Origin of the sequence: Bacillus cereus, from assembly GCF_002564555.1 — a bacterium.
GTDB lineage: Bacteria > Bacillota > Bacilli > Bacillales > Bacillaceae_G > Bacillus_A > Bacillus_A cereus_K.
The window spans coordinates 115,690-228,570 of sequence record NZ_NUVD01000017.1; the positions used below are offsets into that span (position 1 = coordinate 115,690).

Sequence of the window (112,881 nt, forward strand, 5' to 3'; positions counted from 1 at the left end):
AATAGGGATTTTTGTTTACATCCAGCTCCAGCGGCTAGATCAGTTATTTGTTATACAGCCTGCTGTTTCTCTTCTACATCCTGTTCATCCCAGCACTCTGTATTCTTTAAGCCAGGGATAGAATTTGCAACGAAAACAGGATCTTTTCCTTGTTTCTTTTGCTTTATATAGTCTACTAATGCCGCGTAGGCGAACTTGCTAAGGAATGAGATGGCAATTAAGTTTGTAAATACCATTAGTCCCATGAATAAATCAGCTAAACTCCAAACTGTTTGAAGGGCAGCGATTGATCCGAAGAATACCATTCCGACAACTGCAACGCGATAAATCATTAACCATGTTTTGCTTTCTTTAATGAATGCGATATTTGTTTCACCATAATAGTAGTTTCCTAGTAAAGAACTGAAAGCGAATAGGAAGATAATAATCGCTAAGAAAGTGCTTGCCCACGATCCGATTTGTGAACTTAATGCTTGTTGTGTTAATTCAATACCTTGTAAATTCGTTCCTTTGTAAAGTCCAGAACATAATACGATAAATGCTGTTGATGTACATACTAAGAATGTATCTACGAAAACACCTAATGCTTGAACAAGTCCTTGTTTTGCAGGGTGAGATACATCTGATGTTGCAGCTGCGTTAGGAGAGCTACCCATACCTGCTTCTGTTGCGAATAAACCGCGCTGAATTCCGAACTTGATTGCTGCACCAATACCACCAGCGATGGCTTGGTCTAGACCGAATGCACTGTTGAATATTTCCATAAAAATGCTTGGTAACATATCGAAGTTTTTAATAACGACAAAAACAGCCACACCAATATAAACGATTGCCATTGGAGGAACAATCATTTCTGTAATACGTGAAATGCTTTTAATACCGCCAAAAATAATAAACGCAACTAATATGGCTAATAGAGCTCCTACGATCGTTCGCTCTGCTCCGAATGCGTTTTCAAATGCTATTGTTACTGTATTTGCTTGTACTGAATTGAAAATTAATCCGTACGTAACTGTAATAAGAAGTGAAAACCAGACACCCATCCAGCGTTTGTTTAACCCTTTTTCCATGTAATATGCTGGTCCACCACGGAACCTGCTTCCATCTTTCACTTTATAAATTTGCGCAAGTGTGCATTCTACAAAACTAGTAGCTGCCCCGATAATTGCGATAAACCACATCCAAAATATTGCGCCTGGTCCACCCATTGAAATTGCTAGTGCTACACCAGCTAAGTTACCGATACCAATACGAGCTGCTGCACTTAAGCAAAATGCTTGGAACGGAGAGATACTATCTTTCTTCTTTTCTTTTCGATTGAACCCTTTACTAATTAAACTGACCATCTCACCGAAATGAGTAATTTGGACAAATTTCAATTTAAAAGAGAAATAAAGACCGAAGCCGATTAGCATTGCAATAAGAATATATGACCATAAAATATTATTCGTTACCTCAAGGAATCTGCTAAAGATATCAACCATATAATACACTTCCTTTTTTTCGTAATAAGAAAATTATATGCAAAAAATATGCCGGAATCAATTTTTCTAAAAAATTATGTTACTTAAACTCGTTATGTGTTATGATTAAGTTACATCGTAATTATTTTTAGAATTATTCACATTTTGAAAAACAAAATTTCAAGTGAGAAAGAAGGGATGATTTGAAAGAAGCGTCTTTATTGAAAGTAATTCTTCAGAGTTTGAAAATGAGAAGTAATGTATTTTTTATCATTACATTTTCAAGTATCTTTTTAGGAGCCACTTATTATTACAATAAAAGATTTCCAAATCACAGGTATCCTGAATGGTTAGAATTTCTAAAATTGATTGGATGAACAAAAGACAGAAAAACAGAAAATTAAAACAAAAAACAAAAACAATTTATTGTTGAGGAGGAACTAGTATGAATATAAGAGAAAGCGAACTTCCAGGTATTGGTTATAAGTTTCAAATCGTTACAAGAGGTAACGAAAAAATGGTGATAGTTATTCATGATGATGGGCGTAGAGAAATGTATCATTTTGATTCAGACCATGAAGAAAGCATCTCAAGCATTTCACTACGTGACTCAGAGGCAAGACAAATTGCAGCAATATTAGGTGGAATGGTATATAAGCCTAGGGCATTAGAAAATGTTGAGATGGTCTTTGAAGGTTTAGCGATTGAATGGTTCAAAGTAGAGAATGCAGCTCCAGCAATCGGGAAAACAATTGGCGATCTTGAAATAAGAAAAACATATAGCGTAACGATAATTGCAGTTATGAAGAAGAATATGAAAAAGCTATTTAATCCAGGACCAGAAACGGTAATTGAAGAAGGCGATATGCTTGTAGTTTCAGGTGAGAGAGAAGAAATTAAAAAAATTATTAATGAACTACTTTCGAATAGGGGGACTGACTAGATGGATACTTTAATTTTTGAAGTTGGTACGGCTTTAGTTTTAGTAGCGATTGCGGCAGTAATCGCTGGGAGGTTTAAATTCTCGGTAATTCCTTTTCTAATCGTTCTTGGCATGCTAGTAGGACCACATGCTCCGGTACTAGGTGTAATCGATCTCAGGTTTATAGAAAGTGAAAGTGTAATTTCCTTCCTCGGAAGAATCGGCGTTCTGTTCCTTCTTTTCTATCTAGGATTAGAATTTTCGATGAAAAAATTAATTAAATCTGGACGTTCTATTGCGATTGGCGGAACGATTTATATTTTAATTAACTTTTCACTTGGATTATTATATGGATTTATAATGGGATTCCCTTTGCTAGAAATCTTAATTATCGCGGGTATTATTACGATTTCTTCTAGTGCTATCGTTGCAAAAGTATTAGTTGATCTAAGAAGAACTGGTAATAATGAAACCGAACTAATTTTAGGAATTATTATGTTCGAAGATATATTCCTTGCTGTATATTTATCAGTCGTTTCTGGCTTAGTTCTTGGAGATCATGCTTCCTTCTTAGGTGCTCTTACTTCAATTGGAATCGCTTTAGGATACATGCTTCTATTCTTTGTAGTAGCTAGAAAGGCTACTCCGTTATTAAATAAATTACTCAATATTAGTTCAGATGAAATTTTTATTATTGTAGTATTTGCTTCTTTATTCTTTATTGCAGGTTTCTCAGAAACAATTCACGTTGCAGAAGCAATCGGAGCACTTCTTTTAGGGTTAGTTTTTTCTGAGACAGAGCATAGTGACCGAATTGAACATCTTGTTGTTCCATTTAGAGATTTCTTTGGAGCTATTTTCTTCTTCAGTTTCGGATTAAGTATCGATCCGTTCTCATTAGGCGGAGCGATTTGGTTAACGTTAGGTGCTGTCCTTCTTACTATAATCGGTAACTTCGTAGCAGGGATGATTGCAGGAAGACAGGCTGGATTATCGCATAAGGCGTCAACGAATATTGGATTAACAATCGTTTCAAGAGGAGAATTCTCCATTATTATGGCTAATATCGGTATCGCTGGTGGTTTAATGTCAGTGTTGAAACCATTCTCAGCATTATATGTGCTTATCCTATCTATTTTAGGACCTCTTCTGACGAAAGAATCAAAAAATGTGTATAAATTTTTAAATAAAATCTTTAAGTGGGATACAAAAACGAGCTAAATTTAGAAAAATAAAAGTACAAGAACTTACTACTTGTACTTTTATTTTTTGTAACGAAAACAGCAAAGAGAGGTAAATGATGTTAGGAGAGTTGATTCATTCAGTTTTAGTTTTTTTAGAAGGACTTGGTTATTGGGGAATTATGCTTGGATTGATGTTAGAGGTTATTCCGAGTGAAATCGTATTGTCTTATGCGGGCTATTTAGTATCAACAGGAAGCATTACATTTTGGGGCGCTGTCGCGTTCGGTACAATTGGTGGTGTAATCGCACAACTATTTATTTATTGGATCGGTCGATATGGAGGAAGACCTGTTCTTGAGCGATATGGAAAATATATTTTGATTCAGAAGAAACATATTGATTATGCTGAAGCGTGGTTTAATCGTTACGGAACTGGTGTGATTTTTACAGCGCGTTTTATTCCTGTTGTGCGTCATGCTATTTCGATACCAGCGGGTATTGCGAAAATGTCACATGCTAAGTTTATTACTCTAACTACATTAGCTGTTATTCCATGGTCAATCGTGTTTGTATATTTGGGCTTTAAATTAGGGACAGAGTGGGAAAGTATTAATAAAGTAGCTGGACCATATGTGAAATATTTTGCACTTGCTGCGATTGTTTGCGCAATTGGTTATTTTGTACTAAAAAAAATGATGAAAAAGAAGTGATTATGGAAAAGAGCCTATATTGATATAGGTTTTTTTTATTGTCATTTTTCAAAGGATAAAAGAGTATGTTTAATATTTACCATATTGTGGCATATATATAGAAAAAGAAGGCTTGGAAAGGGGAATAAAAAGAAATGGAACTCCAGTTTCAAAATGTATATCAACAGGTGGAGAATTGGTATGTGTTGGATTCGGAGCTTCCTTGGGATGTCAAAAAGTTGAGAGAAGATTTGTTTTCTCTTATTGAAACATGTAAAACGCCAGTTATTTTTTGTGATACATGTGATGCAAACAATGTACTTCTATCATTAGGGGAAGAAGAAGAAGAATTTCTATTTCAGGTAGGTGGCTTTTACCATAAAGAAAAACAATTAATTTTCGTTTGTATGTGGGAAGAGTATGAACAAGTGCTGAAAACGCTACTGCATGAATTTCGGCATGCGATGCAGGATAAGAGGGATGAATTGTATGTGGGAAGTGAATCGTACGAAGAGAGATGGATTGAGAAAGATGCGAGGAAGTTCGCGGAGAGGAAATTAGATGAATATAAAAATAGAAAATTGATGTAAAGCATAGTGGAGAAATAGCGCTGTGCTTTCTTTGATGCTTACTAAAAGTAAGTGATTGACTTTTATAAAGTTTAGTTCTAAACTAATGGTATGAAACGAGCGAGGTGATAGGGTGAAAACAGAAGATAGACTCGGATTACTATTATGGTTTCGTTTATCACGTTTTTATAACAAAAGTATTCGTGAGACGAATCAGCATTTGAAAGAATGGAATGTATCTGCCGCTCAGTTTGATGTGCTAGCTCAAGTTGGAGGACATGACCGTTTAACGCAGCAAGAGCTTGGAAATAAGCTATTTGTTACGAAAGGAAATGTTACGCAGCTTTTAAATAAAATGGAGCAGCTGGAGTGGATTCATCGTGAACAAGAAGGTACTACGAAATATATTTCGTTAACAGAAAAGGGCAGAGCATTATATGCGGAAATCATCCCGCCTCAAGAGACATTCCAAGCGGAGCAGTTTCAAAATTTAAATGTAGAAGAACAACAGCAATTATTACAATTACTAAAAAAATTACAGTGAGAAAAAGTTTTGAAATAAATCTTGAATTCGAGATAATATGAGGTGAAGGATATGTTTAGAAAAGTTGATCATAAAAATATGGGAAGAGCAAATCACGGTTGGTTAAATACACATTTTCATTTTTCCTTTGCGAATTACTATAATCCAAATAACATGAACTTTGGAGCATTACGTGTTATTAATGATGATTTAGTAGCGGTACAAACTGGTTTTGATATGCATCCGCACCGCGATATGGAGATTATTTCTTACGTTGTAGATGGTGCTTTAACACATGAAGATAGCATGGGAAACCGCGGAACAATTGAGCGTGGACATGTTCAATATATGAGTGCTGGTACTGGTGTATTTCATAGTGAGCATAACTTAGGAAATGAAACACTACGTTTATTACAAATTTGGATTTTGCCGGATCGCGATGGTCATAAACCGAACTATGGTGAGTTTAAATTTGATTGGAGTAAGCGTGAAAACGCATGGTTCCATATGGTATCTCCAATAGAAGGGGATGCACCAATTCAGATTCACCAAGATGCGAATTTATATTCTTTATCATTAGAGGCTGGAAAAGAAATTCATTTTCCTGTGAAAGAAGGCCGTCAATTGTACCTCCTGCAAATTGAGGGAAGTAGTGTAATAAATGGTGAAACACTTGTTATGCGTGATGCGGCAGAAGCGGTAGAAGAAGATATTCATATTCAAGCGAAAGAGCAATCACACTATTTAGCAATTGAATTACAAAAACAATAAAACGTTTATGAACAAGAGGACATTGAATAAGATGTCCTCTTTTTTTTTGTGGAATTGTCAGAAAAAACTTTCTCAATGTTTCAGGAGAGGTATTGGCTTAAAAAATAAGAATTGTATACAAGTGTCAAAAATCTTTATGGGAATGGGGAATGTTATAGTGAAAAAGAAAGTCATTTCATCAGCATTAGCGTTAACTGTTATCGCCGGGGGATTTGGAACATTTGGAGCAACGACTACGAAAGCGGAAGAACAAAAAATTCAATATCATCAAGAGTTTAAAACGCCTGCATACATAGGTGAAGAGTGGAAGGCACCAGAAGGACTAGATAAAAAAGAAACGGTCTTTCAATATTTAGAAAGTAAAAAAGATATGTTTAAACTAGCAGGAAATATTGACAAACACTTTAATGTTGTAGGGGAAGAAAAAGATGCTGAGTCTGGCACGACACATGTGAAGTTAGTTGAGAAACATAATAACATTCCTGTGTATGGTTCAGACCAAACTGTTACGTTAGATAAAGAGAATAATGTAAAGGCATTCTTCGGACAAGTTATTCCGAATTTAGAGGATAAAAATATTCCTGCCTTTGCAAGTATTAGTGCAGAACAAGCAGAAACGATTGCAAAGGCTGATATAGAGAAAGAAATTGGTAAAGTAAAGAATTATGATGGTGTGAAAAAAGATTTATTTGTGTATGAAAAAGATGGAAATTACTATCTGGCATATCTCGTTAAAGCATCGATTTCAAAACCAGCTCCAGGTTACTGGCATTATTTTGTTGATGCAACAAATGGAAATGTGATTGAGAAATATAATGCGGTAGATAACGTTACTGGATTTGGCTATGGAGTATTAGGTGGTAGACAATCATTTGAAATTGCTAAGGATACGAAAACAGGCGAGTTTAATTTATTTGATGGTAAACGAGGACAAGGTATCCATACATTTGATGCAGAGAATATGAACGAGGATTGGTTTAATTTATTCTCACAATGGCTTGGATATACAGGAGAAGAAGTGAAAAGTAAATCTCCGTTCTTCGAAGATAAAGCTGCAGTTGATGCGCATGTAAATGCAGGAAAAGTATATGATTACTACAAAAAGACATTTAATCGTAACTCTTTCGATGATAAAGGCGCGAAGCTTATTTCAACTGTTCACGTAGGAGAGAGCTGGAATAACGCAGCTTGGAACGGTATTCAGATGATGTACGGTGATGGAGACGGAAAGACATTTATTCCGTTATCTGCTGGACTTGATGTTATCGGTCACGAATTAACGCATGCTGTAACTGAGAATACAGCAAATCTAGTTTATAAAGATGAGCCAGGTGCGTTAAATGAATCGCTATCTGATATTATGGGTGTTATGGTTGAGAAGAAGAGCTGGGATTTAGGTGCTGATATTTATACACCGGGTAAACCAGGTGATGCGCTTCGTTCATTAAAAGATCCAGCATCTATTCCAAACCCATTAAAACCAGGTGAAGGTTATCCAGATCACTATAACAAACGCTACATTGGAACGAAAGATAATGGCGGCGTTCATATTAACAGTAGTATTAACAATAAAGCGGCGTATTTAGTATCAGAGGGCGGCACACATTACAATGTGAAAGTAACTGGAGTGGGCCGTGAAGCGACAGAAAAAATTTACTACCGCGCTCTTACTAAATATTTAACTGCGAACTCTGACTTTAAAATGATGCGTCAAGCAGCACTTCAGTCAGCAGAAGATTTATATGGTAAAAACTCTAAAGCTGTACAAGCTGTAACGAAAGCTTATGATGCAGTAGGCGTAAAATAATAAGAGAAAAAGACCTGACTAGGCTGTCAGGTCTTTTCTTTATCCCGTTATTTGCCGGTTAGCCCGATTGGTGAGAGCTAATAATCAGTGGGGATGAACGCCCCACTGATTAAAGTTTCACCTTATTTAGTCACGAATACCTAATGCGATTTTTGCCATACGTGACATGCGTTCTTTCGACCATGGGGGATTCCAAACGACATTTACTTCTATTTCGTTTACTTCAGGTACGTTTGTTGATAATACTTTTTTTACGTCTGATACGATTTGACCAGCCATCGGACAACCGATAGAAGTCATCGTCATCGTAATGACAGCATTATTATTTTCATCCGCTGTAACATCATACACTAACCCAAGATTGACAATATCAACGCCTAGTTCAGGATCAATAACAGCTTCTAAATTTGTAAATAATTTATTTTCAAATGCTTCTTGTGACATAAGTAGCACCTCCCACACATTAATGATATCAATTCTCATTATAACGAAAATATGTATAATGTGCAGGAAATGAGCTCGAAAAAAATATCCCTTTGGAAGAGGAATATTTTTTTGAGCTATTCAGTTTTAAAATGAGATACGAGTTGATCTAAGCCTTCAACTGTTTGTTTCATTTGTTTTGCGGTTTCTGTCATTTCATTCATAATAATAACTTTCTTCTCAGCAAATTGTGCTGTTGTGGCTGTTTCACTAGATACTTCATTCGAAATAGAAGCGATGTTATTAAGTGAAGCGTTCATTTCTTCAGCGCTTGCAGCCATCTCTTCAGCAGTTGCTGATATGTCTTGCATTTGAGTAGACACTTTATTTACTTGTTCAACAATTGTTGTGAAAGAATTACCTGCCTCACGAATGACAGTAATACCTTCAAATGCTTCGGAACGACCTTGAGCCATCAGTGAGCTAGCCGTTTCTGTATCATTTTGAATTTGATGTAGTAAATGGTTAATATCTGTTGCAGCAGTTTTAGATTGTTCAGCAAGCTTTCGAACTTCATCAGCTACGACTGCAAATCCTTTTCCTTGTTCACCGGCACGGGCCGCTTCAATAGAAGCGTTTAAAGCAAGTAAGTTTGTTTGCTCAGCGATATTAGAAATAGATTGTACAGCTGTATCAATATATTTCGTATGAGTGATTAGACGTTCGACTACTTCTGATGTAGCATTTACAGCCTCGTGTATCGTTGTCATTTGTGAAACAGATTTTTGGATAACAGTACTTCCGTCATTCGCATGTTCAGACGTAGCGACAGCAAGCTCGGCCACAGATGAAGCAGACGCTGCAATACGTTGAACACTTACTGACATATCATCCATTGCAGTTGAGCTTTCTTCCATACTAGAAGTTTGAGATTGAATGCTTACATTTAAGTGGGACATCGATCCTTGAACTTGAATTGTTGCCTCGCGTGATGTAGTAGTCTTTTCTAACATATTTTCAGAAGCGGTTTGTACTTCTACGGACGTTTTTTGAACACGATTGATGATATGTTGCAAGTTCTCTAACATCTCATTAAATGATGCTGCAATCGCACCGATTTCATCATTGCTCGTTACTTGTAGACGGGCTGTTAGGTCGCCTTCTTGAGAGGCTAATTCTTTTAGCTTAATATCAATTTGCTGAATTGGTTTTACAAGCTTACCAGAGAACCACCATGCAAGAATAATTGCAGTTACAATACAAATAACAAGTGATAAGAAGACAACATATTCAATTCGTAGCGAAGATTTATCGATTTTTTCAATAGATTGTTCACGTAATTTAGCTTGTTCATTACTGTAATTTGTAAAATCACCAATGACTTTATAGACAGTACCATTTTCTGTAGAAGCTACTTGTAAAGCTTCTTCCCACTTCTGCTCTTTTGCAAGAGTAAATACTTTTTCTTCAATAAATTTTCTCCAAGTGGATCCTAAATTCATTGAATCTTTCACGGATTGAGAAAGATTTGGATTAGAAAGAAGTTTAGCTTTTGAATCTTCAAGATTTTTACTCATCTCATTAAACTTGTCCAATTCGACTTGATCATGTTGTAGTAAATAACCTCTTAAAGCAGAGAGTTGTACTTGATAAGCGTCTCCACGCTCTTTTAATTCTGTTGCAAGAGGAGAAATTTCTTGCTGTAATACTTCAGCTTTATATGACTGATCAATAGCGAAGTATAAAATAAAAGCTAAGGCGATGCCAAATAAAGCACAAATCGTTCCCATCATGAACATAAGTTTTTTTCTGATACTTACAAAATTCATATAATAAAAAGCCTCCTTTGTGAAATCTTAGTATTAGAATTAATTAATGTAAAAAGTTAAAAGAAAGCTTTACTCCAGCTGGAATAAAGCTTCCTTCTTTCCATTAGGAATTATAGCAGACAGAATGTGAGAGAGAAAGGTATATTTTAAAGTAAAAAGAGAGAGTGTGATATTAGTAAATATTCTTAAAATGTATACATTTGTATATCCGAAAATTAATAAATAAATATTAAAAATGCTATTGTAATTTGAAATAACATCCTGTATACTTCTAATTAGTTGATAACGATTATCAGTATCAACTGAAACATTACTCTTCGTTATGTTGGTCATACCCCTTTTTGACGACGTAAGTCAGAGACAAAATGTTGAAATATCTTGTGTCCTATTCTACAGAATTATGGTAATCTCCAACCTCAACTTATATGCGTGAGCATGCAAAAAGGATCCTATCCGTGAAGGGATCCTTTTTTGTATGTTGTCGCAATTAATGTATATAGACCTGGTATACGTTCTTCAATTCTTTCAGGTGCAGTAGCGGGGAAGACCCACCTTTGATGAGACCCATGTTCTTCCACAAGTTTTTCAATTTTAAAACTTGCGGATGCGAGTGTTGAAATGATTTCTCCTAACGTCCAGCGACGGATGGTTGTTTTCGGTAAAGATTCTTTCTGTGATTCTGTAAGAAGAATGCTGTAAGCAACATCATCTTCAATTAGTTCTTCATCGAAATAATTTCCACCTGCTCGGAATGATGGATGGTCCACTCCTAACAGCTTTGTGTACATTGGATGGTAATCGCGAAGGATAAGTGTTCCGTCTGGTTTTAGTAATTGAGAGATTTTTATAAAGAGCGGTTTTAAATCTAAAAAATAATGGAGTACACCGAGTTCTAGTAATACGACATCAAATAATTCTGGGAGATTTACATCTAGTACATCAGAGACAATATACTGAATAGAAACTCCGGCAGCTTTTGCGAGCTCATTTGCGTATTTCGCATTACTTGCTGAAATATCAACAACCGTTACGTCAGCTCCTAAAAGAGCGAGAGAAACGGCTTTGTTTCCTTTTGAACCGAGTAAATTGATAATACGTTTTCCTTTGGGAGATTGTATGTAAGGTAAATAATGGGCTACCTCGCGTATGGGATCTTCCATGATCTTTTTCGCATAATCTTCTGGCGCACCGTGGCGATTCGTCCATGCTTCATAAGCAGCTGCGTTCCAGCTTTTTTCATTCATCGTGCTTAGTTGCTTTTGATTCAACAGTATCACTCCTTTTGTGAACGTATAGGTATTCGGCGGGAGGAGGGGATTTCCTGTTTTTTAGATTTAATTTCGATTTTATAGGGTACGGTGAATTCGGAAGGAAAAGACCTTTCAAGTAAATGAAAGGTCTTTTGTTATGCGCTATGCACGCTATTATGTTTCCTTCCCTTCCTAGCAGTAAGTAGCTGAGGTGTGAAAATCCCAAGCAATATAAAAATAATTCCAATCCACTGCATTGGTGATACAACTTCATGTACTAGTGTAATAGAAGCGATAATAGCCGTTGGTAATTCAGCTGCACCGAGTATGGTACTAAGTCCTGTGCCAACTTTCGGTACGCCAATTGAAAAACAAATGACAGGTACAACAACGCCAAAAAGTCCGAGGAAGAAAGCGTATTTCCATAGACCGGCTTGTAAAGTACCATCCGTTAAAAAGGTTGGCGGGAAGAATAGACATACGATAAGAGTGGCACTTGTTGTCATAAGAAAGCTTTTTGTATAAGGCGGAGCATCTGTAGCAACGCGCCCGCTTGCAAAAACATAGAATGAAAAAGAGACAGCAGCTAATAGTCCAAAGACAATCCCTTTCGTAGAAAAACTTTGGCCGAGACCTTCAAAGACACCGCCTGCAAATAAAGTACCAGTAAATAAAATAATAATAGATATGATCTTATCACGGCTTGGAAATGTTCGATTTGCAATAGCTTCAATGACTACACCAATCCATGTGAACTGGAAGAGTAGGACGACAGCGATAGATGATGGTAGTTCTTCTACAGAAATAGCATAGAAAATACCTGTCATACTCATCGTCGTGCCGACTGTTAGTAAGGAAAGGAACTGCTTTTTTGTTACTTTATGGCGTGAAAAGAAAAGAACGAGCAGAAGTAGTCCGATCCATCCGAAGACATATTGTCCTCCTAATAGTTGATGCGCTGAAAATCCGTCAATGAATCCGAGTTTGAAAATAGTTGAAAGCACGCCGTAGCTACAAGCTCCGAATAAAACGAGTAATGAATACTTAAACTTTTCCATAAAGATCCTCCTTATAAAGTGAAACTTTAATCAGTGAGGGGTGTTCATCACTCACTGATTATTAGCCCACACTAATTGGGATAAGTAATAAAAAACGCCCGCTATCCAAATAAGGACAACGGGCGAACGAAACAGAGTAAGAAACTCTACAAAATTCCGCCACTCATACGAAGTATGAGTTTGGGTTATGAAATTAAAGTAGGTTTTACATTGCTTTTGGGAATACAATAGAGCATTTTACACCTTGAGATGTGTTTTGTATCCCATAAGGAAACTGATGTTTATCTAGTATTTGTTTTACAATATATAACCCAAGCCCACTACCTTGTACTAAGCCATGCTTGCAAGGGTTAGCGCGATAGAATGGTTCAAATAAATGAGCAAGTTTATCCTCATCTATTTGTGAACCTGTATTTAATACTTCTAATGCGTAACCGTTTGGCTTTTCATAAAGCTTTATATATACATGCTGGTGGTCAATTGTATAATGAATTGCATTTGAAATAATGTTAAAAATAGCAGTTTGGATAAATTTAGGATCAGCTAAAATTTGTACATCTTGTTTAATGTTAGATTGAACAGTTAATTGTTTTACAGATACAAAGTAATCTACTTTCTTCATAACATCCTCAATAATATTAGTTAATGAAATAACTTCTAAATTAGGTTTAAATTGAGGGTTTTGTATTTTGGATAATTCTGACACCTTTTCCGTTAATAGGTTAACATCTTGCATCATCTCATAGGAACGTTTTAAATATTTATCTCTATCTTTATAAGCACCAATTCCGTGAATCATGCCATCGAGTTGTCCCATAACGGCTGCGATTGGTGTTTTTAATTCATGGGATACCATAGACATAAATTCTTTACGAGATTGTTCTAACTGTTGTTCCTTCTGGAGTTCATTTCTTAAATCTTGATTTGTTTCATGTAAATTCTTCATAATATGTGGGACTTGTGAAGCAGCTATTTGTAAATTGAAATCTGTTGGATCTGTATTTTTGTTTAGTACTTTTTTATCTGAGAAATCAAGATTCATAATATCTTTTAAAGCATCGCTCATATATTGAAAAGGTTTGGCAATTAGTTTTGCATAAATTAAAGATCCGAGCAGAGATAATGCAAGCATTGACGCACCAATATATGGAGCTAACTGTTGCAATGCATCTGCTAAACTTGGATTATCATGTGTATCATTTGTTTTACTTGCTGCATTTTGTGTATGTAAGGCATCTTTGTTAGTAACTTGTTTTTCGGTTTCTGTAAGTGGAGTTGTTGTGTTACTTTCCTCCGAAATATTTTGTGTATGTTCTTTTGCTTTTGCAGTTTGGCTAGGCTGCAAAAGGTGATTGATGGCTGTAGAGAGTGCTTTCAAGTCTATTTGAGAAGATTGAAAGTTAGAGATGCTACCCTCTGAAACAGCTTTATTTTGATTCGTTTTACTTTGTTCGTTTTTTTTGTCTGGATCTGCATGTTCAGCAGTTTGCGTTCCATTTGCTTTCGCAAAATGTTCTTTATCGTAGTTTGAGGCTAGAAAATAAACAATTTGATAAAGACAAAGTGATAAAAGAATACAAAATAATAAGGTTTTGATGAAAATATTTTTGGTGATGTTGTCTTTACTACGCTTCGATTTTGTAGCCAATGCCTTTCACCGTTTTAATATAAGGAATTCCTAATTTTTTTCGTAAGTTCTTAATATGTGTATCTATAACTCTTACATCACCATAATGTTCATAGCCCCATACCTTATTCAACAAATCACTTCTTGATAATACTTTTCCCCGATTCTGCAGTAAAGTATATATAATTTCAAATTCTTTTGTTGTCAATTCAATTTGATTACCATGAACATAAGCTGCATATGCTGTAGAATTTAACATCAATTCATGGAATTGTAGTATAGTTGCAGTTTCTGCTTCCTTTGTTGCTGTTCTTCTTAATACAGCTTCTACACGCTTAATAAATACTGTGTAATGGAACGGTTTTGTAATATAGTCATCAATACCTAGTTCAAATCCTTTAATTTCACTTTCTTCATTATGTAAGCCTGTTAACATAATGATGGGTACATCAGATTGTCCTCGCATAATTTTACAAATACTATAGCCATCTATATCTGGTAACATCACATCAAGGAGGACAAGATCGTATGAATTTTTTTGGAAAAGAAGAATGCCTTCTGTTCCAGCACCAACTACATCGACGGTAAAGTTTTGTGCCATTAGAAATTCACGAATAAGTTCTTGTATATCTGGGTTGTCTTCAATTACTAGTATATGCGTCATAGTAACACCTCCTACATAACGCTTTTTACTGCAATATTCGAATTCATCATTTTTTGGGTAACTCAGATTGTTTATACGTATAATAAGCCCCCGCCATAAAATAGTAACGAAAGTAGCAAGGGGGATTGTTTAGTGTAACTGAATAGTTCAGAATTGCAATAGTTCTATTATAGTATGTATTGTAAAATTTATAAAACATTATAACTGTATAATTTTAATATCCATGTTTATCAATGTTTTAATGTTGTTTAACACAATACATTTTCATTATATATGTAAATACAGTTGTTTTGCTACTGTAAATGATTAAATAAAATAAGCCAAGACATAAAATTCTTGGCTACACATAAATCTTGTTCTTAGGTTAATTTACAGTGACAGTAGCTTGTTCGTGAATACGCTCAAATAACCAATGTATATCATTGTTATACATACGAATACAACCAAGTGTTGTCGCTTTTCCAATGGCCTGATTGTTGTTAGTTCCATGAATCGCGTAAGTTGTTCCGTAAGTTCCTGCCATATTTAGTCCGAGCCAACGGTCACCAAGTGGATTACGTGGATCGCCACCTTTAATCTTTCCAGTATAATAAGGACGATTTTTAATTTTATTTACTACTTGAAAAGTACCTTTAGGTGTAGGCGTGGCTGCTTTTCCAGTAGCGACAGTGAAACTCTTTATGAATTTTCCATCTTGATAATAATCCATTTTATTTAACTGCGTGTTTACGATAAGTTGTTCTTTCGTTGTAGCTGCCTCCGCATTTGCGAATGGAATAGTTAAAAATCCTAATGATAATAGAGCACTTAATAATAGTTTTTTCATTATATTCTCCTTTTACTCATTGTAATAGTCTTACATACAATGAATTTATAATCTTCGTAATGCTTGATTTATATTTTCATCTAATGTTTCAAAGAAGGTAGTAATCTTTGTATTACATTTGTTGTTTTTATCAATAAGTAATCTTTCGTTTAATAAAAGTTCGCCATGTAGTCCAAAACTTTGAACTTGAATATTTAGTTCATCTTCAGTTTCAGAAATAATCGGTAAGAAATAGTGAAAAGCTTTCGTTGGAATAATGTAGCTTTTTCCAATCATGCTTTCATGATTAGAATTGATCCATTTTTTTATGATAATTTTAATATTCTTTTGAGAAACGATAAAAGATAGTGTTGTAGATTTTGTTAAACTTACGTCAAATTCATTTGTTTCACAGATACGTAAATTAAAAGCGGTTTCATTTTGATGAGATTCAACCTTTGTATTAATAAAATCGTGCATTTTATAAGCTTCCATTCTTACTCACCCTTTTTTCAATTTCGAAAATCGACTTATATTTATTCAATTTATTGTGTAGTAATATATTGGTTAAATTTTTCAACAAATTCCGATATAATCTTACAATACGTATATGAAGCTAATATGAAGTTAGTATGAGTTTGTGATGGTTTTTTATAAAGAACAAAATAGAGTTTTTTTTGGTGTTAAAAATTGGATGAAAATTGCATGTTATTAGTTCTGTCGTTTGTTCTTTCAGCCTACAAAAAGAATTTATTTCATTCAATGAAGAATGGGAGAATTCAGTTTGATCCTTACAAAAATGTAATAAAAATGTAAGCTATTGTGATAGTTATTTCGACATTTTTTTTATACAATAATAGTAAGAAGCTGTACGTGATTGAAAGGAGAGATGACATGGAATGGGTTCATGAATTATTTCAGCAGTATGGGTACTATGTTGTACTTGTCGGTTTGCTGTTAGAATATATTGCACTTCCGTTTCCGGGAGAGCCAACATTAGCATATGCGGGATTTTTAGCACAGAAGGGTGATTTAAGCTTATCGATTTTAATTATCCTATCTTTTATTGGGACAAGTGTAGGAATGACGATTCAATACTTTTTAGGTAATAAATTAGGTATGCCTTTCGTTCAAAAGTACGGGAAATATGTATTTTTGACACAAAAGAAAATCGACTTAACAAGAATGTGGTTTGATAAGTATGGGTACTTCCTGATCTTTATTGGTTTCTTTATTCCTGGTGTACGCCATTTTACAGGATATTTTGCAGGAATTATTAACTTACCATTCCGTCGTTTTGCGATTACAATTTATTCAGGTGCTCTATTTTGGGTATCATTCTTCTTAATCGGTGGTTACTGGTTAGGTGGAAACTTACATGATATTTTTGGAGTGCTAGAAGATCATACCGGTAAAATCATCTTTGGAGTTATTGTCATTGTAGTAATTACGTTAAGTATTCGTTTCCGTAAACAAATAAAACGAGTCTTCTTACAAAACGCAAGTTAATATGGAATCCATTCTATGTCAGAATTTAGGAAGGCAGTGCAAAAGCACTGCCTTTTTTATTTTATGTTCCAATCTATTTTCAACTTTCCTTTTAATTGATTTCCATTAACTGTAATGTAATAAGTTCCCGTCTTAATCGCTGCGAATTGGTATGTATTAGGACCGTTTGAAGCTAAAAAAATTTCTTCCTCTTGAAACTCACTAGCCATTTTTACGTCTCCCATGTAGCCATCTAGATTTTCAGTTCGTGATTCAATGGTAAATTCTAATATGTCACCTCGTTTATTTAATATTTCACATTCATTATATAGGTTATTTCCATCAGAATGAATCCTTATTTTTGTCAATTATTATAGTCGTAATGACAATTATAATTGACGAAAATAAGGATATTATTTACAATTTTAACTAAATGAACGAAAAAGAGGTAAGACATGAAGCTTCAAAATCGAGTGAGGGAATTGCGAGCAAAGCATCGTTTGTCACAGGGGGATTTAGGGAAAGCGATTGGATCATCACGGCAAACCATTAGTTTAATTGAGCGTGGGGATTATGCACCGTCTATTGTATTGTCGTTAAAGATCGCACATATTTTCAATGTACCGGTGGAGGAAATATTTATGTTAGTGGAGGGAGAAGAGTAAAGTGAAGGGCAAAGGTAAATCGTGCATGAAGCGGGATATAACGCTTGTTTGTGCATGGTTTGTAGCGATTTTGTATGCACTATTAGATGGAACGGACTTCTTTATGATTATTATGATTTCATTTGTTTGAGTTTTACATATTGGAACATATATGTATGAAATGCATAGAAAAATGATTTATTAAGGAGAGAGAAAGGTGGATATTTTAAAAAGGCCAGCTGGCTCAATGACGGCGGCGCTAGTTCTGTCCATTTTATATGGAGTAATCCGAACCGGGAAATTAGAAATAATATTGGATATATGGGCAGTAGTTGGAATTTCATTGTTAGTGTTAGCCATTCATGAGCTAGGACATGTAGTATTTGGTTTAATAGGCGGTTTGAAATTTAAATTTATGACAGTGGGGCCTATCACTGTTCAAAAAGAGAAGGGGAAAGTGCGCATTCGAGAAAATAAATTATGGGCGTACTTTGGAGGCGTAGCGATGTTAGTACCGCCTTCTATAGAGACACCGAATCTGTCAAAAAAATGGGCGTGGGTGACTTTGGGTGGACCGATTACGAGTTTACTATTCGGTATTACTTCAGGTTACATATACATGGTGAGTTATTATCAATATCTTTTATATTTTTCTGTTTTACACTTTGTGATTTTTGCAGTTACAATGGTGCCGATAAAAGGAACGTTTCTGAGCGATGGTATGCAATTTTTTATTTTAATTAAAGATGATGAAAAGGCTAGAGAGCATTTATATACGATTCAAGTATCGAGTGAGTTATTTAGTTACAAAAGGCCGAAAGATTGGGATGAGAGATTAGTAGAACTTAGCGAAGACAAACTAAAAGAAAATAAAAGTATAAGAGAGGCCATGAGCGGACTTATGCTTGTCTTCCTTGCGCGAGCAGATCAAGAGGGAATGGAAAGGGCGATACCGTATATAGAACAAATTGTTCAATTACCTGTAACGAAGGAAAATAAATATTTCGTTGGTAGTTTTCATAGTTGGTACCTTTTATATAAAGTTCTTTATCAGAAGGAAAGTCTTTCATTGCAGGAAGCGAAGGGACATGCGAAGGCAATTACAAAATTAGATTTACATGGTTATTACCGCACACAAGGAATTGTGACATATTTAGAGGGTGATTTAGAAGCTTCACGTACTTATATGAAGAAAGCTGATAAAGAATTGAAGAGCGCTGAGAAGAATGAGCTGGGATATTTACAATTAGAGAGAGAATGGTTTGAATTGCTAAAGGAGGGGATATCTTACGATGGGTAAGATATCCTCTTTTTTCTATGTCTTCTTATGCCGTTCCATAAAAAGTCTGAGGCGAGTAAAATGAGATAAGAAGAGCAAAGCTTGGAGGAATTAAATATGGAAATTTTAACGATTATTTTGATAGCCTTGCTCATTTATGCTGTTTTTAAATTAGCATACGTAGCATTAAAAATACTCGCGATCCTATTAATTATCTTTTTAATCGTAGAGTTCGGCAGTAAGTTGCTTGGGGGATAAGGTATGTTGTGCTTTTTGAGTATCGAAGGTTATCGGTAAAGCGATATCCTGTGTCGAAACGCCGATATAATTGGAGAAACGATCGATATATTTGAAAAATCGTTGATATATTTTAGTGAATACTAAGTGGGGTATGTGGGAAAGAAGTTGCTGTGGGGTAACTTCTTTTTATTGTAGTGACGGGGTATGCACAGGAGAAAAGCAAACAAAAAAGCTGGAAGAATCCCTTCCAGCTTACGAGTTACTTTCAATTTGACGACCGTTTTCTTCTTCAGTGTCTTGTAATAGGTTGAATACGTCTGCTAGGCAGAATGCGATGAACCAAGTCCATAGACCGTGGAAGAAAGCTGAGCTTAATTGAAGTGGTAATGTATAGTTTGTCATTGAATAGGAAATACATCCACCAACGATTCCGATCATTGTTAATAACATTGTTTTTTGAGCATTTTCTTCTGGATTGAAGAGGAAGAAAATGTATCCGCCTAAAATTGAAGCGCTTACAAGTGTTTCGATTCCATTAAAAATGATACTCTCTCCAAGCTGAGTGTTTGTCCAGAAGCAAATCGCACCGCCGATAATGGCAAACATGACAGCTATTGTATATCTTATATATTGATTCATATGTTCATCTCCCTATGTAATAAGATGATTTGGAAGTTAACAAGGTAGGTATAGTCAATTGAAGTGAATTGTTAAAAGGTTATTGAAGAGTGACTAAGTTGATTTGTGTATACCTGACTTCTCGTTTCTAAAGAGAAACTCCCAAAGTCTATACGTTCTTTTTTGTATTATAACATAAATGAACGCATAATAATAGAATTATCTGATTTTGTAATAAGTGTAAAAAATAAAAAGCGCAAGGAATGGTAGTCCCTTGCGCTTTTTTTATATGCGTTTGAAACGGCCGACAATTTCAACTGTTTCAGTAATGTTCATAAATGCTTTATTATCCACTTGACGGATAATACGTTTCATTTCGCCCAACTCATAACGAGTTACGACAGTGTAAATCATTTTTTTCTTATGGTTTGTATAGCCGCCGACCGCATCTACCGTTGTCACCCCACGTATGCCGTGATGTAGTAGTGCGCTTTTTATTTCCTCGCCTTTTTCTGTAACTGTCATTATCGTTAATTTAATATGTTTTGTATGCACGGCATCAATTACTTTGCTAACTACAAACCGACTAATTAACGTATAAAGCGTAATATCCCAACCGAAAATAAATCCTGCTACAACAAGTAAGATTAAGTTGAACCCAAAGATGATTGCTCCAATTGAAATATCTCGATGTTTCGCTACAATTAGTCCAACGACATCAAAACCACCTGTTGAAGAAGCAAATCGGAATATGATTCCTGATGCTGCGCCGCAGATTACACCACCGAATACAGAAGAAAGTAAAATATCATCTGAAACTTGGTGTACCGGGATAATATTCATCGCTAAAGATGATACAGCGACGAAGTATGCTGTTAAAAAGGTTGTCTTCTTACCTAAATAAAAGTGACTTAAAATAAGAAGAGGAATGTTAAGTAAAAAGATAAGTGCTCCGATATTGTAGTGCATTAAATAACCGATAATCATCCCTACACCAGCGAATCCACCGCTAATCATATTGTGCGGGATAAAAAACATATTCATAGAAATTGCATACAAAATAGAAGCTATAAAAATAACAATTAGCTGTATGATAAATTCTAGATGAAATGTTTTAGCTGCTGGGAAGGATAAAAAGGCGGTGTCGGGAACGTAATCGGCGTCTCCTAGTTGACCCATAGTATGTTTCATCTCCATATCCATTTTTGATTACAAGAAGAGAATAAAGCTTTTTTCAAAAACTGGCAATAGTTTTATTATAATGCAAAAATTTTTAAAATTTCTAATAAATCAAACCTATTCATTGATGTGTGTGAATATACTAGAGAAAGCGAATACATTAATTTTCTAGCATAGTTTTTTTGAGAAAATATGCAAAATACTTTTTTGACGATAAAAGGAAATAGAGAATGTTTGTTGAATGTGCTAAAATGACTTTATTAAGGATGTGAAGCAATGGAATTTTTATTGCAGGATGCAATTCTATATATATCGTTTGTAACGACAGCGCTTTGTTTATTAGAAGTCTTCTTTCTCACAAATGTTTCTCGCTTTGTGCGTCAGCAAGCATCGAGCGGTAGACAAAGAGCATTTGCGTTAGTTGATACATGTGAAGATAGCGCAGGAAATGTAACGCTATTTTCTATTTTTTATAAATATGGAATGGTTCGTTCTGTCCGTAGACAAGAATCGAGCGGAGAGAGTGACGAGGTAGGTCCGTATACACCAATGTTTCGCTAAATAATTACGAAACATTGGAGGAATAAACATGTTAAAATCATACCGAGCTAAGCTCATTAGTTTATCATTAGTACTTGTTTTCGTTTTATCTGGTTGTAGTACTGCAGGCACAATAGATTCACATAGTACGGGAATTTGGAACCATTATTTCGTATATCCAATCTCGTATATGATTCAATTTGTTGCTCATCATATACCTGGAGCTAGCTTTGGGATTGCTATCATTATCATGACGCTCGTTATTCGTTCAGCAATGATTCCATTAGCTGTTTCACAATATCGTAGCCAAGCGAAAATGAAAAAAATGCAACCTGAATTGCAGAAGTTAAAGAAAAAATACGGTGATGTAAGCAAAGATCTTGAAAAACAAAAGCAGTATCAAAAAGAAATGTCAGAACTAATGAAATCAGGCGGTTGGAATCCACTTGCTGGTTGCTGGCCAATCTTTATACAAATGCCGATTTTTTCTGCTTTGTATTATGCGATTAGCCGAACGGAAGAGATTCGCACATCTTCATTTTTATGGGTGAACTTAGGACATGCAGATCCATATCATATATTACCGATTATTGCAGCGTTAACGACATTTATTCAAATGAAGGTATTTCAATCGAATATGGCGTCTGGTGAGCAAGGGCAAATGATGAAAGTACAGCAAATTATGATGCCGGCCATGATTCTATTTATGGGATTTGCGGCACCATCAGGTCTTGTACTGTACTGGATAACAGGTAACTTATTTACAATGACGCAAACAATTGTATTAAGAAAAATAATGGAACGTGAAGAATTACAATTACAAAAAGCTTAGAAAAACACCGCTCGTGATGAGCGGTGTTTTTTTGTTAAGTCGTTAAGGGAATTTTAAGAAACCAACATTACTATAGGCATTGTATACGAAAGTGTACATGCTTTAGAAATATGAAGGAGGAAATTTCCTATGAAGAAGAAAACAGTTGGGTATTTAGCGATTGCAGGTGCTTTATCATTTGGAATTATAGGAGGAGCCTGCATACCAGCATTTGCGGCAACGAATACGCAAGCAGCTGAGCAAACTACAAAAACGGCGAAGAAGGATTTAGATGACGCTACAAAACAAAAAGTAAAAACGATTATGGATGATACAAAGAAACAGTTAGAAGAATTAGGCGTGAAATTGCCGGAAAAGGGTAAGCGCGGTGACAAGTTTGCAGGATNNAAACTAACACGTGAGCAAGCGCAAGAAGAATTAACAAAGTTAGGCGTGAAATGGCCAGAGAAGGGTAAGCATAAAGACATTCTTGCAGGATTAGATGATCAGGCGAAAGAAAAAGCGAAGTCAATTTTAGAGCAAGAGAAATCCGGGAAGTTAACACGTGAGCAAGTAAAAGAAGAATTAACAAAACTAGGTGTAAAACTTCCAGAAAAAGAGAAGCATGAAGATATCTTGGCGGGATTAGATGAGGCAACAAAAACAAAAGCGAAAGCGATTTTAGACAATGAAAAGAAAAAATTAGAGGAATTAAATGTGGATTTTCCTCATCATAAATTTTTCATGAAAAAAGAAGATAAATAATTGAGTTACGTATCTTTCGTAAGGGCAACCGAAAGGTACATATGTGAGGGGGCTTTCTTTGGAAAGCCTCCTCTTACTTATTGTCATTTTTTGTTGGTAAATCACTGATATAATTTTTTACCACTACACTGCTTCAAATATACGAGGTAATTAGAGAAATCAAGTATATTCTGTTATAATATAAGAAGAGGAAAATTTCTTATGTTATATAAAAAAATATATTGATTTTTTCTAACAATTCAATATAATGAACAATAACTACAAAATTCGACATCAAGAAGTGATGATGAGGACATGATCAATTTTTTACGATTCTCAGAGAGGGAAGCCTTTGGCTGTGAGCTTCCTAATACGGAAAAATGGATTACCACCTCTGAACTGCAGCAGTGAACGAACATCTAGTAATTGCTTGCCGGCAAAAACCGTTATTTAGACTTGAGAAATTGGTGAAGTGTGTCACTTTGCGAATTGAAACAAGGGTGGAACCACGAATACAACACTCGTCCCTTTTTTAGGGAGGAGTGTTTTTTTATTTCATTTTTGCATCACACTAGAATTGGAAGGAGGATACGCAGCATGCATCATGATGAGAAGAACAAAATTGGTTTAACAGTTGCACTTTCTATCGTAGTAGGAACTATTATTGGATCTGGTGTATTTATGAAACCAGGGAGCGTATTAGATTACTCGGGGAGTTCTAATATGGCTATTCTTGCTTGGGTAATTGGTGGTCTGTTGACGCTAGCAAGTGGTTTAACAGTAGCTGAAATTGGAGCGCAAATCCCGAAAAATGGTGGGTTGTATACGTATTTAGAGGAGATTTACGGAAGTTTTTGGGGATATTTATCAGGCTGGATGCAAACGATTGTTTATGGACCAGCTATTATAGGAACATTAGGTTTGTATTTTAGTTCTTTAATGATCAATTTTTTCTATTTAGATAAAGTATGGAATTTACCAATCGCAATTGGGACAGTTGTGTTCCTTGGCGTTGTAAATAGTATGGGAACAAAATATGGAGGTATCGTCCAAACGGTTACAACAATCGGGAAGATGATTCCGATTGTATTAATTGTTGTGTTAGGTTTTTGGAAAGGGAATAGTGATATCTTTAACGTAGTTGTGCCGATATCAGAAAATCAAAGTATCGGGATGGCAATTTTAGCAACGTTATTTGCGTATGATGGATGGATTTTACTTGCTTCTATTGGCGGAGAGATGAAAAATCCGACAAAGTTATTACCAAAAGCAATGACTGTTGGGATTTTAATTGTAACAGCTGCTTACGTGTTAATTAACTTAGCGTTATTAAATGTATTACCAGCAGCGAAAATTGTAGACCTTGGAGAAAATGCAACAGCGACAGCTGCGGGCATGCTACTTGGGGAATATGGCGGGAAAATTATTAGTATCGGTATTATTGTTTCTATTTTCGGTTGTTTAAATGGAAAGATTTTAACGTTCCCACGTATTCCAATGTCGATGGCAGAACGCGGACAACTTCCATTTTCTAAGTTTATTGCAAAAGAGAATTCGAGATTTAAAACACCAGCAAATGCGATTACTGTTGAAATCATCTTAGGAATTATTTTAATGCTTATTAGTGATCCGAATAAGCTATCTGAGATTTCCGTATTCATTATTTATATTTTCTATGTGATGACATTTATCGGTGTCTTCATTTTAAGAAAACGTAACAAGGATAAAGAGCGTGCATATAGTGTACCGTTATTTCCAATCGTACCTATTGTTGCAATTTTAGGTTCGTTCTTTGTAATTGGTAGTGCAATTATTAATGATCCTGTAAGTTGTTTCTTATCAATTGGAATTGTATTTACTGGGCTTCCGGTATATTGGTATTTAAATAAGAAGAAAGAAACTGAATGATGGAAAGGTAGGCGTATAATACGCCTACCTTTTTTGCTGTAAAAAAAATGTACTTGCTTCCACTTTCTATTTTGGTTACTNNAGTAACCAAAATAGAAAGTGTGGGGAAAGACTTGAATTTTCGTGTGTACATTTTAGCTATTGCGGCTTTCGTAGTCGGAACGGTTGAGCTAATTATAGGAGGAACGCTTGATTTAGTTGCCAATGATTTAGCTGTATCAATTAGTGCAGCTGGTCAGCTTATAACAATATTTTCGGTAGTATTTGCTTTGTCAGGTCCAGTTTTATTAGCATTAACAGGGAAAGTGGAAAGAAAAACATTATATATTGGGGCATTATCAATTTTCTTAATCGGAAATATCATTTCAGCATTTAGTTTGAATTACGGAATGTTAATGTTCTCAAGGGTTATTTGTGCGGCGAGTGGATCGCTTATTATTGCACTATCTGTAACACTTGCATCTAGTGTAGTAGAACCGCATTTTCGTGCGCGTGCAATCGGAATCATTTTTATGGGGATTAGTGGATCGCTCGTACTTGGAGTGCCACTTGGCCTTGTACTCGGAAATGCATACGGATGGCGTGCACCATTTGTATTAATTTCGGTATTAACAGTTATGGCAATTGCTTGTATTTCATTATTCTTAACGAAAGTACCAGCAACATCGGTATTATCAATAAGAGAACAAATCGCTACGTTAAAAGATAAGAAAATTGTAAGTGCACAGTTAACATCATTCTTATTTTTAACAGGTCATTTAACACTATATGCATATTTAACACCGTTTTTAAAAGATGTCATGCATGTTGAAGCGAATTGGATTAGTGTGTTTTACTTTATTTTCGGAATCGCAGCAGTAATTGGAGGCGGCTTCGGAGGCTGGCTTGCTGATAAATGGGGATCGAAGAAAAGTATTATCTCCATCATTATCGTATTTGCTTGTGCAATCTTTATTTTGCCAATGATGACATTCTCATTCCCGCTCTTCATTATTATGATGGGACTTTGGAGTATGCTGAGCTGGGCTATTTCACCAGCACAGCAAAACTATTTAATTGAAATTGCACCGGAATCAGCTGGTATTCAGCAAAGTTTAAATAACTCTGCGCTTCACTTAGGAATTGCGCTCGGTTCAACAGTAGGCGGAGTTGTTATTGAGAAATCATCTGTTATATATAACGCTTGGGTAGGCGGCGGTTTTATTATATTAGCACTACTTTGTGCGATTTTCTCAATTACGAGAGGACGCTCGAATCAGTTTGGGAAAGAAGAATCTATCGTTTGATAGGTTCTTTTTTATTGTGTGAAAAATTGCAGGTTTTAATGGATGAACGGAGAAGGGTGTATATAGCGAGGTGATAGTACATGTATTCAAGTTTTTCGATTATTGGTTTTCTATTTACGATCATACCGTTCTTTCTTGTAATTTTTCTCTTTAGATGGGTTCGTTTCATCTATCAAAATTCAGAGAAACAAGTAGAGCAAAATGAGAAGATTATTGAGCTATTGAGGGAGATAAAGGAACAAAAGGAAAAGGAGCCTAAGTGAATAACTAGACTCCTTTCTTTTGTAGTCAATTAGTACCTCAACTTCATCAACAAACTCTTAATTTCCTCATCTTCCATAAAGAGATCATGGTGTTTCTGGGTAATCTTTGCAAGTGCAACGTCGTGATAGAAGAATTCTGTAAAGAACTTCACGAAAGGCTGTGACATTGTTTTCATCGCTTGCCATGATTCTTGCTCTACACCAGCAAATAAAATTTCGCGGTCGTCAACGATAAGTAGTAAATAACGCTCTAATGCGTTAGGTTCTTCAGTTGGGATTAGAAAATGCATGTTTTCTAACTCTGTTTCTACTTTTCCAACTATGAGGGACTCGGTTAGGACATCTTGTTTTGCTTTTTGTTCTAGTAAAGGAAGATATTCTAAAAGAGTGTCATTCCAAGCTGAAATTCGGATGGATTTTGTAGCACTTTCTATAAGTTCTTTACTTTGTACTTTAATAGAAGATTGCATTTTTAAACTCCACACACGATCATCAGTAAATGATTTTTTCGATATATTTGTTTCCAGTTCTTTAATATTGGATTGGAATTCTGTCGTTAATTTTTCAATTGCTAGCTTGAGTGGTAATGCTGTATACAACTTTTTCTTTTCTGAAACAGAATCCATTACCATTCCTTTATCGATTAGGCGTGCTAGCACTTCATATATTTTTGCTTTTGGAACACCAGAGTGCTTTACAATTGTCGTAGCATCTAACGGTTCATTGCTTGATACGACAACTTCATAAGCTTGGCTTTCATATTGTGAGAAACCGAATTTTTGTAACATAGTTCCCTCCGAACGAATGAGATTATATAGTTTAAGGATAATGAACTATTTGTTTTTACACAAGTGGTAGTGGGTTTTCTGGTCAGATGGAGATGCGAATTACTTTCAATTTTTTAATTTTATTTATTGTACTTAATATAATGATTAATATATTTATAATGCAACGAGAAGGGGATGCTTGGGGGAAGATGTTGAGAAGTTTACGTTTGAAAATTGCAGTAGTATTTTCGGTACTTATTTCTATGCTGTTCGTCATATTAAGTACTGCCATGTATCAATTACAGAAAGAGAAGGAAATACGTTCTTTAGACCAGTATTCTCAAAATACGGTGGAAAGTTTAGTCGAGCAGTTTAAAGTAGAGGAATAACATATTATTAAAATGATAAAGATTTTGGTAAAATAGATAATGGATATATATAAGAAGCAATTATAGGAGGAAGACTACTATGGCAATTGTTGATGTATCGATTATTCCAGTGGGAACAGGTAATCCAAGTGTTAGTGAATATGTAGCAGAAGTACAAAAGGTGTTAGAGAAAAATGCAGATCGCGTGAAGTATCAATTAACACCGATGAATACAGTTATTGAAGGAGATCTTCCTGTCATTTTAGAAGTCATTCAACAAATGCATGAAGTTCCATATACGAAAGGTGCACAGCGCGTTGCGACAACAATTCGTATCGATGATCGTCGTGATAAAGTAAGCACAATGGAGAAGAAATTAAACTCCGTTCGATCAAAATTATAAGAAAAAGCAGCGATCTTCGCTGCTTTTTTCATATAGGAGGAAATGAGATGAGTGAAAAATTTAATGAGCAATTTGACGGGTTGCTAGAGAAATATACGGAGTTACTGCTGGGAGAAAGCAATGAAGAGAGAAAAGAGCAGGTGCAAAAATGGGCACTGTATTCTTACATAGCGAAGACGATGCCAGCTTTAGTGAAGCATTGGAATGAGACGTATCCCGATGCAAAAGAAGAGATGGTACAGTTAATTACGGATATTAAAAAGCTGAATGAAGAGAAGCGAAATGAAAAGTAAGGAAGCTTGAGGTGAATGTTACCTCAAGTTTTCTTCATTAATATTCTTATATAATTTACATGGAATATAAAGGGTTTTATAAGCATGTCGAATATTTTCGACATGCTTATTTTTTACCTAGTAAACTCGATTTTTCTAAATGTCGAAAAATATTTTCTTCATATTTGCAAGCGGAAATATAGGGTTTTAAATGTTTTTATAGTATTTTATAAATTATCTAAATAATTATTAGTATCCAACAATTTTAAACAGTGATATAATTTTGAAGAGGGGTAAAAAACAGATAAAGTACAGTCATAGGGGTGAATTACATGGAACAATTAATGCGAAATTCGTTTCTTTTCTTATCAAAAAATAAAGCGCTAACAAAGCTGGCTAAAAAATACGGTTTACGCTTTGGTGCAGGTCGCTTTGTCGCAGGGGAGACGATTGAATTAGCGACAGCTGCCATTCAACAATTAAACAAGCAAGGTCTTTGTGTAACGATCGATTATTTAGGTGAATTCGTTGATAATGAAGCAGAAGCAAATGAAATGGCTTCCCAATCGATTGAAGCGATCCGCGCAATTGGAAGAGAAGGTCTTGATTCACAGCTTTCTTTAAAAATGACTTCTATGGGATTAGATATCTCTGATGAAATCGTAATGAACAATATGCGTCGTATTTTAGAAGCTGCAAAAGAAAATGGTGTATTTGTTACAATTGATATGGAAGACTATACACGTTGCGGGAAAACAATTGATATCTTTAAACAATTAAAATCTGAATACGATAATATTGGTACTGTTATTCAAGCTTACCTATACCGTACAGAAAAAGATATTGAGGACTTAAACGCTTATAATCCTAATTTACGTCTTGTAAAAGGGGCTTATAAAGAACCTGAAGAAGTGGCTTTCCCGGAAAAGAAAGATGTAGATGACAATTATAAAAAAATTATTAAAATGCACTTATTAAATGGAAATTATACTGCAATTGCTTCACATGACGAAGCGATTATTGAATATACAAAAAAACTTGCCGAAGAACACAACATTCCAAGGGATCAATTTGAATTCCAAATGTTATTTGGTATTCGTACAGAGCGTCAACTTGAGCTAGTAAAAGAAGGATATAAAATGCGTGTTTACGTACCGTACGGAAACGACTGGTATGGATACTTCATGCGTCGTCTAGCAGAGCGTCCAGCAAACGTTGCGTTCGTATTAAAAGGTATGATTAAAAAATAACCAAGGAGACTATACTCCTTGGTTATTTTAATTGTTGAAACGCATAATGTGCCATTTTCTTCGTATCAGGATATAACTGCGTACGAGTAGAAGATAATACGACGTTAATGACGCGTTTACCGTCTTTTTCATCGACTGTTACGACCGTATATTTTCCGAGTGTTGATAGACCGCTTTTACTTCCAATCGCATATGGATCGTCATATAGTTCTTCTCGTCCATAGTTTGCGATTTTTGGAGAGCGTTCTGAAGTATGTAGAGTTGTACGCGTTGAATTCATATATTCTAAAACAATCGGGTACTTTAATGCTTCTTTCGTAATAATAGCAATGTCATATGGTGATACTTTATTTCCGAGTGCATCAGCACCGCTTGCATTTTTGAAAGTTGCATGCTTTGTACCAAGTTCCTTCGCTCTCGCATTCATCATTTTCACAAACTCATTTTTTGATCCTGCGATATGTTCTGCAATTGACTCGGCAACTGGGTCTGCACTAATGATAAGCATAAGTTTTAATGCCTCATCACGCTTTAATTTTTCACCAGCACGAAGCTTAATTTTCGCACTTTGACTTTCTGTTTTAATCGCGTTTTCTGTAATTGTAATTTCTTCATCTTCTTTGACATTCTCTAGTAAGAGAAGAGTTGTCATCATTTTGGCTATACTAGCCGGATAAGAGCGTTCGTCTTCACGTTTCCCATACAAAATTTCACCTGTGTCTGCATCGATTGTAATCCCGTATTGCCCAGTAATACTAGGTTGATCCGCTCTTGCAGCTTGTTGCCTGTGTGCATAAGAGAAGAAAATCATTCCTGTAAATAGTGTAGCAATCATTACAATCATAACTATTGTTCGCTTCATTATAATTCCCTCTTTTGTTACAAATAAATTGGGCAGAAAAAGCAGCCATTACCCATTATGCCACGTTCTCTGCCCAAAAATATAGCGTTATTTTTCGCCCATATTATGCTTCTTATATTGTTGGTTATTACCTTGGCGCCCTTTTTCAACACCGTGATTATGCGGACCTGCATTTCCAGTCACACTTGCTGCACTAATTCCAGCCTTTGAAGGGTTCTTCTTAAGTTTTGCCATATTTATTCCTCCAGTTTCGTCAGATTATAAAAAGGAAAAGTGTATTTGAGTGAAGAAAATACATATATAGCATGAGCAAATAAAAGAAATATATTTATTTCAGAAAATTTTATCAATAAATATATTGCGAAAATTCAAACGTTATCATATATTTATTAGTAGAGGCTCACTCATTGATTGCGACTTATGTCGAAAAATTGAATGAGCATTCATTCAAGAATAGGGGGAGAATTGGATGTTCCAAATTAAAAAGGCTGCTGTTCTAGGTTCAGGCGTAATGGGTTCAGGAATTGCGGCACACTTAGCTAATATTGGTATTCCGACATTATTGCTTGATATTGTACCACCTGCGCTGACAAAAGAAGAGGAAGCGAAGGGACTTACATTAGAACATAAAAGTGTGAGAAATCGTTTTAGTAATACGGCACTGCAAAAACTATTAAAGCAAAAACCAGCTCCTCTGACAGTGAAAGGAAATCTAACACTGATTGAAGCAGGTAACTTAGAAGATGATCTTGAGCGTCTTGCTGATGTAGATTGGATTATTGAAGTAGTAGTTGAAAACTTAGATATTAAAAAGAAACTATTTGAAAAAGTAGATGCTGTTCGTAAACCGGGTTCTATTGTAAGCTCGAATACGTCAGGCATTTCCGTTGAAAAAATGGCAGAAGGTCGTTCAGACGACTTCCAGAAACACTTCTTAGGCACACACTTTTTTAACCCACCACGATATTTAAAACTTCTAGAGGTAATACCGACGAAAGAAACAGATCCACAAGTATTAAGCTTCATGAAACTATTTGGCGAAGACGTTCTTGGGAAAGGCGTTGTTATCGCAAAAGACACACCAAACTTTATTGGAAACCGCATCGGTACGTACGGTTTACTTGTAACTCTTCAAGAGATGATAAAACGCGGCTATAGCATTGGGGAAGTTGATTCTGTAACAGGTCCTCTTATCGGTCGTCCGAAGAGCGCAACGTTCCGTACATTAGATGTTGTCGGTTTAGATACATTCGTACACGTTGCAAATAACGTATATGAAAACGTACAAGAAGAAGAGCGTGATGTATTTAAAGTACCAGCTTTCATGCATGACATGCTTGAGAAAAAATGGCTTGGAAGTAAAACAGGTCAAGGTTTCTTCTTAAAACAAGGAAAAGAAATTTTAGAATTAAATCCTGAAACGATGGAATACGAAGCGCGCAAAAAATTAAAAGCTGCATCCGTAGAGTTAAGTAAGCAAGAAAAAGGATTAGCGAATAAATTGAAAGCGCTTGTATACGCAAAGGATCGCGCAGGAGAGTTGTTATGGAACATCATCACACCAACTCTTTTATACTCTGCAAAGCTTCATAAAGAAATTGCTGATGATATCGTTGCAATTGACCAAGCGATGAAATGGGGCTTCGGATGGGAGCAAGGACCATTTGAAATTTGGGATGCAATCGGCGTTGAAAAGTCCGTTCAAAAGATGGAAGAAAACGGCGTAGTCGTTCCTACTTGGGTGAAAGAAATGGTAGAGAAAGGTTTTGCTACTTTCTATAAGCATGATAATGGCGATAGCTACTATTACGATAATGGTGAATATAAGCTAATTGAGCGTAACAAAAAAGTAATTTCTCTTAAGCAATTAAAAGAGAAAAACGGTGTATTAAAGAAAAATAGCGGAGCGAGCTTAATTGATTTAGGCGATGGCATCCTTTGCTTAGAATTCCATTCGAAGAGCAATGCAATCGGTATGGATATTACGCAAATGATTAACTACGCTGTTGATGAAGTAGAAAAGAATTATAAAGGTCTTGTTATCGGAAACCAATCGAAGAACTTCTGCGTTGGTGCAAACCTTGCAATGATCTTAATGGAAGCACAAGACGACAACTACTTTGAAATTGAGTGGGTTGTGAAAAACTTCCAAGATGCAATGACGAAAATTAAGTACTCTTCTAAACCGGTTGTAGCAGCGCCATATGGTATGACGCTTGGCGGAGGTACAGAAGTATGTTTACCAGCAGCTAGCATTCAAGCCTCTAGTGAAACGTATATGGGCTTAGTAGAAGTTGGTGTTGGCTTAATCCCTGGCGGAGGCGGTAATAAAGAGTTATACATTAAACATTTGAATAAAATGGCAAATGGCGTAGAGTTTGATCTACAAAAAGTTGCAAATAAAGTGTTTGAAACAGTAGCGATGGCGAAAGTTTCAACTTCAGGACAAGAAGCAGTTTCTCATAACTTCTTAGGTGATAAAGACGGTATTAGTGTAAATGGTGATCACTTACTATACGATGCGAAACAAAAAGCACTTGCTTTATATGAAGCTGGCTATAAAGCGCCGATCCGTAAAAAGATACCGGTTGTTGGTGAAACAGGATATGCAACTCTTGCACTTGGTGCAGAAGCAATGCATTTATCTGGTTACATTTCAGAATATGATCTTCACATTGCGAAGAAACTTGCATATGTCATTGCGGGCGGAAAAGTGCCGTACGGAACAGAAGTGGATGAGCAATATTTATTAGATGTAGAACGTGAAGCATTTATTAGCTTAGTAAGTGAGATGAAATCACAAGCAAGAATGCAGCACATGCTTGTAAAAGGAAAGCCATTACGTAACTAATAACGAGGGGAGATATCGTTCATGAGAGAAGCTGTCATTGTTGCGGGAGCAAGAACACCAATTGGAAAAGCAAAGAGGGGTTCATTAAAAACAGTTCGTCCTGACGATCTAGGGGCGTTAGTAGTAAAGGAAACGTTAAAGCGTGCGAATTATGAAGGACCAATCGATGATTTAATTTTCGGTTGTGCGATGCCAGAAGCAGAACAAGGTTTAAATATGGCTCGTAATATCGGCGGATTAGCAGGACTTTCTTACGATGTTCCAGCTATTACAATTAACCGTTACTGTTCTTCAGGTTTACAAAGTATCGCTTACGGAGCAGAGCGCATTATGCTTGGTCACTCGGAAGCGGTATTATCAGGCGGAGCGGAATCAATGAGTTTAGTTCCAATGATGGGACACGTTGTTCGTCCGAATAGTCGCTTAGTAGAAGCGGCTCCAGAATATTATATGGGTATGGGACACACAGCAGAGCAAGTTGCTGTGAAATATGGAATTTCTCGTGAAGAACAAGATGCATTTGCAGTGAGAAGTCATCAACGCGCTGCGAAAGCATTAGCTGCAGGGAACTTTGCTGATGAAACAGTATCTGTAGATGTAACGTTACGTACTGTTGGAGCAAACAACAAACTGCAAGAAGAAACAATCATTTTCGCACAAGACGAAGGTGTAAGAGCAGAGACGACGTTAGACATTTTAGGTAAATTACGTCCAGCATTTAACGTTCGCGGTTCTGTAACGGCTGGTAACTCTTCACAAATGAGTGACGGTGCAGCATCTGTACTATTAATGGATCGTGAAAAAGCAGTGAGCGATGGCATGAAGCCACTTGCGAAATTCCGTTCATTTGCAGTAGCTGGCGTACCACCAGAAGTAATGGGAATCGGTCCAATCGCTGCAATTCCAAAAGCGTTAAAACTAGCTGGTTTAGAGCTATCTGATATTGGTTTATTCGAGCTAAATGAGGCATTCGCATCTCAATCGATCCAAGTTATTCGTGAACTTGGTTTAGACGAAGAAAAAGTAAACGTAAACGGCGGTGCAATCGCACTTGGACATCCACTTGGCTGTACAGGAGCAAAACTAACACTATCTCTTATTCACGAAATGAAACGCCGCAACCAACAATTCGGTATCGTAACAATGTGTATCGGCGGCGGAATGGGAGCAGCGGGAGTGTTTGAATTACTATAAAAAAAAGTGCAGGTGGCTTGCTCAGAACGAGTAGCCGCTAAAGCAAAGAATGGAAGCAACAAAGGTTTATAAAAAATAAAATTGAGAGCCAGCTTCTTTCAAAAGAGAGAAGCGGCTTATGAAAATATGAAGGAGGAAATTTTCATGGAAAAAACAGTAGGAAGTGCGGTTAAAGGCGGTAGCTTTTTAGTTGATGAGATTACGATTGATCAAGTGTTTACGCCAGAAGATTTTTCATCTGAGCATAAAATGATTGCAAAAACGACAGAGGAATTTATCGTAAATGAAGTTCTTCCAGAGCTTGAATATTTAGAGCAACATGAGTTTGATCGTTCGGTTCGTCTTTTAAAAGAAGCTGGAGAGCTTGGTTTATTAGGTGCTGACGTACCAGAAGAGTACGGCGGAATTGGCCTTGATAAAGTAAGTTCAGCGTTAATCGCAGAGAAATTCTCTCGCGCTGGTGGCTTTGCAATTACTCACGGTGCTCACGTTGGTATCGGATCTTTACCAATCGTATTATTCGGTAACGAAGAGCAAAAGAAAAAGTATTTACCATTACTTGCGACTGGGGAGAAATTAGCTGCATACGCACTAACTGAGCCAGGTTCAGGTTCTGATGCATTAGGTGCAAAAACAACTGCACGTTTAAATGCAGAAGGTACACATTACGTATTAAACGGCGAAAAACAATGGATTACAAACTCTGCATTTGCTGACGTATTTGTCGTATATGCAAAAATAGATGGTGAGCATTTCTCAGCGTTTATCGTAGAGAAAGAGTATGCTGGCGTATCTACAGGCCCTGAAGAGAAAAAAATGGGTATTAAATGTTCTTCAACTCGTACGTTAATTTTAGAAGATGCATTAGTACCGAAAGAAAACTTACTTGGTGAAATCGGTAAAGGTCATGTTATCGCGTTCAACATTTTAAATATCGGTCGTTATAAATTAGGTGTTGGTACAGTTGGATCTGCGAAACGTGCAGTAGAAATTTCAGCACAATATGCAAACCAACGTCAACAGTTCAAACAACCAATCGCTCGTTTCCCATTAATTCAAGAGAAACTTGCGAATATGGCAGCAAAAACATATGCAGCTGAAAGCTCTGTATATCGTACAGTAGGTTTATTCGAAAGCCGCATGAGCACATTATCTGAAGAAGAAGTAAAAGACGGTAAAGCAGTAGCAGCTTCTATCGCTGAATATGCAATTGAGTGCTCTTTAAATAAAGTATTCGGTTCTGAAGTGCTAGACTATACAGTGGATGAAGGTGTTCAAATTCACGGTGGTTACGGATTTATGGCAGAGTACGAGATTGAAAGAATGTACCGCGATTCTCGTATTAACCGTATTTTCGAAGGTACGAACGAAATTAACCGCCTAATCGTACCAGGTACGTTCTTACGTAAAGCGATGAAAGGTGAATTACCACTTCTTCAAAAAGCACAAAAATTACAAGAAGAGTTAATGATGATGATGCCAGAAGAAGTAGGCGATGAGCCATTAGCACTTCAAAAATATTTAGTAACTAACGCGAAGAAAATCGGCTTAATGGTAGCTGGACTAGCAGCTCAAAAATACGGTAAAGCGTTAGATAAAGAGCAAGAAATTCTTGTGAATATCGCTGACATCGTAAGCAACCTATACGCAATGGAGTCAGCTGTTCTTCGTACAGAAAAAGCAATTAAAACAACTGGTCTTGAAAAAAATAAACAAAAAGTGTTATACACTGAAGTATTCTGCCAAGAAGCCTTCAACGAAATCGAAGCAGATGCGAAAGAAACACTTATCGCAGTTGAAAACGGCGACATGCTGCGCATGATGTTATCATCATTACGTAAATTAACTCGCCACACACCACTTAACGTAATTCCGAAGAAACGTGAAATCGCTGCGAAAATTTTAGAAGATGAGCGTTATACAGTTTAATACCTTCAAAAAACAGTAGTTGTATAAACGACTACTGTTTTTTTTTTTTTTTTTGTACAAAAATGGAATTTTTAGTGGCAAAAACTAATACCATTAGTATAATAAAACTAATAGTATTAGTTTTGTGAAAAGGGAGCTGGGAATATGAAAATGATGCATGAAAAAACGGTATATCAATTGTCATTTTTACCAAGAGCGTTTCCTGTGAATTGTTACTTTGTGGAGGAAGAAGATGGTTTAACTTTAATTGATGCGGCTTTGCCCTATAGTGCAAAAGGGATCTTACAGGCGGCTGAGAAAATAGGGAAACCAATTACTAAGATTGTATTAACGCATGCGCATGATGATCACATCGGTGCGCTAGACGCATTAAAAGAGGTACTTTCTGATGTTCCAGTCTATATTTCTAAGCGGGACGCAAAGCTGTTAGAAGGAGATACGACGTTACAAAGGGATGAACCAAATACGCCGATAAAAGGCGGTGTACCTAAAAAAGTGAAAACGAGACCGGATGTTTTATTGGAAGATGGCGACCGAGTTGGATCGCTTCTTGCGATTATGACACCGGGACATACGCCAGGATCCATGTCGTTTCTTGATGTGCGAAATAAAGCTCTTATTGTCGGGGATGCATTTCAAACAAGAGGAGGTATGGCTGTTTCCGGACAAATGAAATTTTGGTTTCCGTTTCCTGCGATGGCAACGTGGAGTAAAGAAGTAGCATTACGAAGTGCAGAGAAGCTAAGAGAATATGAGCCTTCCTTGCTTGCAGCAGGACATGGAAAAATGATAAAAGATCCAAACGCTGCCATAGATCTTGCTATTAAGGAAGCTAAGCGAAATATAGAAAGTATGAAAGAGGGTTAATTCATGTCACCAAGAATCGGACTTACATTACAGAAAATTGTAGAAACAGCGGCAGAAATTGCAGATACAAATGGGATACAAGAAGTAACATTAGCTTCATTAGCACAAAGGTTGGGGATACGCTCGCCCTCGCTATATAATCATGTGAAAGGGCTACAGGATGTCCGGAAAAATCTTGGTATTTACGGAATAAAGCAGCTGCATGACGCGCTGAAAGAGGCGGCCTCGGATAAACGCATGGATGAAGCAATTCATGCATTAGGAGAAGCGTACGTAGCGTTTGTCCGAAAACATCCTGGATTGTATGAGGCAACCTTTTTACGAGATGAAGAAGTAAGAAAAGCAGGAGACGGAATTGTAGATCTTTGTCTTCGGATTTTACAACAATATGGCTTAGAAGGAGAGAATGCACTTCATGCGACACGCGGATTCAGAAGCATTTGTCATGGATTTGCGTCGATTGAACAGCAGAGGGGATTTGGTTTGCCGCTGGATTTAGACACAAGTTTACATTTATTACTGGAAACGTTTATTAAAGGATTACATGTAATGAAAGAATGAATAAGAGGAAACCTTAGAAACGATTCTAAGGTTTTTAGTGCATATAACCCAAAAAGAAATAAATACTCAATCGTGAATGAGCAAAGAAAGATAGAAGTATTCTATGCAAAATTTAACAGTGCTTGAAAATGAGAAAGAGCCTCTAATGATTTAGAGGCTCTTTCTTGCTAAATAATATTATTTAGCAGGCTTTAGAAATATATATATTGCTAAGAAAAAATTGAAAAACGTAAATACGAAAGGATCGTGGCTTGACTCAGAATCATAAGCTTCTTGGCTTTTTGTAAGAAAGTCGTGGATTTTCATGAGTATTGCTCCTTTGTTATGTAGAGTTTATAAAAGGGAGTTTTTTTAAAAACTACCGGTTACTAATAGAGTTGCATTAATAAATAATAAGAAAAATGTAGGGTTACGATTTTTATAGTTGTTAAGTGCAATGAACAAAAGATAAATGAGAAATAACATATGCAAAGGTATAGAAGTGAATAGTGGTTTTCAAGTTAATACATCGATTAAAATTTTTACATATAAGATTGCATAAACGATAAAGAAGATAACTTTAAATTTACTTTGCATAAGTACATCTTCTTAATATGATTTGTGTGTTAATTATGTAGTTATCATAAGGGGATATTTTTTAAAAATGTATTTTTATGTAATTATAACACTTTTCTGTTTTTATAAATAGATGTGTTTGGTTTTAGTATGAAGGAAATGTAAGAAAGTTTTTAATGAATATGATTTGAAAAGAATCAAATAATAAATGGTGAATGAAAGAAGAAAGGTAGGAGTATTCTATGCAAAATTTAACAGAGCTTGAAGTAGAAAACTTACGTCATTTAATCGGTGGACACGCAACAATTATTAACAAGTTAGAACAGTATGCACAGGCTTGTACGGATCCACAGTTAAAGCAAATGTTACAGAAGGACGCGCAAGATGCAAGAAATACGAAACAACAATTAATGACTTTTTTAGGATAGGAGGAAGAGAGAAATGAATGAAAAAGATATGGTAAATGATTATTTAGCAGGATTAAATGCCAGCTTAACAAGTTATGCAAATTATATTTCACAGTCTGATAATGAACAGTTACATCAAACGTTAATTCAAATTCGTAATCAGGATGAAGAGCGCCAACGTAATATGTATGAATACGCAAAGCAAAAAAGTTATTATAAGCCAGCAGCACCTGCTAATCCGATGATTGTGCAGCAACTAAAAAGCCAATTAAGTGCGGAATAATAGGATGAAAAAACGAGCGAACGAAGTCGCTCGTTTTTTTTATTTTGTATATGTCAATAAATATATAATAAATATTTTTCCAGTTGTAACAAATATGACGAAAATGGAATATGACAATTCACAGAAAGGACAAAAGTTTGTTTGATATTTCACAAAGTATCCATGGTTTCTATCGTGGGAATCTCTATAATTAAGAGTGTAAAGAAGAAAAGAAATAGATTACATAATCAATTACATAATCAATTGGGAGAGATTGCTATGAATAGAAACACAAGAAAAATTGCAATTATCGGTACTGGATTAGTGGGATCAAGCTGCGCGTATTCTATTGTAAACCAAGGCATTTGCGAAGAGCTATTATTAATTGATATAAATCATGAACGTGCAGTTGGGGAAGCGATGGATTTATCACACTGCATTAACTTTACAAATACAAGAACAAAAGTATATGCAGGAAACTATGAAGACTGCAAAGATATGGACATCGTTATTATTACAGCAGGTCCGGCACCAAAGCCTGGACAAAGTCGCTTAGATACTTTAGGAGCAAGTGCAAAGATTATGGAAAGCGTTGTTGGCGGCGTAATGGAAAGTGGATTTGATGGTATTTTCTTAATCGCATCGAACCCAGTTGATATTATTACATATCATGTTTGGAAATTATCTGGATTACCTAGAAATCGAGTAATCGGTACAGGTACATCATTAGATTCTTCTCGCTTAAGAACAATTTTATCTGAAATGTTACATGTAGACCCTCGTAGTATTCATGGATATTCACTAGGAGAGCATGGGGATTCTCAAATGGTTGCTTGGTCACATGTAACTGTTGGAGGAAAGCCGATTCTACAAATTTTGGAGGAGCAAAAAGAACGTTTTGATGGAATAGATTTAGATGAAATTGTTGAGAAGACTGCTAAAGCAGGATGGGAAATTTATAAACGAAAAGGTACTACTTATTATGGAATCGGAAATTCTCTAGCATATATTGCTAGCTCAATCTTTAATGATGATCACCGTGTAATTGCTGTATCAGCTATTTTAGATGGTGAGTACGGTGAATACGGTATTTGTACAGGAGTACCAGCTATTATTACTAGAGACGGTATGAAAGAAGTTGTAGAACTAAATTTAACTGAGGATGAAGAATCTCGATTCGCAAAATCAAACGATGTTTTACGCGATTATTATGAAACAATTGGTTACTAACTTATAGGAGAAGGTGAAACAAATGAAGGAATATATAATGTCTCGTGTATTTAAAGCATCCGCTGGAATCGCACAGGGTATTTTCGTATCCCTTGGAATTGGTTTACTGATCGAAAATATAGGAAGAATTGTTGATATCCCATTACTTATTACAATCGGAGTTGTTGCAAAATCACTTATGGCACCAGCCATCGGAGCCGGGATTGCTTTTATGCTTGGAGCAAATGGGCTTGTAATCTTTTCGGCAATGGTAGCTGGAGCGATTGGTGCTGGATCCATTTCAATTACTGAAGCGGGTCTCATCATTCAAACAGGTGAACCAATCGGTGCATTATTAACAGCGACTTTAGCTGTATATATTGGTAAACGTTTAAGTGGAAAAACAGCTTTAGATATGATGCTCGTTCCATTCGCAGCAATATTAGGTTCTGGTTTAGTAGGTATTTGGTTAGCGCAAAATATTAGTCCGGTTTTAAATACAGTTGGAGCATTCATTAAAGATAGTTCAGCTGGTAGCCCGTTCATCGCTTCTGTCGTCATTGCTGTAGTTTGGGGGCTGTTACTTATCTCCCCAGCTTCATCAGCTGCGTTAGCGATAGCGCTTAGCTTAGATGGCCTTGCAGGAGGTGCAGCACTTGCAGGATGTGTTGCTCAGTTTATCGGATTCTCTGTAATCTCAGCGAAAGAAAATAATTTAGGCGGCATATTAGCTCAGGCCCTTTGTACTCCAAAAGTACAGTTGCCGAACATTACTAAAAATCCAATGATCCTTGTCCCAACTGTCGTCGCCAGTGCAATAGTGGGCCCAGTATCAGCATTGATTTTCCATCTAGAAGCAGGAAAAGAAATTGCAGGTCTTGGATTAAGTTCTCTTATCGCACCAATTAATTTAATTTCCAGTCAAGGATGGGAAGTTCTCCCAGCTATGATAATTACTTATGTCATCATTCCAGTAGCTGTTTCTTATATACTTTATATCGCTCTTAAAAAAGCAGGTCGTATTCATTCTGGTGATATGACTGTACCACAATCTTAAATTGAAAATCTCCTTATTAATAGATAAAAGCAGACTGGAAGCCACAGTCTGCTTTTTTGTTACGTTAAATTTCATGATTTTGTTTTACTGGAACTCTTATTGGTTCTTTTGCTAATAATAGCTGAACGCCGAAGTATAGTATGCTTGCAAGCGTCATTCCAGAAACGGCATCTACAAATGCGTGTTGCTTCGTAAATAGCGTTGATAAAATGATAAGTGTACCGAAGAAAGTAAGAATGTAATATTCAAAAGCATGTTGTTCTCTACGTTTAAAGGCAGCTAACATAATCACAAATGTAGTAAGAACGTGAATGCTAGGGAAACAGTTTACCGGTTGATCGATACTATAAATATAGCGGACTAGTTCGGAAAATACGTCTGTTCCAACGACGGTTGGACGCGGTACTGTTGTTTGCCAAAAATAATAAACAGAAAAACAAGCAAGCTTACCAAGAATTACACTACTTAAAGTAACGTAATATTGCTTTCGATCAGCAAAGCAGTAATAAATAAGTGCGCCGTATAAGTATGGAAACCAAAGTAAATAAGGAATAATAAATGCTTTTATAAATGGAATCCAACTATCTACTACAGTTGTAACGTTTACTGCGTGAACAGCTGATTTATTTAATACGTCGTAAAGGGGACTTACGAGTACGAGTAGAAGTATATAACTTAACGGAAGAAAAGATGAAAGTTTAAATTTCTTCATGACAATCTCCTATGTTTTTTAGTAATGTAAGTAAATTCAATTGATTATAATATAGAAACGCGAATGGGGCTATCGATTTTACTTACATTTTCTTGAATTCACCTTACGTTTTTGTCACTTGACTTAAAAGAAGGAGAGGGTGCTAAATGAAGCGTTTATCGTATTTCTTAATTTTTATATTGTTATGCCTAGTTGGTGCTGGGTGTGCAAAGGATAAAGAAGGAGAGAAATTAGAATATAACGGGAGAGCACTCGTAATTGGAGTTGTTGGTGAAAAGCCGAAAGATACGTTTAGAAATATAAAGTTTGAAAACGTCAAGTTAGAAGAGATGCAGGAGAAATCCGCAAAAGTTGACGGCTTTCTCGTCATGAAAGAGTATTTTCAAGAAGCATCAAAGGAACAGTATACGGACTTATTTTTATCGTTAAAGAAGCCGGTGTTTTTTATTGGATTACAAGATAGACCATATTTAATTTTTATTAAAAAGGATTTAGATTATGACAATGTCCCGAAGGATGAAGCAATGATGTATACACAAGGGTTTGTAAATATGGGAAAACCTGAAGGTCAGTATTGGGGTATGGGATTATATAATGATGCTGTATCCGATCAAAACATTCACAATATGTATATAGTAGTGTTTCAAACAATTTCGGATTATTTAAGTAGACAGTGAGGGGCTCTTGATTTAAGGGCTTCTTTTTTTGTTTAATTATAGAAAAGTATTTGTTACTCCTTGAAAAATCTAATAATTTATATATTATACATACGAGAATGTTTGTATTTATGCTAATCAAACGTTTGTTTAAGATGTATGTTCGGTAGTAGAGAAGCGATGTAGTTTAAAGGCTAACAAAGAAGAATAGAAAATTAATCAAACGTTTGTTTAAGATGTATGTTCGGTAGTAGAGAAGCGATGTAGTTTAAGGGCTAACAAAGAAGAATAGAAAATTAATCAAACGTTTGTTTAAGATGTATGTTCGGTACAATGGGCAAAAAAAATCTAAAAAAATTTATATACTTATTTTTTCTTGAAAAATGGCGGAAAAATAAGAAAAATTCGCAGGATTATTAAAATTTATCACGAAATAAGTAAAAGTTTAGCGAATAATCGTTTGAAATAATAAAACGTTTTCTATATGATAAAGGTAAAGGTTAGTAAAAAAGTAGGTGAATTTATGACAGTAACATTTTATTCATATCCAAAGTGTGGCACATGTCAAAAAGCAAAGAAATGGTTTGAGACAAACGATGTAGCATATGAGATGATTCATATTGTTGAAAATCCACCGTCAAAAGAAGATTTACGTAATTTACATGAAAAAAGTGAATTACCATTAAAAAAATTCTTTAATACAAGTGGAATGCGTTACCGCGAACTTGGTTTGAAAGATAAGTTAAAAGATGCAAGTGAAGACGAAATGTACGAACTTTTAGCATCTGATGGCATGTTGATTAAACGTCCAATCGTAACAGATGGAACGAGTGTAACACTTGGTTTTAACGAAGAGCAGTTTGAAAGTGTGTGGAAAAAGTACCAATAAGGTATTTTTACATAATTAATACATTCACTGGAGGTACAGTCATGAGCATTCCAAATAATTTACGTTACTCTGAAGAACACGAATGGGTAAAAACAGAAGGTAATGAAGTTGTTATCGGTATTACTCACTTTGCACAAGGTGAGCTAGGCGATATCGTATTCGTTGAACTTCCTGAAGTAGGTGCAACAATTGAAGCTGACGAGCCATTCGGAAGCGTAGAATCTGTTAAAACAGTTTCTGAATTATACGCACCTGTAAGTGGTAAAGTTGTAGCAGTAAACGAAGAATTAAGTGACCAACCAGAACTTGTTAACGAATCTCCATACGAGGGTGCATGGATGGTTAAAGTTGAACTTTCTGATGCAAGCCAAGTTGAGAAGTTATTAACTGCAGAAAAATATGCAGAAATGACAAACCAAGACTAATTATAGTCGACTGAAGGACAGCCTTTGTGCTGTCCTTTTTTATGTTGTGTTATAAAATTGATTTCAAAACACATATAAATGAATTAGTTATTATATAGGGGAATGCTTTTCGGTAATGTTTCAGGCTTGTTCGCAATTGAAAAGAGTCGGTTCCGCTTTTCATTGTCTAGCTCCACCTCCTAGCCCTTCATGTCTAAGAACCTTCCGCACGAGAAGACAAAAAGCGTCTTCTGTGCGAAAGAACCTTAGCCAACAGGGCTAAACAGTCGGTTCCGCTTTTCTTTATTGTCTAGCTCCAGTGGCTAGATTGTTCGGTGGCTTCGCTTCTTCCTGCGAGGCAAAAAGCGCCTCTACGTCAGAAGCTCCATCCCCCTCACAATCTGAACGAGCCACTTCCGCTTTTCTTTTGCAAAAATAAACAGGAAACAACATGAAAATAACGAATATACTATATACTAAGTTAAAGGTTGTATAGTATATGGTGATCGGGTGATGACATATGATTTATGTAGAAAAAGTCATTATTGTAGAAGGTACATCAGACAGAAGAAAGATTGAATCTATTATTCGTGAACCGGTGGAAATTGTTTGTACAAATGGTACAATTGGTTTGTCGAAAATGGATGAGCTCGTTGATCAGTTTTTTGATAAGGAAGTGTATGTGCTAGTGGATGCTGATGATGCTGGAGAAAAGTTAAGGAAACAATTTCGAAAAGAATTTCCGCAAGCAGAGCATATTTATATTGATCGCTCGTACCGAGAAGTGGCAACTGCGCCATCTTCACACTTAGCAAATGTATTATGGGGAGCTGACATTGACGTTTATACAGAATATTTACGGTAAGGAATGATAGAAGTGATTGATTGGACAGGAGCCGAAGCTACAGACCTAATAGAAAATGAAGAAAGAACAGTGTTATATGTGTATACGCCAATGTGTGGAACATGCCAATTAGCAAAAAAGATGTTAACGGTCGTTGAGATGACAATTGAAGATTTGAAAATTGGGATGTTAGATTTGAATTACGCTCCATATTTAGCGAAAGAGTATGGGATCGAAAGTGTACCGTGCTTACTCGTTTTTGAAAATGGGACACTAATGAAGAAGATATATGCATTTCATTCGGTTGAATATTTATATACGGAATTAAAGTAGGCGGCAAAGTTTTTGCCGCCTCGACATATTTCTTGGGAAATATGTCGAGATGCAGGGCGACTACAGTATTTGTCGAGCGAAAGTAACAGGATTGCTCTTTAGTAAAGGGGAATGGTATGTAATAGAAAGTGATATGGAGGATGTGATTTAGGGTGAAATTATATTCTTTGCTTCAATCATTTGTAAATTACGCTAATGGTCAATATCATTTAGAACCGCTTTTAAGACAAGGAGAAAAAACTGTTAATTTTCGCTTTGGAGATGAGAGTTGTTCATTACAAATTTCAAGAGATTATATAGAGCTGTTGAAAGAGGAAAGAGGAACGGAACAAATCGTTTGCTTAGATGAAGAGGATGTAGAACGCTTGGTAGGTGGAAATGTAAGATTGCAGACGTTAATGAGCGATGGACGTGTACAATATTCGGGAACGTATCGAACGATGCTATTAGTAGAATCGATGTTTCATATATGTAAACCGATGTCAGTAGGCGCTTAAAATTCTGAAGTTTCACTTTTTACGAAAATTTCTGTTGACATAGAAAGTGTATGTTGATACAATTCAAGTCATAAAATATAGACAATTTCATAAATTTCAAATCAGACGAAAATTTAATCTGATTTCTCTTATCAAGAGAGGTGGAGGGACTGTGCCCTGTGAAGCCCGGCAACCGTCAACTTATGTTGAAATGGTGCCAATTCCTGCAAAGCAAATGCTTTGAGAGATGAGAGAGAGGGATAATGTTGTGATATACGCATATAAACCTTTCTGCTTCTCTAAAGCGGAAAGGTTTTTTGTTGTTTGAATGTGGAGGACATTCAAATAATAAAAGTAGTGATAACGGTGGACTACACGCATCAAAAATAAAAGATTGCGGAGTCGATCTAAAATCTAGCTTCAGCGGCTAGAACAGTCGGTCGTTTCATCCCTTCTTATGAGGCAAAAAACGCCTCTACGTCTGGGATTCGGGCGTCCTCTTGTTCTAAGCGAGCCGCTTACGCTTTTTATTAAAAAAAGGGGTGAACATCATGATCTTATTAGAAAATGTAAAGAAAATATATAAATCAAAAAGCGGTGATGTCACTGCTGTAGATAACGCCAATTTAAAAATAGAGAAAGGCGAAATATTTGGTGTTATCGGATATAGTGGCGCTGGGAAAAGTTCTTTAATTAGGTTGTTTAATCAGTTAGAGAAACCAACTTCTGGCCAAATTACAATTGCAAATCGCGTGATTTCAGCAATTACAGGAAGTGAACTTCGTAAGGCAAGGCAAGAAATCGGAATGATTTTTCAGCACTTCAACTTACTTTGGTCACGAACTGTACGTGAAAATATTGCATTTCCACTTGAGATTGCAGGCGTTGATAAGGAGAAGAGAAGAAAACGTGTTGATGAGTTAATTCATCTTGTTGGATTAGAAGGAAGAGGAGACGCATACCCATCTCAGTTAAGTGGTGGACAAAAGCAACGCGTCGGGATTGCGAGAGCATTGGCTAACAATCCACAAGTACTTTTATGTGATGAAGCAACGTCAGCTCTTGATCCAGAAACGACGGATCAAATTTTAGATTTACTTCTAGATATTAATAAGCGTCTCGGTTTAACAATTGTACTAATTACACATGAGATGCATGTAATTCGAAAGATTTGTAATCGCGTTGCGGTAATGGAGAGAGGAAAGATTGTAGAAACGGGTCCAGTGCTTGACGTATTCCGTAATCCACAGCAGGACATTACGAAACGCTTTGTACAACAGTTAACGGATTCTGAAGATACAAATGAGACGATTGAAAGTTTAATTGAAAAATATCCAGATGGAAAAGTAATTCGCTTGCAGTTTATCGGTGAGGCTGTAGAAAGACCAGTACTTCAAAGATTAATGCAACGCACCGATATAGAAGTTAGCATTTTGCAAGGAAATATCGCACAAACGAATAACGGTTCTTACGGTAGTTTAGTCGTTCATTTAAATGGTGAGGAAACTGCGATCCAGCAAGCAATAGAAGGAATTCATCAAGAACAAGTAGAGCTGGAGGTGATTGCACATGGATAAGTTACTCGCAAATGTTGATTGGAATCAAATGCTAGAAGCAACTGGTGAAACGTTATATATGACGGCGATCGCAGCTCTTGCCACATTTGTTTTAGGACTTATTTTAGGATTGTTACTATTTATGACAGCGAAAGATAATTTATGGGAAAACAAATCGGTTAATACGGCGATTGGAGCGTTCGTAAATATTTTCCGTTCGATACCGTTCATCATTTTAATTATTTTATTAATTCCATTCACAAAGATCCTTCTTGGAACAATTCTTGGAGCGAGTGCAGCATTGCCAGCTTTAATTATCGGAGCGGCACCATTTTATGCAAGAATGGTTGAAATCGCACTTCGTGAAATTGATAAAGGTGTAATTGAAGCTTCAAAAGCAATGGGGGCAAAAACAAGCACAATCATTTTAAAAGTATTGATTCCAGAATCATTACCAGCGTTAGTATCTGGTATTACGGTAACGACAATTGCTTTAGTAGGCTATACAGCAATGGCGGGAGTTGTTGGTGCTGGTGGCCTTGGAACACTTGCTTACTTAGAAGGATTCCAGAGAGGAAATAACGATGTAACAATCGTTGCGACAATTTGTGTATTACTAGTTGTATTTTTCATTCAATGGATTGGTGATAGTGTAACGACTCGAATAGATAAAAGATAATAAAAAACGGGAGGGCATTTCAAATGAAAAAATTACTACTTACAGCACTTATTTCAACTTCAATTTTTGGGTTAGCTGCTTGTGGCGGAAAAGATAAAGAGGAAAATAAACTTGTTGTTGGTGCTTCTAACGTACCGCACGCTGAAATTTTAGAAAAGGCAAAGCCGTTACTTGAGAAAAAAGGAATCGAGCTGGAAGTGAAAAAATTCCAAGATTACGTGTTGCCAAATAAAGCGTTAGCGGATAAGGAATTAGATGCAAACTACTTCCAGCACATTCCGTATTTAGAAAAAGAAATGAAAGATAAAAAATATGATTTTGAAGTAGCAGGGAAAATTCATTTAGAACCAATTGGTGTGTATTCTCAAAAATATAAGAGCTTAAAAGAGCTTCCAGACGGGGCGACAATTATTATGAGTAATTCTGTTGCTGACCATGGACGTGGTTTAGCAATTTTACAAAAAGAAGGTATTTTAAAAATTAAAGATGGAGTAGATCCAGTTAAAGCAACTCCAAAAGATATTGTAGATAATCCGAAAAACTTGAAATTCAAAACAGATATTGAGCCTGGCTTATTGCCACAAGTGTATAACAATAAAGAAGGCGATGCGGTTCTAATTAATTCTAACTATGCAATTGATGCGAAGTTAAACCCAGAAAAAGATGCGATCGCGATTGAAGGAAATGATTCTCCGTACGCAAACGTAGTAGCTGTTCGTAAAGGTGATAAAGATAAAAAAGAGATTAAAGCTCTTGTAGAAGTGCTGCATTCTAAAGAAATTGAAGATTTCATTAATAAAGAATATAAAGGGGCAGTTGTTCCTGTAAAAGAATAATCGTTTGAAGAAGGGCTGGTGTATGCCGGCTCTTTTTTCTAACTACATAAATATAGGGGAGAAGGGGACATCATATGAAAAAGATTATACTGTCAGTTGTTACAGCACTATCTGTATTTACATTAGCTGCCTGTGGTGGGAAAGATGAGAATAAGCTTGTTGTTGGAGCTTCTAACGTGCCGCACGCTGTTATTTTAGAGAAGGCAAAGCCGATATTAGAGAAAAAAGGTATTAAGTTAGAGATTAAAAAGTTCCAAGATTATGTGTTACCGAATAAAGCGTTAGCGGATAAAGAAATTGATGCGAACTATTTCCAGCACATTCCGTATTTAGATAAAGAAATTCAAGAAAAAGGATATAAAATTGTAAACGCAGGAAAAATCCATTTAGAGCCAATGGGCATTTATTCTAAGAAGTATAAAAGCTTAAAAGACCTTCCAGATGGCGGAACAGTTATTATGAGTAATAACGTAGCAGAGCGTGGCCGTATGCTAGCTCTATTACAAAAAGGCGGCGTTATTAAATTAAAAGATGGTGTAGATGTTGTTAAGGCAACGGTAAAAGATGTTGTGGAAAATCCGAAAAACTTAAAGTTTAAAACAGATGTAGAACCTGGACTTTCACCGAAGCTGTATGAAAATAATGAGGGAGATGCTTTATTTATTAATTCAAACTACGCAATTGACGCGAAATTAAATCCAACAAAAGATGCAATTGCGATTGAAGGATCAGACTCTCCGTATGCAAATATTATTGCCGTTCGTAAAGGTGACGAGAAGAAAAAAGAAATTAAAGAACTAGTAGAAGTACTACATTCAAAAGAAATTCAGGACTTTATTAATAAAGAATATAAAGGTGCTGTACTCCCTGTAAGTGAATAAATATAAGGAAAGGACTGGTAATTTCCCAGTCCTTTTTTCTTTATATAAATAAGAAGAAAGGTGTATCATATAAAGGTGAGAAGGAAATACTTATATACATTTGTGAAAAAATTGTTACTTTTTTTCGTCGTTTGCGATATCATTTTATTTGATATAAAATTAGAATGAGAATAAAATGAGAATATGAACGTTTTAGGAATTTTTAAAATGTATATATAGGATTAATGGAGGTATTGAGATGGCTGGTTCTACATTAACGGTTAAAGACTTACACGTATCAATTGACGGCAAAGAAATTTTAAAAGGTGTAAACCTTGAAGTAAAAGGTGGAGAAATCCACGCAATTATGGGACCTAACGGAACAGGTAAATCAACTTTATCTTCTGCGATTATGGGTCACCCAAAGTATGAAGTAACAGAAGGTAGCATCATCATTGACGGTGAAGATGTATTAGAAATGGAAGTAGACGAGCGCGCGCAAGCAGGTCTATTCCTAGCAATGCAATATCCAAGTGAAATTAGCGGAGTTACAAACGCTGACTTCTTACGTTCTGCAATTAACGCACGTCGTGAAGAAGGCGATGAAATTTCTCTTATGAAATTTATCCGTACATTAGATAAAAACATGGAATTCCTAGAAATGGATCCAGAAATGGCACAACGTTACTTAAACGAAGGTTTCTCTGGCGGTGAGAAAAAACGTAACGAGATTCTTCAATTAATGATGATTGAGCCAAAAATTGCAATCTTAGACGAAATCGACTCAGGTCTTGATATCGATGCATTAAAAGTTGTATCTAAAGGTATTAACGAAATGCGCGGCGAAGAGTTCGGTTGCCTAATGATTACGCATTACCAACGTCTATTAAACTACATCACTCCAGACTTCGTTCACGTTATGATGAACGGTCGTATCGTTAAATCTGGTGGCCCTGAGCTTGCACAACGTCTAGAAGCTGAAGGTTACGACTGGATTAAAAAAGAATTAGGTATTGAAGACGAAACAGCAGAGCAAGAAGCGTAAGAGAGGAGCATAAACATGACAATCGGTACATTACCTTTCGATCAAGAAACAATCCGTCAGCGCGCAAGCGAAGTAAACGAAGCTGCTTGGTTGACTGAGTTCCGCTTACAAGCTCTTGCACAAGCAACTGAACTTCCAATGCCAACGCCTGATAAAACGAAAATTGAAAAATGGGACTTTATCGGAAAAGGCGACGCTGCTAAGCAAGAGCCTGTAAGTTCTTTAACTGAACTTCCAGAAGCAGTGAAAAACTTAATCGATGAAAATAACAGCGTATTAGTGCAACGTACTGGTACAACTGCGTTCGTTTCTTTAGCAGACGAAGCAAAAGAAAAAGGTGTTATTTTTACAGACATCGTAACAGCTGCAACAGAGCATGCTGAACTAGTACAAAAGTATTTAATGAAAGACGGCGTGAAAGTAGACGAGCATCGTTTAACTGCACTTCATGCTGCATTAATCAACGGCGGTGCATTCGTATATGTTCCGAAAAACGTTGTTCTTGAAACTCCACTTCAAGCTGTATTCTTAGTAGACGGCGAAGAAGCTAACGTATATAACCACGTATTATTCGTAGCTGATGCGAACAGTACTGTAACTTATGTAGAAAACTACGTTGCAAATGAAAATGCTAAAGGTATTGCAAATATCGTAGCAGAAGTAATCGTGGAACAAGGCGCACAAGTAAAATTCGGTGCGGTTGATCTATTAGCAAAAGACGTAACAACTTACGTTAACCGCCGCGGTGTTGTTGGACGCGACGGCCGCATTGATTGGGCTCTAGGTCTTATGAATGACGGAAACACAATCTCAGAGAACGTTACGAACTTAATGGGCGACGGTTCATATGCTGATACAAAAACAGTAACAATTGGCCGTGGTAACCAAACACAAAACTTTACAACTAAAGTTGTTCACTTCGGTAAACACTCTGAAGGTTGGATCTTAAAACACGGTGTACAAAAAGATAGTGCAACATCTATCTTTAACGGAATTGGTAAGATTGAACACGGTGCATCTAAATCAAATGCACAACAATCTTCTCGCGTTCTTATGTTAGACGAAAAAGCTCGTGGTGATGCGAACCCAATTCTTCTAATTGATGAAGATGATGTAATGGCAGGTCACGCAGCTTCAGTAGGCCGCGTAGATCCAATCCAACTATACTACTTGATGAGCCGTGGTATTCCAAAACGCGAAGCAGAACGTTTAGTCATCCATGGATTCTTAGCACCTGTAGTAAATGAGCTTCCAATTGAAGGAGTAAAGGCACAGCTTGTTGAGGTAATTGAAAGGAAAGTTCGCTAATGAATATTCATGAAATACGCAAACAGTTTCCAATTCTTGATCAAAAAGTGAACGGCAAACAACTTGTTTATTTCGATAGTGCAGCAACTTCTCAAAAACCAATTCAAGTCATTGAAACGTTAGAACGTTATTATAAAGAATATAATTCTAACGTGCATCGCGGTGTTCATACGCTCGGTACGAAAGCTACCGACGCGTATGAAGGTGCACGTGAGAAAGTTCGCAAGTTTATTAACGCGAAATCAATGGAAGAGATTATTTTCACGCGCGGAACGACAACTGCATTAAATACAGTAGCGGCTAGCTATGGTCTTGACAATGTAAAAGAAGGCGATGAAATCGTTATTTCTTACATGGAGCACCATAGTAACATCATTCCGTGGCAACAAGTTGCGAAGAAAACTGGTGCAACTTTAAAATACCTTCCGCTTCAACCAGACGGTACAATTTCTTTAGAGGATGTTCGTCAAACAGTTACACCGAATACAAAAATCGTTTCTATTATGCAAGTATCAAACGTACTTGGAACGATTAACCCTGTAAAAGAAATCGGAGCAATCGCACACGAAAACGGCGCAATTATGGTCGTTGATGGTGCGCAAAGTACCCCTCATATGAAAGTGGATGTACAAGATTTAAACTGTGATTTCTACGCATTATCTGCTCATAAGATGTGCGGACCTACAGGTATCGGCGTATTATATGGTAAGAAAGAATTGCTAAACAATATGGAGCCAATTGAATTTGGCGGTGAAATGATTGATTTCGTAGATTTACAAGAATCTACTTGGAAAGAGCTTCCGTGGAAGTTTGAAGCAGGTACACCGATTATCGGTAATGCAATCGGACTTGGTGCGGCAATTGATTTCCTAGAAGAAATCGGTCTTGATAATATTGAAAAGCATGAGCATGAATTAGCGCAATACGCTTTAGAAAGACTATCAGAAGTAGATGGCGTGACAATTTATGGTCCAAAGCATCGCGCTGGTCTTGTTACATTTAATATTGAAGACGTACATCCTCATGATGTAGCGACTGTGTTAGATGTAGAAGGCATTGCGGTTCGCGCAGGACATCACTGTGCACAACCGCTTATGAAGTGGCTGAAAGCTTCTTCAACAGCACGTGCGAGCTTCTATTTATATAATACAAAAGAAGAAATTGATACATTTGTTGAATCGCTAATCAAGACAAAGGAGTATTTCACAAATGTCATTTAATAATTTAGATACGTTATACCGTCAAGTTATTATGGATCATTATAAGAATCCTCGTAACCATGGCGTGTTAGAAGATAGTGTTACCGTTAACTTGAACAATCCAACTTGCGGAGATCGTATTCAACTTACGATGAAAGTAGAAGAGGGTATTGTACAAGAGGCGAAGTTTGAAGGAGAAGGATGTTCTATCTCAATGTCTTCAGCTTCGATGATGACACAAGCAGTAAAAGGAAAGAAAATTGAAGAAGCACTTCAGCTTTCGAAAATTTTCTCTGACATGATGCTAGGAAAAGAGTACGATGACAGCATCGATTTAGGAGATATTGAAGCATTACAAGGCGTATGCAAGTTCCCTGCACGTATTAAATGTGCAACATTAGCGTGGAAAGCGTTAGAAAAGGGCTTAAACGAAGATAAGTAATGTTAAAGGTTCCTAAAAACGAGGTTATCTAAGGAGGGACACACCAACATGGCGAAGCAACTGCCAGATATCGGCGATTATAAATATGGTTTCAAAGACAAAGACGTTTCGATTTTCCGTGCTGGACGCGGTTTAACAAAAGAAATCGTAGAAGAGATTTCACGTATGAAAGAAGAACCACAGTGGATGTTAGACTTCCGTTTAAAATCACTGGATAAGTTCTATGAAATGCCAATGCCACAATGGGGCGGCGACTTAAACGACTTAGATTTCGATGAAATTACGTACTACGTAAAACCATCTGAGAAATCTGAGAAGTCTTGGGATGAAGTACCTGATGAAATTAAAGCAACATTTGATAAATTAGGTATTCCAGAAGCTGAGCAAAAATATTTAGCTGGTGTATCTGCACAGTACGAATCTGAAGTTGTATACCACAACATGAAGGAAGACCTAGAAGCCCTAGGAATCGTATTTAAAGATACAGATAGCGCATTAAAAGAGAACGAAGACATTTTCCGTGAGCATTTCGGAAAAGTAATCCCACCAACAGACAACAAATTCTCTGCATTAAACTCTGCAGTTTGGTCTGGTGGATCATTCATCTACGTTCCAAAAGGTATTAAAGTGGATACACCACTTCAAGCGTATTTCCGTATTAACTCTGAAAATATGGGACAATTCGAGCGTACGCTTATCATCGTAGACGAAGGCGCACACGTACACTACGTAGAAGGTTGTACAGCACCTGTTTACACTACTAACTCACTTCATAGTGCGGTAGTAGAAATCATCATTAAGAAAGATGCATATTGCCGTTATACAACAATCCAAAACTGGGCGAACAACGTATACAACCTAGTTACAAAACGTGCGGTTTGTGAAGAAAACGCAACGATGGAATGGATTGACGGTAACATCGGATCTAAATTAACGATGAAATACCCAGCAGTTATCTTAAAAGGCGAAGGCGCTCGTGGTTTAACATTATCTATCGCGATTGCTGGTAAAGGCCAACACCAAGATGCTGGTGCGAAAATGATTCACTTAGCACCAAACACGTCTTCAACAATCGTTTCTAAATCGATTGCGAAGCATGGTGGTAAAGTAACTTACCGTGGTATCGTACACTTCGGACCAAAAGCGAAAAACTCTCGCTCTAACATCGAGTGTGATACGTTAATCATGGATAACCAATCTACATCTGATACAATTCCTTACAACGAAATCAAAAACGATTACGTTTCACTTGAGCACGAAGCAAAAGTATCAAAAGTATCAGAAGAACAATTATTCTACCTAATGAGCCGCGGTATTTCTGAGCAAGAAGCTACAGAAATGATCGTAATGGGCTTCATCGAGCCATTCACTCGCGAACTTCCAATGGAATACGCAGTTGAAATGAACCGCCTAATCAAGTTTGAGATGGAAGGTTCTATTGGTTAAATAGAAATGCGGAGCCGACTGTCCAGACCCGTTGGCTAAGGTTCTTTCGCACAGAAGATGCTTTTTATCTTCTGGTGCGGAAGGTTCTTAGACATGAGGGGTTAGGAGGCGAAGCTGGACAATATTTAAAGTGGAAGCGGCTCGTTCAGAATGTGAGGGGGATGGAGCTTCTGACGTAGAGGCGTTTTTTGCCTCATAGGAAGAAGTGAAGCCACCGAACATTCTAACCGCTGGAACTGGATAATGTATGAAGAAAGCGCTCTGCTATGCAGGGCGCTTTTTTTGTGTTGTGTATTCAAGTTTGATTTAGGATGGCGGTGTGAGTGTTCAGCTACATATATCAGCGATTTTTCAAATAAGTCGACGATTCGACAAGGAACATCGACTTATCAACAAATTAGGACGTGAAGAGAGGCCGTATACCCCAAACCTAAATCGTATCCACCGTATCCACAGATTAAAAAAATAAAGTTTCTCACATTAAAAGGGCAATCTTTGGCTTTTTCTCATAATGCGAGTACAATGTAAAATAGCAAGAAAAGACGAAAAGTATTTACAGGATTATTGCGTACGTATAGCGTAAATGGCAGTAAGGAACTGAGAGGAGGTTTTTTCTCTGAATATAAATAAAGAAACAATCATCCACCTTTATCATACAAACGATATACATAGTCATTTTGAAAATTGGCCGCAAATTTCTCGGTTTGTACAAGGGGAGAAAAAGAGAAGACAGGGAGCGGGAGAGACTGTTTTCACTGTAGATATTGGCGATCATGTGGATCGTTTTCATAGTATTTCGGAAGCGACAAATGGGCTTGGAAATACGAAGCTTTTAAATGAGGCATTATATGATTATGTAACGATCGGAAATAATGAAGGAATTACGCTAGCGAAGGAGCATTTGAATCGTCTATATGATGATGCTGGGTTCGAGGTGCTCGTCGCGAATTTATTTGAAAAAGAAGGTGTACGTCCGGCGTGGGCGAAGCCTTATAAATTACATACAACGACAGATGGGATTACGATTGCCTTTATAGGATTAACGGTAGCGTATCCAGAGTTTTATCATATGTTAGATTGGCATATTGAAGATCCAATCATCCATTTAGAGTCTATTTTAGAAGAAGTTAAGGATACAGCGCATATTACAGTTGTCCTTTCTCACCTTGGAAAAAGTATGGATGAGTATATGGCAGAGCATTATGATATAGATGTTATTTTAGGGGCACATACGCATCATTTATTTGAGCGTGGTGTTCTTGTGAATAATACTTTACTTTGTTGTTGTGAAAAGTGGGGACGTTACGTTGGTCACGTTCAGCTTACTGTGGATAAAGAGACGAAGAAACTGTTGAAGAAAGACGGTAGAGCGATTAAGACAGAACGGTTAGGTGCTTATAGCGAACCGTTATCCACAATTGAGGTGTTGCAGGAGGAAAGTAAGCATATAATGGCAGAGCCTGTCGTTCATTTAAAGGAATCATTATCGGTTGATTGGTTTCATGAGACGACATTTTCGCACATGTTAGCAAGTGCGCTGAAGAAATGGTGTGGTGCAGAGATTGGAATGGTGAATGCTGGCGTACTTCTTGAAGGATTAGAAGAAGGGGTTGTGACGCGCGGAGATATTCACAGAATTTGTCCACATCCAATTAATCCGTGTGCGTTGAAAGTGCCAGGAAAGATATTAAGAGAAGTTATTTTGAAAGCACGCCGCCCGAATATGGAGAATCTTGAGGTGAAAGGATTCGGATTTCGTGGAAAAGTAATGGGGAAAATGATTTATTCTGGTGTAGAAGTCATTCCAGATACGATTCCTGGGAATAAAATTTTATTGGAAGATGTATTAATTAACGGAGAATCGCTCGAATTAGATCGTATATATACGATAGGAACGATTGATATGTTTACATTCGGATACTTATACCCAGAGCTATCCACACTTTCTGACAAACGATATTATATGCCAGAACTACTTAGAGATGTGTTAACAGACGTGTTGATAACTCATACATCTTCCGTCAAACTATAGGCTAGTTAACTTGTAACACTCATTTTTCTCTTGTCATACAGATAAGAAAGAGAGGAGTGTGAACTATGGTTAATGTAGAGACAATTATAATTGATAACTATACGTTCATTGCAGTTAGCGTAAAACTTCCAAAGACAAATTTGCTAGCTGTAATGAGCGATAAAGGATATATTATGTGTGGTGCATTAGATGTAGGTCTTTTAAATGAGAAGTTAGGAGATCGAGGAATTATTGCTGGCCGTGCGGTTGGCGTAAGAACGATTGAACAACTTCTTGAAGCACCACTAGAATCGGTAACGACTGGAGCTGAAGCGTTAGGTATTCCAGTAGGAACGATCGGAAAAGAAGCATTATTAAAAATGAGATAAGCATATATCGTCCCTCCTTCTTGCATAGAAATGATATAAGAAGGAGGTTTTTTTATGAGTATATTTCGCTCGAGAAATTCGCGGTTTCGAAGGGGGCCTATTTCCTTTCGGTATATACTGCTTATGTCGTTTATTCTTTTTGTGATATTACTTGTGCAAGGATTATGGATTGTGAATAGCAGCCTTCAGCCAACATTAATTAAATATGGGGAAGTAGAAACGCATAAAATGGCAACAGCAGTCATGACGAAGGCGGTAAAGGATAGAATTAATGAAGGATTTGATGTCGATTCATTAATGAAAGTACAAAATGATAAAAACGGGAAAGTATCCACAATTAATTTAAATACAAAGCAAGTAAATGAAATCGTAACGTCAACGACCACATACATAGAAAAATATTTACAGCAAGTAGAGAAAGGGAATTTGAAAGAGTTAGGTCTTTCTGAAAAAAACGGGGCAACGATGTCGGTTCCTTTTGGGCGTGTAACGGATAATGCGCTTCTTGGAAATATAGGACCAGATATTCCGATTGATTTCACCACAATTGGTCACGTGAATACGGATATTAAACAAAAAATTGAGCCGCATGGGATTAATACGACAGCGATTCAAATTGTTATGGAGATGGAAGTAACGTTGCAAGTCATTGTTCCATTCCATACGAAAGAAATAAAGGTGAAACAAGATGTTCCGATTGCAACGCGTATCGTTCAAGGGGAAGTGCCTACTTATTATGGAAGTGGCGGAGTTGTTGTACCGGATAAAAAGAAAACGGATAGTTAGCTGTATATAAAGTGAAACTTTAATCAGTGGGGGGGCTTACTGCCCGCAAATAGCGGGATAAAAAATAACCGTAGCAATATGCTACGGTTATCGTTTTGTATTTGCGCGTTCTTTTCGTTCCCAAAGACTTAAATGCATGTATGGATCGAAAGCCCATTCTGTATAACCATTGTCTTTATACATGCCGAAATGTAAGTGGGGTGGAAATTTTCCAGCTGTACCAGGAGGTCCGTAGCCGGTACTACCAACAAATCCGATTACTTTTCCTGGCTCGACAATTTGTCCGAGCTGTATTTCTTTTGAGAACCCGCCTAAGTGAGCGTAATAATGGTAATTATTATGAAGGTCGCGAATACCGATGCGCCATCCACCAAGACGGTTCCAGCCTTTCGTTTCAATAATGCCATAGCAAGTGGATCTGACTGGTACGCCATATCTGGCAAAAATATCAGTACCTTCATGAATCCTTCTGCCGCCAAAACTTCTACCAGCACCAAATGTACTGCGGTAGCTGTGGTCACTGCGAATTGGAAGAGGGAAAGCATTTCCTTCTAAATTAATACGTCCAAACTGTTTATAAATTTGGGCGTATTCGGTAATTAAATCAACTGTTTTCGCACGTCTATAATATTCCCAAAGCATAATTTTAATACGGTCTTCGGACGTTCCTTGTTTCTTTAAAATAGTCGCTGCTGTATGCAGAAGATCACGGTCGTTATTTGCATTTGCAAATCCATCTTTATCACCATCTAAACCTATTCCGCCAAATAGAGAAATTGTATGGGGGAGAGTATCGTTACTATTAACAGGTCCAGCCCAAATTTCTGGTTTGAAATAAAGGGAAATAATGGCATCTGGTTTTTTCGGAATATCTTTTCTTACGCTCCGTATATTTCTTTCATATTGATCCATTGCAGCTAAGTAATACCACGGAATGCCTGAAGATTGCTCGGTTTCTTTATATAGTGCCATGCGCTTTTCGTATATGCTTTGCTGATTATCTTCACCGTAAGCGATGTTTTGGTGGAGAAGAAAGCAAATCGAAAGCAAAAGAGAAATTTTTCGAAGCATGAAATAGACTCCTTTCACAACATCACTCTTTTTAGTGTGGGATATACGGAGTATTTCATTATAGGGAACGATTGGAAAAAATCTTAGAATCTTCATTTGAGCAAATCGCTTTCATACGTTAGAATAGATATGTTACATTGAAAGAAGCGAACACGGTAAACTATTTCATATTGTGCGGAGTTGATAACCATGACAAAACAAACAGAATATAAGCGCAAGCCCGAATGGTTGAAAATTAAGTTAAACACGAATGAAAACTATACAGGCTTAAAGAAAATGATGCGTTCTAAAAATCTTCATACCGTTTGTGAAGAGGCGAAATGTCCGAATATTCATGAGTGTTGGGCTGTAAGGAAAACAGCAACATTTATGATCTTAGGTGCGGTTTGTACACGTGCTTGTCGTTTTTGTGCGGTTAAAACAGGCTTACCAACTGAGCTTGATTTACAAGAACCAGAACGCGTAGCAGATTCAGTAGTACAAATGGGCTTAAAGCACGTTGTTATAACAGCGGTTGCACGTGATGATTTAAAGGACGGCGGAGCAGCTGTTTTTGCTGAAACAGTACGCGCTGTACGTCGTAAGAATCCATTTACGTCTATCGAAGTATTACCATCTGATATGGGTGGAGTAGAAGAAAACTTAAAAATGTTAATGGATGCAAAACCAGATATTTTGAACCATAACATTGAAACAGTACGTCGATTATCTGACCGAGTTCGCGCTAGAGCAAAGTATGACCGTTCATTAGAGTTTTTACGTAGAGCAAAAGAAATGCAGCCTGATATTCCAACTAAATCGAGCATTATGGTGGGCTTAGGTGAAACAAGAGAAGATTTAATTGAAGCAATGGATGACTTACGTGCAAACAATGTGGATATTTTAACTCTTGGACAATACCTACAACCATCTAAGAAGCATTTACCAGTTCTTAAATATTACCCACCAGCAGAATTTGCAGAGCTAAAAGAAATTGCACTTAGCAAAGGATTTAGCCACTGTGAAGCTGGCCCACTTGTGCGTTCTTCTTACCATGCGGACGAGCAAGTACGTTCTGCAAAGGAAAAAACAGCAGAAGCGAAATAATGAAAAAAGAGAGCTAATCATTAGCTCTCTTTTTGTTTGTGTTCTAAAACAGTATTTGGGCATGATAATAAAATCTTTCTTAATTCCTCTGTGGATAATTCAATCGTAAATTCAGGTACACCAGGTGTAATTAAAATTTTATCGTACGTATAAATGGAACTGTCCACAATAATTGTCACATCTTGTGAATAACCGAAAGGAGCTACACAGCCCGGTGTGCAACCAGTTTCCATTCTTAGCTCGTCAGGAGAGCAGAGCGATAAGTGTTCCCCAGTTATTTTTTTTATCTCTCCTCGGTCAAGCCGGGTTCCCTCTAACGTAAAAAATACGTAATAATCCCCAGATTTCGATTTTAAAAATAAGCTTTTACTTGGAGTACCGTGTAAACCAAGCCTTTCACGTACAATCCGATCTGTCTCATAATCGAGTACCGGTTCGTGTTCGAATTTTTCATAAGAAACATTTGTTTTATGTAGTAAAGCAAGTACGTCTTCGTACATATGAAATGATACCCCTTTCTATTGTTAGAACAGTCTCTTCTCGCGGCGTCAACTGAATGTTTTGGAAAGGGATATTACTTGGACGATGCTTCCCATAATCGTTTTATGCTACTTGGTTCATCGATTGTAATTTCGTAAATATCAGGATTCGTTAAAGTTCTCCATTCACTAAAGCCGATAGTATGATCAAAGTGCTTTAAAATGAGCGTAAGTAAGTTACCATGTGTAACGAGTAGTGTCGTAGTATGGTTTAATTTTAAAACGTCTTGGATAAGCGTTAGGGCACGATCCATCGCTTGTTTTGTTGACTCTCCGCCTAAATAGGCTATATCTATGTTTGTGAAAGTGTATTCTAGTTTTTGCATCCAATCATCCATTGGAGCATCGCTTAATACTCGCTCGGCTAATCGTTCATCTTCTTGGATAGATAAGTTAGCTTGGAGAGCATAGGGCCGAATGGAATCGATAGCTCGGACAAATGGACTTGAAATAATATAATCTATTTGTAGATGATTTTCTAAGAGGAATGTAGCAAGGGTGTTTGCTTGATTTTTTCCGGCGACAGTTAATTCAGCATCACGCTCTTGGCCAGTTGCTGAACAATGTCGTATGACAATAATTTTCTTCATAATTCATCCCCATCTTTCAAGTTGACGCTATATACTTCGACAAAAGTGGGAATAATTCCTTTTTCTTGGAAAGGGTATAGTGATTGAAGTATGTGGAAAAGTAATGTGGATAATAAAGTGAAACTTTAATCAGTGGGAGATTTGTCCACTGATTATTAGTTGAACCAATCGGGCAGTTGATCTCCCATCTAACTCCTTCGCATTCGGCAAATTTTGAGATGGGAGTCTTACTGCCCGTTAATGCGGGGTGAAAAGCTGAGGTGCGATTATGAAAAAAGTGATATGTATTTTATTCAGTATTTGTTTTCTTATGCAATTATCCACAACATATGCAGAATCTAATCAAAAATTAGAATACCCGAGCAATCGAAATAAGCCATTTATGAGTGAGGATGTATTTTACGAACAGTTAGATAAGAAAATTTATAAAGAATATAACAATGCAGCGTATAGCGTTCGTAAAAAAATCTTATTTAAAGAAGTGGCCGATGAGGCATTTATTTTTATGCAAAAAACAGCTGTCGGCTGTCGTAGTAGATTGGTACTTCAAGATTCGTTTATTCATCCTGATCGCCAAGTATACTTTTTCGCTTCTTTTTCTCAAAATGAAGTAGAGGAGTTGCATAAATATATCGTTATAGATGCAGAAACAAAGAGGGAGCTGCAAGGAGGAAAAAGTTATCATCATTGCGACAATACTCATGAAAAATAACCCACCAAATGGTGGGTTATTTTTACTCCGGCACACTCATTAATGTCTCTTTCATTTTACGAATAAGAACGACAGCGCCAATTGTACAGAGAAGTGTAATTCCTTCCGCAACAAAGATATTGATTGTTTTTGTTTGATACAGTGCCGCGAAAAAGTCTACAAATGCGTGGAATAGTATAGCGTACGCAAGGAAGATATATTTCTTCTGTTTCACTGCGTATAAGACAAGCAATGTAAAGGCGATTTGCAACACGAGTGCCATAATTCTTTCTAGGCTACCGAATAAGTAAAAATAGGCAGGTTGCGCTATTAACATATCCTTCACATGAACCAGCTGAGGGTATTGTTCAACCATTTGAGCGAAGCTACCATTGTTAATAGATGTTGCAAAGGTAAGAGTTTGAAGCCCAGCGAATCCGCCGACTAAAATCGATTCAATACCGCCGTGACCAATTCCGTACGCAAGGCCGTCTTTATAATCTCGATATTTTTTCAGTAAGTAGTAAAAGGCAACGAAACGCCCTAATTCTTCAAAAATACCAGCAGTTAGTCCGCCGAAAATAGAAAAGATAAATGGATTCTTTAAAAACTCAGATATTGTGGGGTTACCACGCATGAATAATTGGAATGGTGTTTCGAGAATTTGAGTGAATCCGATAAAGATTAGGACACCAACGCCAACTATTTTCCAATTAATATGATATTTTTTACGAAAATAAACGAGCGCAATAATTGGTACCAGAATCGAAAGCACAAGCTGAATTGTGATACTGGCAATTACCGTATTTGAAACCATACTTTCACCGCTTTCTAATATATGTACATATCTATTATGCATGAAATATAAGAGAGATGAAACTTTTAGAGACAAAGTGAAATTTTAATCAGTGGGAATCTTGTCCATTCCGCACTGATTATTAGCTTCACCAATCGGGCTTTACGGGAAGCTATCTCCTACCTAACTGCCTCGCATTCGCCGAATTTTGAGGTGAGAGTTTACTGCCCGCAAATAGCGGGATAAAATGAATTTACTTATTGACTCTAACGTTGCGTCATACTTTATCGTATGTATTAAGGGGGAGATACACATGACAATGAGAGTAAAAGAAGTAGCTGATTTAGTTGGAATTAGTGTGCGCACACTGCATCATTACGATGAAATTGGGTTGTTAACCCCAGACGAGACGACAGAGTCTGGATATCGTCTGTATTCCAATGAAAATTTAGAGACATTGCAGCAAATCTTATTTTTTAAAGAGCTTGGCTTCCCTTTGAAGAAAATTAAAGAAATTATCATGAGTCCATCATTTGATCGCGAAGAGGCACTAGAGCTTCATAAGAAAATGCTTCTTGAAAAGCGTGCCAGGTTAGATAAGGTGATTGCGACGATTGATAAAACTATTCAACATACAAAAGGAGAGATTGAAATGACGAACAAAGAGAAATTTGAAGGATTCGATTTCAGCCATAACCCATATGAAGAAGAAGCACGTGAAAGATGGGGGGACGCAGCTGTAGATAAAGCGAACGACTATGCAAAAGGTATGTCAAAAGAGAAGCAAGAAGAGTTTAATGATATTTATAGAAATTTAGCGACGCTTAGACACGGTGCACCCGATTCTAAGGAGGCGCAGGAAGCTATCAAGGTATGGTACGATTACTTGCAAAACTTTGGTCACTATTCATTAGATGCTTTTAAGGGACTCGGTCAAATGTACGTCGCTGATGAACGCTTTACGAAAAATATCGATAAGTTTGGTGAAGGCTTAGCGCAGTTTATGTGTGATGCGATGGAGGTTTATGCGGATCGTAAGAAATAGTAAAAAAGGTGGAGGTTTTCTCCACCTTTTATTTTTTAATCATATTATTTAAAGTTTGATTCTCAGTATTGTTCAAATGAGGATTATTGCTCATTTCACGTTTGAGCATATCAAGACTTTGTTCATACTCTGTATCATTTAAGCTACCGGATTGAAGACCTTGAATTTGAGAAATCAACTTTTGGTTTGTTGATACATATGCTTTATAATAGCGAGGGACGATGGACAAAGCTGTTTTATATACTTGATCTGCTACGAGTTTCTGATCCGTTGTGTTTGCACGATATACAACGAACACTTCATCATCGGTAACGAGTGTAGCAGCATTTGTAACGTCAGGAAGTTTGACTGTCATGCTTGTGATCATTTCAGCAACTTTCTCGCGGTTAATGGCCCCTACTTGTTTGTTAGATACTTCATTTTTTTGTTTGGATGAGTAGCCGACTCTTGTGAGCCTTGTATTTGTATTTTCTGTATGATACATGTCGTTTTTATTAGAAACAAGAACACGGCTTCCTTCTTCGCGTTCCATTTCGGCTTTATTAGTTGATTGGCAGCCCGCAAATAGGGAAAGAGTGAGAAGGGAAAGTACAATTTGTTTTTTCACGATGTATCACCTCCTTCTCCATAGCATGTACTAATTTGCAATTTTTTGTATTTGAAATTGTTGGTTGGTATGCTTTGTGATACGATAAAAAGAAGAATGCTTAGAGAGGAAGTTAATGATGGAGCAAAAGCAAGAGATTCATGCTACGGTGAGCATTAATAATGTTCAGTACGAAGTAATTAAAAACTTTCGTGACGGTTTTCGTGAAGAAGCATTTAAAGAGCGCTATGCAGAAATTTTAAATAAATATGATTACATCGTTGGGGACTGGGGTTATGAGCAACTTAGATTGCGCGGATTCTTTGATGATAGTAATCAACGTTCAACATATGACACGAAAATTAGTACGTTATCAGAGTATTTATACGAGTACTGTAACTTCGGTTGTGCACATTTTGTATTACGAAAAGTGAAGAAATGAAAAAATCCTCTTACGATTGTAAGAGGATTTTTTCATATTCTCGTTTATAAACAAATCGAAATAGAATCGCCTTCAGAAAGTAATGCGTTTGGTTTCATTTGTTGTCCGTTCAATTGAATATCCCCATTTTTTATTTTATCCACAATGAGTGTACGGCTCCAATCAGAGATATATGTGGATAAGGCTTTATCAATTCGGTGGGAGCCGAAAACGATGTCTAATACGATTGTAATTTCAGCTATGCCACTTTCTTTATGTTGCGTAATGGAAATGGTAGTACTTGATTCTGTTTCGTCTTGCTGAGTCATATCGACTGTTTCCACATGATCAGTAAATGATTTATAAATGCGCAGTTTTTGATTCCACGTATGATCGTTTGGACATTTATAAATGGCAAAGCGGTATATGTTTTTTCCATTGGCGTTATGCCTACGAATATTCGTATCGGTAAATAGGGTAGTACGTCTGCAATTTTTACAATATTTTTCGATTGTGTTTTGCTGATTTTCATATAAACTCCAAGAAAGTTGTACGTTCTGCATTTTCTTCACCTCTTATATTAGTGGCAAAGAAACGTAATACAGCTATTTGGATGTCTTGTAGTATGAAGACATGAGAAAGAGACAAAAATAAAAGGAGATTCCCCCAAAGAGGAACCTCCGTAAACATCATACTACAGATGCCTTACGTTCCTTTGTAATGGGAATGGGCAGACTACTCCCTTGAAAAAGCACGGTGCTTTTTTGAGAGTAATGCTATCCAATTGCTGGTCCATTACAAAGTAGTTGTTGGCATACGTAGATAACGTCCTTTCTATCCAAATAGATTTGTTCATAAGTATACCATAAGAGATTGAAAATTCAAAATGATTACTGTAAAAAAACACCAGCTAAAATAGCTGGTGTTTGAGATAAATTATATAAGTTCAAATAAAAATGAGCGTAATTCTTCTGCAATTTCTTCAGACATAGAAAATGCGTGCTCTAAGTAGCCTGGTTCGTTTAAATCGTCAGGACCGATGATTGCAAATTTATTGCGCTGCATATCAAGTACAATTGTTTTACCGTAATGACGATCGGAGTATAAAAGTGCTAAATCATGACGCTCATTTTCCCCCATAAAGCTAACGAAACGAGTTTTTGTAGCGACTGTATCGTCGTACAGAAAGAAACGTTCTTCCATATACATGGCTCCTTTTATTAAATATCTAAGTTTAAGTGTGGTTTATGATCTAAATGGTGATGCGTTTTAATGAATCGTACCGTTCTTGTTTTGTAACGCATAACGATAGAATATGTTTCAGCTAAATCTCCGCCAAGGAATTTCACGCCGTCTAATAATTCACCAGCAGAAACACCTGTTGCTGAGAAGATTGCATCATCACCAGCTACTAAGTCATCTAACATAAGAAGTTGACGAGGATCTTCTAATCCCATGTCACGACAACGAGCTTCTTCTTCTTCATTCATTGGAACTAAGCGAGCTTGCATTTCACCTTCAAGGCATTTTAATGCTGCTGCAGAAATAACGCCTTCTGGAGCTCCGCCAATACCTACGAATAAGTCGATACCTGTTCCAGGTAGTGCTGTTGCGATTGACGCACCAACATCTCCATCACCAAATAATTTTACGCGTGCACCTTTTGCGCGAACACGGTTAATAATATCTTGATGACGTTCACGTTCTTGGACGATAACTGTTAGATCACGAATTTTTTTATTGTTAGCTTCTGCTACAATTTCAATTGTTTTTTCAATTGGATCATCTAAGCTGATTTTACCAGCTGCTTTTGGACCAACCGCGATTTTTTCCATGTACATATCAGGAGCATGAAGAAGGTTTCCTTTATCTGCGATTGCGATAACTGCCATTGCATTTGCAAGACCTTTTGCAACGATGTTTGTACCTTCTAACGGGTCAACGGCGATATCTACTTCTGGACCGTTACCTGTTCCTAGTTCTTCACCAATATATAACATCGGTGCTTCATCAAGTTCTCCTTCACCAATTACAACTGTACCTGCCATGTTTACTGAATCGAACATATCACGCATAGCTGTAGTTGCTGCATCATCTGCTTCATTCTTCTTTCCGCGACCCATCCACTGTGCGGATGCTAAGGCTGCTGCTTCTGTTACACGGACAATTTCTAGTGCGAGTTCACGTTCCAAGATTCCATTCCTCCAATTTCAAAAATCATACAGGTATAACTATAACAAATAATGGAGAAAAGGTGAATTCGAAAAATTGTCGATTTTTTCAGAAGAAAGCGTTACAATTAAAATGTAAATGCTTTAATTTCCAGGTAGGTGACATGAATGTACTTCGTAGACAGAAAAAAAATAGACCAAATGCTAGTATGTTTAGAACGAGCAACAAATACATTTCAAGAGAAGAAGATATATGAAACCGAGTTTGAATTTTATGCATTAGAGCGCATAGCCCATCTTATGATTGATTGTGTATTAGATGTAGGAAATGCGATGATTGATGGATTTATTATGCGCGATCCAGGAAGTTATGAAGATATTATCGATATTTTAATGGACGAGCGAGTGATAAGTGCAGAAGAAGGAGTAGGAATGAAAGAAGTAATCCTTCTTCGAAAAATGCTTACGCAAGATTATATTCAAATGAATCATGATGAATTATATGAGACGATTCAAAAACATATCGCAGTGGTAGAGAAATACCCAGCGAATATTCGCAGTTATTTAGAAAAGGAATTAGGACCTGTATCTGCATTTGTACCAGAATAATTATGCTTATAAGATCCCCGGGGAATGCCTTTTGGGGATCTTATATTGTATGTGAGAAAGAAAAGAGAGAAGGGTGAAGTATGGGGGAAGCACGCACTACGAAAGAAGAGATTGTCCAATTGTTGAAAGTAAAGGGAGAGCATACGGTAGCAGAATTAGCTGAAGTGTTAGAGATTACGGAAATGGCGATCCGAAGGCATTTAAGTAATCTTGAGAAAGATGGACTTATTTATTCTAAGATGGTAAGACAAAATGTCGGAAGACCAACTTATTTGTATGGATTAAGTGAAAAGGGAGAAGATACATTCCCAAAAGAGTATAAGCAATTTGCGATTGATATGCTAGAAGATTTAGCTCGAATGGGCGATGAAAAAATACTTCGTTACGTTTTAAAAGAGAGAACGAAGCGGCTGGAAGAAAATTTGCAAAAGAGAGTCAGCAATCAAAAGAACTTGGCATATAAAGTTCAAGAGGTAGCAACGATGCAAGAGAGAAACGGTTATATGGTGCAAATAAAGAGAGATGGAGATCGCTCTTTCGTAATTGAAAAACAAAATTGTCCGTTAAAGGAAATTGCAGAGAGGTTTCCGCAAGTATGTGAAGATGAAAAAGAGATGTATAAGCGTTTATTTGTAGGTGCAGAAGTAAAGACGCTAGCGAACATGTGCGAGGGAGATTGCAGTTGTTCTTATCAAGTAAAAGAGAAAAAATGAACGTTATGGGGCGCTTTAAGGTAAAGCGTTTTTTTCTTTGGAAAAAGCGGGTAATATAAGAGTGGTATGATAGATGAGAACGCTAGCGTAGAAGGAGATGCAGAATATGTATAAAGGTTATTTAATTGACTTAGACGGTACAATGTATCGCGGAGAAGAACAAATTGAAGAAGCAAGCGACTTCGTAAAAGCGTTAGGAGAGCGTGGTATTCCGTATTTATTCGTTACAAATAACTCGACTCGTAAACCAGAACAAGTAGCGGAAAAACTTGTTCGTTTCGATATTCCAGCGAAAGCCGAGCAAGTATTCACAACGAGTATGGCAACAGCGAACTTTATTTATGAACGTAAACAAAATGCTACTGTGTACATGATTGGTGAAGAGGGCTTACATGATGCACTTGTGGAAAAAGGGTTTGAACTTGTGGATGAAAATCCTGATTTCGTTGTTGTTGGTTTAGACCGTGACATCACATATGAAAAATTAGCAAAAGCGTGTCTTGCTGTGCGAAACGGTGCAACGTTTATTTCTACAAATGGGGATATTGCCATTCCGACTGAGCGAGGATTATTACCAGGGAACGGTTCATTAACATCAGTTGTAGCAGTATCAACAGGCGTGGACCCAATCTTTATCGGAAAACCAGAATCAATCATTATGGAACAAGCATTAAAAGTGCTTGGCATAGGAAAAGACGAAGCCTTAATGGTTGGGGATAACTACGATACAGATATTTTAGCGGGGATAAATGCTGGTATGCATACCCTTCTTGTCCACACTGGAGTAACAACTGTGGAGAAGTTAACAGAATATGAAGTACAACCGACGCAAGTTGTGCATAACTTGACGGATTGGATTGAGAAGATGTAATGAAATGCAGGTAACCGGAAGAGGTTGCCTGTTTTTTTATGAATAATTGAGGTAGCACCAACAAATTCCGAAATACTGGCGGTCCCAAAGTAAAAGCTTTTTAATTATTGTGTTTTATCAAAAAGAGTAACGTCGATGCAAAAACCATTTTTAGGAATAAGTGGACCGAAATCTTGTACATATGTTATGATAATTGAAGAGAAAGGCAGGTTTTAAATATGGAAAAACAAGCTGTTGTACTTACATTTCAGGAAGATATACAGTCATACAAAACATTCTCTGTCATTAAAAAACTTCACCTTGAGCATCAATTAAAAGTAGATCAAATTGCCGTTATAAAACGCAAAATAGATGGTGAATTATCAGTAGAAGACTTTTTAGATATAACTGGTGCTGATAAAACAAATAAAGGCGGTTTAATCGGTATGTTTGTTGGAATACTGGGTGGACCTTTCGGCGTATTATTAGGTGGGCTAATTGGATCCACAATTGGTATTTTTCAGGATAAAAAAGAAGTAACACATGCATACTCTGTTTTTGAAAATACATTAAAATCGATTAAACCTGGGAAAACAGGTGTCATTGTAATTGTTGAAGAGCAGACAGAAGATACTTTAAATAACCTTGTACAAGAAGGAAACGGGAAAATAGATCGTTATCCTGAAGCTGCTTTACGTTCCGAAATTGAGGCAGAACGCAAAAAATTAAAATCTAAGTAATCAATGAATTACTATCGCGAATCGTGGTACTTAAAAGAGTCCATGATTCGTTTTTTTATTTTTCTACCCTATACTCAAATATTTTAAGTAATAGAATTTTAATGAGATTATAGTTGTCTATATATTAATTTGGTGCAATTACCCTGTAAAGAATTAGGAACTTAACGAGGGGAATAAACGGATTGAACTTCTTTTATACGAAGAATTAAAAGGATATAAAACATCAACATGGGAAAATCCAAAAGAAAATATATTTTTATATCGCGGACGAGAAAAAATGAATGAATTAGAAAGTATTCTTCAAAGATATATTCCGAAATTGATGATAAAATAAAAAAACTCCGGCTGTTAAAACCGGAGTTTTTTTATTAAAATGCACGATTCACAACGTCTTTCACTTCTTCAAGGTATTGTTTACGCACATCATTATCCACAGAAGGGACGCTCGTATAGAATGTATGCTCAAGTGTTTCAATGCCTGTAAATTCAAAAATACCAACATCCGCTGTTTTCTTCATTGCGTCAAACATACCGCCTGCTATGTATGCTTCTTTCGTGTTTCCCATTGTAGATAATAATAAGCCTTTTTTACCGCTTAATAACTTTTCAATACCATTTGCACCGTAAGCATAAGCGAAGCCGTGGCTAAATACGCGGTCAACATATCCTTTTAAAATAGCGGGAAGTCCTGCCCACCAAACTGGGTAAATGAATGTAATGCTATCAGCCCAAGAGATATGCTCTTGTTCTGTTTTAATATCTTCTGGTGTATTTCCTTGAGAAAATGAGATGAAATCGGAAGCGCTTAATACTGGATTGAAGTTTAATTCGTATAAATCACGAACGCGTACTTCATGACCCTTTCCTTCTAATTCACTTTTTACAGTTGCTAAAATAGCATGGTTGAAGCTTTCTGTATTCGGGTGTGCATAAACGATTACATGTTTCATTGTTCTTCCTCCTATTTGTGGATATGTGAATAGTTTTTATATATTCGTGTAACTAGTATGGTTACTTTTATTGCGAGAGTCAACTTTTCTGATGTGAGAAATAAAGTGGAATTTTAATTAGCTAATGTGGAATGCATGTTAGTATGTGACAAAAAAATACAAAATAGTAGGGGATATAGGGATGAATATTATTGAAATGGAAAGGTTAGAAAAATCGTTTGATATTGGGGATAGTAAAGTAAAGATATTAAAAGGTATCAATCTTCAAATTCAAAAAGGAGATTTTGTTTAGTTATATTGTGTTATCAAGCTTAGAGTTAACGGTTATTATTATTCCGTATAATCAAGTTTTCATATTGGCTCTAGCTAGTGCGATACTTGGAGCAGGGGCAGCAATGATTGCTTCATTACAATTCAGAAAGTTCAAATTAAGTGATACTTTAAAGGAGTTATCAGCATAAAAGATTGCTATACTCCGCTCATACAAAGAACAAAGAAGACGAATAAAATAATGACAATACCAATGCCGAAGTTAAATATGAGAGTACTATCCATATTATGTAACCTCCTTGTTTGAAAGTAAAAAGCACTCTAGCCAAGAGTGCTTTTTTATTTTGAATCTACTTCACAACTTTTAGAAAGGGATTCATGCGTGTAAAGAGTTACATTATTTTATGCGTTTATTTTTGGGAATGAGTAAGTCCTTATGAAATATAGAAAAAAAGACACTCTTTCGAGTGTCTTTCATGATGACAAAGTGTGTCAATTGCTTGAGTTTGATAAGACGCTAATTTCCGTTTAACGCCTTTTCTTAAATCAAGAAGTGTAGCAACAGCGATTCGAATAAATTGTACCATTTGTTTAATGAGTGTGCGTATGTAATTATGCATATTACGATTAGAGGGAAATCGAATGTGAAAAATGAATGAGTAAATATATAAAATATTTGATAAGGAGCGAGAGGGATGGATATACATAAATTAACAGAAGAAGAAGCGAGTGAAATAAATACATGGACGTACGAGGAGCCGTATAATTTATATAGTTTCTCAGGAGGGTCTGAAGTAGTAGAAGAGTTACTAGATGGGACGTATTATGGCTATTGTGACGATAAAGGAGAGCTCATCGGCTATTTTTGTTTTGGGGAAAATGCACAAGTGCCAGGGGGAAGAGAGGCTAATTTATATGCGGGAGAAGATGTAGTAGATATCGGAATTGGAATGAAGCCAGCGCTAACAGGAAAAGGCATGGGAAAAACATTTTTTCAAGCTGGGATAGCGTTTGCGGTAAGAGAATTTAATTCGAAAATGTTTCGGCTGAGTGTAGCAACATTTAACAAAAGAGCGATCGCGCTATATAAAAATATAGGTTTTCAGCAAGGGCCTATTTTTTTGAGCCGCGGAAAAGAATTTATGCTTATGGAATATGAAAGGCCGTCAGCATGAAACTGACGGCCTAGAAAGTAGTATTATTCTGAGTGCTCAGCTCGGTGGGCTAAACGGCTTGAAGCAGCGGCAGCGATGCCACCAACGATATCATCAAGGAATGTATGCACCTTCCCTGTTGATTTATCATTTAAGTATTCTAAAATACCAGGTTTTAATTTATCGATATATCCAAAGTTCGTGAAACCAATAGAGCCGTACACGTTCACGATAGAAAGTGCGATAACTTCATCAATTCCGTATAAGCCTTCATCACGTTTTACGATATCTTGTAACGGCTCACTTAGCATTCCTTTTTCGGCAAGGACATCGAGTTCGATACCAGTAATCAGTGCATTTTGTACTTCACGTTTTGATAATACACGCTCAACGTTATAACGGCATTCTGACATCTCTAAATTTGGATGATATTTTTTTTGTAGAAAATGAACAAGTTCAGCAATGTCGTCAATTGTTACACCGCGCTCTTGTAATAGTTGTAATGCTCTTTCTTGTAGTTGATTGGATTCTTTCATGTTTATCACCTTTTTTTCTTTTTAGTATTTGTATACGTTTCATTGCTTTATCATGTGCATAGGAATGAAAGGCGAGCACAAGCTCATATATATATAGAAAAACCATAGGTGGCGACTGCGATGATTCAGCATATTTATGAGCATTATCACATGCATGTTAAAGAATTAATCCCCCTTGGCCCCTATAAAAGCTTTTGGATTCGCAACAAAATTTATGTACTTGTTCCAATTGGAGAAATGGAGGAAGAAGTACTTGTAGAGATGAAAAAGCTCAGTGATTATATGAACCAGCAAGGGGATATAACTGTAGCGACTTTCGTTCCGACTATACACGGCTACTATGTAAGTGAGATAGAAGAACAAAATTACTGCTTATTAAAAGGTATGCGTGCATTAGAACGACATGCTATGTCATTAGGAAGCGAGCTTTCTATATTTCATAAACGAGGTGCATTCTTTCCAGAAGAAATCGAGCAATTAAGCCGCATTGGTGAATGGAAAGCGTTATGGGAAAAAAGGCTCGATCAATTAGAAAAGTTTTGGCAATCACAAGTGATGAATCACCCTACAGACGTATTCGATCAATTGTTTATCGAATCCTTCCCGTATTACTTAGGAGTTGCAGAAAATGCAATTCAATATGTTGTCGATACAGAGATGGATGATACGCCGCAAATGAGTGATGCGGCAACAATTTGCCAAGAACGATTTACACCTTTATTATGGCATCAAACGAAGCGTCTAAAACTTCCTTTTGAGTGGGTGTATGATCACCCAACTAGAGATATAGCAGAATTGATTCGCTATATGATGATAGAAAAAAAGAAAGACTGGGAGCAAACAATCGTTCAATTTGTTACAGATTATGAACGGAATTATTCGCTATCCTCATTTGGTTGGCGCTTATTATTTGCAAGGCTCCTGTTCCCGCTTCATTATTTTGAAACAGTCGAACGATATTACCAAACTGGAAACGAAGAACAAAAAAGCATATATAGAGATCGCTTAGAAGCCATTTTACACGATGTGAACCGCTCTGAGCAATTTATGAAGCATTTTTATGGCTCACTTCGTTTACCAATTGATAAGCTCGGGATTAGGAAATTAGATTGGCTGTCTTAAAAATATAAAAAAGAGACCGAGTGAGGTCTCTTTTTTATATACCACAATTGTATGTAATACATTATGCCCCTACCTGTTGATCTGCACATATATTTAAAATGAATTGATGTCTTTCGATTTTTTCATTTACTTTACTCAATAATTCTTGCTGGATTTCTTTAAATAAAAATTGATAGCTCGCATCCCATGTTGGTATAACGGATGAAAGGTCTAATAAATACTCTTTTTTCTTTTCTAATTCTTGAATTGTTAAAAAAGTGTTCCCCATTTTTGGCATGTGTCGTCCCCCTATGTTTTTTGATTGTATATGTGTGAACGATTCACTATATAGTATCAATTATCTCATTTTTTGAGAAGGATTTCCAATTTTGTTTTATGATGTTAACGGATAAGGGATATTTGCACAAAAAAAGAGACCAAAATTGGTCTCTTTTTAGGAAGCGACTTTGAACGAGCAGCTAGATGATATCTAGCTCCAGCAGCTAAAATGTTCGGTGGCTTCGCTTCTTCCGCCGAGGCAAAAAGCGCCTCTATGTCAGAAGCTCCATCCCCCTCACATTTTGGACGAGCCGCTTCCGCTTTTAGATTAAAATACTTGTTCTACTTCGATAACGCCTGGTACTTCTTCAAGTAACGCGCGCTCGATACCAGCTTTTAGTGTGATTGTAGAACTTGGGCAGCTTCCGCATGCACCCATAAGGCGTAATTTTACGATACCTTCTTCAATGTCTACTAGCTCAACGTCTCCGCCATCGCGAAGTAAGAATGGACGTAATTTATCTAATACTTCTAGTACTTGTTCTTGCATATGTGGGTTTTCCATTTTTATCGACTCCTTTCATCAGTTTTATTATAATCAAGATAGAGGGGAAAATCTATTTTTTCTGTTCTTGTTTTATTGTCGAAATATTTTATCATGTTTACAACGTGTTTTTTCAGTATAGGGGTATGGAATCAGTTTGTAAAATGATGTGCTTATGTAATAAGACATCTGAATATACTGTTAGAACAAGAAATGGGGGAGAAGAAATGGTTAATGTGCAAGTGTATGGGACGAAAGTAATTTGTGCGAGCTGCGTTGGAATGCCATCTTCAACAGAAACGTTTGAATGGTTACAAGCGGCAATTGGTCGTAAATATGAAGGACAAGAAAATAAATTTAAGTTTGAGTATATTGATTTTCAGGAAGAACAAGAAGATGAAGATAAGAAAGCATTCGCAGAGCGAGTAGTGGAAGAAGATTTATTTTATCCAGTTGTTCTTGTAAATGGAGAAATTGTTGGAGAAGGAAATCCTCGTTTGAAGGATGTTTACGAAGAAATCGAGAAGTATTTATAAAACAAGAAGTCTTTGCAAATTAGCAAAGGCTTTTTTCTATGGAGGGATAGATGTGGAGAATGGAGTAAAACATGCTCTACCAGAAGAAGTAAAACAGTTAATGGGGCAGTACATTGCAGAATTAAAAGAGATTTTTTTAGATGAAAAAATAGTTGGGGTATACGTTTATGGATCTATTGCGCTAGGAGCATTTCATATAGAAACGAGCGATGTAGATTTTGTTACAGTAATAAGTGATTCCGTGAATGAAGCTGAAAAACAACAACTTGTAGAACTGCATAAGAAACTTAAGAGTAGTACGTTAGGGAAAAGAATGGACGGTATGTATATTCCGCTCGCTGATTTAGGGAGATACAATGATGAAATGAACGAGTACGTATATTGTGCAGAGGGAAAAGCGGGTATTGGTTATTGGGACATTAATGCGGTCACGTGGTGGACATTGAAAAACGAAGGCATTACAGTTACCGGGAAAGAAGCAGAAAATCTTCCGTTTCAAATACAATGGGACGATGTAGTAAATACGATGAAATATAACGTAGAGCATTACTGGAGTGAAAAAGCGAAGCGTCCCCATTTATTTTTCATAGAAGAATGGGTAGAGTCAGCTGTCGTTACGATGGGGCGTATTTTATATACACTGGATCATAAAACAATCGTCTCAAAAGATAGAGGGTTCCAATACTTGTTAGAACGTTCAGCGAAAGAGTGGGAGCCTTTATTAAAAGAAGTAGAGCGCATGAGGCATAATCCAAAAGAAAAGCGAATGCTCTCTATTTGGAGACGGGCGGATATGACGAAGCGGTATTTGTTTCACTTAATTGAGACGTGTAGAGAGAAATGGTAGGTGAATGTAAAAGCATCCTTTATGCAAAGGGTGCTTTATTATTTTAAAATAATGAAAAATCACTTTACAAGAAATGAGAAATCGAAAGATAATATAAAAAATATGTGTATGGAGGAAGAGGATGAGTAAATATAAATTACATATAGATAAAGAAAAACTATGGAAAGGGTGCATTTTAAAGTCGATTGCAGACGCAATTTTTGTAGCGCATGCACCTGATTTTTCACATGAAAGTTCGTGGGATGGATTTAACTATAGTATGCAAGATAGTCAAGGTGGACAAGGGACGATTACGTTTCATCCGAATTACACGATCGTGTGTCTTCAAGATGTGAATAGTGAGAGAATAGACGAGTGGATTGATGCAACAAATTATTTTGAAGGGGCACCTCCAGAAATAATAGAGATTGCTAAAGAGGAAGCACTCCAATACTTACTAGAAGAGGTAGAGGGGGAAACAGTTCCTTTCATTACAACAGCTTTTTGGATTGAGGATAGCGGTGCATATTCAATTGATTCATTTGAAGAAATGGAAGAACACGGTGGATTCTTATTAGAAATCCCATTACTGGATACGGGATCTGTAATAGAAAGATTAGAAGAAGAGTATGAGCTGACAGAGGAGCAAATAGAGCTTTTACAACTCGTATATGAGAGAAAAATCAAAAATCTAAATGAGGAAATTAAGTTATCTAAAGAAGAAGTAGCGATGATTGGAACGGATGATAGTGAAGGGTTAGAAGTTAGTAAAGCGTCGTTTGAAGAGATGAATATTACTTGGGAGTTGTAGGGGAGGATAAAGTGTTTCCGATTGGTGATCAGCCGAAGATTATGAAAGATTTAGCAAGTATAGCTGGCGATTTAGAAGAAGTAGCGATTGAGGGGAAAACAAAAAATATAGAACGACTAGTATCTTTGCAAGTTAAGAAGTTATGGATTTTCGCAGTAAATCAAAAGCAGTTTGATTATATTCTTACGTATGTTCGTCCCGATATATTATATGTTTACGAAATGCGGGTCGAGGATTTAAGTAGCCTTCAGAAATTGTCTAATTTACAACAGTTATATATGTGCTGGAATACAAAAACAAAGACGTTATGGGATATCGCGTATAATAAGCAACTCAAATCTTTACTAATTGATGATTTTTCTAAGCTAGAAGATTTAAGTGCTTTAAGTAAGTGTCCACAACTCAATACCTTTTATATGGGCGGTGGGATAAATACAACGATGAAAGTACAAACTTTACAACCACTCGCTGCATTAAAACATTTGAAAAAGCTTACTCTTATGAATTTAAAGGTTAAAGATGATTCGTTAGAACCTTTAATACAATTAAAAAATTTGCGGGAGTTAAGTTTATCTAATCAATTTAAGGTGGAAGAGTATGCAAAATTATCTGTAGCATTGCCATATACGGAATGTGAATTTTTTAAACCTTATGTACATATGAACGATGCAATAGAGGGGAAAAATATAATGGTGATTGGGAGAAGAAGACCACTCCTTAATTCGAAGACGGATATCGTAAAGATGCAAAAATATGAAGAACAATTTAAAAAGTTACAAGAGGGATATAAAGCACTAGTAGAAAGCACAATGTGAAATCACATTGCACTTTCTACTAGTTTTTTCATATACATATCAACTTCATGAAAGAATACGGGCTCTTTTTCCTCGTTATGAAGATACACAGAGCAATGTTTTAATTTGTAGAAAGCTGATCGAAATATGGATAGTTTCATGTGAAACATTATGCGATAACTGGTTCTGTTTCATATATAGGCTCTATTTTAGTTTGTAGAATGCAATCGAATATTGAGATGTTTTCTTTGACTTGTAAAAGGTCCGTTATAAGTTGTGGAAAATGTATTTCTTTTTTTCTTAAAACCGAGTGGTTTTAAAGTAGTGGGCAAATTTGTAATAAAATCTTGATTCTCTTTAGAGAGAAGTTTACTCTTCATCATAATCGTACGTAGTTAAGTTTTGTAAGAAGCTTTCAAAGTTAGGTGCTAATTCAATGATTTCCTCAAATTCATTATCGATAAATATAACTGGAGGATTTTCAGCAACATTTCGATAGTCTAATGCAATCCACGTATGTCCGTCCCCAGATAAAAGTACGAGATTCTCAGGCATTTCCCACTCTTGAATTAAATAACGGCTTTCTACAATACTAGATTCATTTTCATCAAAAGAAATGCCGTATAAGCCAGACACATTAACGTGATCGTCTGCCCAAGAATTTGGCTTTGAAGTAGGATGAGCATCAAGGCGAAGCGTTCCTCCATTTTGTTCTTTTAGTAGGTTTATGTACGATTCTGGGAGCTTTACGTTCAGTACTTCTTCTGCTTTTTTATTAGTTCATCGTTAATGGGTGCTAGTTTTAAATAGTCATCTTCTGCCCAAATGGTAGTCTTCATATTGGATCACCTCAAATAATAGTTTTAAGAATCTTATGTCATATATTATAGTTAGTTTGAATGCTGGGCAATAGGAGAGAGAGAAATAATATGGATATAACTGAATACCTTGAACACGTAAATTCTAAAGAAGATTTACTGAAGTTTATTGCTCAAATGTTGCTTGCGGCAGCTTATTATGAATAAATTTAGATTTTTAAAAGATAGAATGGAGAAAATAGCATGATTAACCACAATAAAATTAAACAACTTTTAGAATATGTAGATCGTGCAGAGGATAATGAAATTGAGTTAGAGTATGAATTTGAACCAATGACGATAGAATTATTTAATAGTGAAGAAATAGAAGAAGGACAACTTGGTTATAGTTTTGATGATAAAGGGCAAAGCTTAACCGGGAATGAAGAAGGAGATTGGAAAGAAGGATGGATTGTAATTGGGCTAGATTCATATCTTGGAGATCCAATTTTTGTAGATAGTAACGATGAGAATTGTCCAGTTTATACAGCTATGCAAGGTGAGGGAGATTGGGAGCCGGAATGCATAGTGGAATGTATAGAAGATGTTATTGAAAAAGTTAAGGGCAGTGTGAAATAGTAAAAAATTAGTAGGGTGTTTCAAAATGATTTTGGGACATCCTTTTTTGTAAAGGTACAAAACATTTAATATAGTGTATTAAATGTATCATTCATAAGTATTTTAATATATGTAATAGTAAAATGGAATAAGAAACGGGTAATTGTCGGAATATATTCGATTTCCGTTCATTTTTATGAAATATATGTACTTTTTGTTAGATTCCTTATTTTTATTTCTATACAATACAATTATATAGAAATAAGAAAAGGATGATGTACGTGAAGGACACTGTTTTACAAGAAACAAATTCTCCCCAAGAATTACATAAAGTTGTTCAAAAAAATACAGCTTATTATGACTTTAAATGGGGAAAAGTAGAAAATCCGGCACAAGGGAATACATGGAATTGGGTAGCCTTTTTCTTCCCAACTTTTTGGTTAGCTTATCGTAAAATGTATAAATTATTTATTATATTTGCGTTATTGGCGGTACCTAGTATAGTTGTAACTCCTTTTATCGATATTCCAGATGGGATTTATTTAACATTTAGTCTAGTTCTTCAATTAGGAATGATGATATTTACTGGATGGCAAGGAAACCGTTTATATTATAAGCATGCTGTTCGTGTGTTACATAAGGGAGAAGATATGCCTGATCATAAGAAGGCGTATTTCATACAATCAAAGGGTGGCGCTAGTGTTGCTGGTATGATTGGTTTACAAGTTATAGTGGGGATAGTGTTTGGTGGAGCTATGCTCGGGTTTTCATTTTTACCAACTGAGCCAAATATTAAAAACGTTGTTCGTTCAAGTGGTGAAGGCTTTACTTTAGAGGTTATGACTGATAATCCAACTTGGAAGTTTGTGAAGAAAGAAAAAGATTATGACTTAGTAGAGTTTACTGGTTATGACTATACAGAGAAGAAAAAAGTAAAAATTAAATTTGCTGTTTATTTCAGTGAAGATTATTTTGAGTGGCAAGAAGTATATGAAAATAATAAGAAGTTAAGTGAAGAAGAATTGGAAGAATATCAAATTTACATTGAAGAAAATAGTTTGGGGTTCTAGTTGTAACTCTTTAATTTTGAAAAGAAGAATCTTGTGAAGGTTCTTCTTTTTTATTGGGAACGCCATACTAATTGAAATTTTGTAAAATACAATAAAAAATGAGAATTTGAGGTAGGCTTGTCAATAACGTGAGACTATGGCAGTATAAAGAAATGCTATACAAATTTTATTTATCGAGATGTAAAAATTACATTTAATTTTTACGTATAAATAATGAACGGAGGAAATGAATTTATGGCTACTTTACCAAATTGTCCAAAATGTAATTCAGAATATACGTATGAGGATGGCGTTCTTTTCGTATGTCCAGAATGTGCTCATGAGTGGGGGCAAGAAGCAGAAGCTGAAAATAATGATGGCGCAAAAGTTGTAAAAGATGCAAACGGAAACGTTCTTCAAGATGGCGATGCTGTTACTGTAATTAAAGATTTAAAAGTAAAAGGAACGTCTTCAGTTGTGAAGATTGGTACGAAAGTAAAGAGTATTCGTCTAGTTGATGGCGATCACGATATTGATTGCAAAATCGACGGTTTCGGAGCTATGAAGTTAAAATCACAGTTCGTTAAGAAGGCGTAAGGAAAAGAGGAGGCAGAATTACATTGCCTCCTCTTTTTTGTCGGTAAGTTAATATAATTTCATTCACCGAGGACCATTTATGCTGGTCCATTCCTAAAGTTATGACCGCACTTCAATTTCTTTTAACTGACACCGCTTATTAAAGAATGTTTTATATCCAAGCTGTAAGAAGATAATGACAGCAAAAGCAGTACTTCCTGAAATACCGAGTATGATGGCGATTTGATATTGAATGGCTGTGAACGGTGATACGCCGGATAATATTTGACCAGTCATCATGCCTGGGAGGCTTATAATTCCCATTCCGACCATAGAATTAATTGTTGGTAAAATAGCAGAGTCAAAAGCGTCTCGAATGAGCGGAGCAGTTGCTTCTTTCGGTGTTGCGCCGAGCATAAGTGCACCTTCAATTTGACCTCTTTGTGATTTCATGTTGTTTAAGAACGTATTTGCACCGAGAGAAACACCAGTCATGGCGTTACCGACTAACATACCTGTAATCGGAACGATATATTGCGGTGCATACCAAGGGTCGTGTCCAATAATAACAAAGATAAATAGTAGCAATGGCCCGATTGATCCAGCAACCATGGAAAGGGCGGCTACTCGTTTTAATTCTTTAGACATAGGGATGTTCACTCGTTTATAAATATTAAAAATTGCAAAGGTAGTAATAGAAGTAATGAGAGCAATTGTATAAAATGTATTACTATTTTCAAATACGTATGTAAGGATATATGCAACAAGTACGAGCTGAATCGTCATACGGAATGTTGCGAGCGCGATTTGCTTTTCGCGAGGAATCCCTTTTAGTTTCACAAGCCCGATTAAAATAAGAATGAAAATATATGCAGCGGCAAGTTGCCAAATTTGGAGTTCAATAACGCCCTTCAACTGAGAGCACTTCCTTTCTAGTCGCACCGTTTGTTTTACTAATCTCGATAATATCGTCTGCAATTTCTTCTGGAAGTTGTTGAGAGTGCGTGATGAAGATAACTGTTTTTTTCTTCTCTCTTGCCAGTCTAGTGAATTGCTTCATCACGCGACGTTCTGTATCACTATCTAATGCCGAAGTTGGTTCATCTAATAAATAGACAGGCGGATCCATAAGTACGATGCGTGCAAAAGCAAGTCGTTGTTTTTCTCCGCCTGATAATGAACCGGCGTTGTCTTCTAAATTTTTTTCTAAGCTAACAGTCGTTAATGCGTTTCGCAAAATATCATCATTTGGAAATAGTTTTTCAGAAAGACGAAGTCCCATTAATAGATTGTCTTTAATGGTTCCATCGAAAATAGGTGGAGTTTGCCCAAGCATGACTACGTCACGGCGTAATTGAATAGGTGGATAATCAGAAATTAGTTTTCCGTTATATTCGATTGTACCTGATGTTGGAGATTGTAGATCATTTAACATGCGGAGCAATGTGCTTTTTCCGCTCCCGCTCTCACCGATAATACAAGTGATTTTTTCTTTTTGAATCTGTAAATAAGGAATGCTTAGTATATCTTTATATGTAACGTCTTTTAATATAAACATAGATGGCTCCTTTCTGATTCTAGTTATCCCGCTATTCACCGGGCAGTAAGACCCCCACCTCAAAATTCAGCGAAAGCAAAGAAGTTAGGTGGGGGGCGGGCTGCCCGTAAAAGCCCGATTGGTGAAGGCTAATAATAAGTGAGGGATGAACAAAACCCCCACTGATTAAAGTTTCACTTTATATCGTATCAAAAAAGAGAGGGAAATAGAAAAATAAGGTTATAAAGAGCAACGTTTTTTCTTCGTTTTGCGCTCTATTAACAAGTTAAGTAAACGATCGAATTCTTGGCTGAAAGAAATCACTTTATTATGAGTGAATCCGTACATTTCAACGAGATAGATCAATTCTTTCTTTTCGCTTCTATTCGACCGTTTAGTTTCGTCAAGTTCATAAGTGAAATGGAATGCCTCCTATAAAAGTATTTATCATATAAAAAAATAAGACCGAATGAATTCGGTCTTAAAGGAAATAATAAAACAACTTATAAATAGCATACACTATTCATCAATGGTTCTTAATATAAAAAATAGAAAATTTTGTGAATAAATATTAAGAAAAAATATTTTTTAACTGATGCAAAGAGGCTACCTACATAGTAGACAGCCTTTAAAGTATTAACCGTTATGATATTTGTACATCCAGAGGATACCGGATTTTAATAATCTTGGTACACGTCCCATTAATGGTTGGTTTGCCAGTAAACCGAATCCGTGCTTTTTGCCAAGAGAACCGAGAACACCTTTTAATTTAATAACTGGTAGTTCATCAGGAAGAGGCTCATTATTCCAACGTTTTAATAATATTTGGACAATTTGTTCTCCTTGACCTTCAGCAAGCTGTGCAGATGGAGCGTGTGGAAGAGCAGCGCAATCTCCTACAACGTAAACGTGCTCGTTGTTTGGAATATTGTGATATTTCGTTAAAACAACCCGTCCGCTACCATCTTGTTCAACTGGAAGATTCCGAACAACTGCATTTGCCTGAATACCAGCTGTCCACACAATTGCATCACATTCAAGTGGTTCATCGTGGTTGTACACAATATTGGGTTCCACTTTTGTAATGTTGGAGTTTCGTATAATAGTAACTTTATGCTTTACGAACCATTCTTCTACGTATCTACTTAATTTCTCTGGATATGGGAATAAAATTCTATCTTTTCTATCAAATAAATAAATTTTTAAATCAGAACGACTTTCGCGAAGTTCACTTGCTACTTCAACGCCACTTAAGCCAGCACCGACGACAGCTACCGTTGCGTTAGGTTCTAAACTATTTAATTGTTCATATGTCTTACGTGTTTGTTCAATTGATTGTAGACTGTGCGTATATTCCTTTGCCCCAGGAACGTTATGATATTTATCTTCACAACCAAGTCCGATAATTAAATCATCATATTGGATTGCTTCACCGCCATCGAGATGAACAGCCTTTTCTTCAAGATCAATATTTGTCACTGTACCGTATTGAATATTGAGGCGTGGGTGCTCAGGAAACGGAATACGAATATGCGTCTCTGAAATTGTACCTGCTACTAATGCATAATATTCAGTTTTGAAACAATGATACGGTACTTTGTCGATTAATGTCACTTGTACATCATCTGGAAGTTGGTTGCTTGGAAGTAGCCGTTGTAGAATTCTCATTCCACCGTAGCCGCCACCTAGTATTACGAGGTGTTTCATGATGGATTACCCCTTTTCTGTTGAAATATCCCCTAATCATAAAATTTTATATTAATAAAATATTTTGACTTTACTCAATCAAATTATATCGAATTTGTGAACAAATAACAATGCATGAATGAATACTCTGTTGTACAATAAGAAGAAAAGTGAAGTAAACTGTTTTCCTTTGCTAGTTATTATTTCATTGCGGGAGCCGAAAAGCGGTGTCCTGAATATATTTATATAGAGAAAAATATTTGCTTTGGAGTGAAACAGTGAAGGAATTGAATAGTTTAGCAAGTGTAACGAAAACAATAAGAAACAGCTTAGTTTTCTTCTTATAGATGAAGTCAGAAGGTAATTTGTTTTGTAGTACAGGGGGGAGAATTTTGATTAAACCATTAATTGAATTTTGTGTAGGTAACCTTGCAAGTGGTTCACAAGCAGCTTTAGAGAAATTAGAAAAAGATCCGAATTTAGATGTAATGGAATATGGTTGTTTAGGATATTGTGGCATTTGCTTTGAAGGACCATTTGCTCTTGTGAATGGTGAAGTCGTACAAGGGTCGACAGTAGAAGAACTTGTCAATAATGTATATGAGTATTTGGATGAAAATCCAATGTTTTAAGGTGTTGCGAATGGGCAGCGCCTTTTTCTTTCTCCTTTAGATAAAATGTTATTTCGGAGGGTAGGATAATACTGAATATAAATAAAAAAAGGCCCTTTTATAAGGGCTTTTTTTCTCACACAATTTGTGCAAGAATGGCTCATCGCCAAACGTTGTCAAATATGAGAAACGGGGGACATTCATATTGTGTTCTAAAAGCATGCATTTTATACTTAACATAACAAATTATTTTTGGAGTGAATACAAATGAGCCAATTTTCTTTTACAAAAATGCATGGTCTTGGCAATAGTTATATATATGTAAATATGTTTGAAGAACAAATTCCGGAAGAAGATTTAGCTCTTGTGGCGGAAAAGGTTTCAAATATTAATACTGGTATTGGGGCGGACGGGATGATTTTAATTTGTCCTTCTGACGTAGCTCCTGTGAAGATGCGTATGTTTAATAATGATGGATCAGAAGGAAAGAGCTGTGGTAATGGTTTGCGCTGCGTAGCGAAATATGCGTATGAGCATAAACTAGTAGAGGAAACAGTTTTCACAATTGAAACGTTAGCCGGGATTGTAACGGCAGAAGTAACGGTAGAAGATGGTGTAGTAAGATTAGCAAAAATTGATATGGGCGCACCACGATTAACACGCGAAGAGATACCGATGCTTGGTGAAGGTGAAACACCATTTATTCGTGAAAATTTCTTATACAATAATCATCGTTATGCATTTACAGCTGTTTCAATGGGGAATCCGCATGCGGTTATTTTTGTTGATGATGTAGAACAAGCACCCCTTACAACACTTGGTCCGGTCCTTGAGACACATGAAATGTTCCCAGAGCGAGTAAATGTTGAATTCATCGAAATTTTGAATGGTGATGAGATGAACTTCCGAGTTTGGGAGCGTGGATCTGGTGTAACGCAAGCTTGCGGGACAGGAGCATGTGCAGCTGTCGTTGCGGCAATTCTAAATGGAAAAATGGAACGTGGTAAAGAAATTACAGTCCATTTAGCTGGCGGCGATTTAATGATCGCATGGACAGAAGAAGGAAATGTGTTAATGAAAGGACCTGCGGAAGTAATTTGCCGCGGAGTGTATGAGTACAAGATAGAAGCGTAAAGATGTATAATAGAATGAGAACAGAAAGGATGGTGTATTTCATGATTGAAGTAACAGAACAAGCAGCTTTTCAAATTAAAGATATGTTAAAAGAGGCTGAAGATGGAGAGAAGTACGTGCGCCTTGCTGTACATGGCGGCGGATGTAGTGGTCTTTCTTACGGCTTAGGATTTGAAGTAGAACCAAAAGAAGACGACACAGTTCTTGAGTTTTTCGGTGTTGAATTTGTTATCGATAAAGAAAGTGCTCCAATTGTTAAAGGAGTAAAAGTTGACTATAAACAATCTATGCTTGGCGGCGGATTCACAATCGACAATCCGAACGCAATCGCATCATGCGGATGTGGCTCATCTTTCCGTACAGCATCGAATGCTGGTAAGCCAGAAGAGTGCTAAGGTTTTAGCCGAAATAGAAAAAGACCTTTTTAGCGATGGAATAAAATCGTTAAGGAGGTCTTTTCTTTTGCCGTAAAAGCCCAATTGGTGAGGGCTGATTAAAATTTTACTTTATCTTTGCATAGATGCAAGTATCAACTAGTTGTTTGCCGTCAGCTGAGAAATCTTCATTACGTAATATCCCTTCAAGTTCAAAGCCCAGTTTTTCAGGGATCGCACGACTTTTCGTGTTATTAGATTCACATCGTATTTCAATCCTTCTAAATTTGAATAACTGAAATCCAAGGTTTGTTAACGCACTTACCGTTTCTGTTATATATCCACTGCCACTAAATTGGGTGTTAACCCAGTATCCAATTTCACATTTAGAAACTTTCCAATTAATTCCGTGAAGGCTAGCAGTTCCAATAAAATCATTCGTCTCTTTATGATAGATAAGATAGCGAAAGCTTTCTCTTTTCAAAAAATCTATATGCGCATTTCTCAGGAGAATTTCCGTTTCTTCAACCGTAGGAATTGACTGGAATAAAGACAACCATTGCTTTAATTCACGAATTGAATCTTTAATAGCTTCATGTACTACATTCCCTTCACCAGCTTGAAGTGGTGCTCGAAGAATGAGTCTGTCTGTTTCTATTTGTAACGGAACATCTAATAAAATAGGGTTCATATCATTTCTCCTCTCGAAAACTTTAAACTAGGACATAATGAAACTTATGTAATAAAAAACTTTCCCAAAAAAGAAATAGTTTTTGAGGGCGAGGATTACAATTTCGTGGTACTTTATTGTAATAAACAAATTGAAAAATATCCTATTGCACTAACAGGAGATCCCGTCACAGCATCAATATAAGTTATTATAGAACCGTGCGATGCTCCTAGTCTTTCTTCATTAAGAATTTGATATACAGCAATACAGTAAAATTGATTTCCCATAAAGGGAAATCCTAAAAATTAGTAAACAATAAATATATATTCAATTCATCACTTAGAAACCCTTTTTCACATATTGAAAACAAAACTAACAGTTGGTACAAAAAATGGCTACCGAAGCAGCCTTAGGTTGTTCAACTAATGCATGTGTTAAGGAGATCACGTGATCAAATTTGTAACAAGTGTCGCGGAAGATGATTAGCGATTATGTTCGGACTAGCTGCATCGGTTATTACTGATAGATAGATTTATACAAAAGAAGATGCATGAAGGTGAAGGCTATATTAAATTATATAGAACTGAATAGTTCCATGTTAGCTGATTACTGGATATTAAAAAACACCGGGGGAATTTTATAATGAAGTCATTTAAGAAGGTATTTGTATTAGGGATGGCGTTGGCTACAGTATCGATTTTGGGAGCTTGTTCTAACGATACAGACGTGTTAACAAAAGTAGGAGCAAAGCAACAAGCGAAGTCGGAAGCGGAAGTACTAAAAGAACAACAGGAAACGCCTATGACTACGAGCAAACGTGACAGCATTAAATATGAGGATGCTCCATCATCACAGAAGCGTTATATTTCTAGTAACGAAGCCAAAAAGATTAAGGAAGGCATGACATATACGGATATCCTTAACGAGCTTGACTATGGTGGTGAGAGCCTAAAACATTATAATAACAATGAAAAACGCGTATTTTATACTGAAAAGGATACGGATGGTACATATGAAATTATGGTTGAATTAAATACATATGGCTACGTTGTGAATATTGAACGTACTGAGACAAGGGATACGGACAAAGAGAATCAGTTATCTACGAAACGTAGTGAAGAGCCTGTGAAGGAATATGAAGAAAAAAACGACCGTGTACCGTGGTATAAAGATGTAAATAACGATGCAGCGACAGTAGGTTATAATGACTATTTGAAAATCAAAAAAGGTATACCTGCAAATCAGGTAAAAGCTACGATTGGACAGCCATATATCATTGAGAAATATAAATCGTATTCAGTATACATCTATACTGGTTATAATGGCGAAGGAACATTACGAGTAATCTTCGAACCGAATGGAACTGTTACACAGGTAGTAGAAGATGGATTACAACGATAGTAATAAGCGGTATAAGGAAATTACGTGATAAGATTCGTGACAAGTGGAAAAATTGGCGTTAATAGATTGTCATGACTAGGTTAGATGAGTGCCAATAACGTTTTCAATGAAAAAACACTGATTACAGTTTTAGTTTATTATCTTACAAAAGTGTAATATTCATGTCATGTTTTTGAATTTCTTCTTTAAGCCCCGGGCTTTAAGATAAGAGTATAAGAAAAAACACATGAGGTGAAGGAAATGAAGAGATACATTGCACTTTTTAGTATTTTAGTTGTCTTTGCAAGTTTGTTAGTTGGTTGTGATATTAACCGTATGGGGAAAGATGAGTATTACGTTCAAATTACGACTGATGGAATTGAGAAGAATGAAAAAGCTGATGGCGGTCAGCCATTAAAATTATTTGAGTATAAGTTACCTGCATTTGATAAAGAAGGTAAAGAAAAAGAGTTAGAATTTACAGCTGTGAAAAATCTTCGTAAAGAAGCGTTCTTGCGTGTATTCCACTCAGATAAAAAAGGTGTAACAGCTTGGGAAGAAGTGAAGAAAGACGAGCTTCCAGCGAAAGTGAAAGAAAAATTAGGCGTGAAATAAGACAGATAGAAAAGGAATTGACGAACAGGGTCAATTCCTTTTTTCGTTCTCAAAATCCTCTTCTGAAATGACTGTAAAGCCATGTCTTTTAAATAAAGCAGTTGTTACCCCGTAACCAGTTTGTTTATTACCGTTAAATTCTCCAGTGTAAATTGTAGAACTACCACAAGATGGGCTGCGTTCCTTTAAAATAATATACTCTGGATGTAAATCTTTAATTTGTTCTAATGCTTTATAAGCACCCTTTACGAAGGCTTCTGTGACATCCTTTCCGTCTTTTGTCATCACTTTCGCTTTTCCATCCAAAACGTCATCGCCATTCCCACCAATAATTTCAGCTGAGGGACGAGGCGTTGGTAGCCCTCCTAATACTTCAGGACAAATGAGGACTGTGTCTTCTTGTTGCAGAAGCTCCTCTATTTTTGAAACGAGATTGTCATTCCCGTCATACCGACAAGCGATACCACCTAAACAAGCGCTAATTACGATCATATTTTCATCTCCAATAAAAAAATATTAACTATCACGCCAATTTCTCTTCCTGCCTCTTACTTATAAATGAGGTGATAGAAATGGGAAGCTTATATAATTTAATGAAACCATACAGTGAATTTCGAAGTAAAGAAGAGTTTAATACATATCAAAGACAAGTTTTGAAGTGCTACCGATTTCAATTGAATAAAACGGATTCTACCATTATTCATTTTTTAGGAAAGTATGCGGTGAATGAGAAACAAAAAACAGTAGGGGTTGCTTGTCCGTTAATGGAGATGATTGCGACGAATGTTGGAAAGAGTATTCGTACAGTGCGAGATTTATTTTTAGAGATAGGATTAGAGTGGGGAGCAGCGTTAAGGAGAAGTAAGGGGATATCGCTATTTGATCCGTTTAAAAAAGAGCCATGCGTATAATACATGACTCTAAGTAGCTAATCAAACTTTCTTACAACTGGAACACGAATCGCGACAAATAGTACGAAGACGATAACCGCGATTGCGCCGCTTTTCATAACCGTTACGATTGGAATTCCTATTGCAAGTGCAATGGATGTGAATGCATAAGAGAGCGGGATAAAGCCCATTGATGATAGCATGAGTAAACTCATTACGCGTCCCATCATTTCTTCTTTTACTGTCGATTGAATCATTGCCATAAGCGGAACAATCGCCATTGCGATTGTAATACCGTAAAACATGCCGGCTAATAAGGCTTGCCAAAGTACGGTGCTAAAGTTGATGGATAGGAAGAATATACCAGACAGTAGCATCATGATAATGCAAAATAGGCCACGCCTGCGGTTAATATTTTTTAAACCGACAATGACAGCTCCTATCGCCATCCCGCCTCCAACAGCAGCTTCTAAGTAACTAAACTGGAGTGAATCACCGTGCAGCACATTTTTGACGAAGAGCGGGAAACCAACTTGCATCGGACCGATTAAAAATAAATTTAAAAAGGCACTACAAATAAGGAAAGTTGAAAGAAATGGTGATTCTTTTACATATAAAATTCCCTCTTTAATAGAAGTAAACATGCTTTTATCTGTTTCATTTTTTTCGGGCAGTGTAAATTGTATTTTTTGAACGAGTATGGCCGCGATGATAAGTAGCAGGATTGTAATTGAAAAAATCGTTTCATAATTAGTAAATTTAATAAGAATCCCGCCAAGCATAGGGCCTAGAATGACCGAAGCTTGATTTGTCATTTGAGTAAGTGAATTTGCTTGCGTTAAACGGCTTTTTTCTACAAGTTCAGGCAGAATAGATCCATCTGCTGACCAGAAGAAAGCGTCAGCAAGTCCAAAGAATAAAGCGAATAAAGCAAATGTATATAGTGTTACATCACCGACGATGAACCATGTGAGAATGGTTGCGACAAGTATAGCGCGAATAATATTGGAGTAAAACATAATGTTTTTTTTCGGGAATTTATCAGCTACAGCGCCGCCGACAATCATAAAAATAAGCCTTGGAACACTAAGGGCTACGAAAACAACACCGAGTGAAGCTTCAAGATTTAATGTTTTGGCTATGTACCACGTTTGTGAAAAGGTAAAAAAGGCTAAAGCAAAACTTGAAAAAAGGGTAGCTGCCCAAAGAAAAAGGAAATTCGCATTTTTTAATAGCGGTTTCGCATTTGCTTCTAAAGCAGATTTATTTTGTTGTAGTTCCTCCATATTGCTTCCTTTCTATGTGACAAATTTAAACTAAAAAACCTGTTAACAATCGTTTTATACAGTTTCTAATATTTCTATACTGCACTTTCTCATTGTAGACAATAATGTTGGATTTGCACAGTGGCTATTTAACGACAAAAAAAGATGCCGAAGGGCATCTTTTTTTAGGCTAGCGCAATATAAATATCCAATTGTACGTTATTTGGATCTACGGCTCTTTCGTCGTAAAGCTCAAAGTCGGTTGTAAAAGCACGCTTATTTTCTTTCGACCATTGCCAAATATATTCCCAAGCTTCGCAAACGACTTCGGAAACTGGCCCCTTTCTCGTTGTAAATACCGCGTATGTAGCGGCAGGTATTGTTAAAGATGTCATATTTTCAGGAACGTTTTCTAATGAAGAAACGGGCATACCGATTGTAAATTGATATGTACCAGTTTCATCTGATTCGTAGTTTGAATAGAAAGCGAATGTTTCTTTAGTTTGTTGATTTGGGATGTGATGCATCATTTGTTCTTGGAAGTATTGATTCCAAAGCCTTGGGATTCTTCCTTCAGTAGATGCCTCTTTTTCATTTGTTGTCGTAGTCGAAACGCCAATTGCTTGGAAAGCTTCTTTCTTTACGATAATCGGTTCTTTCATTTTACAATCCCCTCCATTAAACGAAACGTATGTTCTTATTTATTGTAACATATTTTGGAAAGAGATAGTATCTTTTCTTAAAGAAGATGGCTGTGAAAAAGAGAGGTAATTTGATAGAACTCCTTATAACAAAAGAACTCCTTTCATGTAAAAGGAGTTCTTTTCATTTCTATATTAAAACATACTTGAGCTATGCATCGGTTGAAGTTTTGCATTTGGATCGAAGTAAGCTTTTGCATTGTTTACTGCTGTTGGTGCTTCACCAAAGCCGCAAGCAATGAGTTTTACTTTTCCTTCATATGTACAAATGTCACCAGCAGCATAAATGCCAGGAATATTCGTTTCCATTTTTGAATTCACGAGAATGCTGTTCTTTTGAATATCTAAGCCCCAGTTTTTAATTGGACCAAGAGAAGACACAAAGCCGTAGTTTACGATTACGTCATCAACATCGATAATAACTTTTTCTTCAGTTTTTACGTGCTGAAGAACGACTTGTTCAATGTTGTCATCACCAATGAGTTCAACTGGAACGTATGGTGTGCTTACTTCTGCGCGAGAATTCATTAAGTTTTCGACGCTATGTTCGTGGGCACGGAATTTATCACGACGATGAACGATTGTAACTTTGTCAGCGATTGGTTCTAACATCATTGTCCAGTCCACCGCTGAATCGCCGCCGCCAAATACTACGACGCGCTTGCCAGCAAATTTATTCATATCATCAACGAAATAATGTAAGTTTTTCTTTTCGTATTTTGCTGTACCTTCTAATTCTAAGCGGCGTGGTTGGAAAGCACCATTGCCAGCAGTAATAATAACTGATTTAGAATAGTGAGTTTGTTTATTCGTAACAAGTTTAAATATACCGTCAGCTTGTTTTTCAAGCGTATCAACAGCTTCTTCTAAGCAAACGGTTGGATCGAATTTCTTCATTTGCTCTTTTAAGTTATCAACCAACTCTTGTGCACGTACTTTCGGGAATCCAGCTACATCATAAATGTATTTTTCAGGGTAGAGTGCGGATAATTGGCCTCCAAGTTGAGGTAAGCTTTCAATGATTTTTACACTTGCTTGTCTCATACCGCCATAAAATGCTGTGAATAGTCCGGTTGGGCCACCACCAATAATTGTTATGTCGTAAACTTTTTGATTTTCTGTCACTTTCCTTCCCCCTATATATGGAATTTTAATATTGATTTCATATATTGTTCATATGTACACGAAAATCCTGCAAATGATGACACTTTCAAATAAATGATAGCATATTTGCGTTCATAATACTTCTGAAAACGACTGAATTGTGTGTAAGTTTTTGCATAGATGCTTTTTAAATTATATAAAATATAGAGAAAGGAAAATACATGAAAAAAAGGCTGAAAAACCCTTGAAAACGCTATGTTATTTTAAAATATTGATAATTCCCCAGGTGCTTGAATTCTGGTATGAAACCGACTAATATAGGGAAGTATTATGTTAAATTTCTATGACAAAATTCGTACGATTTTTTGACTGCGTTTTGTTACGATATAGAATGTGATAAATTCCACATTCTTGACAAATAGAGTTTTTAGTACTTGGTATTATTTTTCATTACTATTATATAAAGAAAAGGGTTGTGATTTGGTGAAGACTCCAAAAATCGTAGTTTTAGGTGCAGGTTATGGCGGGATGATTACGACTGTTCGTCTGCAAAAAGCATTATCTGTAAATGAAGCTGAAATTACGTTAGTAAACAACAACAGCTATCACTACCAAGCGACTTGGTTACACGAGAGCGCAGCTGGTACATTACAAGATGAAAAAATCTGTCTAGATATTCAAGACGTTATCGATACAAATAAAGTGAACTTTGTACAAGATACAGTAGTAGAAATTAAAGCGGCTGAAAAACGTATTATCTTACAAGATGGCGAATTAGAATATGATTACTTAGTAATCGGTCTTGGTTTCGAATCAGAAACGTTCGGTATTACTGGATTAAAAGAGCATGCATTCTCTATTGCTAACATTAATGCAACTCGTCAAATTCGTGAGCACATGGAAGCTAAATTCGCTCAATATGCAACTGAACAACGCGATGAGTTAGTTACAATCGTTGTTGGTGGTGCTGGATTTACTGGTATCGAGTATGTAGGTGAGCTTGCAAACCGTGTTCCTGAACTTTGCAAAGAGTACAATGTACCACGTGAAAAAGCACGTATTATCTGTGTAGAAGCTGCTCCAACAGCGCTTCCTGGTTTTGATCCAGCATTAGTAGAATACGCTGTAAAACAACTTGAGAAAAAAGGCGTAGAATTCCGCATCGGTACGGCAATTAAAGAAGCAACTGAAGAAGGTATTATCGTTGCAAACGGTGATGATACTGAATTACTTAAGTCTGAAACAGTAGTTTGGGCTGCAGGTGTTCGTGGTAACGGTATTGTAGAAGAGTCTGGCTTTGAAGCAATGCGCGGCCGCGTTAAAGTTGATGAGTACATGCACGCTCCAGGATACGAAGATGTATTCATGGTTGGTGACGCAGCGTTAATCATTAATGAAGAAATTAACCGTCCATACCCACCAACAGCACAAATTGCAATTCAACAAGGTTACAACATTGCACACAACTTAACTGTGTTAGTTCGTGGCAAAGGCGAAATGAAAACATTCGCATTCGACAATAAAGGATCTGTATGTTCATTAGGTCATGACGATGCAATGGGCGTTGTTATGGGCAAAAAGTTAACAGGTTGGAAAGCTTCCTTCATGAAGAAAGTCATCGATAACCGTTACCTATTCTTACTAGGTGGACCTTTATTAGTTCTTAAAAAAGGTAAATTAAAGTTCTTTTAATATATAGTAGAAAAAGCAGAAACGGCTAAGGAGCTGTTTCTGCTTTTTTCGTATAGTACACGTTTTCCATATTGCATTCGAAAGGAAAGGTAACAGCGTATTTAAAAATATAGTATAATATATAGAAAAGAAAGAATATTCTGTTGGTTTTGACGGAGGTGGTTACAGCATGGGAAAGCGTGGGAAAGTATGGTTAGCTGTTAGTGGCTTAGTAGCTACAAAAGATGGCAGGTGGCTATTCGTTAAGAAAAAATACAGTGGATTAAAGGGGAAATGGTCTTTACCGGCTGGTTTTGTAAATGAAGGTGAGACGGTTGATGAAGCTGTGAAACGTGAAGTGCTAGAAGAGACAGGCATTGTCGCTCATGTGAAGGGGATTATTGGTATTCGATCGGGTGTTATTCGTAATGAGATTAGTGATAATATGATTATTTTCCATTTAGAGCCTGAAGGGGAAAATATTATTGTACAGGAGAAGGAATTGTCTGAAGTAGCGTTCTTACATCCAGAGAATATTGCGGATGATCCAAATACGTCTGTACTTATTAAATATTTGTTAGAAGGAAGATCAGAACTACATCTTGAAATGAACAACACATTAAATCCAGGAGAGCAATTCGGTTATACTGCCTATCATGTATTTACGGCGCATGGGAAGGAGAGGGAGAAAGAGTGAGTATACCGGTACTACTTATTTCAATGATGCTATTCTTTATTTTGTTTTTTGGAATTGGATTTTTACTCAACATGATTTTGCGAGCTACGTGGGTAATGGTTATTGTTTATCCGATTGTTTGTATGCTCATTATTAATAAAGCGAGTTTGTGGGATTACTTTTCAAAGCCAAAAGAAACATTTTCTTCATTTGGGACAAGTGTAACGCATTTAGGACAAGCAGATGTGTTTATTCTATCTACTGGATTAGTAGGTGCTGCTTTAGCGGGAGTCGTAATTAAAAAACTTCGGAAAAGTGGATATCAAATGTTTTAATCTCCAATTCGTTTGGAGATTATTTTTTTGCATATTCCTTCATCGTATAGGGAATGATTAACGATGAAGGAGTGTGGAATATAAAAATGTTAAAACGATATTGTATTCGCATTATGATGACTTGTTTACTTGCACTCGCATTATGCGTAACATGGAAGGCTTTCACTGGAGTTTCTTTAGTGGAGATTTTAAAATCATATGAAGAAACGGGTGCAAAAGAAGTACATGCAGCAGAAATTGAGAGAAAAGTTGTTCCGAGTAAAGAAGTGATAAATGCTTTAGAGCAGGCAAATGACTGGTCTAAATATCGTATGATTGAAATGACAGCAACTGGTTATACGTCGGGGATTGAATCAACAGGTAAGAGGCCGGGGCATCCGGAGTATGGTATTACATATTCAGGTGTTAAAGCGAAAAGGGATTTATATTCCACAATTGCTGCGGACTTGCGCGTATTCCCGCTTGGGACAATTCTATTCGTGCCAGGTTACGGATATGGTGTTGTAGCTGATAAGGGCGGCGCGATCAAAGGAAACCGTCTTGATCTATATTATGATACGGTGAAAGATGTTTATAGCCAATGGGGTAAGAAAAAAGTAAATGTGTACGTGATAAAAGTGGGAAATGGTAAGTTTTCAGAAGAAGAGTTAACGATGTTAAATCAAGACGAAACGATGCAAGTGTTTCGGGGGCAATATTTAAAACAAAAATAGTCTAGTGGTAATCACGCTAGGCTTTTTTTCTTGTCTAATTTTATCGTGGTAGAAATTATAGAAATATACTCGGACTGTATAAGGGATAATAAAAGTTAGAATTGTCGCATTTTATCGAAAATAAAGTTATAATAGAGATAGAGAAATTTAGGGGGTCTGAACATGTTTCAAGTACAAAAAGAATTAGCAGGTCATGAAGCGGTAATTGTTGCTTTATTTGAAGAAGAGAAAACGAGTAGTTTTGTACAAGAACTGGACAAAGCGTTTGAAGGACAATTACAAGCTTTATTAGAAGAAAAGGAACTTTCTACGAAGAAAAAAGCCATTTCAAAAGTACATAGCTTAGGAAAAACAAATGTGAAGCGTTATTACTTTGTTGGTTTAGGTAAGAAAGAGTCTTACACGACAGAAACGTTACGTGCGGCTCTTGGTAAGGCATTTAAAACATTACAAGCAGCAAAAGTACAAGATGCAGCAATCTTACTTGATTCTTTCGTGACAGAGAAATTAGACGCGATTGATGTAGCTCATATTGCGGCAGAAGTACAAGGTCTTGGTACATATGAATTACAAACGTATAAAACAGATAAAAAGGATCGTGTAGAGTTAGAGAAGTTTACGGCTATTACAACGGAAGATGCACAAGAAATTGAAGCAGCATTAACAGTTGGTTACGTACATGGACGTGCAACAAATTCAGCTCGTACACTAGTAAATATGCCGCCAAACGTATTAACAGCGACGAAGCTTGCTGAGTATGCTGTTGAATTAGCGGAAAAATACGATATGGACTATAAAGTTCTTGAGAAAGAAGAGATGGAAGAGCTTGGTATGGGTGCGTTACTTGCAGTAAACCAAGGTAGTGTAGAGCCACCAAAAATGATCGCTCTTATTTATAAAGGAAAAGAAGAGTGGACAGATGTAATTGGATTTGTTGGGAAAGGGATTACATACGATACAGGTGGTTATTCTTTAAAACCACGTGAAGGTATGGTCGGCATGAAAGGTGATATGGGCGGTGCTGCTGCTGTTTTAGGTGCGATGGAAATCATCGGCGAACTTCGCCCAGAACAAAATGTGATCGCTGTTATTCCTTCAACTGATAACGTTGTAAGTGGTACAGCATTTAAGCCAGACGATGTGATTACATCTATGAGCGGAAAAACAATTGAAGTTTTAAATACAGATGCAGAAGGTCGCTTAGCGTTAGCTGACGGTATTACGTATGCGAAAAAACTTGGTGCAAACTACCTTATTGATGTTGCAACATTAACAGGTGGTGTAATTGTTGCACTTGGAAATCATACGACAGGCGCAATGACAAACAATGAAGAGTTGTTTGAGCAAGTACTAGAGGCTTCTATGGAAACAGATGAGCCAATTTGGCAATTGCCGATTTTTGATCGCGATAAAGAACGTGTGAGAAACAGTAAGTTTGCTGATTTAAATAACTCACCAGGCCGTGAAGGACATGCAGTGATGGCTGGTACATTCCTAGGTGAATTTGCAGAAGATACACCTTGGGTACACTTAGATATCGCTGGAACATCTGAAACAACAGGAGCGCATGATTTAGGACCATCTGGCGCAACAGGTGCAATGGTACGTACACTTGCAACACTTGTTGAACGTTTTGGAGAAGAGTAATTTTTTGAAGAAAAGGTTGTCTCAAATTTTTGGGACAGCCTTTTCTTATTGATACGGTACGTCTATTACTAGTTTTTTCGGTAAGTCGATATAACTTCATTTACTATTGTACTGTTCAAAAAGGTGTTACATAGTGAAAGTTCGTCCTATAAAGAAATCGTATATAAGGTCCCATTTAAAGCAAATGAAGTGCGACCTGTTTCCTCAGAGACAACTAATATAAGTGCATCGCTTTGTTCTGATAAGCCAATTGCAGCTCTGTGACGTGTTCCTAGCTCAGAGTCAACTTCTGTACTTTTCGTTAATGGAAGAATATTAGCTGCTGAGACAATATGATTATTTTTCACGAGAACGGCTCCGTCATGAAGAGGGTTACCTGGATAAAAAATGGATTCGAGCAGTGGTGCGGTTAAATGAGCGTTTAATGTTGTTCCGGTTTGAATGAAAGGATGAAGTGTCTCGTTTCGTTCCACAACAATAAGAGCACCATGTTTTCGGGCGCTTAAATGTTGAACAGCTGTTGTGATAAAATGTGAGCTTTCTGTATAAGGTGATAAATACGCCTGAATATAGTATGTAGCTGCCAATGTTTGTACATTTGCTAGCATATGATGAATATCTTCCATTTTGCATAAAATACATTCATCTTCTTTATCGATCGCTTGCCTCATAAGGGATAATTCTTTTTCAGCATTTTCAATCATTTGCTTTGTTTGTATTTTGAGCTCTTCTGACAAGCCCCATTCTTGCATAATCCTCATTCCCTTTGGTGGAGTATTTAATCATAGTGTATACAAATATTCCTAGTAAAATCCTGCTAGATTTTATAAAATATTGAGATACAGGTTGTTTTTTTCATATAATAAAGGTATGACAAGTGGGAGGAGATAGAGATATGAATTGGAAACAAGAATTTAGTCGCTGGCTTTCATATGCAGAATTAGATGCAGAATTAAAAGAGCAGCTAGAAAACATGAAGCAAGATGAGAAGAAAATTGAGGATAGCTTTTATAAAAATTTAGAGTTCGGTACAGGTGGTATGCGCGGTGAACTTGGTGCTGGTACGAATCGTTTAAATGTATATACAGTTCGTAAAGCGACACAAGGATTAGCGAGGTTTATCGAAAAATTAGGTGAGGAAGCGAAGAAGCGTGGTGTTGTTGTTGCGTATGATTCTCGTCATAAATCACCTGAATTTGCAATGGAAGTAGCTGCAACACTTGGTGCCCACGGTATCACAACATATGTGTTTGAAAGCTTACGCCCAACGCCAGTGCTTTCTTTCGCAGTTCGTTATTTACATACAGTAAGTGGAATCGTTCTTACGGCAAGCCATAATCCGCCTGAATATAACGGGTATAAAGTATACGGTGAAGATGGTGGACAATTGCCTCCAAAAGAAGCGGATGAGTTAATTAGCTACGTAAATGCAGTGGAAGATGAGTTAACAGTTGAAGTAGCTGACGTGGAGCAATTAAAAGCTGACGGTTTATTACATATTATTGGACAAGAAGTAGATGATGCATATGCAGCAGAATTGAACAATGTCATTATTAATAAAGAAATGGTGCAAAAGGTTGGTAAGGACTTAAAGATCGTCTTTACACCATTACACGGAACATCAAATATTTCTGTACGCCGTGGTTTAGAAGAAGTTGGATTTACAGATGTAACGGTTGTAAAAGAGCAAGAGTTACCAGATCCAAACTTCTCTACAGTGAAATCACCGAACCCAGAAGAGCACGCAGCGTTTGAGTATGCAATTCGTGACGGTGAAAAAATTGGCGCAGATGTGTTAATCGCAACTGATCCGGACGCAGACCGTCTAGGAGTAGCGGTTCGCAATCACGATGGTGAGTTCCAAGTGTTAACTGGTAACCAAACAGGTGCATTAATGCTTGATTACTTACTATCTCAAAAGAAAGAGAACGGAACGCTTCCAGAGAACGGTGTTGTATTAAAAACAATCGTAACGTCTGAAATTGGCCGTACAATCGCAAAAGCGTACGGTTTAGATACAGTTGATACGTTAACTGGATTTAAATTTATTGGCGAGAAAATTAAGCAGTATGAAGAAAGCGGACAATATGAATTCCAATTCGGTTATGAGGAAAGCTATGGTTATTTAATTCGTCCATTCTGCCGTGATAAAGATGCGGTACAATCTGTGCTATTTGCATGTGAAGTAGCTGCATACTACAAATCACAAGGTAAAACGTTATACGATGGTTTATTAGAAGTATTTGAGAAGTACGGTTTCTTCCGTGAAGATCTTGTATCGTTAACGTTAAAAGGGAAAGATGGAGCGGAACAAATCCAAGAGATGATGGCGACATTCCGTGAGAATCCACCGAAAGAAGTAGCAGGCTTAACGGTTGTAGCGGTTGAAGATTATAAAGCAAGCATCGTTACATCTTTACAAGATGGACATAAAGAAGAGATTCACTTACCGAAATCAAATGTGTTAAAATATCAATTAGAGGATGGTTCTTGGTTCTGCTTACGTCCATCTGGAACAGAACCGAAGATCAAGTTCTACTTTGGTGTAAAAGATAATTCTTTACAAAATAGTGAACAAAAATTACTTACTATTAAAGAAGATATAATGAATCGTTTATAATATAAAGTAATTTTAAGTAGTAGGGAACAAAAGGGAGCGAAATCTCCCTTTTGTTCTATGTAAGGAAATGATCGTTATTGATTCTGACAGAGAGAGGGTATTTTGTGATGAAAAGAGTAAGAAAAGCGATAATCCCAGCAGCTGGATTAGGAACACGTTTTTTACCGGCAACAAAAGCAATGCCAAAAGAAATGTTACCGATAGTAGACAAACCAACTATTCAATACATCGTAGAAGAAGCAGTAAAATCAGGAATTGAAGATATTATTATCGTTACTGGTAAAGGAAAGCGCTCTATTGAAGATCATTTTGATAATGCATTTGAGCTAGAGCAAAACTTATTAGAAAAGAAAAAGTATGAGTTACTTGAAAAAGTACAAGCTTCTTCAAAAATGGTAGATATTCATTATATCCGTCAAAAAGAACCAAAAGGGCTAGGACACGCTGTTTGGTGTGCACGTAAATTCATCGGTGATGAGCCATTTGCTGTTTTATTAGGCGATGATATCGTTCAAGCTGAAAAACCATGCTTACGTCAATTAATCGAAGAATATGATAAGACACTTTCTTCTGTTATTGGTGTACAAACTGTTCCAGAGACAGAAACACACCGCTACGGAATTATTGATCCATTAGAGCAGGAAGGACGCCGTTACCAAGTTCGTAATTTCGTTGAGAAACCAGCACAAGGTACAGCACCTTCAAACTTAGCAATTATGGGACGTTACATCTTAACTCCTGAAATCTTCATGTTCTTAGAACAGCAACATGTCGGTGCTGGCGGTGAAATTCAGTTAACAGATGCAATCCAAAACTTAAATGAAATTCAACGTGTATTTGCTTACGATTTCGAAGGAAAACGCTACGACGTAGGTGAAAAGTTAGGATTCGTTCAAACGACAATCGAAATGGCCCTGCAACACCCGGAATTACGTGGTGACATGGTTACAATGATGAAGAGAATTTTAGAAGAACAAACGAATCAAGAGTCTTAATATAGTGAAATAATCCCCTTTTTGATGAGCAGTAGAGAAACAAATGTACTGTTTAATCTAAGGGGATTTATATTGTCGAAATACAAAAAAGAGTTATCTCAGTATACTAAGATAACTCTTTTTATTATGAAATCGTCGAATGAGAATGCTGATAAGCAGAACGACGTACAGCATAGTATATGCGAGGTGCGATAATAGCACCGATAATTGTAAATATAATATCTTTTACTGCAAACCACATCATAACCATCCAAGCAGCTTTATAGCTCATATTACCGCCCATGAAGAAATTGACCGCCCCGTACATGTAAGTAGTACCGATAATATAAGTTAAAATGATTCCTGTGAAAGAAGCGATAGCAAATGTACTGAATGTTGGTCTTTCTTTTTGTTCTACTAACTTTCCTGATACGTAAGCAACGATGATGAATGCGATAATAAAGCCACCAGTAGGATCTAAAAGTGCCCCGAATCCAGCTTTGAAGTTAGCGAAGATTGGTGCGCCTGCTACTCCAACGAGCATATATACAGTCATTGATAATGCACCAAGTCTACTTCCAAGAAGAAGTCCTGCTAAAATCGCGAAAAATGGTTGCATAGATAAAGGGACGCCCGCTACTTGCAGGAATGGTGCCCAAGAAACAATATTTGCACCGATGGCCATAAGAGCAACGAACATGGCAGCTAATGCTAAATCTAAAACGTGAAATCTTCTCATATTGTTAACCTCCAGTTGTTTTGAGTTAACAATATCGTAGCTAAAATATTTACTTGTTGTCAATCAAAATATTTTGATAAGAGGGCTTTAAATACTCCCTTAGCAATGTATAGGGAATACGAAATTGCGGAATTCCACTTGAATAAGGAGCAATCTCATATAAAGGGAAATAAATCACTAGGTTGTCCGGTTCTAAAAAGAAATGGAATTTTTTAGCGCTCATTACCTTTTCAGTTGCATCAGGAAAATAAATCCTTTCATTTTGTTTAATTTGTCTTACGATCTCTGCACGAATTATTTCTTTATACTTATCTTCTTGTTGAAATAAATCGTCTAAGTGTAGTAACTTCTTTTCATTTAAGTCAAATGTGTTTGCCTTCCACGTATAAAGACCGTGTGCTCCGCCTGTATATTGATAGTAATTCACATATAGGCTGAGAAAAGGTGGTTTGTTTAAAGGGACTTTATAGTCAACATTTGCCACGTACGGATGAAATGGTGTGCTAGATCCTTTTGTCTCGGTATAATATTTTTTAGCGTCTTTTTCTAACTTGTTTTTAAACTTGTCAGTAGATTTTTTGTAATAGAGATTGAGCTTATCTTGAAATTTAGAATCGGAAAAGTTGTGAAAAGAAGGTCTGTTAATTTGATATTCTATATAAGGTTTCTTACCTTTTTGTGTTACAGTCTGAACATCGATTGTCAGGTTAGATGCTTTGGCTACTATTGCACAATTTGGTACAATAGTCAGCAAGGAGAACATAAGCAGTACGATACAAAATTTCTGTTTCATTTAGGTGAAACCTCCTTATATAAGTGTTATAGGTAGTTTGAAAATAATTAGGTAAAATTATACATTTAATTGAAGTAAGAGAAGGGGGAAACGAGATGGGAAAAACTTTAATGGATTCGCTTGGAATTGAGCTGTTAGAGATGACAGAAGATAAGGTGGTTGCTACGATGCCCGTAGATGAGCGTACGCATCAGCCTTTTGGATTTTTACACGGTGGTGCATCTGTTGCATTAGCTGAAACAGTAGCAAGCGTTGGTTCATACAATTTAATTGATCAAGAGAAATGTATTTGTTTTGGTTTAGAAATTAATGCGAACCACCTTCGTTCAAAAAAAGATGGAATTGTAACGGCGATTGGAACACCAATACATAGAGGACAAACAACGATGGTTTGGGATGTTCGTATTATTGATGAAAATGATGACTTACTATGCATATCAAGATGTACGGTGGCAATTAAAGAAAAACGCGAAAAATAGAAAAGAGGCTGCTCATTAGAGCAACCTCTTTTTCTTATAATTAGAACTGGATTTTCTTCTCTAAGAAACCTTTTAGTTCGCTAATTGGCATACGAACTTGTTCCATTGTGTCACGGTCACGTACTGTAACAGCTTTGTCTTCAACTGAGTCGAAGTCGTATGTGATACAGAATGGTGTACCGATTTCGTCTTGACGACGGTAACGTTTACCGATAGAACCAGTTTCATCAAAGTCTACCATGAAGTCTTTAGCTAGTTCTGCGAATACTTCAGTAGCACCTTCAGATAGCTTTTTAGATAATGGTAAGATAGCTGCTTTGTATGGTGCTAAAGCAGGGTGGAAACGAAGAACTGTACGAGAATCGTTTTCTAATTGCTCTTCTTCATATGCATCACATAAGAATGCTAATGTTACGCGGTCTGCACCTAAAGATGGCTCGATACAGTATGGCACGTAACGCTCATTCGTTTGTGGATCGATATAGTTAAAGTCTTCGTTAGAATGTTCCATGTGACGTTTTAAATCGAAGTCTGTACGAGATGCTACGCCCCAAAGCTCACCCCAACCGAATGGGAATTTGAATTCAATATCAGTTGTTGCATTACTATAGTGAGATAATTCCTCTTCACCGTGGTCACGAAGACGCATGCTTTCTTCGTGCATACCAAGTGATAGTAACCAATTCTTACAAGTTTCACGCCAGAATGCGAACCACTCTAAATCTTCACCAGGCTTACAGAAGAATTCAAGTTCCATTTGTTCGAATTCACGTGTACGGAATGTGAAGTTACCAGGTGTAATTTCGTTACGGAAACTTTTACCGATTTGACCAATACCAAATGGAAGTTTCTTACGCATAGAGCGTTGTACGTTTTTAAAGTTTACGAAAATACCTTGTGCTGTTTCAGGACGAAGGAAGATTTCGTTTGTGCTAGACTCTGTAACACCTTGGAATGTTTTGAACATTAAGTTGAACTGACGGATTTCAGTGAACTCTTCACTACCGCAATCAGGACATTTTACTTCATGCTCTTTCATTAAGTCAGCCATTTGGTCGAAAGTAAGACCGTCAACAACCATTTCGATGCCTTTTGTATCTAATGCATCTTCAATTAATTTGTCAGCACGGTGACGAGCTTTACATTTTTTACAGTCGATCATTGGATCGTTGAAGTTACCAACGTGACCAGAAGCGATCCAAGTTTTTGGATTCATTAAGATAGCTGCATCTAAACCAACGTTGTGTGGAGATTCTTGAATGAATTTTTTCCACCAAGCTTTTTTAACGTTATTTTTTAATTCGATTCCAAGTGGACCGTAATCCCAAGTGTTTGCAAGACCACCGTAAATTTCAGAACCAGGGAAAACAAAACCACGATGTTTCGCTAAGTTTACAACTTGTTCCATTGAATACATAATAAAATCCTCCTTTTGAAAGTTAACGTATTGGCGATGACGTGCTCTGATACTTGTGAAACGAGCAGCATATGCTTTAAAAAACATAAAAAAACGCTCATCCCAAGGCTTATTTGCCTAGGGACGAGCGTTTGCCCGCGGTTCCACCCTAGTTGATGCACAAAATGCGCATCCACTTTATCATGTATTGCTCGAGACTGCCGTTTCCTTGCGGCTCCAGGCTTTCACTATCCCTGAATCGCTTTTTATGCAAGTACTTATAAGTCCGTCATCGCTACTTATATTAATAATAATGAACATATTCTAACACGTTCTTTTTTAAATCTCAATAGAGGAACGCGTCTATCTAGGATAGAGTCTCGCCTATTTTTCCGCTATTTATTCCGTAATTTTCTTTAATATGCTTAATTGCTTCACGTTTACTGAGCGGGGCAAGCTCGTTGTTTTGCACGTATTCCCAAACTACATCAGGCTGTGTTTTTGCGTATTCACGAAGGACCCAGCCGATCGCTTTTTGAATGAAAAATTCTTTTGAAGAATGTAGTTGTCCAATAATCCAGAAAAGAAGTTCTTCGTCCATCTTTTGTTTATATTTCAGTTGGAATAAAATTGCAGCGCGTTGTAACCATATGTTGTCTGATGCAATCCATTTTGGAATATAGGCCGAAATTAATTCTGGATGTTTTAAAAAGATAGCACCTAAAAATGTAGGAACGATGCTATCAACAGTGTCCCACCAAGATTTTGTGACGATAAGTTCTTCTAAAAATGGAATATGAGTTTCGTTTATATGTTTTTTATATTTTTGCATAATATCGAGTGCGGCTGCTTGAAATTCTCGTTCTGGTAAGTCCCAAAGTTCACGCACGACAATTTGGAAGTCTTTTTGATCTGGGAGAGTATGTATTTGAATGATGTCTTTTAATAATTGTCTTCTCTCCGGAGTTTGAATGCCGAGAAATGGGAAATGATTTTTCATATAACGCGCCATTGGTTCGGCTTTTTCAGGATTTTGATGTGTTGTAAAATGCTCTTGTAATGCTTGTACAAACGGGTGCATAAGGGTGTTCTCCTCTCTTATTATCTTTCTCATATCATTATACAGAGAGTTTGGTTAAATTTTAAAACATAACTTGCAGTGTAATGAAATATGTTGAGAGTAGAGAGGAGAGGATAAGATGGAAGATCAAGGCGTACTAGCAGGTTTCTTTGCTCTTAGTTTTGCGTTTATTCTTGTTATATTGATTTGGGCAATTATTTCGTATTTGTTAACGGCTTTTGCACTTTATACGATGGCAAAAAATGATGGTGCAACGGATGGTGTTCTTGCGTTTATTCCTTTTTTGAATAGTAAGACGTGGGGGGACTTAGCGAAGGATAAATTACCGGATTTCTTGAAAGAAGAAGCAGGATGGAAAGTATTCGGCATATATGTCGCATGTTTCATTTTTAATTACGTACCAATTATAAGTTTACTAGCAATAGCAGTTTCGATGGTGCTTTCTATTTATCTCATCTACGCTATTTTGGACAGATATGGAACGAATGCTATATTGTTTACGATTATTCATGTCATCACATTTTCGATTTTCTTGCCGATTCATTTATTCATTATTCGAAATGAGCCGATGAGGTATAGTGAGTAGATTTATTTAGAATTGCATTTATATGTGAGGAGCTGTTCTAAAGATGTTTTGGAACAGCTCCTTTTAACTATTAAAAAAATCGGTAATATAATCTCATTACCAAGAAGAATCGAAAAAGGGCTGCCCATAGGACAGCCCTTTTCTACTACATAAGGTAGCGTAAATAAATATAAATATGAGAAATGATCAATGAAACAATCATAATCGGGAAGCCGACTTTAAGGAATTCCATGTAGCTAAATTTATGTCCTTCGCGGTTCGCGATACCTGCAACGATTACGTTAGCAGAAGCCCCGATTAATGTTCCGTTTCCACCTAGACAAGCACCTAAGGCTAATGCCCACCATAGTACATCGATTTGTGCATCAGCAGGTGATAAACCTAGACCAACTGCCATATCGTTAATAAGTGGGATCATTGTTGCAACGAATGGGATGTTATCGATTGTTGCGGAGGCGATACCAGATACCCATAGAATAAGGATAGATGCTTGAGAAATATCTCCGCCTGTTATGCCAATTACTTTTTGAGCAAGCGTTTTGATAAGACCGATATCGATAAGTCCTCCAACGAGTACGAATAGTCCTGCGAAGAAGAAGATTGTTACCCATTCTACGCTAGCGAATACTTCTTCAATTTCATGTTCTTTCACACCGATTAACATAAGGACAGTAGCACCAGTTAAGGCGATGATAGCTGCATCAATATGGAAGATAGAATGCGTCATGAAACCTAAAATAGTAAGTCCAAGTACTGTTAAAGATTTTTTCATTAATACTGGATCTTTAATGTATTGTTTTTCATCTAAGCTCATTAGCTTTTTAATTTGTACAGGATCAGCAATTAATTGCTTACGGTACATGAAGTAAAGCATTATTGCTGTTACTGCAATAATAATAATTACGATTGGAGCTAGATTTAGCAAGAAGGCATTGAAGTCTAAATGCTTATTTGCAGAACCAATCATAATGTTAGGTGGATCACCAATTAAAGTTGCTGTTCCTCCAATGTTTGAAAAAATAATTTCAGAAAGTAGATATGGAACAGGATTTACTTGCAAGATGCGCGTAATAGATAAAGTAACTGGAACAACAAGAAGTACAGTTGTAACGTTATCTAAAAATGCGGAGCCAAGCGCGGTAAGTAAGGAAAGGGAAATTAAAATTTTAATTGGATTTCCTTGTGCCCCTTTTGCAGCTTTAATGGCAACGTATTGGAAGACACCTGATTTACTTGTAATGTTCACTAGAATCATCATACCAATAAGTAACGTAATCGTTCCCCATTCAATATGTTTCGTAAAGGCGTTGTGTAAATCAACGACCCCCATAATTACCATGAGTGCCGCACCAAGAAGTGCGATGACAGCGCGATTAATTTTTTCCGAAATAATAATGGCATATGTAATTAAAAAGACTGCGATAGCAAAATAATACTGCCAGTTAGCGAGCTCTTGCGTTGTTTCGTGCAAAACTCTCATCTCCTTTCATTCTTCACTTTTCTTAGTGTGTCAAAAATATTCTTAAAGAAACACACATAACGTCATTATAAAGTAGAAAAATGGCGGATGTAAATGAAAGGGGAGATTTTGTCATATTTTCTGCATAGGGCATTTTTTCTTATTTTTAAAAATATTTGTGGGTATTTGACATATATATAAGATACATCCAATCTGAATATTTAAAATGGAATTAGTATTCGAGCCTGTTCGTGTAGGAGTGTCAAATAGAAAGGAATGACAAAAATGATAAGGAAGGGATCGTATGGATGAACAACGATTTTTGTTTTTAGATTTTGAGTTTACGATGCCCCAGCATAGAAAGAAACCAAAAGGATTCTTCCCAGAGATTATTGAGGTAGGACTCGTTTCAGTTGTTGGTTGTAAAGTAGAAGATACGTATTCATCACATGTCAGGCCGAAAACATTTCCTTCTTTAACGGATCGATGTAAGAAATTTTTAGGGATTAAACAAGAAGTCGTGGATAAAGGCATTTCATTTCCTGAACTTGTTGAGAAGCTTGCAGAATACGAAAAGAAATGTAAACCGACCATTGTTACGTGGGGAAATATGGATATGAAAGTGCTGAAGCAGAATTGTGAAATGGCGGGAGTAGCCTTTCCATTCTTTGGACAGTGTCGTGATTTATCGCTTGAGTATAAGAAGTTTTTTGGAGAAAGAAATCAGACGGGGTTATGGAAAGCAATTGAGGCATATGGAAAAGTAGGGACAGGTAAGCATCATTGTGCGCTTGATGATGCGATGACGACGTACAATATTTTTAAATTAGTAGAAAAAGATAAAGAGTATTTAGTGAAACCAGCACCTCCAACATTAGGAGAACTCGTTGATTTTTCAAAAGTGTTAAAGAAAGTGAGTACACAGTAACGACCAAATTGCACAGTATGTAATTTGGTCGTTTTGTTTTTTAAAGTTTGTAATCTTGTTTCAATTGCTGAAGTGTTTCTAGACTACGCTCCGCAAAAGGTGAATCATCTTCAGAAAATGAATTCATTTGAGTTTCTAATGCTAATTTGAGTGACTCTGTATAATCTGGAATTTCTCCTTCATATTTCTTCACCATTTGTTCTGGAATGTTCGTTTGCTCACGGAAAGCTAAAGCGCGTCTTTCATGGAAAAATGGTACGTCAGCTTGTTTTACATTATGTAAGTCACCTTGCACCGGATGCTTTACAACAGCTAGTACTTTTACGACATAACTGCCAGGGCGGCTATTTGTAATTTCACCGATGTATTTTCCTGTTTTATAAATACCAGTAACGATTTCGCCAATTTCAAATGTTTCTCTCATATTTTTCACCTCAAGTTTATAGTAAGGAAAGTAGGAGAAGGAGTCAAAGAAATCATTTGCTTTCGGAACGCCCCCTTGAGAATATGGATAGGTTCCACTATAATTTAAGATGATATAACAGAAAATTCTGATGGTTTTTGAATCCTATAATAAGGAGTGTTCGATATGATGCCTTTATATTTTCCGGAAGATAAAACAGAATATATTATTCCAGGGATTGTTTGCGTTCTATTTATCGTCGGTGCGGTTGCTACGTGGCGCATGTTTATTCGCGTTTCCAAACGAGAAGCAGAGCGATTACAGAAAGTAGAAGAAAAACTGTTAGCTGACAAGAAACAGTAATGCATTTTTGTATGTTTCCCTCTATGCTCGGACAATCTAAGAGCAGAATATATTTTGGAGGGAATAGAATGAAAAAACGGCTTTTTTTCAGTTGTTGTTTATTATTTCTGGTGGCAGGTTGTGACCAAGGAAAGCCGAAAGAAATTGACGTGAAATTACATAATGCTTCAGGAGATGAAGTAGGGACTGCGAAAGTAGTGGAGCAAACAAGTGGAGTGAAAATTACGATTAAAGGGGAAGGCTTTGCACCAGGTCCGCATGGCATACATGTACATGAAATTGGAGAGTGTAAAGCACCTCGTTTTGAATCATCCGGGAATCACTTGAATCCTGATAATAAAAAGCACGGACTACTCAATCCGAAGGGTGCAGAAAATGGTGATTTACCGAACGTAATTGCAGACGGTTCTGGAAAGATTAAAGCAGAAATCGAAGCGCCACATATAACGCTTAAAGAAGGAAGAATGACGATTCATAGAAAAGATGGAGCGTCTATTATTATTACAGAAAACCCTGATGATGGCATGACACAACCGACAGGTAAATCAGGTGATCGAATTGCTTGTGGCGTGATTGTGAAAAAAGCATCGGATATGAAGAAAAAATAAGGGCTACCATGAATGGTAGCTCTTTTGTTGTTAGGAGAATGTATGGCGCAGTCGGTTTAAAATTTCTTCTAAAACAGATCTTGGACAACCAATATTAATTCGAATATGTTCTTCTCCGCCTAATCCGTACTTCTCACCAGGTTCAACGATTAGTTTTCCTTTTTCCTCAAGTAATGTAGTGCGCTCATGTTGAGAGAGGTTTAGGCGAGAGCAGTCAATCCATAATAAAAAGCTACCTTCTGGCTTTGTAACAGAAAGAGTAGGTATGTGCGTTTTGATGTATTCACATGCGAAACGAGCATTCTCTTCTACATATAACCTGATTTCACTTAGCCAATCATTACATTCTGTATAGGCGCTTTGCATCGCGGTATAAGCAAATGTATTTAATCCGTGGAACCCTTGTCTATATTGAATAGACGTAAAGTCATTACGTAGTTTTTCATTCGGAATAATAATGATTGATGCTTGTAATCCAGCGATATTAAATGTTTTACTTGGTGCCATGCAAGTAATAGTGCGCGCTGCTAATTCTGTAGATAAAGAAGCAAATGGCGTGTGCGTATGATTTGCGTAAATAATATCAGCATGAATTTCATCTGCGACAACGATTACATTATATTTGGTACACAATGCGCCTAGCTTTGTGAGTTCCTCTTTTGTCCAAACGCGTCCCATCGGATTGTGAGGACTACAAAGAAGCATTAGTTTTACACCTTGTTGAAATTGCGTTTCTAAATGTTCGAAGTCTATCGTATATGTATCATTTTCTTTATGTAATGGACTCACGCGTAATTGTCTGTTGTTTGTTGTGACCATTTCGAAAAATGGTGGATAAATAGGAGGTTGTACAAGTACAGAGTCTCCTTCTTTCGTTAAAGCTTGTATGCTCGTACTAAGAGCTGGAACGATTCCTGCACTAAATACAATCCATTCTTTTTGAATATCCCAGTTGTACTGTTTTTTAGTCCAGTTACAAATAATATCCCCGATATTTTCAGGAGGAAGTGTATAGCCGAAAATAGGGTGTTCGATACGTGTTTTTAAGGCAGTTTGAATTGGTTTTGGTACTTCGAAATCCATATCGGCAATCCAGGCGTGAATGAGTTCTTCGTTTTTGTACGTATCCCATTTTGTACTATGCGTCCCACGACGATTTACTGTTTTATGAAATAGTTGCATATGTTTGCCCCCTTCTTCTGTAAAACCGCTAAGTTATGAAAGTTCCCTCTCTTCTTATAGAATAGCTGATATGATAGGATAAAGAAAAGTATTAAAAAGTGAAAAGGCGGGAAGCGAATGGGGACATATGAAAAGATGATAGAGGTTGTGAAGAATTGGGATCCGTTTCAAATGGGACCGGAGTTTTATGAAACAGAAGCGAGCGATGTTGTAAACGTCGTAAGTGTGTTTGACGATCCGAAATATATCGCAAAGAAGATTCAACATATATACTTTATGTCTTTTGAAGAAGTACCTGCGCTTGAAAAATGTGAGAAGTTAGCTGTGGAGTTACTTGGAATAAAAGAAGGCGGAAGTTGTTCATTATAGGCTGTCGGAATTTCCGACAGCCTTTTATCCCGCGTTAACGGGCAGTAAAACTCCCACCTCAAAATTCGGCTAGAGCAAAGAAGTTAGGTGGGAGCCGGGCTGCCCGTAAACGCCCGATTGGTGAGGGCTAATAATCAGTGGGGGATGAAGAAAACCCCCACTGATTAAAGTTTCACTTTATATTATTGCGCGGAAAACGCAATAATTTCTTCATAAACATGTTCAGGTTTTTCTTCTGGGAGTAAATGTCCTGTGTTTTCGTAGGAGATGAACGTTGAATTTGGTAAATCTTTGTGGAGGCGGTGTCCTACATGTACAGGGACGACGCGATCTTTTTCACCCCAAATGAGTAGTGTAGGTGTTTCGATTTTTTGTAATTCAGTTGAAGATAAATCACCTTCACGGTCTCGTATCATGCGAGTTAAGGCAGGGAATATACGATTATCATAAAAAGGAGCGGAGTAACCTTCCTTCATTTCATCGTCTATTAATGAGTGGTCATGAACGACATTCATTAAGTTGTGAACAATACCGCGCCTTATAATCCAGTTCTTTACGTATAAATGAAAGAACGGTAAATAAGAAGAGTATAGTAACGGTAAGGTTGCGCGTGCTAAATAACTAGAGCTGCATAGTAAAATCGTCTTTGAAATTAATTCAGGACGTAGACGGTTTACGTAGAGTGAAATTTGTCCACCCATAGAATGCCCAACTAGCACGATATTTGAGAGAGATAAATGTTCAATTAAATCGATAATAATGGTTGCTAAATTGTGATAAGAATACTTAAAGAGATGAGACTTATCACTTTTACCGAACGGTGGTAAATCAAGGGCAACTACTGTTCCTTCTTTTGAAAGTAAAGGAATGAGAC

127 protein-coding genes, 9 pseudogenes, 1 riboswitch and 1 other annotated feature (1 of these 138 only partly in view) are annotated in these 112,881 nt (G+C 36.7%); of the genes and pseudogenes, 88 read left to right on the forward strand and 48 right to left on the reverse strand.

Annotated elements, in window-relative coordinates:
* Positions 1-50: 50 nt before the first annotated feature.
* Complete coding sequence (locus COI75_RS09515) at positions 51-1,484, reverse strand: alanine/glycine:cation symporter family protein (protein ID WP_000227576.1); 1,434 nt, start codon at positions 1,482-1,484, stop codon at positions 51-53.
* A 424-nt stretch (positions 1,485-1,908) separates the two neighbouring features.
* Between COI75_RS09515 and COI75_RS09525 the strand changes: the two genes are divergently transcribed.
* The 7 genes from COI75_RS09525 (at position 1,909) to COI75_RS09555 (ending at position 7,928) form a co-directional block, all read left to right on the forward strand.
* On the forward strand, positions 1,909-2,406 hold the full coding sequence (locus COI75_RS09525) for a cation:proton antiporter regulatory subunit (protein WP_001026082.1): 498 nt from the start codon (positions 1,909-1,911) through the stop codon (positions 2,404-2,406).
* Positions 2,407-3,606, forward strand: coding sequence for a cation:proton antiporter (locus COI75_RS09530; RefSeq protein WP_000380231.1), 1,200 nt, complete (start codon positions 2,407-2,409; stop codon positions 3,604-3,606). It abuts the gene before it with no gap.
* A gap of 79 nt (positions 3,607-3,685) precedes the next feature.
* Positions 3,686-4,279, forward strand: coding sequence for a DedA family protein (locus tag COI75_RS09535; RefSeq protein WP_000900204.1), 594 nt, complete (start codon positions 3,686-3,688; stop codon positions 4,277-4,279).
* Positions 4,280-4,413: 134 nt separating this feature from the next.
* Positions 4,414-4,848, forward strand: a complete 435-nt coding sequence (locus COI75_RS09540) for a DUF3920 family protein (protein ID WP_000422798.1) — start codon at positions 4,414-4,416, stop codon at positions 4,846-4,848.
* Positions 4,849-4,960: 112 nt separating this feature from the next.
* Entirely contained in the window at positions 4,961-5,371 is a 411-nt protein-coding gene (locus COI75_RS09545) for a MarR family winged helix-turn-helix transcriptional regulator (RefSeq protein ID WP_000845459.1), read from the forward strand.
* A gap of 51 nt (positions 5,372-5,422) precedes the next feature.
* On the forward strand, positions 5,423-6,121 hold the full coding sequence (locus COI75_RS09550; RefSeq protein WP_098380305.1) for a pirin family protein: 699 nt from the start codon (positions 5,423-5,425) through the stop codon (positions 6,119-6,121).
* Between the two features lie 157 nt (positions 6,122-6,278).
* Positions 6,279-7,928: a M4 family metallopeptidase gene (locus tag COI75_RS09555; RefSeq protein ID WP_000730955.1), complete on the forward strand. Its 1,650-nt coding sequence runs from the start codon at positions 6,279-6,281 to the stop codon at positions 7,926-7,928.
* A gap of 126 nt (positions 7,929-8,054) precedes the next feature.
* On the opposite strand, the gene COI75_RS09560 is transcribed toward COI75_RS09555, so the two are convergent.
* The 8 genes from COI75_RS09560 to COI75_RS09595 form a co-directional block, all read right to left on the reverse strand.
* Positions 8,055-8,372 (reverse strand): metal-sulfur cluster assembly factor, encoded by a 318-nt coding sequence (locus tag COI75_RS09560; RefSeq protein ID WP_000076420.1) that lies wholly within the window; start codon positions 8,370-8,372, stop codon positions 8,055-8,057.
* 116 nt (positions 8,373-8,488) lie between these two features.
* Positions 8,489-10,180: a methyl-accepting chemotaxis protein gene (locus COI75_RS09565; protein ID WP_001012205.1), complete on the reverse strand. Its 1,692-nt coding sequence runs from the start codon at positions 10,178-10,180 to the stop codon at positions 8,489-8,491.
* Positions 10,181-10,629: 449 nt separating this feature from the next.
* Positions 10,630-11,448, reverse strand: a complete 819-nt coding sequence (locus tag COI75_RS09570) for a class I SAM-dependent methyltransferase (RefSeq protein ID WP_001072265.1) — start codon at positions 11,446-11,448, stop codon at positions 10,630-10,632.
* 137 nt (positions 11,449-11,585) lie between these two features.
* The gene (locus tag COI75_RS09575) at positions 11,586-12,488 is read right to left on the reverse strand and encodes an EamA family transporter (RefSeq protein ID WP_098448333.1); all 903 of its coding nucleotides are present in this window, start codon (positions 12,486-12,488) and stop codon (positions 11,586-11,588) included.
* A 205-nt stretch (positions 12,489-12,693) separates the two neighbouring features.
* Positions 12,694-14,136 carry a sensor histidine kinase gene (locus COI75_RS09580; RefSeq protein ID WP_000201928.1) on the reverse strand — a complete coding sequence of 481 codons (1,443 nt, stop codon included), beginning with the start codon at positions 14,134-14,136 and terminating at the stop codon, positions 12,694-12,696.
* The gene (locus COI75_RS09585) at positions 14,114-14,779 is read right to left on the reverse strand and encodes a response regulator transcription factor (RefSeq protein ID WP_000148839.1); all 666 of its coding nucleotides are present in this window, start codon (positions 14,777-14,779) and stop codon (positions 14,114-14,116) included. Before COI75_RS09585 ends, COI75_RS09580 begins: the two co-directional genes overlap by 23 nt.
* Positions 14,780-15,143: 364 nt before the next feature.
* Complete coding sequence (locus COI75_RS09590; protein ID WP_000735047.1) at positions 15,144-15,605, reverse strand: L,D-transpeptidase; 462 nt, start codon at positions 15,603-15,605, stop codon at positions 15,144-15,146.
* 45 nt (positions 15,606-15,650) lie between these two features.
* Positions 15,651-16,079 (reverse strand): DUF3978 family protein, encoded by a 429-nt coding sequence (locus tag COI75_RS09595; RefSeq protein ID WP_000388747.1) that lies wholly within the window; start codon positions 16,077-16,079, stop codon positions 15,651-15,653.
* Between the two features lie 399 nt (positions 16,080-16,478).
* Between COI75_RS09595 and COI75_RS09600 the strand changes: the two genes are divergently transcribed.
* On the forward strand, positions 16,479-17,093 hold the full coding sequence (locus tag COI75_RS09600) for a DedA family protein (protein ID WP_000455367.1): 615 nt from the start codon (positions 16,479-16,481) through the stop codon (positions 17,091-17,093).
* 56 nt (positions 17,094-17,149) lie between these two features.
* Here COI75_RS09600 and COI75_RS09605 read toward each other — a convergent pair.
* Positions 17,150-17,377 (reverse strand): annotated as a pseudogene (locus COI75_RS09605) (hypothetical protein); the annotation flags it as partial.
* 150 nt (positions 17,378-17,527) lie between these two features.
* Between COI75_RS09605 and COI75_RS09610 the strand changes: the two are divergent.
* The 4 genes and pseudogenes from COI75_RS09610 (at position 17,528) to COI75_RS09625 (ending at position 19,253) form a co-directional block, all read left to right on the forward strand.
* Complete coding sequence (locus tag COI75_RS09610; protein WP_000776154.1) at positions 17,528-17,737, forward strand: helix-turn-helix transcriptional regulator; 210 nt, start codon at positions 17,528-17,530, stop codon at positions 17,735-17,737.
* Positions 17,738-17,777: 40 nt separating this feature from the next.
* Positions 17,778-17,867, forward strand: a pseudogene (locus tag COI75_RS09615) (DUF3169 family protein); the annotation flags it as partial.
* A gap of 96 nt (positions 17,868-17,963) precedes the next feature.
* Positions 17,964-19,016: a site-2 protease family protein gene (locus tag COI75_RS09620; protein WP_141535099.1), complete on the forward strand. Its 1,053-nt coding sequence runs from the start codon at positions 17,964-17,966 to the stop codon at positions 19,014-19,016.
* Positions 19,017-19,112: 96 nt separating this feature from the next.
* Positions 19,113-19,253: a DUF3985 family protein gene (locus COI75_RS09625; RefSeq protein WP_000404780.1), complete on the forward strand. Its 141-nt coding sequence runs from the start codon at positions 19,113-19,115 to the stop codon at positions 19,251-19,253.
* A gap of 234 nt (positions 19,254-19,487) precedes the next feature.
* On the opposite strand, the gene COI75_RS09635 is transcribed toward COI75_RS09625, so the two are convergent.
* Both COI75_RS09635 and COI75_RS09640 read right to left on the reverse strand, forming a co-directional pair.
* A complete protein-coding gene (locus COI75_RS09635; RefSeq protein WP_001077781.1) occupies positions 19,488-19,874 on the reverse strand; it encodes a DUF3938 domain-containing protein in 387 nt (128 codons plus the stop codon).
* A gap of 264 nt (positions 19,875-20,138) precedes the next feature.
* Entirely contained in the window at positions 20,139-21,032 is an 894-nt protein-coding gene (locus COI75_RS09640; protein ID WP_000530029.1) for a YitT family protein, read from the reverse strand.
* 276 nt (positions 21,033-21,308) lie between these two features.
* Here COI75_RS09640 and COI75_RS09645 point away from each other — a divergent pair, with 276 nt between their 5' ends.
* The 6 genes from COI75_RS09645 to COI75_RS09670 all read left to right on the forward strand — a co-directional run bounded on the left by COI75_RS09645 (position 21,309) and on the right by COI75_RS09670 (position 26,584).
* Entirely contained in the window at positions 21,309-21,593 is a 285-nt protein-coding gene (locus COI75_RS09645; RefSeq protein WP_000394937.1) for a hypothetical protein, read from the forward strand.
* A 28-nt stretch (positions 21,594-21,621) separates the two neighbouring features.
* Positions 21,622-22,404 (forward strand): membrane protein insertase YidC, encoded by a 783-nt coding sequence (locus COI75_RS09650; RefSeq protein WP_000920521.1) that lies wholly within the window; start codon positions 21,622-21,624, stop codon positions 22,402-22,404.
* Between the two features lie 129 nt (positions 22,405-22,533).
* Positions 22,534-23,148 carry a hypothetical protein gene (locus COI75_RS09655; protein WP_098448336.1) on the forward strand — a complete coding sequence of 205 codons (615 nt, stop codon included), beginning with the start codon at positions 22,534-22,536 and terminating at the stop codon, positions 23,146-23,148.
* 274 nt (positions 23,149-23,422) lie between these two features.
* Positions 23,423-23,659: a binding site (T-box leader), on the forward strand.
* A 65-nt stretch (positions 23,660-23,724) separates the two neighbouring features.
* Complete coding sequence (locus COI75_RS09660) at positions 23,725-25,035, forward strand: APC family permease (protein ID WP_000546331.1); 1,311 nt, start codon at positions 23,725-23,727, stop codon at positions 25,033-25,035.
* Between the two features lie 101 nt (positions 25,036-25,136).
* Positions 25,137-26,321, forward strand: a complete 1,185-nt coding sequence (locus tag COI75_RS09665) for an MFS transporter (protein WP_141535096.1) — start codon at positions 25,137-25,139, stop codon at positions 26,319-26,321.
* An 80-nt stretch (positions 26,322-26,401) separates the two neighbouring features.
* Positions 26,402-26,584: a hypothetical protein gene (locus COI75_RS09670; protein ID WP_000287385.1), complete on the forward strand. Its 183-nt coding sequence runs from the start codon at positions 26,402-26,404 to the stop codon at positions 26,582-26,584.
* Positions 26,585-26,613: 29 nt separating this feature from the next.
* Here COI75_RS09670 and COI75_RS09675 read toward each other — a convergent pair whose 3' ends face one another.
* The gene (locus COI75_RS09675) at positions 26,614-27,372 is read right to left on the reverse strand and encodes a TrmB family transcriptional regulator (RefSeq protein ID WP_000939475.1); all 759 of its coding nucleotides are present in this window, start codon (positions 27,370-27,372) and stop codon (positions 26,614-26,616) included.
* Between the two features lie 191 nt (positions 27,373-27,563).
* Here COI75_RS09675 and COI75_RS26505 point away from each other — a divergent pair, with 191 nt between their 5' ends.
* The 4 genes from COI75_RS26505 (at position 27,564) to COI75_RS09695 (ending at position 29,644) form a co-directional block, all read left to right on the forward strand.
* Entirely contained in the window at positions 27,564-27,740 is a 177-nt protein-coding gene (locus COI75_RS26505; protein WP_176535577.1) for a hypothetical protein, read from the forward strand.
* A gap of 79 nt (positions 27,741-27,819) precedes the next feature.
* Positions 27,820-28,122, forward strand: a complete 303-nt coding sequence (locus COI75_RS09685) for an MTH1187 family thiamine-binding protein (protein ID WP_001018862.1) — start codon at positions 27,820-27,822, stop codon at positions 28,120-28,122.
* Positions 28,123-28,169: 47 nt separating this feature from the next.
* Complete coding sequence (locus COI75_RS09690; RefSeq protein ID WP_001290591.1) at positions 28,170-28,415, forward strand: YusU family protein; 246 nt, start codon at positions 28,170-28,172, stop codon at positions 28,413-28,415.
* Between the two features lie 311 nt (positions 28,416-28,726).
* On the forward strand, positions 28,727-29,644 hold the full coding sequence (locus COI75_RS09695; RefSeq protein WP_000436786.1) for a proline dehydrogenase family protein: 918 nt from the start codon (positions 28,727-28,729) through the stop codon (positions 29,642-29,644).
* A gap of 22 nt (positions 29,645-29,666) precedes the next feature.
* On the opposite strand, the gene COI75_RS09700 is transcribed toward COI75_RS09695, so the two are convergent.
* A complete protein-coding gene (locus tag COI75_RS09700) occupies positions 29,667-30,506 on the reverse strand; it encodes a D-alanyl-D-alanine carboxypeptidase family protein (protein WP_000831448.1) in 840 nt (279 codons plus the stop codon).
* A gap of 87 nt (positions 30,507-30,593) precedes the next feature.
* Positions 30,594-30,740, reverse strand: a complete 147-nt coding sequence (locus COI75_RS09705) for a YuzL family protein (RefSeq protein ID WP_001096344.1) — start codon at positions 30,738-30,740, stop codon at positions 30,594-30,596.
* Between the two features lie 235 nt (positions 30,741-30,975).
* Here COI75_RS09705 and COI75_RS09715 point away from each other — a divergent pair, with 235 nt between their 5' ends.
* The 9 genes from COI75_RS09715 (at position 30,976) to COI75_RS09760 (ending at position 41,398) form a co-directional block, all read left to right on the forward strand.
* Positions 30,976-33,357 carry a 3-hydroxyacyl-CoA dehydrogenase/enoyl-CoA hydratase family protein gene (locus tag COI75_RS09715; RefSeq protein ID WP_000486355.1) on the forward strand — a complete coding sequence of 794 codons (2,382 nt, stop codon included), beginning with the start codon at positions 30,976-30,978 and terminating at the stop codon, positions 33,355-33,357.
* A 21-nt stretch (positions 33,358-33,378) separates the two neighbouring features.
* Positions 33,379-34,551: an acetyl-CoA C-acetyltransferase gene (locus COI75_RS09720; RefSeq protein ID WP_001206334.1), complete on the forward strand. Its 1,173-nt coding sequence runs from the start codon at positions 33,379-33,381 to the stop codon at positions 34,549-34,551.
* A gap of 144 nt (positions 34,552-34,695) precedes the next feature.
* Positions 34,696-36,480 carry an acyl-CoA dehydrogenase family protein gene (locus COI75_RS09725; protein WP_000416299.1) on the forward strand — a complete coding sequence of 595 codons (1,785 nt, stop codon included), beginning with the start codon at positions 34,696-34,698 and terminating at the stop codon, positions 36,478-36,480.
* A 144-nt stretch (positions 36,481-36,624) separates the two neighbouring features.
* A complete protein-coding gene (locus COI75_RS09730) occupies positions 36,625-37,347 on the forward strand; it encodes an MBL fold metallo-hydrolase (protein ID WP_000783279.1) in 723 nt (240 codons plus the stop codon).
* A 3-nt stretch (positions 37,348-37,350) separates the two neighbouring features.
* On the forward strand, positions 37,351-37,908 hold the full coding sequence (locus tag COI75_RS09735) for a TetR/AcrR family transcriptional regulator (protein ID WP_000074935.1): 558 nt from the start codon (positions 37,351-37,353) through the stop codon (positions 37,906-37,908).
* 797 nt (positions 37,909-38,705) lie between these two features.
* The gene (locus COI75_RS09745; RefSeq protein ID WP_001180552.1) at positions 38,706-38,891 is read left to right on the forward strand and encodes a hypothetical protein; all 186 of its coding nucleotides are present in this window, start codon (positions 38,706-38,708) and stop codon (positions 38,889-38,891) included.
* A 13-nt stretch (positions 38,892-38,904) separates the two neighbouring features.
* A complete protein-coding gene (locus COI75_RS09750) occupies positions 38,905-39,153 on the forward strand; it encodes a spore coat protein (protein WP_001002990.1) in 249 nt (82 codons plus the stop codon).
* A gap of 258 nt (positions 39,154-39,411) precedes the next feature.
* Positions 39,412-40,362 (forward strand): L-lactate dehydrogenase, encoded by a 951-nt coding sequence (locus tag COI75_RS09755; RefSeq protein ID WP_098448337.1) that lies wholly within the window; start codon positions 39,412-39,414, stop codon positions 40,360-40,362.
* Positions 40,363-40,384: 22 nt separating this feature from the next.
* A complete protein-coding gene (locus tag COI75_RS09760; protein WP_000666184.1) occupies positions 40,385-41,398 on the forward strand; it encodes a PTS transporter subunit IIC in 1,014 nt (337 codons plus the stop codon).
* 64 nt (positions 41,399-41,462) lie between these two features.
* Here COI75_RS09760 and COI75_RS09765 read toward each other — a convergent pair whose 3' ends face one another.
* The gene (locus COI75_RS09765; RefSeq protein WP_000713750.1) at positions 41,463-42,110 is read right to left on the reverse strand and encodes a phosphatase PAP2 family protein; all 648 of its coding nucleotides are present in this window, start codon (positions 42,108-42,110) and stop codon (positions 41,463-41,465) included.
* 146 nt (positions 42,111-42,256) lie between these two features.
* Between COI75_RS09765 and COI75_RS09770 the strand changes: the two genes are divergently transcribed.
* The 18 genes from COI75_RS09770 to yunB all read left to right on the forward strand — a co-directional run bounded on the left by COI75_RS09770 (position 42,257) and on the right by yunB (position 58,269).
* Positions 42,257-42,787 carry a hypothetical protein gene (locus COI75_RS09770; RefSeq protein ID WP_000826887.1) on the forward strand — a complete coding sequence of 177 codons (531 nt, stop codon included), beginning with the start codon at positions 42,257-42,259 and terminating at the stop codon, positions 42,785-42,787.
* A gap of 502 nt (positions 42,788-43,289) precedes the next feature.
* Positions 43,290-43,655, forward strand: coding sequence for an arsenate reductase family protein (locus COI75_RS09775; protein ID WP_000218974.1), 366 nt, complete (start codon positions 43,290-43,292; stop codon positions 43,653-43,655).
* Positions 43,656-43,696: 41 nt separating this feature from the next.
* Positions 43,697-44,080, forward strand: coding sequence for a glycine cleavage system protein GcvH (gene gcvH / locus COI75_RS09780; protein WP_000026896.1), 384 nt, complete (start codon positions 43,697-43,699; stop codon positions 44,078-44,080).
* 499 nt (positions 44,081-44,579) lie between these two features.
* Complete coding sequence (locus COI75_RS09790) at positions 44,580-44,924, forward strand: toprim domain-containing protein (RefSeq protein WP_000640869.1); 345 nt, start codon at positions 44,580-44,582, stop codon at positions 44,922-44,924.
* Positions 44,925-44,927: 3 nt separating this feature from the next.
* On the forward strand, positions 44,928-45,236 hold the full coding sequence (locus tag COI75_RS09795) for a thioredoxin family protein (protein WP_080013103.1): 309 nt from the start codon (positions 44,928-44,930) through the stop codon (positions 45,234-45,236).
* A gap of 152 nt (positions 45,237-45,388) precedes the next feature.
* The gene (locus COI75_RS09800) at positions 45,389-45,733 is read left to right on the forward strand and encodes a hypothetical protein (RefSeq protein WP_000781221.1); all 345 of its coding nucleotides are present in this window, start codon (positions 45,389-45,391) and stop codon (positions 45,731-45,733) included.
* 125 nt (positions 45,734-45,858) lie between these two features.
* A riboswitch (SAM riboswitch) is annotated at positions 45,859-45,966 on the forward strand.
* Between the two features lie 297 nt (positions 45,967-46,263).
* The gene (locus COI75_RS09810) at positions 46,264-47,289 is read left to right on the forward strand and encodes a methionine ABC transporter ATP-binding protein (protein ID WP_098448338.1); all 1,026 of its coding nucleotides are present in this window, start codon (positions 46,264-46,266) and stop codon (positions 47,287-47,289) included.
* Positions 47,282-47,947: a methionine ABC transporter permease gene (locus tag COI75_RS09815; protein WP_000359402.1), complete on the forward strand. Its 666-nt coding sequence runs from the start codon at positions 47,282-47,284 to the stop codon at positions 47,945-47,947. The genes COI75_RS09810 and COI75_RS09815 overlap by 8 nt, the downstream gene beginning before the upstream one ends.
* A gap of 23 nt (positions 47,948-47,970) precedes the next feature.
* Positions 47,971-48,783, forward strand: a complete 813-nt coding sequence (metQ, locus tag COI75_RS09820; protein WP_000735106.1) for a methionine ABC transporter substrate-binding lipoprotein MetQ — start codon at positions 47,971-47,973, stop codon at positions 48,781-48,783.
* Between the two features lie 74 nt (positions 48,784-48,857).
* Positions 48,858-49,664 carry a methionine ABC transporter substrate-binding lipoprotein MetQ gene (gene metQ, locus COI75_RS09825; RefSeq protein WP_000720645.1) on the forward strand — a complete coding sequence of 269 codons (807 nt, stop codon included), beginning with the start codon at positions 48,858-48,860 and terminating at the stop codon, positions 49,662-49,664.
* 238 nt (positions 49,665-49,902) lie between these two features.
* Positions 49,903-50,688 carry a Fe-S cluster assembly ATPase SufC gene (sufC, locus tag COI75_RS09830; protein WP_000929159.1) on the forward strand — a complete coding sequence of 262 codons (786 nt, stop codon included), beginning with the start codon at positions 49,903-49,905 and terminating at the stop codon, positions 50,686-50,688.
* 15 nt (positions 50,689-50,703) lie between these two features.
* Entirely contained in the window at positions 50,704-51,996 is a 1,293-nt protein-coding gene (gene sufD, locus COI75_RS09835; RefSeq protein WP_000152189.1) for a Fe-S cluster assembly protein SufD, read from the forward strand.
* The gene (sufS, locus tag COI75_RS09840; protein WP_001020758.1) at positions 51,996-53,216 is read left to right on the forward strand and encodes a cysteine desulfurase SufS; all 1,221 of its coding nucleotides are present in this window, start codon (positions 51,996-51,998) and stop codon (positions 53,214-53,216) included. Before sufD ends, sufS begins: the two co-directional genes overlap by 1 nt.
* A complete protein-coding gene (sufU, locus tag COI75_RS09845; RefSeq protein ID WP_000009523.1) occupies positions 53,206-53,637 on the forward strand; it encodes a Fe-S cluster assembly sulfur transfer protein SufU in 432 nt (143 codons plus the stop codon). The genes sufS and sufU overlap by 11 nt, the downstream gene beginning before the upstream one ends.
* A 48-nt stretch (positions 53,638-53,685) precedes the next feature.
* The gene (sufB, locus tag COI75_RS09850) at positions 53,686-55,083 is read left to right on the forward strand and encodes a Fe-S cluster assembly protein SufB (RefSeq protein ID WP_001118824.1); all 1,398 of its coding nucleotides are present in this window, start codon (positions 53,686-53,688) and stop codon (positions 55,081-55,083) included.
* A 640-nt stretch (positions 55,084-55,723) separates the two neighbouring features.
* A complete protein-coding gene (locus COI75_RS09855; RefSeq protein ID WP_080013104.1) occupies positions 55,724-57,115 on the forward strand; it encodes a bifunctional metallophosphatase/5'-nucleotidase in 1,392 nt (463 codons plus the stop codon).
* A 65-nt stretch (positions 57,116-57,180) separates the two neighbouring features.
* Positions 57,181-57,483: a YunC family protein gene (locus COI75_RS09860; RefSeq protein ID WP_000248476.1), complete on the forward strand. Its 303-nt coding sequence runs from the start codon at positions 57,181-57,183 to the stop codon at positions 57,481-57,483.
* Between the two features lie 54 nt (positions 57,484-57,537).
* Complete coding sequence (yunB, locus tag COI75_RS09865) at positions 57,538-58,269, forward strand: sporulation protein YunB (protein WP_002095180.1); 732 nt, start codon at positions 57,538-57,540, stop codon at positions 58,267-58,269.
* 87 nt (positions 58,270-58,356) lie between these two features.
* Here the strand turns inward: yunB and COI75_RS09870 are convergent, their stop codons facing one another.
* Complete coding sequence (locus tag COI75_RS09870; protein ID WP_000944680.1) at positions 58,357-59,340, reverse strand: M23 family metallopeptidase; 984 nt, start codon at positions 59,338-59,340, stop codon at positions 58,357-58,359.
* Between the two features lie 189 nt (positions 59,341-59,529).
* On the opposite strand from COI75_RS09870, the gene lipA reads away from it, so the two are divergent.
* The gene (gene lipA / locus COI75_RS09875; RefSeq protein WP_000166369.1) at positions 59,530-60,426 is read left to right on the forward strand and encodes a lipoyl synthase; all 897 of its coding nucleotides are present in this window, start codon (positions 59,530-59,532) and stop codon (positions 60,424-60,426) included.
* Between the two features lie 20 nt (positions 60,427-60,446).
* On the opposite strand, the gene COI75_RS09880 is transcribed toward lipA, so the two are convergent.
* Together COI75_RS09880 and COI75_RS09885 are read right to left on the reverse strand one after the other, a co-directional pair.
* Complete coding sequence (locus tag COI75_RS09880; protein WP_000272739.1) at positions 60,447-60,926, reverse strand: YbaK/EbsC family protein; 480 nt, start codon at positions 60,924-60,926, stop codon at positions 60,447-60,449.
* Between the two features lie 74 nt (positions 60,927-61,000).
* Entirely contained in the window at positions 61,001-61,555 is a 555-nt protein-coding gene (locus tag COI75_RS09885; RefSeq protein ID WP_000721040.1) for a histidine phosphatase family protein, read from the reverse strand.
* A gap of 268 nt (positions 61,556-61,823) precedes the next feature.
* On the opposite strand from COI75_RS09885, the gene COI75_RS09890 reads away from it, so the two are divergent.
* Positions 61,824-62,267: a hypothetical protein gene (locus tag COI75_RS09890; protein WP_000755569.1), complete on the forward strand. Its 444-nt coding sequence runs from the start codon at positions 61,824-61,826 to the stop codon at positions 62,265-62,267.
* Positions 62,268-62,289: 22 nt separating this feature from the next.
* Here the strand turns inward: COI75_RS09890 and COI75_RS09895 are convergent, their stop codons facing one another.
* The gene (locus COI75_RS09895; RefSeq protein WP_141535098.1) at positions 62,290-63,105 is read right to left on the reverse strand and encodes a YhfC family intramembrane metalloprotease; all 816 of its coding nucleotides are present in this window, start codon (positions 63,103-63,105) and stop codon (positions 62,290-62,292) included.
* Between the two features lie 250 nt (positions 63,106-63,355).
* Here COI75_RS09895 and COI75_RS09900 point away from each other — a divergent pair, with 250 nt between their 5' ends.
* Positions 63,356-64,087: a MerR family transcriptional regulator gene (locus tag COI75_RS09900; protein WP_098448340.1), complete on the forward strand. Its 732-nt coding sequence runs from the start codon at positions 63,356-63,358 to the stop codon at positions 64,085-64,087.
* Between the two features lie 28 nt (positions 64,088-64,115).
* Here the strand turns inward: COI75_RS09900 and COI75_RS09905 are convergent, their stop codons facing one another.
* Positions 64,116-64,694, reverse strand: coding sequence for a YhcN/YlaJ family sporulation lipoprotein (locus tag COI75_RS09905; protein WP_098448341.1), 579 nt, complete (start codon positions 64,692-64,694; stop codon positions 64,116-64,118).
* Positions 64,695-64,812: 118 nt separating this feature from the next.
* Between COI75_RS09905 and COI75_RS09910 the strand changes: the two genes are divergently transcribed.
* Positions 64,813-65,115 (forward strand): YutD family protein, encoded by a 303-nt coding sequence (locus COI75_RS09910; protein ID WP_000435940.1) that lies wholly within the window; start codon positions 64,813-64,815, stop codon positions 65,113-65,115.
* Positions 65,116-65,159: 44 nt separating this feature from the next.
* On the opposite strand, the gene COI75_RS09915 is transcribed toward COI75_RS09910, so the two are convergent.
* From COI75_RS09915 to glpX, 3 genes are all read right to left on the reverse strand, one after another.
* Positions 65,160-65,657, reverse strand: coding sequence for a cytoplasmic protein (locus COI75_RS09915; RefSeq protein ID WP_098448342.1), 498 nt, complete (start codon positions 65,655-65,657; stop codon positions 65,160-65,162).
* 373 nt (positions 65,658-66,030) lie between these two features.
* The gene (locus COI75_RS09925) at positions 66,031-66,297 is read right to left on the reverse strand and encodes a DUF3055 domain-containing protein (RefSeq protein ID WP_000392608.1); all 267 of its coding nucleotides are present in this window, start codon (positions 66,295-66,297) and stop codon (positions 66,031-66,033) included.
* Between the two features lie 17 nt (positions 66,298-66,314).
* Positions 66,315-67,286 (reverse strand): class II fructose-bisphosphatase, encoded by a 972-nt coding sequence (glpX, locus tag COI75_RS09930; protein WP_000439099.1) that lies wholly within the window; start codon positions 67,284-67,286, stop codon positions 66,315-66,317.
* Positions 67,287-67,433: 147 nt separating this feature from the next.
* Here glpX and COI75_RS09935 point away from each other — a divergent pair, with 147 nt between their 5' ends.
* From COI75_RS09935 to COI75_RS09955, 5 genes and pseudogenes are all read left to right on the forward strand, one after another.
* Positions 67,434-67,874 carry a DUF86 domain-containing protein gene (locus tag COI75_RS09935; RefSeq protein ID WP_098380315.1) on the forward strand — a complete coding sequence of 147 codons (441 nt, stop codon included), beginning with the start codon at positions 67,434-67,436 and terminating at the stop codon, positions 67,872-67,874.
* An 80-nt stretch (positions 67,875-67,954) separates the two neighbouring features.
* Positions 67,955-68,587: a helix-turn-helix transcriptional regulator gene (locus COI75_RS09940; RefSeq protein WP_000503359.1), complete on the forward strand. Its 633-nt coding sequence runs from the start codon at positions 67,955-67,957 to the stop codon at positions 68,585-68,587.
* A gap of 106 nt (positions 68,588-68,693) precedes the next feature.
* Positions 68,694-69,458: a TIGR01457 family HAD-type hydrolase gene (locus COI75_RS09945; protein ID WP_098386852.1), complete on the forward strand. Its 765-nt coding sequence runs from the start codon at positions 68,694-68,696 to the stop codon at positions 69,456-69,458.
* A gap of 218 nt (positions 69,459-69,676) precedes the next feature.
* Entirely contained in the window at positions 69,677-70,177 is a 501-nt protein-coding gene (locus COI75_RS09950; RefSeq protein WP_000414758.1) for a DUF1269 domain-containing protein, read from the forward strand.
* A 173-nt stretch (positions 70,178-70,350) separates the two neighbouring features.
* Positions 70,351-70,511, forward strand: a pseudogene (locus COI75_RS09955) (iron ABC transporter substrate-binding protein); the annotation flags it as partial.
* Between the two features lie 34 nt (positions 70,512-70,545).
* Here COI75_RS09955 and COI75_RS09960 read toward each other — a convergent pair.
* Positions 70,546-71,127 (reverse strand): NAD(P)H-dependent oxidoreductase, encoded by a 582-nt coding sequence (locus tag COI75_RS09960; RefSeq protein WP_000683403.1) that lies wholly within the window; start codon positions 71,125-71,127, stop codon positions 70,546-70,548.
* A gap of 181 nt (positions 71,128-71,308) precedes the next feature.
* Between COI75_RS09960 and COI75_RS27110 the strand changes: the two are divergent.
* From COI75_RS27110 to COI75_RS09970, 3 genes and pseudogenes are all read left to right on the forward strand, one after another.
* Positions 71,309-71,416, forward strand: a pseudogene (locus COI75_RS27110) (ABC transporter ATP-binding protein); the annotation flags it as partial.
* Positions 71,409-71,588: pseudogene (locus tag COI75_RS26850) on the forward strand (hypothetical protein); the annotation flags it as partial. The pseudogenes COI75_RS27110 and COI75_RS26850, both read left to right, overlap by 8 nt.
* Positions 71,589-72,092: 504 nt before the next feature.
* The gene (locus tag COI75_RS09970) at positions 72,093-72,572 is read left to right on the forward strand and encodes a GNAT family N-acetyltransferase (RefSeq protein ID WP_098380316.1); all 480 of its coding nucleotides are present in this window, start codon (positions 72,093-72,095) and stop codon (positions 72,570-72,572) included.
* Positions 72,573-72,595: 23 nt separating this feature from the next.
* On the opposite strand, the gene COI75_RS09975 is transcribed toward COI75_RS09970, so the two are convergent.
* A complete protein-coding gene (locus COI75_RS09975; protein WP_000665103.1) occupies positions 72,596-73,087 on the reverse strand; it encodes a phosphatidylglycerophosphatase A family protein in 492 nt (163 codons plus the stop codon).
* A 120-nt stretch (positions 73,088-73,207) separates the two neighbouring features.
* Here COI75_RS09975 and yutH point away from each other — a divergent pair, with 120 nt between their 5' ends.
* Positions 73,208-74,209, forward strand: a complete 1,002-nt coding sequence (gene yutH, locus COI75_RS09980) for a spore coat putative kinase YutH (protein ID WP_000614210.1) — start codon at positions 73,208-73,210, stop codon at positions 74,207-74,209.
* A 61-nt stretch (positions 74,210-74,270) separates the two neighbouring features.
* On the opposite strand, the gene COI75_RS09985 is transcribed toward yutH, so the two are convergent.
* Together COI75_RS09985 and COI75_RS09990 are read right to left on the reverse strand one after the other, a co-directional pair.
* Positions 74,271-74,486, reverse strand: coding sequence for a hypothetical protein (locus COI75_RS09985; RefSeq protein ID WP_001125485.1), 216 nt, complete (start codon positions 74,484-74,486; stop codon positions 74,271-74,273).
* Positions 74,487-74,795: 309 nt separating this feature from the next.
* Positions 74,796-75,032 (reverse strand): NifU family protein, encoded by a 237-nt coding sequence (locus tag COI75_RS09990; protein ID WP_000431159.1) that lies wholly within the window; start codon positions 75,030-75,032, stop codon positions 74,796-74,798.
* Between the two features lie 206 nt (positions 75,033-75,238).
* On the opposite strand from COI75_RS09990, the gene COI75_RS09995 reads away from it, so the two are divergent.
* The 4 genes from COI75_RS09995 to COI75_RS10010 all read left to right on the forward strand — a co-directional run bounded on the left by COI75_RS09995 (position 75,239) and on the right by COI75_RS10010 (position 77,999).
* Entirely contained in the window at positions 75,239-75,547 is a 309-nt protein-coding gene (locus COI75_RS09995; RefSeq protein ID WP_000248586.1) for a YuzD family protein, read from the forward strand.
* Positions 75,516-76,394: a nucleotidyltransferase domain-containing protein gene (locus COI75_RS10000; RefSeq protein ID WP_098448344.1), complete on the forward strand. Its 879-nt coding sequence runs from the start codon at positions 75,516-75,518 to the stop codon at positions 76,392-76,394. Before COI75_RS09995 ends, COI75_RS10000 begins: the two co-directional genes overlap by 32 nt.
* Before the next feature lie 121 nt (positions 76,395-76,515).
* Positions 76,516-77,184 (forward strand): hypothetical protein, encoded by a 669-nt coding sequence (locus tag COI75_RS10005; protein ID WP_098380318.1) that lies wholly within the window; start codon positions 76,516-76,518, stop codon positions 77,182-77,184.
* A gap of 11 nt (positions 77,185-77,195) precedes the next feature.
* The gene (locus COI75_RS10010) at positions 77,196-77,999 is read left to right on the forward strand and encodes an internalin (RefSeq protein WP_098380319.1); all 804 of its coding nucleotides are present in this window, start codon (positions 77,196-77,198) and stop codon (positions 77,997-77,999) included.
* Positions 78,000-78,001: 2 nt separating this feature from the next.
* On the opposite strand, the pseudogene COI75_RS10015 reads toward COI75_RS10010, so the two are convergent.
* Positions 78,002-78,361 (reverse strand): annotated as a pseudogene (locus COI75_RS10015) (DUF4304 domain-containing protein).
* Positions 78,348-78,817 (reverse strand): annotated as a pseudogene (locus tag COI75_RS10020) (SMI1/KNR4 family protein). Before COI75_RS10020 ends, COI75_RS10015 begins: the two co-directional pseudogenes overlap by 14 nt.
* A gap of 222 nt (positions 78,818-79,039) precedes the next feature.
* On the opposite strand from COI75_RS10020, the gene COI75_RS10025 reads away from it, so the two are divergent.
* From COI75_RS10025 to phnA, 3 genes are all read left to right on the forward strand, one after another.
* Positions 79,040-79,414 carry a hypothetical protein gene (locus COI75_RS10025; RefSeq protein ID WP_098380320.1) on the forward strand — a complete coding sequence of 125 codons (375 nt, stop codon included), beginning with the start codon at positions 79,040-79,042 and terminating at the stop codon, positions 79,412-79,414.
* 251 nt (positions 79,415-79,665) lie between these two features.
* On the forward strand, positions 79,666-80,463 hold the full coding sequence (locus COI75_RS10030; protein ID WP_141530697.1) for a DUF2628 domain-containing protein: 798 nt from the start codon (positions 79,666-79,668) through the stop codon (positions 80,461-80,463).
* A gap of 234 nt (positions 80,464-80,697) precedes the next feature.
* Entirely contained in the window at positions 80,698-81,039 is a 342-nt protein-coding gene (phnA, locus tag COI75_RS10035) for an alkylphosphonate utilization operon protein PhnA (protein WP_000212737.1), read from the forward strand.
* A gap of 99 nt (positions 81,040-81,138) precedes the next feature.
* On the opposite strand, the gene COI75_RS10040 is transcribed toward phnA, so the two are convergent.
* The 4 genes and pseudogenes from COI75_RS10040 to COI75_RS10055 all read right to left on the reverse strand — a co-directional run bounded on the left by COI75_RS10040 (position 81,139) and on the right by COI75_RS10055 (position 84,262).
* Positions 81,139-81,933: an ABC transporter permease gene (locus tag COI75_RS10040; RefSeq protein ID WP_098448345.1), complete on the reverse strand. Its 795-nt coding sequence runs from the start codon at positions 81,931-81,933 to the stop codon at positions 81,139-81,141.
* A complete protein-coding gene (locus COI75_RS10045) occupies positions 81,917-82,576 on the reverse strand; it encodes an ABC transporter ATP-binding protein (protein ID WP_098448346.1) in 660 nt (219 codons plus the stop codon). Before COI75_RS10045 ends, COI75_RS10040 begins: the two co-directional genes overlap by 17 nt.
* Before the next feature lie 219 nt (positions 82,577-82,795).
* Positions 82,796-82,968, reverse strand: a pseudogene (locus tag COI75_RS10050) (Spo0E family sporulation regulatory protein-aspartic acid phosphatase).
* 223 nt (positions 82,969-83,191) lie between these two features.
* Positions 83,192-84,262 (reverse strand): NAD(P)/FAD-dependent oxidoreductase, encoded by a 1,071-nt coding sequence (locus COI75_RS10055; RefSeq protein WP_000682072.1) that lies wholly within the window; start codon positions 84,260-84,262, stop codon positions 83,192-83,194.
* Positions 84,263-84,633: 371 nt separating this feature from the next.
* On the opposite strand from COI75_RS10055, the gene COI75_RS10060 reads away from it, so the two are divergent.
* The 3 genes from COI75_RS10060 to COI75_RS10070 all read left to right on the forward strand — a co-directional run bounded on the left by COI75_RS10060 (position 84,634) and on the right by COI75_RS10070 (position 86,381).
* Positions 84,634-84,873, forward strand: a complete 240-nt coding sequence (locus COI75_RS10060; RefSeq protein ID WP_000595027.1) for a YuzB family protein — start codon at positions 84,634-84,636, stop codon at positions 84,871-84,873.
* Positions 84,874-85,119: 246 nt separating this feature from the next.
* Entirely contained in the window at positions 85,120-85,986 is an 867-nt protein-coding gene (gene dapF, locus COI75_RS10065) for a diaminopimelate epimerase (protein ID WP_000077395.1), read from the forward strand.
* A gap of 41 nt (positions 85,987-86,027) precedes the next feature.
* Positions 86,028-86,381: a HesB/IscA family protein gene (locus tag COI75_RS10070; protein WP_000573831.1), complete on the forward strand. Its 354-nt coding sequence runs from the start codon at positions 86,028-86,030 to the stop codon at positions 86,379-86,381.
* Between the two features lie 106 nt (positions 86,382-86,487).
* Here the strand turns inward: COI75_RS10070 and COI75_RS10075 are convergent, their stop codons facing one another.
* Positions 86,488-87,051: a GNAT family N-acetyltransferase gene (locus COI75_RS10075; RefSeq protein WP_001068199.1), complete on the reverse strand. Its 564-nt coding sequence runs from the start codon at positions 87,049-87,051 to the stop codon at positions 86,488-86,490.
* A 621-nt stretch (positions 87,052-87,672) separates the two neighbouring features.
* Between COI75_RS10075 and COI75_RS10080 the strand changes: the two genes are divergently transcribed.
* Both COI75_RS10080 and COI75_RS10085 read left to right on the forward strand, forming a co-directional pair.
* Entirely contained in the window at positions 87,673-88,431 is a 759-nt protein-coding gene (locus COI75_RS10080) for a hypothetical protein (protein ID WP_000834572.1), read from the forward strand.
* A 240-nt stretch (positions 88,432-88,671) separates the two neighbouring features.
* A complete protein-coding gene (locus COI75_RS10085; protein WP_000833127.1) occupies positions 88,672-89,025 on the forward strand; it encodes a YxeA family protein in 354 nt (117 codons plus the stop codon).
* A gap of 30 nt (positions 89,026-89,055) precedes the next feature.
* Here the strand turns inward: COI75_RS10085 and COI75_RS10090 are convergent, their stop codons facing one another.
* Positions 89,056-89,517 (reverse strand): DUF523 domain-containing protein, encoded by a 462-nt coding sequence (locus tag COI75_RS10090; protein ID WP_000635503.1) that lies wholly within the window; start codon positions 89,515-89,517, stop codon positions 89,056-89,058.
* An 80-nt stretch (positions 89,518-89,597) separates the two neighbouring features.
* Between COI75_RS10090 and COI75_RS10095 the strand changes: the two are divergent.
* Positions 89,598-89,837, forward strand: a pseudogene (locus COI75_RS10095) (helix-turn-helix domain-containing protein); the annotation flags it as partial.
* Between the two features lie 116 nt (positions 89,838-89,953).
* On the opposite strand, the gene COI75_RS10100 reads toward COI75_RS10095, so the two are convergent.
* From COI75_RS10100 to COI75_RS10110, 3 genes are all read right to left on the reverse strand, one after another.
* Complete coding sequence (locus tag COI75_RS10100) at positions 89,954-91,201, reverse strand: MFS transporter (RefSeq protein WP_000391910.1); 1,248 nt, start codon at positions 91,199-91,201, stop codon at positions 89,954-89,956.
* 164 nt (positions 91,202-91,365) lie between these two features.
* A complete protein-coding gene (locus COI75_RS10105) occupies positions 91,366-91,842 on the reverse strand; it encodes a GyrI-like domain-containing protein (protein ID WP_000662573.1) in 477 nt (158 codons plus the stop codon).
* 174 nt (positions 91,843-92,016) lie between these two features.
* The gene (locus tag COI75_RS10110; RefSeq protein WP_000138492.1) at positions 92,017-93,006 is read right to left on the reverse strand and encodes an NAD(P)/FAD-dependent oxidoreductase; all 990 of its coding nucleotides are present in this window, start codon (positions 93,004-93,006) and stop codon (positions 92,017-92,019) included.
* A 462-nt stretch (positions 93,007-93,468) separates the two neighbouring features.
* Here COI75_RS10110 and COI75_RS10115 point away from each other — a divergent pair, with 462 nt between their 5' ends.
* From COI75_RS10115 to pepA, 5 genes are all read left to right on the forward strand, one after another.
* Positions 93,469-94,677: an NAD(P)/FAD-dependent oxidoreductase gene (locus COI75_RS10115; protein WP_000856623.1), complete on the forward strand. Its 1,209-nt coding sequence runs from the start codon at positions 93,469-93,471 to the stop codon at positions 94,675-94,677.
* 169 nt (positions 94,678-94,846) lie between these two features.
* The gene (locus COI75_RS10120) at positions 94,847-95,353 is read left to right on the forward strand and encodes an NUDIX hydrolase (protein ID WP_000517992.1); all 507 of its coding nucleotides are present in this window, start codon (positions 94,847-94,849) and stop codon (positions 95,351-95,353) included.
* Positions 95,350-95,667 carry a YuiB family protein gene (locus tag COI75_RS10125; protein ID WP_000027010.1) on the forward strand — a complete coding sequence of 106 codons (318 nt, stop codon included), beginning with the start codon at positions 95,350-95,352 and terminating at the stop codon, positions 95,665-95,667. Before COI75_RS10120 ends, COI75_RS10125 begins: the two co-directional genes overlap by 4 nt.
* Before the next feature lie 86 nt (positions 95,668-95,753).
* A complete protein-coding gene (locus COI75_RS10130) occupies positions 95,754-96,380 on the forward strand; it encodes a 3D domain-containing protein (RefSeq protein WP_002095192.1) in 627 nt (208 codons plus the stop codon).
* A gap of 162 nt (positions 96,381-96,542) precedes the next feature.
* Positions 96,543-98,027 carry a cytosol aminopeptidase gene (gene pepA, locus COI75_RS10135; RefSeq protein ID WP_098448347.1) on the forward strand — a complete coding sequence of 495 codons (1,485 nt, stop codon included), beginning with the start codon at positions 96,543-96,545 and terminating at the stop codon, positions 98,025-98,027.
* Positions 98,028-98,173: 146 nt separating this feature from the next.
* On the opposite strand, the gene cdaS is transcribed toward pepA, so the two are convergent.
* Positions 98,174-98,779: a sporulation-specific diadenylate cyclase CdaS gene (gene cdaS, locus COI75_RS10140; RefSeq protein WP_098448348.1), complete on the reverse strand. Its 606-nt coding sequence runs from the start codon at positions 98,777-98,779 to the stop codon at positions 98,174-98,176.
* Positions 98,780-98,922: 143 nt separating this feature from the next.
* Between cdaS and COI75_RS10145 the strand changes: the two genes are divergently transcribed.
* Both COI75_RS10145 and galU read left to right on the forward strand, forming a co-directional pair.
* Complete coding sequence (locus COI75_RS10145) at positions 98,923-100,647, forward strand: phospho-sugar mutase (RefSeq protein ID WP_001104193.1); 1,725 nt, start codon at positions 98,923-98,925, stop codon at positions 100,645-100,647.
* 107 nt (positions 100,648-100,754) lie between these two features.
* Entirely contained in the window at positions 100,755-101,642 is an 888-nt protein-coding gene (galU, locus tag COI75_RS10150) for a UTP--glucose-1-phosphate uridylyltransferase GalU (RefSeq protein ID WP_000832651.1), read from the forward strand.
* 124 nt (positions 101,643-101,766) lie between these two features.
* On the opposite strand, the gene COI75_RS10155 is transcribed toward galU, so the two are convergent.
* Positions 101,767-102,360, reverse strand: a complete 594-nt coding sequence (locus COI75_RS10155; RefSeq protein ID WP_098448349.1) for a biotin transporter BioY — start codon at positions 102,358-102,360, stop codon at positions 101,767-101,769.
* A 49-nt stretch (positions 102,361-102,409) separates the two neighbouring features.
* Positions 102,410-103,153 (reverse strand): DUF3298 and DUF4163 domain-containing protein, encoded by a 744-nt coding sequence (locus COI75_RS10160; protein ID WP_098381029.1) that lies wholly within the window; start codon positions 103,151-103,153, stop codon positions 102,410-102,412.
* A 95-nt stretch (positions 103,154-103,248) separates the two neighbouring features.
* Between COI75_RS10160 and COI75_RS10165 the strand changes: the two genes are divergently transcribed.
* Positions 103,249-103,632, forward strand: coding sequence for a hotdog fold thioesterase (locus COI75_RS10165; RefSeq protein ID WP_098381030.1), 384 nt, complete (start codon positions 103,249-103,251; stop codon positions 103,630-103,632).
* 40 nt (positions 103,633-103,672) lie between these two features.
* On the opposite strand, the gene COI75_RS10170 is transcribed toward COI75_RS10165, so the two are convergent.
* Positions 103,673-105,049: a glycine--tRNA ligase gene (locus COI75_RS10170; protein ID WP_000287149.1), complete on the reverse strand. Its 1,377-nt coding sequence runs from the start codon at positions 105,047-105,049 to the stop codon at positions 103,673-103,675.
* 346 nt (positions 105,050-105,395) lie between these two features.
* The gene (locus COI75_RS10180; protein ID WP_098448350.1) at positions 105,396-106,109 is read right to left on the reverse strand and encodes a DNA alkylation repair protein; all 714 of its coding nucleotides are present in this window, start codon (positions 106,107-106,109) and stop codon (positions 105,396-105,398) included.
* Between the two features lie 118 nt (positions 106,110-106,227).
* On the opposite strand from COI75_RS10180, the gene COI75_RS10185 reads away from it, so the two are divergent.
* Entirely contained in the window at positions 106,228-106,695 is a 468-nt protein-coding gene (locus COI75_RS10185; protein ID WP_098381032.1) for a hypothetical protein, read from the forward strand.
* A gap of 145 nt (positions 106,696-106,840) precedes the next feature.
* Here the strand turns inward: COI75_RS10185 and COI75_RS10190 are convergent, their stop codons facing one another.
* The gene (locus COI75_RS10190; RefSeq protein WP_000545222.1) at positions 106,841-108,166 is read right to left on the reverse strand and encodes an ArsB/NhaD family transporter; all 1,326 of its coding nucleotides are present in this window, start codon (positions 108,164-108,166) and stop codon (positions 106,841-106,843) included.
* A 292-nt stretch (positions 108,167-108,458) separates the two neighbouring features.
* Between COI75_RS10190 and kapD the strand changes: the two genes are divergently transcribed.
* Entirely contained in the window at positions 108,459-109,082 is a 624-nt protein-coding gene (kapD, locus tag COI75_RS10195; RefSeq protein WP_000344368.1) for a 3'-5' exonuclease KapD, read from the forward strand.
* A 40-nt stretch (positions 109,083-109,122) separates the two neighbouring features.
* On the opposite strand, the gene COI75_RS10200 is transcribed toward kapD, so the two are convergent.
* Entirely contained in the window at positions 109,123-109,506 is a 384-nt protein-coding gene (locus COI75_RS10200; protein WP_001209331.1) for a kinase-associated lipoprotein B, read from the reverse strand.
* Between the two features lie 165 nt (positions 109,507-109,671).
* On the opposite strand from COI75_RS10200, the gene COI75_RS26855 reads away from it, so the two are divergent.
* Both COI75_RS26855 and COI75_RS10205 read left to right on the forward strand, forming a co-directional pair.
* Positions 109,672-109,848, forward strand: a complete 177-nt coding sequence (locus COI75_RS26855) for a hypothetical protein (RefSeq protein WP_170958517.1) — start codon at positions 109,672-109,674, stop codon at positions 109,846-109,848.
* Positions 109,849-109,916: 68 nt separating this feature from the next.
* A complete protein-coding gene (locus tag COI75_RS10205) occupies positions 109,917-110,456 on the forward strand; it encodes a superoxide dismutase family protein (RefSeq protein ID WP_098381033.1) in 540 nt (179 codons plus the stop codon).
* Positions 110,457-110,486: 30 nt separating this feature from the next.
* Here COI75_RS10205 and COI75_RS10210 read toward each other — a convergent pair whose 3' ends face one another.
* Positions 110,487-111,638 (reverse strand): MalY/PatB family protein, encoded by a 1,152-nt coding sequence (locus tag COI75_RS10210; protein ID WP_001175854.1) that lies wholly within the window; start codon positions 111,636-111,638, stop codon positions 110,487-110,489.
* 117 nt (positions 111,639-111,755) lie between these two features.
* Here COI75_RS10210 and COI75_RS10215 point away from each other — a divergent pair, with 117 nt between their 5' ends.
* Positions 111,756-112,007 (forward strand): YugE family protein, encoded by a 252-nt coding sequence (locus COI75_RS10215; protein WP_098386807.1) that lies wholly within the window; start codon positions 111,756-111,758, stop codon positions 112,005-112,007.
* A gap of 182 nt (positions 112,008-112,189) precedes the next feature.
* On the opposite strand, the gene COI75_RS10220 is transcribed toward COI75_RS10215, so the two are convergent.
* A protein-coding gene (locus COI75_RS10220; protein WP_001015198.1) for an alpha/beta fold hydrolase crosses the window boundary here: on the reverse strand, positions 112,190-112,881 show its 3' portion. It continues 148 nt past the right edge of the window; 692 of the gene's 840 nt are visible here — the last part of the coding sequence; its start codon lies off the right edge, out of view; its stop codon occupies positions 112,190-112,192.

Excerpts from the sequence above, each read along its gene's own strand:
- COI75_RS09515 (WP_000227576.1), bottom strand. The coding sequence starts at position 1,484 with ATGGTTGATATCTTTAGCAGATTCCTTGAGGTAACGAATAATATTTTA.
- COI75_RS09525 (WP_001026082.1), top strand. The coding sequence starts at position 1,909 with ATGAATATAAGAGAAAGCGAACTTCCAGGTATTGGTTATAAGTTTCAA.
- COI75_RS09530 (WP_000380231.1), top strand. The coding sequence starts at position 2,407 with ATGGATACTTTAATTTTTGAAGTTGGTACGGCTTTAGTTTTAGTAGCG.
- COI75_RS09535 (WP_000900204.1), top strand. The coding sequence starts at position 3,686 with ATGTTAGGAGAGTTGATTCATTCAGTTTTAGTTTTTTTAGAAGGACTT.
- COI75_RS09540 (WP_000422798.1), top strand. The coding sequence starts at position 4,414 with ATGGAACTCCAGTTTCAAAATGTATATCAACAGGTGGAGAATTGGTAT.
- COI75_RS09550 (WP_098380305.1), top strand. The coding sequence starts at position 5,423 with ATGTTTAGAAAAGTTGATCATAAAAATATGGGAAGAGCAAATCACGGT.
- COI75_RS09560 (WP_000076420.1), bottom strand. The coding sequence starts at position 8,372 with ATGTCACAAGAAGCATTTGAAAATAAATTATTTACAAATTTAGAAGCT.
- COI75_RS09565 (WP_001012205.1), bottom strand. The coding sequence starts at position 10,180 with ATGAATTTTGTAAGTATCAGAAAAAAACTTATGTTCATGATGGGAACG.
- COI75_RS09575 (WP_098448333.1), bottom strand. The coding sequence starts at position 12,488 with ATGGAAAAGTTTAAGTATTCATTACTCGTTTTATTCGGAGCTTGTAGC.
- COI75_RS09585 (WP_000148839.1), bottom strand. The coding sequence starts at position 14,779 with ATGACGCATATACTAGTAATTGAAGACAACCCAGATATACAAGAACTT.
- COI75_RS09590 (WP_000735047.1), bottom strand. The coding sequence starts at position 15,605 with ATGAAAAAACTATTATTAAGTGCTCTATTATCATTAGGATTTTTAACT.
- COI75_RS09595 (WP_000388747.1), bottom strand. The coding sequence starts at position 16,079 with ATGGAAGCTTATAAAATGCACGATTTTATTAATACAAAGGTTGAATCT.
- COI75_RS09600 (WP_000455367.1), top strand. The coding sequence starts at position 16,479 with ATGGAATGGGTTCATGAATTATTTCAGCAGTATGGGTACTATGTTGTA.
- COI75_RS09610 (WP_000776154.1), top strand. The coding sequence starts at position 17,528 with ATGAAGCTTCAAAATCGAGTGAGGGAATTGCGAGCAAAGCATCGTTTG.
- COI75_RS09620 (WP_141535099.1), top strand. The coding sequence starts at position 17,964 with ATGACGGCGGCGCTAGTTCTGTCCATTTTATATGGAGTAATCCGAACC.
- COI75_RS09625 (WP_000404780.1), top strand. The coding sequence starts at position 19,113 with ATGGAAATTTTAACGATTATTTTGATAGCCTTGCTCATTTATGCTGTT.
- COI75_RS09635 (WP_001077781.1), bottom strand. The coding sequence starts at position 19,874 with ATGAATCAATATATAAGATATACAATAGCTGTCATGTTTGCCATTATC.
- COI75_RS09640 (WP_000530029.1), bottom strand. The coding sequence starts at position 21,032 with ATGGGTCAACTAGGAGACGCCGATTACGTTCCCGACACCGCCTTTTTA.
- COI75_RS09645 (WP_000394937.1), top strand. The coding sequence starts at position 21,309 with ATGGAATTTTTATTGCAGGATGCAATTCTATATATATCGTTTGTAACG.
- COI75_RS09650 (WP_000920521.1), top strand. The coding sequence starts at position 21,622 with ATGTTAAAATCATACCGAGCTAAGCTCATTAGTTTATCATTAGTACTT.
- COI75_RS09660 (WP_000546331.1), top strand. The coding sequence starts at position 23,725 with ATGCATCATGATGAGAAGAACAAAATTGGTTTAACAGTTGCACTTTCT.
- COI75_RS09670 (WP_000287385.1), top strand. The coding sequence starts at position 26,402 with ATGTATTCAAGTTTTTCGATTATTGGTTTTCTATTTACGATCATACCG.
- COI75_RS09675 (WP_000939475.1), bottom strand. The coding sequence starts at position 27,372 with ATGTTACAAAAATTCGGTTTCTCACAATATGAAAGCCAAGCTTATGAA.
- COI75_RS09685 (WP_001018862.1), top strand. The coding sequence starts at position 27,820 with ATGGCAATTGTTGATGTATCGATTATTCCAGTGGGAACAGGTAATCCA.
- COI75_RS09690 (WP_001290591.1), top strand. The coding sequence starts at position 28,170 with ATGAGTGAAAAATTTAATGAGCAATTTGACGGGTTGCTAGAGAAATAT.
- COI75_RS09695 (WP_000436786.1), top strand. The coding sequence starts at position 28,727 with ATGGAACAATTAATGCGAAATTCGTTTCTTTTCTTATCAAAAAATAAA.
- COI75_RS09700 (WP_000831448.1), bottom strand. The coding sequence starts at position 30,506 with ATGAAGCGAACAATAGTTATGATTGTAATGATTGCTACACTATTTACA.
- COI75_RS09705 (WP_001096344.1), bottom strand. The coding sequence starts at position 30,740 with ATGGCAAAACTTAAGAAGAACCCTTCAAAGGCTGGAATTAGTGCAGCA.
- COI75_RS09715 (WP_000486355.1), top strand. The coding sequence starts at position 30,976 with ATGTTCCAAATTAAAAAGGCTGCTGTTCTAGGTTCAGGCGTAATGGGT.
- COI75_RS09720 (WP_001206334.1), top strand. The coding sequence starts at position 33,379 with ATGAGAGAAGCTGTCATTGTTGCGGGAGCAAGAACACCAATTGGAAAA.
- COI75_RS09725 (WP_000416299.1), top strand. The coding sequence starts at position 34,696 with ATGGAAAAAACAGTAGGAAGTGCGGTTAAAGGCGGTAGCTTTTTAGTT.
- COI75_RS09730 (WP_000783279.1), top strand. The coding sequence starts at position 36,625 with ATGAAAATGATGCATGAAAAAACGGTATATCAATTGTCATTTTTACCA.
- COI75_RS09735 (WP_000074935.1), top strand. The coding sequence starts at position 37,351 with ATGTCACCAAGAATCGGACTTACATTACAGAAAATTGTAGAAACAGCG.
- COI75_RS09745 (WP_001180552.1), top strand. The coding sequence starts at position 38,706 with ATGCAAAATTTAACAGAGCTTGAAGTAGAAAACTTACGTCATTTAATC.
- COI75_RS09750 (WP_001002990.1), top strand. The coding sequence starts at position 38,905 with ATGAATGAAAAAGATATGGTAAATGATTATTTAGCAGGATTAAATGCC.
- COI75_RS09755 (WP_098448337.1), top strand. The coding sequence starts at position 39,412 with ATGAATAGAAACACAAGAAAAATTGCAATTATCGGTACTGGATTAGTG.
- COI75_RS09760 (WP_000666184.1), top strand. The coding sequence starts at position 40,385 with ATGAAGGAATATATAATGTCTCGTGTATTTAAAGCATCCGCTGGAATC.
- COI75_RS09765 (WP_000713750.1), bottom strand. The coding sequence starts at position 42,110 with ATGAAGAAATTTAAACTTTCATCTTTTCTTCCGTTAAGTTATATACTT.
- COI75_RS09770 (WP_000826887.1), top strand. The coding sequence starts at position 42,257 with ATGAAGCGTTTATCGTATTTCTTAATTTTTATATTGTTATGCCTAGTT.
- COI75_RS09775 (WP_000218974.1), top strand. The coding sequence starts at position 43,290 with ATGACAGTAACATTTTATTCATATCCAAAGTGTGGCACATGTCAAAAA.
- gcvH (WP_000026896.1), top strand. The coding sequence starts at position 43,697 with ATGAGCATTCCAAATAATTTACGTTACTCTGAAGAACACGAATGGGTA.
- COI75_RS09790 (WP_000640869.1), top strand. The coding sequence starts at position 44,580 with ATGATTTATGTAGAAAAAGTCATTATTGTAGAAGGTACATCAGACAGA.
- COI75_RS09795 (WP_080013103.1), top strand. The coding sequence starts at position 44,928 with ATGATAGAAGTGATTGATTGGACAGGAGCCGAAGCTACAGACCTAATA.
- COI75_RS09810 (WP_098448338.1), top strand. The coding sequence starts at position 46,264 with ATGATCTTATTAGAAAATGTAAAGAAAATATATAAATCAAAAAGCGGT.
- COI75_RS09815 (WP_000359402.1), top strand. The coding sequence starts at position 47,282 with ATGGATAAGTTACTCGCAAATGTTGATTGGAATCAAATGCTAGAAGCA.
- metQ (WP_000735106.1), top strand. The coding sequence starts at position 47,971 with ATGAAAAAATTACTACTTACAGCACTTATTTCAACTTCAATTTTTGGG.
- metQ (WP_000720645.1), top strand. The coding sequence starts at position 48,858 with ATGAAAAAGATTATACTGTCAGTTGTTACAGCACTATCTGTATTTACA.
- sufC (WP_000929159.1), top strand. The coding sequence starts at position 49,903 with ATGGCTGGTTCTACATTAACGGTTAAAGACTTACACGTATCAATTGAC.
- sufD (WP_000152189.1), top strand. The coding sequence starts at position 50,704 with ATGACAATCGGTACATTACCTTTCGATCAAGAAACAATCCGTCAGCGC.
- sufS (WP_001020758.1), top strand. The coding sequence starts at position 51,996 with ATGAATATTCATGAAATACGCAAACAGTTTCCAATTCTTGATCAAAAA.
- sufU (WP_000009523.1), top strand. The coding sequence starts at position 53,206 with ATGTCATTTAATAATTTAGATACGTTATACCGTCAAGTTATTATGGAT.
- sufB (WP_001118824.1), top strand. The coding sequence starts at position 53,686 with ATGGCGAAGCAACTGCCAGATATCGGCGATTATAAATATGGTTTCAAA.
- COI75_RS09860 (WP_000248476.1), top strand. The coding sequence starts at position 57,181 with ATGGTTAATGTAGAGACAATTATAATTGATAACTATACGTTCATTGCA.
- yunB (WP_002095180.1), top strand. The coding sequence starts at position 57,538 with ATGAGTATATTTCGCTCGAGAAATTCGCGGTTTCGAAGGGGGCCTATT.
- COI75_RS09870 (WP_000944680.1), bottom strand. The coding sequence starts at position 59,340 with ATGCTTCGAAAAATTTCTCTTTTGCTTTCGATTTGCTTTCTTCTCCAC.
- lipA (WP_000166369.1), top strand. The coding sequence starts at position 59,530 with ATGACAAAACAAACAGAATATAAGCGCAAGCCCGAATGGTTGAAAATT.
- COI75_RS09880 (WP_000272739.1), bottom strand. The coding sequence starts at position 60,926 with ATGTACGAAGACGTACTTGCTTTACTACATAAAACAAATGTTTCTTAT.
- COI75_RS09885 (WP_000721040.1), bottom strand. The coding sequence starts at position 61,555 with ATGAAGAAAATTATTGTCATACGACATTGTTCAGCAACTGGCCAAGAG.
- COI75_RS09890 (WP_000755569.1), top strand. The coding sequence starts at position 61,824 with ATGAAAAAAGTGATATGTATTTTATTCAGTATTTGTTTTCTTATGCAA.
- COI75_RS09895 (WP_141535098.1), bottom strand. The coding sequence starts at position 63,105 with ATGCATAATAGATATGTACATATATTAGAAAGCGGTGAAAGTATGGTT.
- COI75_RS09900 (WP_098448340.1), top strand. The coding sequence starts at position 63,356 with ATGACAATGAGAGTAAAAGAAGTAGCTGATTTAGTTGGAATTAGTGTG.
- COI75_RS09910 (WP_000435940.1), top strand. The coding sequence starts at position 64,813 with ATGGAGCAAAAGCAAGAGATTCATGCTACGGTGAGCATTAATAATGTT.
- COI75_RS09915 (WP_098448342.1), bottom strand. The coding sequence starts at position 65,657 with ATGCAGAACGTACAACTTTCTTGGAGTTTATATGAAAATCAGCAAAAC.
- COI75_RS09925 (WP_000392608.1), bottom strand. The coding sequence starts at position 66,297 with ATGGAAGAACGTTTCTTTCTGTACGACGATACAGTCGCTACAAAAACT.
- COI75_RS09935 (WP_098380315.1), top strand. The coding sequence starts at position 67,434 with ATGTACTTCGTAGACAGAAAAAAAATAGACCAAATGCTAGTATGTTTA.
- COI75_RS09940 (WP_000503359.1), top strand. The coding sequence starts at position 67,955 with ATGGGGGAAGCACGCACTACGAAAGAAGAGATTGTCCAATTGTTGAAA.
- COI75_RS09945 (WP_098386852.1), top strand. The coding sequence starts at position 68,694 with ATGTATAAAGGTTATTTAATTGACTTAGACGGTACAATGTATCGCGGA.
- COI75_RS09950 (WP_000414758.1), top strand. The coding sequence starts at position 69,677 with ATGGAAAAACAAGCTGTTGTACTTACATTTCAGGAAGATATACAGTCA.
- COI75_RS09960 (WP_000683403.1), bottom strand. The coding sequence starts at position 71,127 with ATGAAACATGTAATCGTTTATGCACACCCGAATACAGAAAGCTTCAAC.
- COI75_RS09970 (WP_098380316.1), top strand. The coding sequence starts at position 72,093 with ATGGATATACATAAATTAACAGAAGAAGAAGCGAGTGAAATAAATACA.
- COI75_RS09975 (WP_000665103.1), bottom strand. The coding sequence starts at position 73,087 with ATGAAAGAATCCAATCAACTACAAGAAAGAGCATTACAACTATTACAA.
- yutH (WP_000614210.1), top strand. The coding sequence starts at position 73,208 with ATGATTCAGCATATTTATGAGCATTATCACATGCATGTTAAAGAATTA.
- COI75_RS09985 (WP_001125485.1), bottom strand. The coding sequence starts at position 74,486 with ATGCCAAAAATGGGGAACACTTTTTTAACAATTCAAGAATTAGAAAAG.
- COI75_RS09990 (WP_000431159.1), bottom strand. The coding sequence starts at position 75,032 with ATGGAAAACCCACATATGCAAGAACAAGTACTAGAAGTATTAGATAAA.
- COI75_RS09995 (WP_000248586.1), top strand. The coding sequence starts at position 75,239 with ATGGTTAATGTGCAAGTGTATGGGACGAAAGTAATTTGTGCGAGCTGC.
- COI75_RS10000 (WP_098448344.1), top strand. The coding sequence starts at position 75,516 with ATGTTTACGAAGAAATCGAGAAGTATTTATAAAACAAGAAGTCTTTGC.
- COI75_RS10005 (WP_098380318.1), top strand. The coding sequence starts at position 76,516 with ATGAGTAAATATAAATTACATATAGATAAAGAAAAACTATGGAAAGGG.
- COI75_RS10025 (WP_098380320.1), top strand. The coding sequence starts at position 79,040 with ATGATTAACCACAATAAAATTAAACAACTTTTAGAATATGTAGATCGT.
- COI75_RS10030 (WP_141530697.1), top strand. The coding sequence starts at position 79,666 with ATGATGTACGTGAAGGACACTGTTTTACAAGAAACAAATTCTCCCCAA.
- phnA (WP_000212737.1), top strand. The coding sequence starts at position 80,698 with ATGGCTACTTTACCAAATTGTCCAAAATGTAATTCAGAATATACGTAT.
- COI75_RS10045 (WP_098448346.1), bottom strand. The coding sequence starts at position 82,576 with ATGTTTATATTAAAAGACGTTACATATAAAGATATACTAAGCATTCCT.
- COI75_RS10055 (WP_000682072.1), bottom strand. The coding sequence starts at position 84,262 with ATGAAACACCTCGTAATACTAGGTGGCGGCTACGGTGGAATGAGAATT.
- dapF (WP_000077395.1), top strand. The coding sequence starts at position 85,120 with ATGAGCCAATTTTCTTTTACAAAAATGCATGGTCTTGGCAATAGTTAT.
- COI75_RS10070 (WP_000573831.1), top strand. The coding sequence starts at position 86,028 with ATGATTGAAGTAACAGAACAAGCAGCTTTTCAAATTAAAGATATGTTA.
- COI75_RS10075 (WP_001068199.1), bottom strand. The coding sequence starts at position 87,051 with ATGAACCCTATTTTATTAGATGTTCCGTTACAAATAGAAACAGACAGA.
- COI75_RS10080 (WP_000834572.1), top strand. The coding sequence starts at position 87,673 with ATGAAGTCATTTAAGAAGGTATTTGTATTAGGGATGGCGTTGGCTACA.
- COI75_RS10085 (WP_000833127.1), top strand. The coding sequence starts at position 88,672 with ATGAAGAGATACATTGCACTTTTTAGTATTTTAGTTGTCTTTGCAAGT.
- COI75_RS10090 (WP_000635503.1), bottom strand. The coding sequence starts at position 89,517 with ATGATCGTAATTAGCGCTTGTTTAGGTGGTATCGCTTGTCGGTATGAC.
- COI75_RS10100 (WP_000391910.1), bottom strand. The coding sequence starts at position 91,201 with ATGGAGGAACTACAACAAAATAAATCTGCTTTAGAAGCAAATGCGAAA.
- COI75_RS10105 (WP_000662573.1), bottom strand. The coding sequence starts at position 91,842 with ATGAAAGAACCGATTATCGTAAAGAAAGAAGCTTTCCAAGCAATTGGC.
- COI75_RS10120 (WP_000517992.1), top strand. The coding sequence starts at position 94,847 with ATGGGAAAGCGTGGGAAAGTATGGTTAGCTGTTAGTGGCTTAGTAGCT.
- COI75_RS10130 (WP_002095192.1), top strand. The coding sequence starts at position 95,754 with ATGTTAAAACGATATTGTATTCGCATTATGATGACTTGTTTACTTGCA.
- pepA (WP_098448347.1), top strand. The coding sequence starts at position 96,543 with ATGTTTCAAGTACAAAAAGAATTAGCAGGTCATGAAGCGGTAATTGTT.
- cdaS (WP_098448348.1), bottom strand. The coding sequence starts at position 98,779 with ATGCAAGAATGGGGCTTGTCAGAAGAGCTCAAAATACAAACAAAGCAA.
- COI75_RS10145 (WP_001104193.1), top strand. The coding sequence starts at position 98,923 with ATGAATTGGAAACAAGAATTTAGTCGCTGGCTTTCATATGCAGAATTA.
- galU (WP_000832651.1), top strand. The coding sequence starts at position 100,755 with ATGAAAAGAGTAAGAAAAGCGATAATCCCAGCAGCTGGATTAGGAACA.
- COI75_RS10155 (WP_098448349.1), bottom strand. The coding sequence starts at position 102,360 with ATGAGAAGATTTCACGTTTTAGATTTAGCATTAGCTGCCATGTTCGTT.
- COI75_RS10160 (WP_098381029.1), bottom strand. The coding sequence starts at position 103,153 with ATGAAACAGAAATTTTGTATCGTACTGCTTATGTTCTCCTTGCTGACT.
- COI75_RS10165 (WP_098381030.1), top strand. The coding sequence starts at position 103,249 with ATGGGAAAAACTTTAATGGATTCGCTTGGAATTGAGCTGTTAGAGATG.
- COI75_RS10170 (WP_000287149.1), bottom strand. The coding sequence starts at position 105,049 with ATGTATTCAATGGAACAAGTTGTAAACTTAGCGAAACATCGTGGTTTT.
- COI75_RS10180 (WP_098448350.1), bottom strand. The coding sequence starts at position 106,109 with ATGCACCCGTTTGTACAAGCATTACAAGAGCATTTTACAACACATCAA.
- COI75_RS10185 (WP_098381032.1), top strand. The coding sequence starts at position 106,228 with ATGGAAGATCAAGGCGTACTAGCAGGTTTCTTTGCTCTTAGTTTTGCG.
- kapD (WP_000344368.1), top strand. The coding sequence starts at position 108,459 with ATGGATGAACAACGATTTTTGTTTTTAGATTTTGAGTTTACGATGCCC.
- COI75_RS10200 (WP_001209331.1), bottom strand. The coding sequence starts at position 109,506 with ATGAGAGAAACATTTGAAATTGGCGAAATCGTTACTGGTATTTATAAA.
- COI75_RS26855 (WP_170958517.1), top strand. The coding sequence starts at position 109,672 with ATGATGCCTTTATATTTTCCGGAAGATAAAACAGAATATATTATTCCA.
- COI75_RS10205 (WP_098381033.1), top strand. The coding sequence starts at position 109,917 with ATGAAAAAACGGCTTTTTTTCAGTTGTTGTTTATTATTTCTGGTGGCA.
- COI75_RS10210 (WP_001175854.1), bottom strand. The coding sequence starts at position 111,638 with ATGCAACTATTTCATAAAACAGTAAATCGTCGTGGGACGCATAGTACA.
- COI75_RS10215 (WP_098386807.1), top strand. The coding sequence starts at position 111,756 with ATGGGGACATATGAAAAGATGATAGAGGTTGTGAAGAATTGGGATCCG.